This is a genomic window from Ochrovirga pacifica (assembly GCF_000220525.1).
In the GTDB taxonomy this organism is placed as follows: Bacteria; Bacteroidota; Bacteroidia; order Flavobacteriales; family Flavobacteriaceae; genus Ochrovirga; species Ochrovirga pacifica.
On record NZ_AFPK01000035.1, the window covers coordinates 1 to 115,343 of the forward strand.

At 33.5% G+C, this 115,343-nt stretch carries 110 protein-coding genes and 1 tRNA gene; 44 read left to right on the forward strand and 67 right to left on the reverse strand.

The genetic code is table 11. The features are described 5' to 3' along the window. Positions 1–17: 17 nt before the first annotated feature. From FS85_RS16090 to FS85_RS0106545, 10 genes are all read right to left on the reverse strand, one after another. The gene (locus tag FS85_RS16090; protein ID WP_010135309.1) at positions 18–596 is read right to left on the reverse strand and encodes a Crp/Fnr family transcriptional regulator; all 579 of its coding nucleotides are present in this window, start codon (positions 594–596) and stop codon (positions 18–20) included. Between the two features lie 67 nt (positions 597–663). Beyond that, complete coding sequence (locus tag FS85_RS16865) at positions 664–981, reverse strand: DUF6122 family protein (RefSeq protein ID WP_071585704.1); 318 nt, start codon at positions 979–981, stop codon at positions 664–666. After that, positions 968–1,603 (reverse strand): WbqC family protein, encoded by a 636-nt coding sequence (locus FS85_RS0106510; RefSeq protein ID WP_010135310.1) that lies wholly within the window; start codon positions 1,601–1,603, stop codon positions 968–970. Before FS85_RS0106510 ends, FS85_RS16865 begins: the two co-directional genes overlap by 14 nt. A gap of 1 nt (position 1,604) precedes the next feature. After that, positions 1,605–3,164, reverse strand: coding sequence for a signal peptidase I (lepB, locus tag FS85_RS0106515; RefSeq protein WP_010135311.1), 1,560 nt, complete (start codon positions 3,162–3,164; stop codon positions 1,605–1,607). A 15-nt stretch (positions 3,165–3,179) separates the two neighbouring features. After that, positions 3,180–3,881, reverse strand: a complete 702-nt coding sequence (dapB, locus tag FS85_RS0106520; RefSeq protein WP_010135312.1) for a 4-hydroxy-tetrahydrodipicolinate reductase — start codon at positions 3,879–3,881, stop codon at positions 3,180–3,182. Positions 3,882–3,883: 2 nt separating this feature from the next. Then, on the reverse strand, positions 3,884–4,507 hold the full coding sequence (locus tag FS85_RS0106525) for a DUF5683 domain-containing protein (RefSeq protein ID WP_160162391.1): 624 nt from the start codon (positions 4,505–4,507) through the stop codon (positions 3,884–3,886). After that, complete coding sequence (locus FS85_RS0106530) at positions 4,500–5,396, reverse strand: ParB/RepB/Spo0J family partition protein (protein WP_010135314.1); 897 nt, start codon at positions 5,394–5,396, stop codon at positions 4,500–4,502. Before FS85_RS0106530 ends, FS85_RS0106525 begins: the two co-directional genes overlap by 8 nt. Positions 5,397–5,407: 11 nt before the next feature. Next, positions 5,408–6,169, reverse strand: coding sequence for a ParA family protein (locus FS85_RS0106535; RefSeq protein ID WP_010135316.1), 762 nt, complete (start codon positions 6,167–6,169; stop codon positions 5,408–5,410). A gap of 139 nt (positions 6,170–6,308) precedes the next feature. Beyond that, complete coding sequence (locus FS85_RS0106540; RefSeq protein ID WP_010135318.1) at positions 6,309–7,763, reverse strand: aminoacyl-histidine dipeptidase; 1,455 nt, start codon at positions 7,761–7,763, stop codon at positions 6,309–6,311. Beyond that, positions 7,760–8,392, reverse strand: coding sequence for an NAD(P)H-dependent oxidoreductase (locus tag FS85_RS0106545; protein WP_010135320.1), 633 nt, complete (start codon positions 8,390–8,392; stop codon positions 7,760–7,762). The genes FS85_RS0106540 and FS85_RS0106545 overlap by 4 nt, the downstream gene beginning before the upstream one ends. An 84-nt stretch (positions 8,393–8,476) precedes the next feature. Between FS85_RS0106545 and FS85_RS0106550 the strand changes: the two genes are divergently transcribed. Beyond that, positions 8,477–9,751, forward strand: a complete 1,275-nt coding sequence (locus tag FS85_RS0106550) for a DUF2851 family protein (protein WP_010135322.1) — start codon at positions 8,477–8,479, stop codon at positions 9,749–9,751. A gap of 85 nt (positions 9,752–9,836) precedes the next feature. Here the strand turns inward: FS85_RS0106550 and FS85_RS0106555 are convergent, their stop codons facing one another. The 16 genes from FS85_RS0106555 to FS85_RS0106635 all read right to left on the reverse strand — a co-directional run bounded on the left by FS85_RS0106555 (position 9,837) and on the right by FS85_RS0106635 (position 36,691). Further along, entirely contained in the window at positions 9,837–12,293 is a 2,457-nt protein-coding gene (locus FS85_RS0106555) for an alpha-ketoacid dehydrogenase subunit alpha/beta (RefSeq protein WP_010135323.1), read from the reverse strand. A gap of 81 nt (positions 12,294–12,374) precedes the next feature. Next, positions 12,375–15,122 (reverse strand): gluzincin family metallopeptidase, encoded by a 2,748-nt coding sequence (locus FS85_RS0106560; protein WP_010135324.1) that lies wholly within the window; start codon positions 15,120–15,122, stop codon positions 12,375–12,377. Between the two features lie 68 nt (positions 15,123–15,190). After that, positions 15,191–15,919 carry an LOG family protein gene (locus tag FS85_RS0106565; protein WP_010135325.1) on the reverse strand — a complete coding sequence of 243 codons (729 nt, stop codon included), beginning with the start codon at positions 15,917–15,919 and terminating at the stop codon, positions 15,191–15,193. A gap of 34 nt (positions 15,920–15,953) precedes the next feature. Continuing rightward, positions 15,954–17,906, reverse strand: coding sequence for an amylo-alpha-1,6-glucosidase (locus FS85_RS0106570; protein WP_010135326.1), 1,953 nt, complete (start codon positions 17,904–17,906; stop codon positions 15,954–15,956). Positions 17,907–18,022: 116 nt separating this feature from the next. Next, a complete protein-coding gene (gene uvrA, locus FS85_RS0106575; protein ID WP_010135327.1) occupies positions 18,023–20,845 on the reverse strand; it encodes an excinuclease ABC subunit UvrA in 2,823 nt (940 codons plus the stop codon). A gap of 85 nt (positions 20,846–20,930) precedes the next feature. Then, positions 20,931–21,644: an N-formylglutamate amidohydrolase gene (locus FS85_RS0106580; RefSeq protein ID WP_010135328.1), complete on the reverse strand. Its 714-nt coding sequence runs from the start codon at positions 21,642–21,644 to the stop codon at positions 20,931–20,933. Then, complete coding sequence (locus FS85_RS0106585; RefSeq protein ID WP_010135329.1) at positions 21,641–22,873, reverse strand: carboxylate-amine ligase; 1,233 nt, start codon at positions 22,871–22,873, stop codon at positions 21,641–21,643. The genes FS85_RS0106580 and FS85_RS0106585 overlap by 4 nt, the downstream gene beginning before the upstream one ends. Before the next feature lies 1 nt (position 22,874). Then, entirely contained in the window at positions 22,875–24,320 is a 1,446-nt protein-coding gene (locus FS85_RS0106590; RefSeq protein WP_010135330.1) for a RimK family alpha-L-glutamate ligase, read from the reverse strand. Between the two features lie 129 nt (positions 24,321–24,449). Further along, positions 24,450–24,746 (reverse strand): hypothetical protein, encoded by a 297-nt coding sequence (locus FS85_RS0106595; RefSeq protein WP_010135332.1) that lies wholly within the window; start codon positions 24,744–24,746, stop codon positions 24,450–24,452. Between the two features lie 117 nt (positions 24,747–24,863). Continuing rightward, a complete protein-coding gene (locus FS85_RS0106600; RefSeq protein ID WP_033194620.1) occupies positions 24,864–26,222 on the reverse strand; it encodes an alpha-L-fucosidase in 1,359 nt (452 codons plus the stop codon). A gap of 13 nt (positions 26,223–26,235) precedes the next feature. Continuing rightward, positions 26,236–27,105 carry a LamG domain-containing protein gene (locus FS85_RS0106605; protein WP_202797927.1) on the reverse strand — a complete coding sequence of 290 codons (870 nt, stop codon included), beginning with the start codon at positions 27,103–27,105 and terminating at the stop codon, positions 26,236–26,238. A 383-nt stretch (positions 27,106–27,488) separates the two neighbouring features. Continuing rightward, entirely contained in the window at positions 27,489–28,601 is a 1,113-nt protein-coding gene (locus FS85_RS0106615) for an outer membrane beta-barrel protein (protein WP_010135337.1), read from the reverse strand. A gap of 387 nt (positions 28,602–28,988) precedes the next feature. Then, positions 28,989–30,506 carry a sulfatase-like hydrolase/transferase gene (locus FS85_RS0106620; protein ID WP_010135338.1) on the reverse strand — a complete coding sequence of 506 codons (1,518 nt, stop codon included), beginning with the start codon at positions 30,504–30,506 and terminating at the stop codon, positions 28,989–28,991. A gap of 140 nt (positions 30,507–30,646) precedes the next feature. After that, positions 30,647–32,302, reverse strand: a complete 1,656-nt coding sequence (locus FS85_RS0106625; protein WP_010135339.1) for a sulfatase family protein — start codon at positions 32,300–32,302, stop codon at positions 30,647–30,649. Between the two features lie 21 nt (positions 32,303–32,323). Continuing rightward, positions 32,324–34,816 (reverse strand): beta-galactosidase GalB, encoded by a 2,493-nt coding sequence (gene galB / locus FS85_RS0106630; protein ID WP_010135340.1) that lies wholly within the window; start codon positions 34,814–34,816, stop codon positions 32,324–32,326. 72 nt (positions 34,817–34,888) lie between these two features. Beyond that, complete coding sequence (locus tag FS85_RS0106635) at positions 34,889–36,691, reverse strand: arylsulfatase (protein WP_010135341.1); 1,803 nt, start codon at positions 36,689–36,691, stop codon at positions 34,889–34,891. A gap of 315 nt (positions 36,692–37,006) precedes the next feature. Between FS85_RS0106635 and ccoS the strand changes: the two genes are divergently transcribed. From ccoS to sucC, 8 genes are all read left to right on the forward strand, one after another. Continuing rightward, positions 37,007–37,198 (forward strand): cbb3-type cytochrome oxidase assembly protein CcoS, encoded by a 192-nt coding sequence (gene ccoS, locus FS85_RS0106640; protein WP_010135342.1) that lies wholly within the window; start codon positions 37,007–37,009, stop codon positions 37,196–37,198. 3 nt (positions 37,199–37,201) lie between these two features. Continuing rightward, a complete protein-coding gene (gene ccoN, locus FS85_RS0106645; protein WP_010135343.1) occupies positions 37,202–39,373 on the forward strand; it encodes a cytochrome-c oxidase, cbb3-type subunit I in 2,172 nt (723 codons plus the stop codon). 1 nt (position 39,374) lies between these two features. Beyond that, a complete protein-coding gene (locus FS85_RS0106650; RefSeq protein WP_010135345.1) occupies positions 39,375–39,539 on the forward strand; it encodes a hypothetical protein in 165 nt (54 codons plus the stop codon). Positions 39,540–39,550: 11 nt separating this feature from the next. After that, entirely contained in the window at positions 39,551–40,411 is an 861-nt protein-coding gene (locus tag FS85_RS0106655; protein ID WP_010135346.1) for a cbb3-type cytochrome c oxidase N-terminal domain-containing protein, read from the forward strand. A 24-nt stretch (positions 40,412–40,435) separates the two neighbouring features. Then, on the forward strand, positions 40,436–41,863 hold the full coding sequence (gene ccoG / locus FS85_RS0106660) for a cytochrome c oxidase accessory protein CcoG (RefSeq protein ID WP_010135347.1): 1,428 nt from the start codon (positions 40,436–40,438) through the stop codon (positions 41,861–41,863). Between the two features lie 45 nt (positions 41,864–41,908). Further along, complete coding sequence (locus tag FS85_RS0106665) at positions 41,909–42,355, forward strand: FixH family protein (RefSeq protein ID WP_010135348.1); 447 nt, start codon at positions 41,909–41,911, stop codon at positions 42,353–42,355. After that, on the forward strand, positions 42,277–43,056 hold the full coding sequence (locus tag FS85_RS0106670; protein ID WP_083823634.1) for a sulfite exporter TauE/SafE family protein: 780 nt from the start codon (positions 42,277–42,279) through the stop codon (positions 43,054–43,056). Before FS85_RS0106665 ends, FS85_RS0106670 begins: the two co-directional genes overlap by 79 nt. A gap of 165 nt (positions 43,057–43,221) precedes the next feature. After that, positions 43,222–44,418 (forward strand): ADP-forming succinate--CoA ligase subunit beta, encoded by a 1,197-nt coding sequence (sucC, locus tag FS85_RS0106675; protein WP_010135352.1) that lies wholly within the window; start codon positions 43,222–43,224, stop codon positions 44,416–44,418. A gap of 61 nt (positions 44,419–44,479) precedes the next feature. Here sucC and FS85_RS0106680 read toward each other — a convergent pair whose 3' ends face one another. From FS85_RS0106680 to pyrR, 4 genes are read right to left on the reverse strand one after another with little or no spacing between them, the layout of a single operon-like run. Continuing rightward, positions 44,480–45,394 (reverse strand): ribonuclease Z, encoded by a 915-nt coding sequence (locus FS85_RS0106680; protein ID WP_010135353.1) that lies wholly within the window; start codon positions 45,392–45,394, stop codon positions 44,480–44,482. Position 45,395: 1 nt separating this feature from the next. Continuing rightward, positions 45,396–45,722, reverse strand: coding sequence for a hypothetical protein (locus tag FS85_RS0106685; RefSeq protein WP_010135354.1), 327 nt, complete (start codon positions 45,720–45,722; stop codon positions 45,396–45,398). 1 nt (position 45,723) lies between these two features. Continuing rightward, the gene (locus FS85_RS0106690; RefSeq protein ID WP_010135355.1) at positions 45,724–46,653 is read right to left on the reverse strand and encodes an aspartate carbamoyltransferase catalytic subunit; all 930 of its coding nucleotides are present in this window, start codon (positions 46,651–46,653) and stop codon (positions 45,724–45,726) included. Continuing rightward, positions 46,654–47,205: a bifunctional pyr operon transcriptional regulator/uracil phosphoribosyltransferase PyrR gene (pyrR, locus tag FS85_RS0106695; protein ID WP_010135356.1), complete on the reverse strand. Its 552-nt coding sequence runs from the start codon at positions 47,203–47,205 to the stop codon at positions 46,654–46,656. It abuts the gene before it with no gap. A gap of 150 nt (positions 47,206–47,355) precedes the next feature. Here pyrR and FS85_RS0106700 point away from each other — a divergent pair, with 150 nt between their 5' ends. The 8 genes from FS85_RS0106700 (at position 47,356) to FS85_RS0106735 (ending at position 55,740) form a co-directional block, all read left to right on the forward strand. Next, on the forward strand, positions 47,356–48,729 hold the full coding sequence (locus FS85_RS0106700) for a tetratricopeptide repeat protein (RefSeq protein ID WP_010135357.1): 1,374 nt from the start codon (positions 47,356–47,358) through the stop codon (positions 48,727–48,729). Positions 48,730–48,757: 28 nt separating this feature from the next. Beyond that, on the forward strand, positions 48,758–49,681 hold the full coding sequence (locus FS85_RS0106705; RefSeq protein ID WP_010135358.1) for a DUF368 domain-containing protein: 924 nt from the start codon (positions 48,758–48,760) through the stop codon (positions 49,679–49,681). Between the two features lie 3 nt (positions 49,682–49,684). Continuing rightward, a complete protein-coding gene (locus FS85_RS0106710; RefSeq protein WP_010135360.1) occupies positions 49,685–50,680 on the forward strand; it encodes a DUF368 domain-containing protein in 996 nt (331 codons plus the stop codon). After that, a complete protein-coding gene (locus FS85_RS0106715; protein ID WP_010135362.1) occupies positions 50,677–51,417 on the forward strand; it encodes a shikimate dehydrogenase family protein in 741 nt (246 codons plus the stop codon). The genes FS85_RS0106710 and FS85_RS0106715 overlap by 4 nt, the downstream gene beginning before the upstream one ends. Before the next feature lie 63 nt (positions 51,418–51,480). After that, positions 51,481–51,894 carry a hypothetical protein gene (locus FS85_RS15245; protein WP_010135363.1) on the forward strand — a complete coding sequence of 138 codons (414 nt, stop codon included), beginning with the start codon at positions 51,481–51,483 and terminating at the stop codon, positions 51,892–51,894. A gap of 14 nt (positions 51,895–51,908) precedes the next feature. Beyond that, complete coding sequence (locus FS85_RS0106725; protein ID WP_010135364.1) at positions 51,909–52,496, forward strand: penicillin-binding protein activator LpoB; 588 nt, start codon at positions 51,909–51,911, stop codon at positions 52,494–52,496. A 63-nt stretch (positions 52,497–52,559) separates the two neighbouring features. Continuing rightward, complete coding sequence (locus FS85_RS0106730; RefSeq protein WP_237706948.1) at positions 52,560–53,972, forward strand: COG3014 family protein; 1,413 nt, start codon at positions 52,560–52,562, stop codon at positions 53,970–53,972. Positions 53,973–54,030: 58 nt separating this feature from the next. Continuing rightward, positions 54,031–55,740 carry a DUF349 domain-containing protein gene (locus FS85_RS0106735; protein WP_010135366.1) on the forward strand — a complete coding sequence of 570 codons (1,710 nt, stop codon included), beginning with the start codon at positions 54,031–54,033 and terminating at the stop codon, positions 55,738–55,740. Positions 55,741–55,779: 39 nt separating this feature from the next. On the opposite strand, the gene uvrA (FS85_RS0106740) is transcribed toward FS85_RS0106735, so the two are convergent. Beyond that, positions 55,780–58,566 carry an excinuclease ABC subunit UvrA gene (gene uvrA, locus FS85_RS0106740; protein ID WP_010135367.1) on the reverse strand — a complete coding sequence of 929 codons (2,787 nt, stop codon included), beginning with the start codon at positions 58,564–58,566 and terminating at the stop codon, positions 55,780–55,782. 164 nt (positions 58,567–58,730) lie between these two features. On the opposite strand from uvrA (FS85_RS0106740), the gene FS85_RS0106745 reads away from it, so the two are divergent. The 3 genes from FS85_RS0106745 to FS85_RS16725 all read left to right on the forward strand — a co-directional run bounded on the left by FS85_RS0106745 (position 58,731) and on the right by FS85_RS16725 (position 60,854). Beyond that, on the forward strand, positions 58,731–59,906 hold the full coding sequence (locus tag FS85_RS0106745; protein ID WP_010135368.1) for a LamG domain-containing protein: 1,176 nt from the start codon (positions 58,731–58,733) through the stop codon (positions 59,904–59,906). 147 nt (positions 59,907–60,053) lie between these two features. Further along, entirely contained in the window at positions 60,054–60,644 is a 591-nt protein-coding gene (locus tag FS85_RS0106750; RefSeq protein ID WP_010135369.1) for an RNA polymerase sigma factor, read from the forward strand. 54 nt (positions 60,645–60,698) lie between these two features. After that, entirely contained in the window at positions 60,699–60,854 is a 156-nt protein-coding gene (locus FS85_RS16725; RefSeq protein ID WP_160162392.1) for a hypothetical protein, read from the forward strand. A gap of 58 nt (positions 60,855–60,912) precedes the next feature. Here FS85_RS16725 and FS85_RS0106760 read toward each other — a convergent pair whose 3' ends face one another. Then, positions 60,913–61,572: an endonuclease III domain-containing protein gene (locus FS85_RS0106760; protein ID WP_029489313.1), complete on the reverse strand. Its 660-nt coding sequence runs from the start codon at positions 61,570–61,572 to the stop codon at positions 60,913–60,915. A gap of 2 nt (positions 61,573–61,574) precedes the next feature. Continuing rightward, positions 61,575–65,621 carry an FG-GAP-like repeat-containing protein gene (locus FS85_RS0106765; protein ID WP_010135371.1) on the reverse strand — a complete coding sequence of 1,349 codons (4,047 nt, stop codon included), beginning with the start codon at positions 65,619–65,621 and terminating at the stop codon, positions 61,575–61,577. A 130-nt stretch (positions 65,622–65,751) separates the two neighbouring features. Here FS85_RS0106765 and FS85_RS16095 point away from each other — a divergent pair, with 130 nt between their 5' ends. The 16 genes from FS85_RS16095 (at position 65,752) to FS85_RS0106850 (ending at position 79,927) form a co-directional block, all read left to right on the forward strand. After that, positions 65,752–66,987 (forward strand): MFS transporter, encoded by a 1,236-nt coding sequence (locus FS85_RS16095; protein ID WP_010135372.1) that lies wholly within the window; start codon positions 65,752–65,754, stop codon positions 66,985–66,987. Between the two features lie 88 nt (positions 66,988–67,075). Beyond that, complete coding sequence (gene bcp, locus FS85_RS0106780) at positions 67,076–67,528, forward strand: thioredoxin-dependent thiol peroxidase (RefSeq protein ID WP_010135373.1); 453 nt, start codon at positions 67,076–67,078, stop codon at positions 67,526–67,528. Positions 67,529–67,533: 5 nt separating this feature from the next. Further along, positions 67,534–68,070, forward strand: a complete 537-nt coding sequence (gene idi / locus FS85_RS0106785; RefSeq protein ID WP_010135374.1) for an isopentenyl-diphosphate Delta-isomerase — start codon at positions 67,534–67,536, stop codon at positions 68,068–68,070. Then, entirely contained in the window at positions 68,051–68,266 is a 216-nt protein-coding gene (locus tag FS85_RS0106790) for a hypothetical protein (RefSeq protein WP_010135375.1), read from the forward strand. The genes idi and FS85_RS0106790 overlap by 20 nt, the downstream gene beginning before the upstream one ends. Before the next feature lie 2 nt (positions 68,267–68,268). Further along, a complete protein-coding gene (locus tag FS85_RS0106795) occupies positions 68,269–68,679 on the forward strand; it encodes a 6-pyruvoyl trahydropterin synthase family protein (protein WP_010135376.1) in 411 nt (136 codons plus the stop codon). 12 nt (positions 68,680–68,691) lie between these two features. Next, positions 68,692–69,429: a 3-deoxy-manno-octulosonate cytidylyltransferase gene (gene kdsB, locus FS85_RS0106800; protein ID WP_010135378.1), complete on the forward strand. Its 738-nt coding sequence runs from the start codon at positions 68,692–68,694 to the stop codon at positions 69,427–69,429. After that, the gene (locus FS85_RS0106805) at positions 69,419–70,105 is read left to right on the forward strand and encodes an HAD family hydrolase (protein WP_010135380.1); all 687 of its coding nucleotides are present in this window, start codon (positions 69,419–69,421) and stop codon (positions 70,103–70,105) included. The genes kdsB and FS85_RS0106805 overlap by 11 nt, the downstream gene beginning before the upstream one ends. Before the next feature lie 75 nt (positions 70,106–70,180). Next, complete coding sequence (locus tag FS85_RS0106810; RefSeq protein WP_010135381.1) at positions 70,181–70,378, forward strand: hypothetical protein; 198 nt, start codon at positions 70,181–70,183, stop codon at positions 70,376–70,378. A gap of 57 nt (positions 70,379–70,435) precedes the next feature. Continuing rightward, positions 70,436–70,813 carry a hypothetical protein gene (locus tag FS85_RS16100; RefSeq protein WP_010135382.1) on the forward strand — a complete coding sequence of 126 codons (378 nt, stop codon included), beginning with the start codon at positions 70,436–70,438 and terminating at the stop codon, positions 70,811–70,813. Positions 70,814–70,876: 63 nt separating this feature from the next. Further along, complete coding sequence (locus FS85_RS0106820; protein WP_029489314.1) at positions 70,877–71,803, forward strand: MbnP family protein; 927 nt, start codon at positions 70,877–70,879, stop codon at positions 71,801–71,803. A 56-nt stretch (positions 71,804–71,859) separates the two neighbouring features. Further along, positions 71,860–72,966: a cytochrome-c peroxidase gene (locus FS85_RS0106825; RefSeq protein ID WP_029489315.1), complete on the forward strand. Its 1,107-nt coding sequence runs from the start codon at positions 71,860–71,862 to the stop codon at positions 72,964–72,966. Between the two features lie 7 nt (positions 72,967–72,973). Next, complete coding sequence (locus tag FS85_RS0106830) at positions 72,974–73,840, forward strand: transporter family protein (protein WP_010135385.1); 867 nt, start codon at positions 72,974–72,976, stop codon at positions 73,838–73,840. 172 nt (positions 73,841–74,012) lie between these two features. Next, positions 74,013–74,264: a hypothetical protein gene (locus FS85_RS0106835; RefSeq protein WP_139062168.1), complete on the forward strand. Its 252-nt coding sequence runs from the start codon at positions 74,013–74,015 to the stop codon at positions 74,262–74,264. 82 nt (positions 74,265–74,346) lie between these two features. Beyond that, entirely contained in the window at positions 74,347–76,806 is a 2,460-nt protein-coding gene (gene priA / locus FS85_RS0106840; RefSeq protein ID WP_010135387.1) for a replication restart helicase PriA, read from the forward strand. Positions 76,807–76,911: 105 nt separating this feature from the next. Then, a complete protein-coding gene (locus FS85_RS0106845; RefSeq protein WP_010135388.1) occupies positions 76,912–77,949 on the forward strand; it encodes an AI-2E family transporter in 1,038 nt (345 codons plus the stop codon). Between the two features lie 151 nt (positions 77,950–78,100). Beyond that, complete coding sequence (locus tag FS85_RS0106850; RefSeq protein ID WP_010135389.1) at positions 78,101–79,927, forward strand: sulfatase-like hydrolase/transferase; 1,827 nt, start codon at positions 78,101–78,103, stop codon at positions 79,925–79,927. 38 nt (positions 79,928–79,965) lie between these two features. Here the strand turns inward: FS85_RS0106850 and FS85_RS0106855 are convergent, their stop codons facing one another. The 3 genes from FS85_RS0106855 to FS85_RS0106865 form a co-directional block, all read right to left on the reverse strand. Beyond that, positions 79,966–80,454 (reverse strand): hypothetical protein, encoded by a 489-nt coding sequence (locus tag FS85_RS0106855; RefSeq protein WP_029489317.1) that lies wholly within the window; start codon positions 80,452–80,454, stop codon positions 79,966–79,968. 91 nt (positions 80,455–80,545) lie between these two features. Continuing rightward, positions 80,546–80,920: a hypothetical protein gene (locus tag FS85_RS0106860; protein WP_010135391.1), complete on the reverse strand. Its 375-nt coding sequence runs from the start codon at positions 80,918–80,920 to the stop codon at positions 80,546–80,548. Between the two features lie 63 nt (positions 80,921–80,983). Further along, positions 80,984–81,904 carry a LysR family transcriptional regulator gene (locus tag FS85_RS0106865; protein ID WP_010135392.1) on the reverse strand — a complete coding sequence of 307 codons (921 nt, stop codon included), beginning with the start codon at positions 81,902–81,904 and terminating at the stop codon, positions 80,984–80,986. Between the two features lie 94 nt (positions 81,905–81,998). Between FS85_RS0106865 and FS85_RS0106870 the strand changes: the two genes are divergently transcribed. Next, positions 81,999–82,598: an NAD(P)H-dependent oxidoreductase gene (locus tag FS85_RS0106870; protein WP_010135393.1), complete on the forward strand. Its 600-nt coding sequence runs from the start codon at positions 81,999–82,001 to the stop codon at positions 82,596–82,598. Between the two features lie 52 nt (positions 82,599–82,650). Here the strand turns inward: FS85_RS0106870 and FS85_RS0106875 are convergent, their stop codons facing one another. Both FS85_RS0106875 and FS85_RS0106880 read right to left on the reverse strand, forming a co-directional pair. Beyond that, entirely contained in the window at positions 82,651–83,178 is a 528-nt protein-coding gene (locus FS85_RS0106875) for a KdsC family phosphatase (RefSeq protein ID WP_010135394.1), read from the reverse strand. Beyond that, positions 83,171–83,914 (reverse strand): Rossmann-like and DUF2520 domain-containing protein, encoded by a 744-nt coding sequence (locus FS85_RS0106880; protein WP_010135395.1) that lies wholly within the window; start codon positions 83,912–83,914, stop codon positions 83,171–83,173. The genes FS85_RS0106875 and FS85_RS0106880 overlap by 8 nt, the downstream gene beginning before the upstream one ends. A gap of 94 nt (positions 83,915–84,008) precedes the next feature. Between FS85_RS0106880 and FS85_RS0106885 the strand changes: the two genes are divergently transcribed. The 3 genes from FS85_RS0106885 to FS85_RS0106895 all read left to right on the forward strand — a co-directional run bounded on the left by FS85_RS0106885 (position 84,009) and on the right by FS85_RS0106895 (position 85,451). Beyond that, positions 84,009–84,584 carry a glutathione peroxidase gene (locus FS85_RS0106885; RefSeq protein ID WP_010135396.1) on the forward strand — a complete coding sequence of 192 codons (576 nt, stop codon included), beginning with the start codon at positions 84,009–84,011 and terminating at the stop codon, positions 84,582–84,584. Between the two features lie 2 nt (positions 84,585–84,586). After that, on the forward strand, positions 84,587–85,309 hold the full coding sequence (gene bshB1, locus FS85_RS0106890) for a bacillithiol biosynthesis deacetylase BshB1 (protein WP_010135397.1): 723 nt from the start codon (positions 84,587–84,589) through the stop codon (positions 85,307–85,309). 66 nt (positions 85,310–85,375) lie between these two features. Then, positions 85,376–85,451 (forward strand) — tRNA-His (locus FS85_RS0106895). Between the two features lie 104 nt (positions 85,452–85,555). Here FS85_RS0106895 and ribB read toward each other — a convergent pair. The 7 genes from ribB to FS85_RS0106930 all read right to left on the reverse strand — a co-directional run bounded on the left by ribB (position 85,556) and on the right by FS85_RS0106930 (position 92,648). Continuing rightward, on the reverse strand, positions 85,556–86,701 hold the full coding sequence (ribB, locus tag FS85_RS0106900; protein ID WP_010135398.1) for a 3,4-dihydroxy-2-butanone-4-phosphate synthase: 1,146 nt from the start codon (positions 86,699–86,701) through the stop codon (positions 85,556–85,558). Further along, on the reverse strand, positions 86,694–88,133 hold the full coding sequence (locus tag FS85_RS0106905; RefSeq protein ID WP_010135399.1) for an LptF/LptG family permease: 1,440 nt from the start codon (positions 88,131–88,133) through the stop codon (positions 86,694–86,696). The genes ribB and FS85_RS0106905 overlap by 8 nt, the downstream gene beginning before the upstream one ends. Positions 88,134–88,147: 14 nt before the next feature. Then, positions 88,148–88,780: a LolA family protein gene (locus FS85_RS0106910; RefSeq protein WP_010135400.1), complete on the reverse strand. Its 633-nt coding sequence runs from the start codon at positions 88,778–88,780 to the stop codon at positions 88,148–88,150. Between the two features lie 4 nt (positions 88,781–88,784). Continuing rightward, positions 88,785–91,310 (reverse strand): FtsK/SpoIIIE family DNA translocase, encoded by a 2,526-nt coding sequence (locus FS85_RS0106915; RefSeq protein WP_010135401.1) that lies wholly within the window; start codon positions 91,308–91,310, stop codon positions 88,785–88,787. 36 nt (positions 91,311–91,346) lie between these two features. Beyond that, the gene (locus FS85_RS0106920; protein WP_010135402.1) at positions 91,347–91,733 is read right to left on the reverse strand and encodes a diacylglycerol kinase family protein; all 387 of its coding nucleotides are present in this window, start codon (positions 91,731–91,733) and stop codon (positions 91,347–91,349) included. A gap of 52 nt (positions 91,734–91,785) precedes the next feature. Then, positions 91,786–92,280: a thiol peroxidase gene (gene tpx, locus FS85_RS0106925; RefSeq protein ID WP_010135403.1), complete on the reverse strand. Its 495-nt coding sequence runs from the start codon at positions 92,278–92,280 to the stop codon at positions 91,786–91,788. A gap of 71 nt (positions 92,281–92,351) precedes the next feature. Continuing rightward, positions 92,352–92,648 (reverse strand): isoamylase early set domain-containing protein, encoded by a 297-nt coding sequence (locus FS85_RS0106930; RefSeq protein WP_010135404.1) that lies wholly within the window; start codon positions 92,646–92,648, stop codon positions 92,352–92,354. 242 nt (positions 92,649–92,890) lie between these two features. Between FS85_RS0106930 and FS85_RS0106935 the strand changes: the two genes are divergently transcribed. After that, on the forward strand, positions 92,891–93,373 hold the full coding sequence (locus FS85_RS0106935; RefSeq protein ID WP_010135405.1) for a DinB family protein: 483 nt from the start codon (positions 92,891–92,893) through the stop codon (positions 93,371–93,373). A 5-nt stretch (positions 93,374–93,378) separates the two neighbouring features. On the opposite strand, the gene FS85_RS16610 is transcribed toward FS85_RS0106935, so the two are convergent. Together FS85_RS16610 and FS85_RS0106945 are read right to left on the reverse strand one after the other, a co-directional pair. Beyond that, the gene (locus tag FS85_RS16610; protein ID WP_139062169.1) at positions 93,379–94,017 is read right to left on the reverse strand and encodes a hypothetical protein; all 639 of its coding nucleotides are present in this window, start codon (positions 94,015–94,017) and stop codon (positions 93,379–93,381) included. Position 94,018: 1 nt separating this feature from the next. Next, a complete protein-coding gene (locus tag FS85_RS0106945) occupies positions 94,019–94,717 on the reverse strand; it encodes a pseudouridine synthase (RefSeq protein ID WP_010135407.1) in 699 nt (232 codons plus the stop codon). 387 nt (positions 94,718–95,104) lie between these two features. Here FS85_RS0106945 and FS85_RS0106950 point away from each other — a divergent pair, with 387 nt between their 5' ends. Together FS85_RS0106950 and FS85_RS0106955 are read left to right on the forward strand one after the other, a co-directional pair. Continuing rightward, positions 95,105–98,239, forward strand: a complete 3,135-nt coding sequence (locus FS85_RS0106950; protein ID WP_237706949.1) for a TonB-dependent receptor — start codon at positions 95,105–95,107, stop codon at positions 98,237–98,239. Between the two features lie 165 nt (positions 98,240–98,404). After that, the gene (locus tag FS85_RS0106955) at positions 98,405–99,430 is read left to right on the forward strand and encodes an alkaline phosphatase D family protein (RefSeq protein ID WP_010135409.1); all 1,026 of its coding nucleotides are present in this window, start codon (positions 98,405–98,407) and stop codon (positions 99,428–99,430) included. Positions 99,431–99,519: 89 nt separating this feature from the next. Here the strand turns inward: FS85_RS0106955 and FS85_RS0106960 are convergent, their stop codons facing one another. The 3 genes from FS85_RS0106960 to FS85_RS16375 form a co-directional block, all read right to left on the reverse strand. Further along, entirely contained in the window at positions 99,520–100,134 is a 615-nt protein-coding gene (locus tag FS85_RS0106960) for a Crp/Fnr family transcriptional regulator (RefSeq protein WP_010135410.1), read from the reverse strand. 162 nt (positions 100,135–100,296) lie between these two features. Beyond that, positions 100,297–100,503 (reverse strand): hypothetical protein, encoded by a 207-nt coding sequence (locus FS85_RS0106965; protein ID WP_010135411.1) that lies wholly within the window; start codon positions 100,501–100,503, stop codon positions 100,297–100,299. 55 nt (positions 100,504–100,558) lie between these two features. After that, complete coding sequence (locus tag FS85_RS16375; protein ID WP_010135412.1) at positions 100,559–100,717, reverse strand: DUF1328 domain-containing protein; 159 nt, start codon at positions 100,715–100,717, stop codon at positions 100,559–100,561. Between the two features lie 232 nt (positions 100,718–100,949). Between FS85_RS16375 and FS85_RS0106970 the strand changes: the two genes are divergently transcribed. Next, on the forward strand, positions 100,950–101,990 hold the full coding sequence (locus FS85_RS0106970; RefSeq protein WP_010135413.1) for a helix-turn-helix transcriptional regulator: 1,041 nt from the start codon (positions 100,950–100,952) through the stop codon (positions 101,988–101,990). 11 nt (positions 101,991–102,001) lie between these two features. Here FS85_RS0106970 and FS85_RS0106975 read toward each other — a convergent pair whose 3' ends face one another. From FS85_RS0106975 to FS85_RS17020, 17 genes are all read right to left on the reverse strand, one after another. After that, the gene (locus FS85_RS0106975; protein WP_010135414.1) at positions 102,002–102,211 is read right to left on the reverse strand and encodes a hypothetical protein; all 210 of its coding nucleotides are present in this window, start codon (positions 102,209–102,211) and stop codon (positions 102,002–102,004) included. Between the two features lie 13 nt (positions 102,212–102,224). After that, a complete protein-coding gene (locus FS85_RS0106980) occupies positions 102,225–102,581 on the reverse strand; it encodes a hypothetical protein (protein ID WP_010135415.1) in 357 nt (118 codons plus the stop codon). Position 102,582: 1 nt separating this feature from the next. Next, on the reverse strand, positions 102,583–102,909 hold the full coding sequence (locus tag FS85_RS0106985; protein ID WP_010135416.1) for a YtxH domain-containing protein: 327 nt from the start codon (positions 102,907–102,909) through the stop codon (positions 102,583–102,585). A gap of 15 nt (positions 102,910–102,924) precedes the next feature. Further along, positions 102,925–103,602 (reverse strand): SOS response-associated peptidase family protein, encoded by a 678-nt coding sequence (locus tag FS85_RS15260; protein WP_010135417.1) that lies wholly within the window; start codon positions 103,600–103,602, stop codon positions 102,925–102,927. Positions 103,603–103,651: 49 nt separating this feature from the next. Next, entirely contained in the window at positions 103,652–104,146 is a 495-nt protein-coding gene (locus tag FS85_RS0106995) for a Dps family protein (protein ID WP_010135418.1), read from the reverse strand. Between the two features lie 135 nt (positions 104,147–104,281). Then, complete coding sequence (locus tag FS85_RS0107000; RefSeq protein ID WP_010135419.1) at positions 104,282–105,190, reverse strand: mechanosensitive ion channel family protein; 909 nt, start codon at positions 105,188–105,190, stop codon at positions 104,282–104,284. Between the two features lie 455 nt (positions 105,191–105,645). Continuing rightward, entirely contained in the window at positions 105,646–106,239 is a 594-nt protein-coding gene (locus tag FS85_RS0107005; RefSeq protein ID WP_010135420.1) for a hypothetical protein, read from the reverse strand. A 128-nt stretch (positions 106,240–106,367) separates the two neighbouring features. Then, positions 106,368–106,889 carry a hypothetical protein gene (locus FS85_RS0107010; protein ID WP_010135421.1) on the reverse strand — a complete coding sequence of 174 codons (522 nt, stop codon included), beginning with the start codon at positions 106,887–106,889 and terminating at the stop codon, positions 106,368–106,370. Between the two features lie 54 nt (positions 106,890–106,943). Beyond that, entirely contained in the window at positions 106,944–107,873 is a 930-nt protein-coding gene (locus FS85_RS0107015; RefSeq protein ID WP_139062170.1) for an IS3 family transposase, read from the reverse strand. Then, positions 107,807–108,199: a helix-turn-helix domain-containing protein gene (locus FS85_RS15935; RefSeq protein WP_010135424.1), complete on the reverse strand. Its 393-nt coding sequence runs from the start codon at positions 108,197–108,199 to the stop codon at positions 107,807–107,809. Before FS85_RS15935 ends, FS85_RS0107015 begins: the two co-directional genes overlap by 67 nt. A gap of 208 nt (positions 108,200–108,407) precedes the next feature. Continuing rightward, positions 108,408–109,001: a hypothetical protein gene (locus FS85_RS0107025; protein WP_010135425.1), complete on the reverse strand. Its 594-nt coding sequence runs from the start codon at positions 108,999–109,001 to the stop codon at positions 108,408–108,410. A 203-nt stretch (positions 109,002–109,204) separates the two neighbouring features. After that, complete coding sequence (locus tag FS85_RS0107030) at positions 109,205–110,158, reverse strand: hypothetical protein (RefSeq protein WP_029489324.1); 954 nt, start codon at positions 110,156–110,158, stop codon at positions 109,205–109,207. Between the two features lie 145 nt (positions 110,159–110,303). After that, a complete protein-coding gene (locus FS85_RS0107035; RefSeq protein ID WP_010135427.1) occupies positions 110,304–111,140 on the reverse strand; it encodes a sulfite exporter TauE/SafE family protein in 837 nt (278 codons plus the stop codon). A 97-nt stretch (positions 111,141–111,237) separates the two neighbouring features. Next, entirely contained in the window at positions 111,238–112,266 is a 1,029-nt protein-coding gene (locus tag FS85_RS0107040) for a methionine synthase (RefSeq protein WP_010135428.1), read from the reverse strand. Between the two features lie 2 nt (positions 112,267–112,268). Next, complete coding sequence (locus tag FS85_RS0107045; protein WP_139062171.1) at positions 112,269–113,330, reverse strand: DUF1852 domain-containing protein; 1,062 nt, start codon at positions 113,328–113,330, stop codon at positions 112,269–112,271. Positions 113,331–113,682: 352 nt separating this feature from the next. After that, the gene (locus FS85_RS0107050; RefSeq protein ID WP_010135430.1) at positions 113,683–114,717 is read right to left on the reverse strand and encodes a serine hydrolase domain-containing protein; all 1,035 of its coding nucleotides are present in this window, start codon (positions 114,715–114,717) and stop codon (positions 113,683–113,685) included. Between the two features lie 165 nt (positions 114,718–114,882). Then, positions 114,883–115,305, reverse strand: coding sequence for a cbb3-type cytochrome c oxidase subunit I (locus FS85_RS17020; RefSeq protein WP_083823635.1), 423 nt, complete (start codon positions 115,303–115,305; stop codon positions 114,883–114,885). Between the last annotated feature and the right edge of the window lie 38 nt (positions 115,306–115,343).

A 115,343-nucleotide genomic window follows, 5' to 3' on the forward strand; every position in this document is an offset into this window, starting at 1 on the left:
TGCTTTGTTGTTTTAAACTATTCTGTCAATAATTTTTTTCTAATTCTACTTAACTGAATAGGGGTAATTCCTAAATGCGATGCAATATGGTATTGTGGAATTAACTGATCAATGTTTTTAATTTTTTTTCTTAAATCCAAATATCTTTCTGTAGCATTTTTAGATAACAAATCAATCAGAGCTTCTTCTAGTTTAACGTATTCTACCTCTAAGGCTCTATACATAAATTCACTAAACTCTTTACTATCTTGTCTAAATTTCATTAAATCCTCATCTTTGGTTTCTACAATTAAAGCATCTGTTAAACATTGACAACCTATCAAAGCAGGTGTTTTGTCTAATGCAGACTTTAAAGATGTGGCTAACTGACCACTAGAGCAGATATTTTTATTGATTTCCTGAGAATCAGGAGTTTCTTTCATATACGTTCTTGTAACGCCATTTAGAATAAAAAAAACACGATCATTTACTGCTCCAAGTTCGCATAAATGATCTCCAGCTTTGTAAGATACTACTTGAGAGATACTAAGTAGTCTCTGAAAAGCTTCATTGGATAGGGGGTAGATATCCTTGATGAAATTAATTAGAATTTCCATGGTAAATAAATGTAATAATTGTTTTAGGTTCAGTTGATAAATGTAAACTAAAGAAACGAAATATTGCTTACAAAAACAAGCAATCTAGCAAGTCTGTTAACATATGGAATAGTAGTCCTATACCCAATAACCTCGTTTTCTTAAAAAATAAAAATATAAAGTAAACAAATACAGAGGGGTAGCTATGTAGAGGGTGAAAATTAATACTACATCGATTGGGGTCAAAAATGTTTGGATAGGCAAATAAATGGTCTAAATCTACCAGCATTGTGGCTATCAAAACAAAATAATTATACCTCCAATGGTCAGATTTGTAAAGATACGCAATTCCTAATGGAGCTATAAAATGAAGACCATAGTGAATTAAAAAGCTAAAAGAAGGCATTACTTAGTGTTAAATTTTCTAAATAAATACTTGCTGCTGGTCCTTCCATAAACAACAAATCTAAAATACTTAGGTTAGGAATAAAGCCATACTTTTCATCAAAAACTTGGGTATAGGCTGTAAATTCTTGGTGAATTTTTTGTTTGGCCAAACTAAGCTTTCTAAGGTCTAAAGCATGGGTATACGACTTAATATATTCTTTAGTGTTTTTAACAGGTCTTTCTTCTTGTAAAGCATCCATCACAAAGTCGTGACATCTTTTGTGCAATGCTCCCAGCGTTACAGGTTTTTCTTTATAAATGGAGATAATATCATCTTGATAAAATTCAAAAAAAGGAGAAGATCTATAAGCAGACTGTAGACTTTTTAAATGCAAGCTGGGCCAGTCTTCGGCATAATTAATTTCTGTATCTGTAGTTAGTGTTTTTACTCCTTTGTAATGCTTAACGGGAACATTTAACAACAGTTTTCCATTGGCTGCGTAAATATTACAGCGATTACGGTAGCTTTGTTTTTCAAAATTGTCATGAACTTCAAACAAAATCGAATCAGACTGCAAAATAGCTGCATACTGTACTACAGGAGCAAAGTATGCAGGTTGTACTACAATAGTTTGTTGCATGTTATTTTTTTCCTTCTTTTCTTTTGCTCAATACGGTCTTTACAAGGTAATACAATACAACAGCAACTATAAAATATAGAAAGTAAGATTTAGGTTTCCCATCTCCATGAACAGTTGTAAACATACGTTCCCATCTAATTTTTTTATTGATGGCTGTTTCATTCTGATCGATGCTTAACCATATAAATACAGGTTTTCCTACAACATGATCAAAAGGAGTGTATCCCCAATAGCGGGCATCTAACGAACGTTGACGGTTGTCTCCCATCATCCAAAAATAATCTTGCTTAAATTGATAGGTGTTTGTTTCCTTTCCGTTGATAAAATATTTTCCGTCTTTTATTTCTAGGTCATTGTTCTCATACTCAGAAATAATTCTTTTATAAAACGGCATAGATGCTTTGTTTAGCGTAACTATATCGCCTTTAGCAGGAATGTAAATAGGGCCATAGTTATCTTGACTCCAAGCGTATTGTGGATCGTGTGGAAAAACTCCGGGATCATAAACTCCTTTAGGGTCTATACTTCTTTTAATAGAAACAACTTTAGGATCTTTTTTCATCAACAAAGCATGTTCTTTGTCTAAGTTGATAAAATACTGTGTTTTTTCAGAATTAAGTATAGAAGCTTCGCTAGGATTTACTTTGTATCCGTGAATAATTTCATCCGCAGTAAAAGGTTGATTGGTAGTTACGTAATAATTAAATTGAGGTTTTGCTCTATCTGGTAAAACCGTTTTATTCCCATTTATGTAAATGTATCCATTTTTAATTTCTAAGCTATCTCCAGGAATACCTACTGCTCTTTTTACATAGTTGGTTCTTTTATCTATAGGTTTGTAAGTATATTTTCCTGAATTGTCATTCCACATGGTTGCTAAAGAATCCGATGGCCATGTAAAAACAACAATTTCATTTCTTTTTACTTTTTGCAATCCAGGCAATCTAAAATAAGGCAATTCAACTCCTTTAATATAAGACGGCAATGAAGTTCCAGGAATAGAATCATGCACCATAGGCAATGCTAGAGGAGTGATTGGAGTTTTTGCTCCGTAGTGAAATTTACTCACAAACAAAAAGTCACCAATCAATAAAGATTTTTCTAAAGATGATGTTGGAATGGTAAATGGTTGCATAACATAGGTATGAACCATGGTTGCAGCCACCACAGCAAAAGTGATAGAGCTTACCCATTCTCCAGTTTTACTTGGTGGTTTGGTACTTCGGTTTTCGTTGTACTTTAGTTGGTCAAAAATTACATAGTTTAAGTAAAAGTTGTAGAATCCTAAAGATAAAATGGCCAACCAGGTATCTTTGGTTTCAAATTTTCTAAAACTACGTGCTATTTCTACCCAAATTACAGGAAATAGAATAAGATTAATAACAGGTACAAATAAAAGCAACACCCACCATTTAGGTCTTTTAATAATTCCCATTAGTACTACTGCATTGTATATTGGTACCAATGCTTCCCACGATTTTCTACCTGCTTTTTGATACAGTTTCCAAGTTCCTGCAAAATGTAAAACTTGTATGGTTAAAAAAAATACAATCCAGCTCATGTTTTTTCTTTTATATTATAAACCTAAAACGTCTCTCATAGAAAAGACTCCTTTTTTTCCTACAATCCATTCCGAAGCAACTACCGCTCCTAAGGCAAAACCTTGTCTGTTATGTGCTGTGTGCTTAATTTCGATACTATCCACTTCCGAAGTATAATCTACCACGTGTGTACCAGGTACTTCTGGACTTCTGATTGCTTTAATAGGTATGTGTAAATCTTTGCTAGCTTTGTCTACTTCCCATCCTTTGTATTTGGTGTGTTCTATAACACCTTCAGCCAAAGTGATGGCAGTACCACTAGGTTCGTCTAATTTTTGTTTATGATGTACTTCTTCCATTGTAACCTCGTACTGACTTAAATTTTTCATCATCTTAGCCAAGTGTTGATTCAATTCAAAAAAGATGTTAACGCCCAAGCTAAAGTTAGAGGCATAAATAAATGCACCTTGTTGTTCGTTACATAAACTAACCATATCTTGATAGTTTTGCAACCATCCTGTGGTACCAGAAACTACAGGTACTTGGTGTTTTAAACAATTAGAAATATTGTTAACAGCGGCTGTTGGAATGCTAAAGTCAATAGCTACATCGGCTTGAGTAATATCGTATTCTTTTGTGTTTTCATCTACTTTTACTACAATTTCATGCCCTCTGCTTACAGCTATTTTTTCAATAGTCTGTCCCATTTTTCCGTATCCTAGTAATGCTATTTTCATATTTAAAAATTAAGGTTTATGGACAAACCAACATAGTTTTGGTCGCTCCATTGATTTCTCATTAATTTGGGGTCAAAAGAAATTTTATCAGACATGTTAAATTGCAACAAGTGCGCATCTATACTTGCTTCTAAAATTTGCAATGCATACAAACCAATAAAAGTAAGCAAAGAAGTGTCTCGGTTTCTTCGTAAGACCTGTTGTGCGTTTTCTAAACTTGCTAAAGAAAAAGTATTGTAAAACTCGTCAATTTCTCCGGCGGTTCTTTGTTTAAAAGCTTTTCTATATCTTTTGTAAGAGGTGTTATTTATACTGTAATAATACAAACTACTGGCCAATGCTCCGTATACAATGGGTATTTTCCAATATCTTTTGTTGTAGGCTTGTCCCAAACCAGGTAAAACGGCAGAGTAAAAAGCGGCTTTGGCAGGAGACAAAGGATTGAAGTAATCTTCATCTAACAAAAAACTATTGTCGGTTTTCTCTTCTTCAGCTTCAGCTACCAAGCGTTCTGCATTAGCTTTGTTTTCAGTTTCCTTTGTATTGTTATCTGTTGTATTTTGAGATATGGAATACTGAAAGCTTAGTAAAAGCAGTAAACAGGCTATTATATGTTTTTTACTCACCAAGATTTAAAATTGCTTTGATTTGATTAAATTCTTCTTCGGAACTAAAAGAAATAGAAATTTTTCCTTTTCCTTTATCGTTGGAAGTAATAGCAACTTTCTGGCCAAAAAATTGATTGAAAGCTCTTTGATTGTTGGTAACAAATTCAGGAAGTTTTGCGGTAGGCTTGGCAGTTGTATTTTTTCCAGTTTTTAATTGGGATACCAATGCTTCAGTTTGTCTAACAGAAAGTCCGTCTTTTAAAATTTTTTCGTAAACTTCTAGTTGTTTGCTTAAATTGTCTAAGTTGATTAATGCTCTACCATGCCCCATGGTTACAAAACCATCTCTCATTCCTGTTTGTATAATAGGGTCTAATTTTAACAAACGTAAATAATTGGTTACTGTAGAACGTTTTTTTCCTACACGGTCTCCTAGTTCTTCTTGTGTAAGATTGATCTCATCAATCAAACGTTGATAAGACAAAGCAACTTCAATAGGATCTAGATTTTTACGTTGAATGTTTTCTACCAAGGCCATTTCTAGCATTTCTTGGTCGTTTGCTATACGAATGTAAGCAGGAATGGTTTTATTTCCTACCAGTTTAGAGGCTCTGTAACGTCTTTCTCCCGAAACTAGTTGAAATTTATGATCAACTCTTCGAACAGTAATAGGCTGTATAACTCCTAATACTCTAATAGAATCTGCCAGTTCTTTTAAGGCTTCTTCATCAAAAAAAGTTCTAGGCTGAAAAGGGTTTACCTCTATTTGATCTAAAGAAAGTTCTATAATATTTCCTACTATTTCTGTTGCTTTTTCGTGATTGGCTGAGCTAACACTCATATCATTTTCTTTCAACAACGCCGAAAGACCTCTACCTAAAGCTTGTTTTTTTGTTGCTTTTGCCATATAAAATAAGTTTAGTTCTTAGAAATTACCTCATTTGCCAAGCTGATGTAATTTACAGCACCTCTACTTGTTGCATCATAAGCTATAATACTTTCACCATAACTTGGAGCTTCGCTTAAACGGGTGTTCCTTTGGATAATGGTTTCAAAAACCATATCGTTAAAATGGGTTCTTACTTCTTCTACCACCTGATTTGAAAGTCGCAAACGAGAATCGAACATAGTTAATAGCAATCCTTCAATATCTAAGGATGCATTGTGTATTTTCTGAACACTTTTAATGGTGTTTAAAAGTTTTCCAAGACCTTCTAAGGCAAAATATTCACATTGGATAGGAATAATCACAGAGTCGGCAGCGGTTAAAGCATTCAACGTAATCAAACCAAGAGAAGGAGCACAATCTATAATAATAAAGTCATATTGGTCTTTAACAGATTTTAGTGCATCTTTTAGCATATACTCCCTGCGTTCTTTGTCTACCAATTCAATTTCTATAGCAACCAAATCTATATGAGCTGGAATTAAAGAAACATTAGGAGAACTAGTTTCAACAATACTTTCTTCAGGAGTACACGTATGTTCTAAAATTTCATAAGTTCCTTTTTCTACATTTTCAATATCTATTCCTAAACCAGAAGTTGCATTTGCTTGAGGGTCTGCATCAATCAATAAGACTTTTTTTTCTAAAACTCCTAAAGATGCAGATAAATTTACAGATGTAGTTGTTTTTCCTACGCCTCCTTTTTGATTAGCAATCGCAATAATTTTTCCCATGAATAGAATGCTGTTAGTGATGTGTGTAAAAGTACAATTATTTGTGACTAAATTAAAGCTAAGATATTAACAATTATAGTACCATTACAGGCAGTAAGGTTGTAAAATTGTTAACAACTTTGGCTTTAATCAGTTAGTGTTATTTTACAGGAATGTTTTTTAGAATTTCTTGTAAAAAGCACCAAAATTTTTGAACAGAAGGGATGCTAACTTTTTCATCTGGAGAATGTGCACCTCTAATTGTTGGACCAAAAGATACCATTTCCATGGTAGGATAAGGTTCTCCTATAATTCCACATTCTAAACCAGCATGACAAGCATTTACTTCTGGAGCTTCGTTAAAAAGTGTTTGGTATATGTTAGACATTAGTTGTACAATTTCTGAATGGGGCTTGGGTTGCCAACCGGGATAAGATCCGCTGGTTTGTACCTCAAAACCTCCTAAATCAAATGTACTGCTCAATTTCTGAACCAAGTCTTTTTTTTCTGTCTCTATAGAAGAACGTGTTAAACAAGCAATTTCTATGGTTCCGTTTGCTGCCGTTACCGAAGCAAGATTGTTAGAGGTTGCTACCAAATTAGCAATTGCAGCATCCATAGTATACACACCATTATGGCAGCTGTAAACTGTTTGCAAAAAAGTATGTTGGTCTATAGGAGATAATCCTTGTTTTTGATACGTTTGGGGAGACAAACCAAAAGTAATGTTGGGTTCCTTAACACTCCACTCTTGTCTTATTTCTTCAGCAATAGCTTCACAAGCATCTGTAAACTCCATTTCGTTACTAGGTGAAATCAAAGCTTCAGCTTCTCTTGGAATAGCGTTACGTAAGTTACCTCCCGAGAAAGAGATTAATTGAAAATTGACTTTTTGTTGTAGTTGGTATAAGAAACGAACCAAAATTAAATTTGCGTTTCCAAGCCCTTTGTGTATATCCATTCCAGAATGGCCTCCTTGCAATCCGTTTAAGGTAATTTTAAATACAGGTTGATTTTCTGGAATTAAAAAAGGGGTGTATTCTTTTTTGGCTGTGATGTCAATTCCTCCTGCACAACCAATTGTAATTTCATGATCTTCTTCGGTGTCTAGGTTTAGTAAAATATCTCCAGAAATAAAATTAGGAGTAAGCTCAAAAGCTCCTGTCATTCCCGTTTCTTCATCTATGGTAAACAAGGCTTCTAATGCAGGATGCTGTATTTTTTTATCTTCTAAAATACTCATAATTGCAGCCACCCCCATACCGTTGTCTGCACCTAAGGTTGTTCCTTTGGCAGTAACCCAGTCGTTAGCTATATACATTTCTATTCCTTGGGTTGTAAAATCGAATTTGGTATCGTTGTTTTTTTGATGTACCATATCCAAATGCGATTGCAAAGTCACTTTTTTTCTGTTTTCAAAACCAGGACTTGCAGGTTTTTTAATCAAAACATTTAAGGCTTTGTCTCTAGATGTTTCTAAACCTAAATTTTGACCAAAAGCTACCATGAAATCAGAAACCTGTTGTTCTTTTTTAGAGGCTCTTGGAATGGCATTAATGGCACTAAAATTTTTCCAAACACTTTTGGGTTCTAATTGACTGATTTCTTTTTTCATTGAATCTCTATAATGGTTTGGTCTAATGGTTTTCTAACTTTTTTCTCTTTAGCCATAAAGTCATCTTCGGCTCTAAATCCAACGGGCAAGGCAAGTACTGAAGTAAGACCTTTTTCTGATAAACCTAAAATTTCATCATATTTTGCTGGAATAAACCCTTCCATAGGACACGCATCTATTTTTTCTAAGGCACAAACGGTTAGTAAGTTACCTAATGCGATGTATGCTTGTTTGCTAAACGAAAGATGTTTTTCTTCGTCACTTTTGGTATCAAATTCGTTGATTAAAAAATCTCTAAAAGGTTTTAAGACTTCTGTGGGAGTATTTCTTATTTCTTGAACCAAGTTAAAATAAGTTTGTACATCTTTTCCATCAAAATGAGTAGGATGACAAATAACCAATAAATGTGAAGCTTCTACAACTTGTTTTTGACGAAAACTGTAAGCAAGCAATTGTTCTCTAATTTCAGCATTGCTAACCACTACTAAATTTAGTGCTTGTAGCCCGTAAGAAGTTGCGGTTAGGTTAAAAGCTTCTTTTAATAATTGTAATTGGTTTTGAGTAAGTTTTTTGGAAGTATCAAATTTTTTAGTGGCATATCTCCACTTTAAACTGTCTAAAATATTCATGTTGTGTTAATTTCTCTGCAAAAATAAGTTATTTATTTTTTAACTTGTAACAGAACAAACAATTCTGTTTGATAAATATAGGCTATGAAAGAAACTTTTTTACATTGGGTTTGGCAACAGCAGTTGCTAAATTCAACGACTCTTTGTACCACGGAAAAAGAAAATATTAACATTTTTAGAGCAGGAAGATTAAATACATTACAAGGTCCTGATTTTTATGAGGCTTTGATAGAAATTAATGGTCAAAAATGGGCAGGTACAGTTGAGGTTCATGTAAAATCTTCGGATTGGTATGCTCACCAACATCAACAGGATGAAAATTATAACAACGTAATTTTGCATGTTGTATACGAACACGATGTTGATGTGTATGACAAGCATAATAATACCTTGGCTACACTAGAACTAAAAGGTTATATAGACCCTAAGGTTTTGTTAAACTACAACGAATTGATGCGTAATCAAAATCAATGGATTTTTTGCGAGAAAAAGATAAACGAAATAGATGCTTTTATTATTCAAAACTGGTTAGAAAGAGTTTATGTAGAAAGATTGGAAAGAAAAGTTGCTGAAATTGAAATACTGTATGAAAAATCGAACAAAGATTGGGAGGCTACTTTGTTTTTAATGATGTCAAAGTATTTTGGAGGCAATCTAAACGGTATCCTTTTTATAGAAGCTTTTTTACAGGTCGATTTTTCCATCATTAGAAAACAAATGGTCAATCAAAATTTAACAGCATTGTTGTTTGGTTTGGCAGGCTTGTTAGAGAAAAACGACTATGAAGATCCATATTATCTTCAGCTACAACAAGAGTTTTTGTATCTGAAACAAAAATATCAATTAGAAAGTTTAGTTGTGCCTATCGTACATTTTTATGGCTGTAGGCCTCCTAATTTTCCTACTATTCGTCTGGCTCAATTAATAGGCTTGTATCAAAAGGAACATACGCTGTTTGCAAAGCTTATAAGTTTAGGAACAAGTCTAAAAAAGGATCAGGATTTATTTTCTGTTTCTGTAGATTTATATTGGCAAGAACATTACAATTTTGGGAAAACGTCAAAAAAATCACCTAAAAAAATTAGTAAACGTTTTATGGATTTACTATTGATGAATGTTGTGGTTCCAGTATTGTTTTTTTATGCCAAAACAAAAGGTAAAGACACTGCTAATTTGCTAGACTTGATGTACGGATTAGCTCCTGAACACAACAAAGTGATTGAAAAGTTTAAAGCCGTTGGTTTTTCGATTTCATCTGCTTTGGAAACTCAAGCGTTACTTACACTAAAAAAAGAGTATTGTGAAAAAGAACGTTGTCCAGAGTGTGCTATAGGTGCTGCCTATTTTAAAAAAGGATAAAACAAAAAACTAGGTTTTAAGATAAATCTAAATGATTACGGAATCACAAACCTGGTTTTTTGTTTTATTAGAATTTTGAAGATTTTTAATAAAGTTTTGGGAATTTCTTGGGATTTACTTCGTGAAACACATTGTATACACCTTCAAACACATCTTCGTGAGAAGGTTTGGAGAAATAATCTCCATCACTTCCATAAGCTGGTCTGTGCTCTTGTGCAGAGATACAAATAGGTTTGCTATCTAAATAATGGTAAGCATTTTGTTTATCCACAACTTTTTGTAAAATGTATGCCGATGCACCTCCTGGTACATCTTCATCAATAACTACCAAACGGTTGGTTTTGGCAACACTTTTAACAATATGATGATCTAAGTCAAAAGGCATTAAACTTTGCACATCAATTACCTCTGCATTAATACCAGCTTGTGCAAGCTCTTTTTGTGCTACTTCCATTACTATTTTTAAAGTAGACCCGTATGAAACTAGTGTGATGTCTGTTCCTACTTTAATAGTTTCTGCATATCCAACAGGTGTATAAAACTCTCCTAAATTTGTTGGTTTTTCTTCTTTTAAACGATATCCGTTTAGGTTTTCAATCACTACAGCAGGTTCGTCTGTTTGTAACAAAGTATTGTAAAAACCGGCTGCTTTGGTCATGTTTCTAGGAACCAACAGATGCATTCCTCTTAAACAACTTAAAATTAAAGCCATTGGAGAACCTGAATGCCAAATTCCTTCCAAACGATGGCCTCGGGTTCTTACAATTAAAGGAGCTGTTTGTTTACCGTATGTTCTGTAACGTAAACAAGCCAAGTCGTCGCTTAAAGTTTGTACTGCATATAGTATGTAGTCTAGGTATTGAATTTCGGCAATAGGGCGTAGGCCACGCAGAGCCATTCCAATTCCTTGTCCCATAATTGTTGCCTCTCTAATTCCTGTGTCAGCAACTCTTAATTCGCCAAACTTGCTTTGCAAACCTTCTAGTCCTTGGTTTACATCTCCGATTTTACCTGCATCTTCTCCAAAAATAAATAGGTTAGGATGTTTTTTTAATAGTGCTTCAAAATTGTCTCTTATAATAATTCGCGCATCTACTATTTCTTTTTGCTTGTTGTAAGTAGGTAGCTTTTCGGCAATGCTAGAGGCTCCTGTTCCAAAGTCGTTTAGCAATTTAGAACTGTATTTTTCTTGAGCGATAGGTAGGTTGGTTTGCAACCATTTTTGCAATAGTACTTTGCTAGAAATTTCTTCATTTCTAATATAACTCAGAACTTTTCTTGCTGTACTGTAAATTTCTTTTCGGTGTACTTCTTTTAAATCTGCTAAATCGTTACGTAATTTTTGGATGAAATTTTTATTAACACTCTCTTTACAAATCTTGTCTAAAATAGCAAGTAAGCTGTTTTCTTCTTTTTTTAGAGGAGCTAAAAAAGCATCCCAAGCGGCTCTTTTGGCAGCCATTACTTCTTGCTTGGCTTTTTTTTCTATAGCAACAAGTTCGCTTTCATCGTTTACCAAACGTAAATCCATTTCATCACTTTCTAAGTCGAAGTCTAAAATCCATTCACGCATCTTTTTTATGCAATCAAAATCTTTTTCCCATTGTAAACGTTCTTTGCTTTTGTAACGTTCATGAGATCCAGAAGTTGAATGTCCTTGGGGTTGGGTTACTTCACTAACATGAATCATTACGGGTACATGTTCTTCTCTGGCAATAGAGGATGCTTTGCTGTAAACATCTACCAATCCTGAGTAGTCCCAACCGTTGACTTTAAAAATTTCAATTCCTTTGTTGTTTTCATCTCTTTGGAATCCCGTCAGTACATCAGAAATGTTTTCTTTGGTAGTATGGTGTTTTTGATGTACTGAAATTCCATATTCATCATCCCAAATACTAGTTACCATAGGAATTTGTAACACTCCAGCTGCATTAATGGCTTCAAAAAAATGACCTTCACTGGTACTGGCATTACCAATAGTTCCCCAAGCGACTTCGTTTCCTTTATTGCTAAATTTTTCGTAGCCTTTTTGTACTGTTTTTTCTTGACGATATAGTTTAGAAGCATAAGCCAAACCTACCAATCGAGGCATTTGTGCTGCCGTACAAGATACGTCTGAAGCCGTATTGTATTGTTTCTTTAAGTTTTTCCAGTTTCCATTTTCATCCAAACTATGTGATGCGAAATGTCCTCCCATTTGTCTACCAGCAGCAAAGGGCTCGTGATTGATATCTGTATGTGCGTATAAACCTGCAAAGAATTGTTGCGGAGTAAGTTCGCCTAAAGCAAACATAAAGGTTTGATCTCTGTAGTAACCAGATCTCCAGTCTCCTTTTTGAAAGGCTTTTGCCATGGCGATTTGTGGAAGTTCTTTCCCATCACCAAAAATTCCAAACTTTGCTTTTCCTGTTAAAACTTCTTTTCGTCCTAACATACTACATTCGCGACTAAGAACGGCAATGTAATAGTCGTTTAATACTTCTTTTTTAAATTGATGAAAAGTCAATTCATGCTCATCTTTAGAATCTAAAGTAATAGCCATAGATCATTTTATTAGGTGTTCCAAAGTTACGTATTTCTACTGGGATTGGAAAAAATATCAAAAATATGACAAATTAGAAGGTTAAAAGAGTTGTTGTTTTAAAAACTTTACAATTGGTTGTGCTTTTAAAGTAACGGTAAAACGTATGGTGTTCAGGTAGTTTGGGTTGTTGGTAACCCAACCTTCTTTATTATAAATAGGTAGGTAAAGTTCAAAAAGATCGGGAACAAAATTTAGACGAACCCCCCCTTCATAATCAAAAAATGGACGATGAAATTTACTTTTTTGCAAAGATACGTTTTGAAAAGTTTCTATCCATCTCCAAATTCCTACACTGGTGTTTACACTTGTTAACCATTGGTTGGCAAAACCTGGCTGATTTTGGGAAACAAATCCCCCTTGCGCTTTAAAATATTGTTGACTTAAGATTCCACTATTTTCAGATCTTCCCAAGTAGGGGAGTTCAAACAAATAATCGTTAGGAGTGTGTTGATTGTAGCTAAAATAATCACTTTGGGTGCGATTGCTAAAAAAAACTCCTCCAAAAAAACGAAACTCTATAGGTCGTTTGTTGTTGGTTAAGTGACGATATCTAAAATCTAAATTTAATTTTGAAAACTTAGAAGCAACTTCTACACTTGTATTTAATCGGTAATCGTGAATTAATTGATTTTTTCGATACTCGTAATCTACTTTAAATAATTGATATTGGTCTTCATCTGATTTTTCTAAACCAGCAAGTACTTCTTTATCAATAGCTAAATACATTGCTCTTATTTTGTTAATTCCGATAGCTCTTAAATTTTTTTGTTTAAAACTAAAAGAAATGTAAGGTGATAAGGTGTTGTAGTTTAAGTCGTTGTCGTAGTGGTAATTACTACCACTTATACCAAAGCTGTATTCGTAAATAGAAGTCTTTTCTGGAAAAACACGGTAGTTTAAATTAAAACCACCTGTAATACTTTTACTTAAAGTACTATAGGTTGGCTTTAGCATGTATTCAAAGTTTTTGTGCATGTAAGCCTTGTTTTGCAAACTAAGTCCTAAAATTATACCATCGTAATAGTTATAAGAGGCTTCAGGTTTCAAAAAAACTTGATGTTTTCTAGGGTTGTTATAGTCTTTTAAAAGTTTAATTTGTAACGGACGTTCAAACAATTTTGGATGTTTGTTTTTCCAGTTGTTTCGATGGTTGATTTCGGGATATATATTTTCATAGTTCAACACTACTTTGTCTAAGCTATCATTGGCAATAGTTATTGTTTTAGAGCCAGTAAACCCATTGACCCATGTTTTGCTTTTTATTTTTTTTCCTTTAAGTCCATAAACCGCAACAGGTGTTTTAATACTTCTTTTGTTTTTTAGAACCACCTGCACACTGTCTTTTTTAAATTTAGCGGTACTAATTTTATGATCGATTTTTTTCTTTGTTCCCAACCATTCTTTTTGAAACCAAGAAATATCCTGATCTGTATGCTGTTGCAACAACGCTAAAAAAGCATTGGCTGTGGTAGCTTTATTTTGTTGTGTGTATAGAAAATCGGCAATAGTTTTGTCTAATACCTTTTGTCCTACATAATTTTTTAGATACATAAACCCTAGTCCAGCTTTATAGGGAGAAATTACTTTTTTGTTAAAATTAGAGAGATCTTTTAGTGGGGTGTTTAGACTTTGATCTAGATTTTCTCTGGCTGTAATTTGGTGAACTATAGAAAATTTATCAGTAAAATTTTGCTTGGCAATGTTCATACTCCTTACTCCCCAAATTCTAGAAAGGCCTCCCATAATTTTTACATCAGGATAAAATTGCTTCATATATTTTTCAAACAAGTATACTTCTAGACCTTCTACAAACCAATAATCTTTTTTTTTGTCTACTGCTAGCGTTTGGGTAAGATACTCGGTGGTTAACGCTTTAAAAAACTCTGCTTCCCATTTAAACTGATTGGAGAAAGGATGTAGCCAATCAGGTAAAAATTTTAGTTCGTAAATTGGATTTTTATTATACTTATGCTCTTCTACAAGTAGTTGGTGGTTTGGAAAAACGTCTAGTTCTTGTAGTAAAAAGAAGAGCATTTTTTGCATGGTAACACGCTGGTCTGTTAACGGAATTTTATGGCTAATAAAATTGGTGTTAATTCCTACAGGATAAGTTGGTATGTTAAAATAAGGTTTTAAAAAAATAATGCTTAAATCCGCATGGGTATAGTTTTTTCCTTCCAAACTATAGGTAGTGTGAGTTTTGTTGGTTTCTTTGATTGTTTTAAAATCACTGTATAAATGATATCCTAGAGGAGTGGTAAACGTTATTTTATAGTCGGTAGGAGGGTTGTACTGGTAGTTTAAATTCTGATGACTTTCGTACAACCATTGATGTTTTTGAGAGTTGTAAACAGCGGGAGTTAAGTACCAGTCTCTTAAAAAATAATCTACACCTTCGTAACCGTGCCCCGTAAATTTAGCATCAGGAAGTTGTATCAATACATCCAACGTTACTACCAAACTATCTTTGGGTACTAAAAAATCATCCAAAGGAATTTCTACCAAATCTACCTGTTGTGCGGGTATTTTATAAGTTGCGTTTTGTTGGTTGATGGTCGTGTTGTAAAGTTCGCTAAACCCTTTTTCTTTGGTAGGTGCAAAATAAAATTCGGTCTTGTAATCTTCTAACAAACGTTTGGCTAGGGGAGTTGAGTTGTCTTTGTAGCTGTTAGCCCAATTTCGTAAAACTATTTTTTTTAAAGTGTCTGTGCTGTTGTTGTAATAAATAATTTGTTGTTTTAGCTTTAATTGTTGTTTATCAGGTAATAATTCAGCGTTTATAGTCAATTGATTATTTTGACTATATACGCTGAACGTGGTTAAAATTAAAAAGAGGTTAATGAATAACTTCAAGATTAAAAGTTAGGTTTTAATTTGTACTTGTTGTAAAAGTTGTTTAGATGTTCTACGGCTTCGTCGGCAGAGTCTACCAATCGGAAAAGGTTTAAATCTTCAGGGCTAATTGTTTTGTACTCATCTAACAATCGTTCTTTGATCCAGTCTAACAATCCAGACCAGTATCTTTTTCCAACTAAAACAATAGGGAAACGTCCAATTTTTTTAGTTTGTATTAGTGTAATTGCTTCAAACAATTCATCCAAAGTTCCAAATCCACCAGGCATAACTACAAAACCCTGAGAGTATTTTACAAACATGACTTTTCTAACAAAAAAATAATCAAAGTTGATGTTCTTGTCACGATCAATCCAAGGATTGTTGTTTTGTTCAAAAGGTAAATCTATATTTAGGCCTACTGAAGTTCCGTGTCCTTTGTTAGCTCCTTTGTTTCCTGCTTCCATAATCCCAGGACCACCCCCTGTAATAATACCAAAACCACTTTGGGTTAATTTGTAAGCAATCTCCTCTGCCAATAAATAGTTGGTGTCTTTAGGAGAGGTTCTAGCCGAACCAAAAATACTTACACAAGGGCCTATTTTAGACATGGTTTCAAAACCATTTACCATTTCGGACATAATTTTAAAAACGGCCCAAGAGTCATTAGTTTTAATTTGATTCCAATCTTTTTGGATAAACTTATTGTAAATTCTAGACTCTTCTTGTTCTTGTTGTTCCTTTTCTGTCATAATTTTCGATATAATTAGTCAATATAAATAAAAATTAAGAAATTTCATAGAGCTGGTGGTCGCTGTATAGTTTTACCAATGCTGCTACCGACCATGCCTGATGAATACAGCCTCTACCTGCTAAAGGATTGTTCCCGTCAAAAATTTCGGATATGCAATACAAACCGTCTTGTTGGTAAAAATGTTCTTTAAGCGGTTGAAGGGCTTTGACGACTTTTTTCTTTGCTGCGGTAGAGTATTTTTTGGTTTTTAAGTAAGCCTCAAAATAATCCATTAAGATAAATGTCCAAACCGTTCCTTGATGATAGGCTAAGTCTCTATGCCATTGATTGCCTCCGTAAATTCCTTTAAAATCAGGATCATCAGGTGCCAATGTTCTTAATCCGTAAGGAGTTAGTAGTTTTTCCTCCACTTTCTTTACAATTTCCTTCTCTTCTTTTTGCGTTAACAAAGAAAATGGCAAGCTAACTACATAAATTTGATTGGATCTAAAACAATCATCAATTCCATTTTCTCTATCATAAACATCATTTAAATAGCCTTTATTATTTAAAAAATAGGTTTTAAAATTGGTGGTAAATTTATTTGTAGTATGTACTATTTCTCTTTTTACCTTTACTTTACAAGCTTTGGCAAATTCTTGATAAATACACAAAGCATTGTACCATAAAGCGTTAATTTCTACAGGGCAACCCATTCTGGGCGTAACTACGTGGCCGTTTACCAAGGCATCCATCCAAGTAAGTTGCACACCGTCTTCGCCACCGTATAAAAATCCTTCGGGAGTAACATGTATGTTATAACGAGTTCCTTTTAAATGCTGTACCAGTATTTTTTCTAGTGTTTTTAGATTCTTTTTAACAAAGTCTAAATCATTAAATTTTTGATGGTATTCGTACAAACTTACAAACAACCAAAGTGTAGCATCTATCGTATTATATTCTACTTCTTGATTAGAAAAATCAGGAAAACGATTTGGTAACATTCCTTTGCTGGTGTACTTTAAAAATGTTGATAACAAAGATTTTGATGTTTTTTGATCTCCAATAGCAATTGTCAGTCCTCGCATGGCAATCATGGTGTCTCTTCCCCAATCGGTAAACCAATGGTATCCTGCAATAATAGTTTTAGATTGTGTTGTAGCTCTTTTTACAATAAACTGATTTCCTGACCATAGCAAATCATTATAAAAAGTATGTTTACTAAGCTTGCTCTTTTGTTTTTTAATGAAACGTTGGTGATTGATTTCTAAATTTTCAATGTTTTTTCCAACCATTTCGGCATCAGTACTAAAGCTGATTTTTATTTTTTCTCCAGGTGCTAAAATCAGTTTTACATAGCCCAATCTGTACAAATCTTCGGTGTCGGGTTCTCCTCTATAGGTTTCTTTTCTTAGTTTAAAGTCTTTGTACCAAGCATTGGCGGGTACAAACTCTCCTTCGGACCAGTCCCAATAAGCGTGGTTTTGGTTAGGCAGGTTAACTTTTATGTAACCGTCTAATTGTTCATAGCTTAGAGGAGGGTGGTGCTCTTTGTAATTGTTATGGTAATCTTTAAACTCCCATAAGGGATGCAATTCAAGCAAGTATGCTTTTTTTCCAGTATTTTGATAGCTAATTACTGTGGTGTTGCTACCCTGAGCCATAAATAGCTGTTTTCTTAACTTCCAGTCTTCCTGACCATAGGACCAGGTTAACATGGGTTTTCTAGAAAAATTTTGCAAATACAAATGTCCTTTTGGATGGATTGTTTTTGTGTATTGATTTACAGACAAATCACAATAAGTGTTATTAATAAAGACACGTTCTTCTATTTTTCCTACAATAACTTTTCTGTCTGTTGGCGGATTGTAAGAGGCCACTAACAATCCGTGATATTTTCTAGTATTAGCTCCTGTAATACTACTAGAAGCATAGCCACCTAGGCCATTGGTTTCTATCCATTCTAGAGTTAATAGTTCATCAATTTCTTTTTCTTTCAGTTTCATAAAATTTCACAACTTTTTTAGAATTTTTAACAAATTTTTACTTGTTAAATATATCAAATCCTATACAGAGTAGTGAATGTTTTACAGGCTTTATTCAGGTAAGGCCTAGGAAAAAATTAAATCAATTCTTTCTTTAAAAAACGAGCGGTATGACTTTTTTTGTTTTTACTAATTTCTTCTGGAGTTCCCTTACATACAATGGTTCCACCACCTTTTCCTCCTTCTGGGCCAATATCTATAATATGATCGGCTAATTTAATCACATCCATATTGTGTTCTATAATTAATACAGAATTTCCCTTATCTACCAATTTCTGTATAACTTGCATTAACACACGGATGTCTTCAAAATGCAAGCCAGTAGTAGGTTCATCCAAAATATAAAAGGTGTTTCCTGTATCTCTTTTAGACAATTCTGAGGCTAACTTAATGCGTTGTGCTTCTCCTCCTGACAAGGTGGTAGACTGTTGTCCTAAGGTAATGTATCCCAAACCAACTTCCTGTATGGTTTTTATTTTTCGATAGATTTTAGGAATGTGTTCAAAAAAATCTACGGCTTCGTTAATGGTCATTTCTAATACATCAGAAATGGATTTTCCTTTGTAACGAATTTCTAAGGTTTCTCTATTAAAACGTTTTCCTTGACACGTTTCACAAGCTACGTGTACATCGGGTAAAAAGTTCATCTCAATCACACGCATTCCACCTCCTTCACATGTTTCGCATCGACCTCCTTTTACATTAAAAGAAAAACGTCCTGATTTGTAACCGCGAATCATTGATTCTGGGGTTTGTGCAAATAGTTTTCTGATTTCATCAAACGTTTTGGTATAGGTAGCAGGGTTAGAACGTGGAGTTCTACCTATGGGCGATTGGTCTATGTCAATTACTTTGTCAATATGTTCTAATCCTTTTATACTTTTGTAAGCGTGTGGTTTTTGTACACCGTTGTAAATATGCGCATTTAAAATAGGGTACAAAGTTCCGTTGATTAAAGTCGATTTTCCGCTTCCTGAAACTCCGGTTACACAAATTAGTTTTCCTAATGGGAAATGTGCAGTTACGTTTTTTAAATTATTTCCATTGGCACCTGTTAACACAAGCTCTTTTCCGTTTCCTTTTCTTCGTTCTTTGGGTAAGCGAATGGCTTTTCTACCCGTTAAATAATCAGCTGTTAGAGTACTTACTTTAGAAAATAAATCATAAGAGCCTTGGCTTACAATTTGTCCTCCGTGCACACCTGCTCCAGGTCCTATATCAATCACGTGGTCGGCACGTTCCATAATGTCTTTATCGTGTTCTACTACTAATACAGAGTTTCCTACATCTCTTAGTTGCTCTAGAGAATGAATTAATTTTTCATTATCTCTTTGATGCAAGCCAATACTTGGTTCGTCTAAAATATATAGGACTCCAACCAATTGAGAACCAATTTGGGTAGCCAAACGAATTCTTTGTGCTTCTCCTCCTGATAAGGATTTAGAAGAACGATTTAGTGTTAGATAATCCAACCCTACATCTAATAAAAACTGAATTCGGGTGTTAATTTCTTTAACAATTTCGGATCCAATAATTTGCTGTTTGTTGCTTAGTTTGTCATTTAAAGAAGAAAACCAATCAGCAAGTTCGGTAATGTCCATCGATACCAAATCTCCTATGTTGTAGCCATCAATTTTAAAGTATAAAGATTCTTTACGTAAGCGACTTCCATTGCACTCAGTACAAAGTTCATCGTTCATAAAATCTTTGGCCCAACGCTGAATACTTTTAGACTCGTTATTTTGATGTTGGTGTTCTATAAAAGATACAATTCCTTCAAAATCTATTTGATAGGTTTTGGTAACTCCCGCTACTTTTGCATTTACTTTGATGTTCTCTTTACCACCATACAAGATAATATCCAATGCTTTTTGCGGTATTTTATGGATGGGATCTTCTACAGAAAAATCAAAAGCTTGTGCAATGCTCTGTATTTGTTTAAAAATCCATGTGTTTTTTTGAGTTCCTAAAGGAACAATTCCTCCGTTTTTAATAGACAAACAATCGTCTGGAATTACTTTTTTTAAAGAAACGGTAGCTACATGACCTATTCCGTTACAGGTAGGACAAGCTCCTTTGGGCGAGTTAAAAGAAAAAGAGTTGGGCTCGGGTAGTGGGTACGAAATTCCAGAAGTAGGACACATCAACGCACGACTAAAATAACGTGGTTTGTTTTCATCAAATTTTAGGACCATTAATACACCATCTCCTGCATACATGGCTGTTTTGATGGTTTCTTCCAAGCGCTTTTCTTGTTCTTGATGAATTACCAGTCGGTCAATTACAATTTCTATATCGTGGGTTTTGTAGCGGTCTACTTTCATTCCTTTGGTAATGTCTACAATTTGACCATCGACACGTACTTTTCCAAAACCTTGCTTTCCTATTTGCTCAAACAACTCTCTATAATGCCCTTTTCTAGATTTGATTACGGGAGCTAAAATCAACGTTTTTTCTCCATCAAAATCTTTCAAAATCAACTCTTTAATTTGCTCATCTGTGTAACTTACCATTTTTTCATTGGTTTCGTACGAATAAGCATCGGCAATACGAGCATACAGCAAGCGTAAAAAATCATATATTTCAGTTACTGTTCCTACCGTAGAGCGTGGACTTTTGTTGGTGGTTTTTTGTTCAATGGCTATTACTGGCGAGAGTCCATCAATTTTATCTACATCAGGACGTTCTAAACCACCTAAAAACTGACGAGCATAAGCCGAAAAAGTTTCAATATATCGTCGCTGACCTTCTGCATAAATAGTGTCAAAAGCTAAAGACGATTTTCCACTACCGCTTAAACCCGTTATTACAACCAATTGGTCTCGTGGAATATTAACATCAATATTTTTTAAATTATGTGCTCTTGCTCCTAAAACTTCAATGTATTCGTTTGCTGCCATGTGATTTTTTACAAAGTCACGAAGTTACTATTTTTAGCATAAAATTAAAGTTCGATTCTGAGCTTTGTTCCCTTATAGATGTATTCTAAAAAAGTGAAGAAGGTTCAAAAAATTTTTGCTGTAAACTTTCTTGAATTGCTTTGAATATTACTTTTTTTAATTTAGAATCTAGCTGATTGTTACTCACGTATTTTTGATTGATTTCTAATTCTATACCAATATAATTTTTTATAAAATCTTTGCGTAATGTTTTGGTAAAGCCATCACTAACACCACGGTAAGGATAATTGTAACGAACGTTTAAAGCGGGTTTTCGTTCTAAAAGAGCTTGCTTTAAGTTTTTTGCATACCATTTTTCAATACTCCTAGAAGGATCGTATAAAATTCCTATATCGCATTGCCTAACCGCACCATTTAAAATAGGGGTAAAGGTATGTACAGACAGGTGTAAGACTACGTTATTTTGATCTAAATTACTATGAATTTGTTCTTTAATTTTACCTCTATAAATATGATAATACTGTTCTAGGATTTGTTTTTTTTCAATGACTGGTAAGTGTTTGGCATAGTCCGAAAATAAATCAGGATGGTGCAATGATCGGTTTAACTCTACCAACAAACGACTTATTTGATTGCTTTTTTGAAAAGTAGCTAGTGAACTTAAATGCAAAAATAAATCCAACGAACCTAAGTCAAAACCTTTATGAGTTTGTAAAACTTGTGGATGGTTTTGAAATAGGTATTGGTATTCTGGTGGCAGTCTATTACCTCCGTGCTCACAGGTTAAAATCAATTTCATTGACAAGGATCAAATAGTTGATTGTTGTGCAAACAGCTACTTAGCTTTTGGTAAATCTGATGCAAATTTTTACTTGTCGGATTCTTTTCAAAAGCTTTGGTAATTCTGCTTGCTAAAGTTCCGTTTTCTAATAAATATACAAGTGTCTCTTGATGCTCTGTAGCAATGTGGTGTTTAACACATTTGTACAAGTGTTTCCAAATACCACTAACTGTTGTAGTTTTTTTTAAACCAAGTTCTTGTAAATATGTTGCATTGGTGATGTTGTGCTGTTCTGCATCTAAAATACTTTGATTTAATAATGTGGCTAGCACATCAATATCCATCTCTTTTTGACTTGCCAAGCTGGTAAAAGGTTGGGTTATCAACAATTTTAAACTTTCTACAATTAACATAGCAATAGCAACATCTGCTTTTGGACATTCTTGCAAATCTAAAACTCTAATTTCTATGGCATTTCTATCAAACCTAGCAATTGCTCCTCTAGAGTTTACAAAATGAAAATCTAAAATTCCTGTAGGATCATGCGGAGCTATGGCTTTTTGGATAGGATGATAAATAACATCGTAATACGCTTGTTTACTATATACGGCCTCTGGAATTACTTTTCCTGCAATGATAGGGATTTGTTTCTGGTTGTGTTTGTATTGCTCCAATCGGCTGTCTTTATAGCCTGTTAATTGTCCGTCTAAAATAGGAGAACTAGCAGATAAGCCTGGTAAAATAGGCAATAAAATACGAATGGCAGCATGCAGTTTAGCAAATTCATCATCGTTGTAAAAAGGGAGGTTAAGGTGCATACTTTGTAAGTTGCTCCATCCATGTCCTTTACAGCCAAAAATAGTATCGTACAATTGGTAAATATCTTTGGCTCCATAAGGCCAAAGAGCAGTTTCTGTCAACGGATTCATAAAAGGATGACAGGCAGTTCCTAACAATTTGGCTTGTTGATTTTTTAGCAGTAGGTTAATTTCTAAAATATTTTGATGAAAACTATGTGCAAGTAAAGACAAGTCCTTAGCTGGCCCATTGGTTTTTAGTTCTACAACATGGGCTACCAATTCATTACTCCACGCAATGGTTCCATTATCTATATCGTCGGTTATGGTTCCGTTTTTTGCCAAGAACAAATCGGCAACAACGGGTTGTATATGTAATGATTGTTGGTTTACAACCATATATTCTAGCTCTACACCAATAACATCAAAAAGGTGATAGTTGGTTTTCATGTTATGTGAGACGTTTTTTAAATGCGTTTAATAATTGGGTGTATATCAAATCTCCGTAATAAACATCTTCTACCCCAACATCTATGTTAGGGTTATCGTTAATTTCTATAACCATGGGTTGGTTGTTAATTACTTTAATGTCTATTCCATACAAGCCTTTTTCCATTAATTTAGCGGCTTTTATGGCTAGGTTAATGACTTTTTTAGGAACTTTTTCTATAGGCAAACAATCTGATAAACCTTCTTGTTCTTTTTTCTTTTTGGCCTTCCAGTTATAGATTTGCCAGTGATCTTTAGCCATGTAATATTTGCAAGCAAAAAAAGGAACATTGTCTAAAATTCCAATTCTCCAATCATAATCAGAGGGGCAAAATTCTTGTGCAATGATTAAATCCGACTCGGATAGCATTTCATGTACCATAATATCGTATTCTTCTTTAGAAGTTGCTTTTTTTACGCCAAAAGAAAAGGTAGAATCAGGGGCTTTTAGCACACATGGAAAACCGATAGTATCTACCAAAAGTTCTTTATTCTGATGATGAACAATCATCGTTTTAGGCGTATGAATATTGGCATTTTGCATGGCCTCTGCCATGTAAACTTTGTTACAACATTTTAAAATTGCATCAGGATAGTCTACAATAGCCATCATTTCTTGCTGTGCTTTTCTTGCAAAAGTATAAGCTTCGTTGTTTACTTCGGTACTTTGTCTAATAAACAAAGCATCAAAAGAAGATAAGCGAGACAAGTCTTTAGGGTAAACTAACTCGGTATAAATGTGCATTTTCTCAGCAACATCCATTAGCTTTTTTATTGCTTTAGAGTTGCTAGGAGGTGCAGGGTCGTTTGGATTTACCAAAATAGCCAAGTCAAATTCGTACTTAGTTTGTTTAGGTTTGTCATATCTTTTTTTAGAAAAGTAATGTTCGGCAAACAATAACACACTGTCCCAATGTTCTGAAGGAATTTCTGCTTCAGAAATAGGAGCTATTTGTTGTACTTGCCATTTGTGGTTGTAAACAAAATGAACTCTCATAAAAGGAACTTGAAAGTGTTTGTAAAACAGTCCGCTAAGTTCCTTGTATTTTTGAGCCACGTTTTGACCAAAGTAGATACTCAGTACAAATTCTCTGGATTTAATGTTTTTTAAACTTTGTTGGATGATTTTATCAAATTCATCCGATACTATTTTTACAATTTTTTGCGATTTAAAATCGACTAAATTTTTAACTGTTGGTGTAACTAAATGACCGCGAGCTTCTGCAAGCAAAGAAACATAGTATCCTTTAGATTGGTAGCTATAATCTTTACAAAGATTAAAAACACGTGTGTTTTTTTGTAATGAGTAGGCAGGGTTGGTAAGGTATTCTTGAGAAGAAATAACAGCAATTGTGTCAATCGAAAAATTCCATTTTTCTGGTTGATTTACAACAATATACTTGTTCATTTAAAAGTGTTCATTCGTATTAATTTTGGTTGTAAATGTATGAGAAAAAAGAATACAAAATCAAAAAAAATAAAGGGAACTAAAAAAATATTTTAGCTCCCTTTTGTAAAATAAAGAAAAAAATAAATACTATTTTTTCCAGTATTGGTTCATTGCTTTATTTTTTTCTTTTCCAATAACGTCCTTAAATTTTTTGGCATAAGCTTGTCTTACGTCCTTCATTTTTGCTTTTTTAGCTTCTTGATCCAAATCACTTTTTCTAATTTCTTTTAATTCTGCTTGTTTTTCTTTGTTAATAGCCAACACTTTTGTTTTTTCTTCTTGTGTTAAACCAGCGTGTTCAATGGCTCCTTTAAATGTTTTCTTTTCTTGTGCGTTTACTGTGATAGCCATGAAAAAGGCAATCACCATTACTAGTTTTTTCATCATTGATGTTTTTAAAATTGGTGTATCAAAGATGTTGTTATAGGGTTATTATTGGTTGTTGATTTGTTTTTTTATAGGCTATAAATGATTTTTTAAAACTAGATAAGTGTTTGAAAGTTAATGTTTCGCAAATGTAAGTTCTACAATTTCAGGAATTCCTTTTTTTTCTAACACACGCAAACGGTATTTTCTAGCAGAAACCTCTTTAAAGGCTCCTTTTTCGTGAAAAGTACCGATGCCTCCTTCGTACAAGGTAATCCATTTATTTTTAACCAAAGCTTCTATTACGTATTTTTGAATCGTTTTTTTGTAGCCTGCATGCATTGAAAAATAGTTGAAGCTTTCTTGTTTTCCAAAGTCTAACTCTATCCAAGGAGAAGCATCATCTTTGTGTGCTTGCCAAGCCGTAAATAGGTTTAAATCTAACAAGTTTCTATTTTTTATTTCTGAGGGTATTAAATTACTAGATGTTTTTACAGCTACATTTTTATGGGGATTTTCAACCTTAGGTAATCTTTTATAAGGTTTAGATAACATTACTTTTTTACCTACTTCTTGCAGTCGTTTAACAACATTATCATCCATCAACCCCTTGTTGTTAGGAGCAGCATTTAATAAATAGTTGCTGTAGTGTTGGTTGGTATACTGCAATTCGTCAATAATTTCATCCACAGGTTTTAAATCTAGTTTTTCGTAACCTTTTTCCCAAAACCAGGTAGGTTGTAATACAGGTCCTTGCTGAGAAGGGAAAGTATTGTCATACGGAATGTGTTGTCCATGAGTAGCTTCGTAATGCACCACTTGCGTATAGGCTAAATCGGCTCTACAACTATGATTAATTACTAAGCAGTTGGGTTGAATAGAGTGAATATGATCTGCTAAAACAGCATAAGGAAGTTCTTTAAAGTCTGGCCCTTTTCCCCAACGAGATCCCCAACCATCAATTACAATACAGTTAATTTTACCGTAGTTGGTTAAGAGTTCTGTTAACTGAGCTTTTGTGAATTCAATATTTTCTTTGTTGATGTTTCCATGTTCCACTCCGTGATGTCTATCCCAAACTGAAAAGTACAAGCCAACAGCTAAACCTTCTTTTCTAAAGGCATTTACATATTCCTTAACAATATCAATGTTTTTATATTCCTCTTTAGCTGATGCAATGTCATAGTTAGATACTTTGGTATCCCATAAGCTAAATCCGTCATGGTGTTTGGTTGTAAAAACACCATATTTCATACCAGCAGCCTTTGCTGTTTTTGCCCATTGACTACAATCTAACTCCGAGGGTTGAAAGTCTTTGGGATCATGAAAAGGGTAGGCCCATTGTTCTGCATGATATGTTCCCATATTGTAATGGATAAACATACCGAATTTTAGATTCAAAAAATTACGAACATTGTCTGTGTTTTCTTGTGCGTAAAATGAATGAATTGTAAGTATCAGAAAATTGAAAAGGATGGTATTTATTTTTTTCATATTGCTAATATAACTATTTCAATTTCCAAGTTCTAATCCAATCGTATTGAGTGGTTCTTTGTTCCCAAGTTCCACTTTCTACCAATCCTCCATCATCTGGTAACGGATTCCAGTCGTATGTTTCTATAGCCATTTGTAAAAAAGCAGGCATGTCCCATTCTACAGTTGGGTTTAGCGTGTATTTGTATTCACCATCTAAAAAACATAAAATTTCTGTAGGGCTTTTCCACCATGCTCCATATACATAAAAACGTTCGTGGTTTTTTGTTGGAGTATAGACCATTTTTTGATCTCTTTCACTTTCTGGATGACAGTTGGTTTTTCTATGTATGGCGTTAGAGTGAAAAATTTGATCCCATTTTTTGGCCCATGTATGTGTTTTTTCTGTCAATCTACCTACACACTCTTGTATGTCTAGTTCTTCTTTTTTTTCACAATCGTATTTGGTCATTAACCAAAAAGTAGAAGACATGACTGTTGCGTTTGCTTTCATTCTGGTTTCAAAATACCAACCTACTTTACCTGCGTGTAAAGAACGTACAATGGCTCCTTGATGGGTAAATGTTTTGCCTTTTTTTGTTATAGGTTTGTCTAATTTACTAACGGTTACATTCATTTTTCCGTCTTTAATAACAACATTTTCTGCTCTAAAAAGTCCTGGTGCACGTCCGTCCCACATCCATCCGTTTCCTATAGGATTGTCCTGCCATTTTTTTGAATCAAGTTTATTGCCTTTAAATTCATCAGACATATTTTTTACTTGTACCCATTTTTTTTCTAAAGGTTTAGGGTCTTGACCTTTTAAAAAATAGGGAGTGCTTTGTGCAGTACTTGTAGTAATGCACCCAAGACAAAGTGCCATAGCGGAGATTATTATTTTCATTTTAATTTTATAAAAGTTACCTAGCTAAATTAAAAATGAAGTAGGGTGTTTAGGAATAATAAGCAACTATACCCTAATACAAATGATGAATGTTGTGTTATTGTACCGTTTTTTAAGTTTTTTTAAAAACCAAAATGGAAGTGTGTTTTGTTCTTCTGTAAAGAATGTTAAGTTTACAAGCATAAATCCTAAATTTATTTTACTTGTATGTTACAGTATAAATTGTAATTGCCTTATCTTTTTCTAAAAAAACAGAGACTGCTTGTATATGTAGCTAATATCATTAAAAGACAAAATAGAACTCAATTTTGTGAAATAATGATAGTGCATATTGAAGTTGTAAGTCAGAGTTGTGGTTTTTTGTTTAAAAAATCAACTAAAGACTATAAAAAGATATAACCTAGGCCAAATAAAAACGGATGTAAGCCCGCTTCGTTTCTTTTTTCAATTTTAAGATAAATACCATTTTTTATATTTGATTCTATACCATAACCAAATAAAAAGTTAAAACCGTAACTTTTCTGAAAACCATTATGTATTTGACTAATCCCACTTTTGTCTTTTATACTAACCATACTAAAATTATATCCAACAAAAGCATAGGGCCTAATTAGTTTGGTATTAAAAAAGTTGTATTGAAATTGCATTGGAATTGAAAACATTTTGGTTATTAATTCGTCTTCTAAAGGTTTACCGTACCAGTTATAGCTTGTAGTTTTTTTATTTTGATGGTAATATGCAAGTCCTAAATTTAAAGAGATGTTTCTGTTAATATCAGGATAATAAATTCTTAGAAAAGCTTGTCCATATACTTCAGTTAAATCAGAAACAATTCCAAGTCCAGTTCCTGCATTTACAATCCATTGATAGATGTTTTTTTCTTTAGTTTCTACTGTTACTGTTTCAAAACCCAGTATGCTATTGTGTTTTTTAATAAGTCTTGCTATCGATTTTTCAGAAAAACTTAGGTTCTCTATTTCTTTTTTTAATTTTCCCTTAAAAGCTAAATGCAAAATACCTTTGAATTGATATCTTGTTACTTGAAGATCTCCATGCATTAGTCTATCTTTCTGCAATGCAAATGTTTCTTTTTGTGGGTTTTCAAGAATAAAGATGGCTCTTTTATTATAAAAACTTTTATACAAAGACATTCCGTCTTTACTTTTTATAAGTTGACTTGCAAAAAGAGAAGTAGTTTCAGAATTATTATTAATTTTTAAATCTTTAAACAAGCTAAAATATTTGCCTTTGTTAGTTGTAAAAGAATTGATTCCTGAGCTAGTATCGTAGGTAGTACATTTTGTGTCAAGAGTACTTTTTTTAAAACAAAATCCTTTTGTAAGGTTCGGTAATTCTTCGGACCTGATAAATCCTTTTACAATTGTACCGTCTTTTTTATAAAGAGTAGCTTTTTCGTAAGTTTCTTTTAATTGGGCGGTTCCATATTTTGTTGATAAACCTAAAAAAAGGAGTACAAGTATTTTTGTAATTTTCATAGTTCATAGAATTTTTAGAGCAAATTTTTTAATGAGTATTTTTTATTGATTGTCCAATAGTAAATTGCTATAATCATTCTCCTTATATTCAAAACAAAGAATTATGAAATTATAGAGTATCATACATAAATAAACTATTTATAGAATAAATATTGTTTATAATTTGTGAAAAATACAGAACAAAAGCATAAAAATCACCGAGGCCAAATATAATAGAATCTAAATGAAATATATAAGTTACGAATGTTAAAAAAGTTTTATAATCAATTAAACAAAACTTTTGTTCTATAAGTCTTACATGGCAAAGTATGCCTATAGTATTTTATACTAAAAAAGGCTACCAAAAGTATTAGGTAGCCTTTAAAAAATAGATTTGTTAAAATAAGATTACAATTGTGTGTAAAGTTTAGAAATATCCAACGGATCGTTCATGTCTTTTTGCAACTGTAATAAGTCTTGATATAGAGATTTTACTCGCTGTTTTTGTTCTTCTTGACCAGATAAATTATGCATTTCTTCGGGGTCATTTTTTAAATCGAATAACAAAACTTTGGGAACTTCAGGATACACGATTAATTTGTATCCGTTTTTTCTTATGGCTCGCTGTACATTTAAATAGGCTCCATATATTTCTGGATAAAAACTTTCCGTTTTAGTTCCCTTGGCAATGTCTAAAAAACTGTTAAAATCAACATAGTTTGGCTTAACAATTCCTCCAAGTTCTAGCGTAGTTGCCATAGCATCTTGTAAGTAGACATCGGTAGCTACTTGTTTGTTTTTAGGAATGTCTGGACCTACAATTACCATTGGGGGTCTTAAACTGTGGTCAAATAAGTTCTGTTTTCCTAACAAACCATGTCGTCCCATAGCCAAACCATGGTCGGCCGTAAAAATAATATAGGTATTGTCCATTTTTCCTGATTTTTCCAAGGCTTCTAATATCATTCCAATTTGAGCATCGGCATGAGTAATACTTGCATAATACTCTTTGATATGAGTTTTAACAGCAAATTCAGTCCTAGGAAAAGGTGCCAAAGCTTCGTCTCTTAAATTATTTCCATTTCCAATAGATTTTCGATATGGATATTCAGGTAAAAAACTTTCTGGAACTTGTATTTCATGTACATTATACAAGTCTTGGTATTCTTGTGGTGCTTGTCTTGGGTCGTGTGGAGCGTTGAAAGCCAGATACATAAAAAATGGTTTGTCAGAGGTTTTTGCATGATTGATAAATTGCAAAGCATCATCTTTAACCACTTCGCTCCAATGTTTTCCGCCTTCCCAAAATCCACCGAATTGTTTGTCTGCAGGATTCCAAGAATGGTCGTTTTCATCTTTAGGGCGGTTGTATCCAACAGGCATTAAATCATCTGGGTTGGCGTTTTTAATGTTTTTGATAGAGTCAAATTTGGCCACCATTTTAAAATGGTCCCATGCATCCTTAGGCATTCCACCTCTTACATGTGCAGTATGATTAAACACTTTTTCTGCTCCAATATGTACATGCCATTTTCCAGTCATATAGGTTTCGTATCCGCCAGATTGCATAAGTTTGGACCAAATCTTTTCATCATTTCCTTGTTTTTTGTAGGCAAAGTTTTTAGCATTCCAAACAAATCTACCTGTATTCATCATAGCTCTAGAAGCCAAACAAACAGCCCCAGACCAAGATCCCATGTTATAGGTGTGGGTAAGGGTAGTACCGTTGTTTACTAACTTGTCCATATTTGGGGTGATAATTTGTTGATTCCCCAAAGCATGTATAGAACTATAGGTTTGATCGTCTGTAAAAATAAAAACGATATTGGGTTTTGTTGTTTTGTTTACTTTTTGGCTTTTTTTAGCTCCACAGCTAGCCACAGTCAAAGAAAATCCTAATAGGAAGATCCAATTTAATGATTTCATAAATAATTTTTCTATGTTATTTCTTAAGCTCAAAAATAAAAACACTTTTAAGGATTGTCCAATACAAATGATTTAGAAACAAATACAAATGTTTTTTGAACAATCTTTAAAAATGTTTTGTAAAGAGCGGATGTGCTCAGTTAATGTCCTCCTTTAGGGTGACTGTCATTGGTATAGCGATATACTTGTGGTTTTCCAGTCCCTCTTGCATTTTTAATTTCTTTTTCCCAAACAGCTTTCAATTCGTTTAATACTGTTGTATGTTTTTTTGAGTTAATTAGATTGTGCAATTCATTCGGATCGTTTTTTAGATCGTACAATTCTTCGTACACGGGTTGTTCTCCTTCTAAAGAAGAATCAGAAAGATGTCGGTAATAAGCTATATCTGGATCGTGTACAGCATACAACATTTTGTTGATAAGCATGCCAATCAGTTTTGCTGATTTGATTTCTTGCGTAGCAGAACGAGTAGTGTTTTTGTAATAACGAATGTATTTCCACTCTTGATTTTGTACAGCTTCACATTTAGGATTTCCAAAATGCGTAGACCATAAGTTTTCCGTAAATACATGGGTTCTTACAGAGGCTTTAGGGTTGGTTAACAAAGGCAAAAGGTTTTTTCCTTGAAATTCTTTCGGCTTCACTACACCACCAATTGCCAACATAGTGGCAGCCACGTCTATAGACTGAACTAAGGCATCGTTTTTTTGTCCTCTATATTTTCTTTTCAGTTTAGGACTGTAAACAATCATAGGCACATGTGTGGTTTTTTCGTAGCACAAAGCTTTTCCTCCTAAACCTTGTTCTCCCATAAACAATCCGTGATCTGAGGTGAAAATGATATAGGTGTTTTTGTCCAATTTCAATTCTTTCAGTTTGGCTCTTAAATTTCCTACCATCCTATCAATCCCTGTCATGGCTTGGTATTGTCGTATAATTCGTTCTCTTACATCTTTTGGATTGTCTACATAATTGTATCCTGTTTGACGGTCTTTGGCTCTTAGCAAATCTGCAGGAAGTTTTGGGGCTTTAATATCTTTTTTTGCGATGTAATTGTTAGGCAGGGGAATATCCAAATCACGATACATGGTTCTGTAAATTTCGTCGTCCGTTTTTCTCAATTTCATCGAACTGGTTCCTGCTCCGTGTGGTAAATTAAAATTAATAGACAGTAAAAAAGGTCTGTCTTTAGGTCTAACTTCTAAAAATTTAACGGCTCCTTTTAACTTCCTAGCGTTCGGATCTAAAAAGTCATCGGCTGCTTCGTTAATTATTTCGGGTTGGGTATGAGCAATGGCATCGTTGAATATTTTGTGTACTTCTTTTGGATAAAAACGAATGTGTCCATGACCTGCATACCAATAGTCAAAACTTTTTTCCATGACTCCGCTAGTGTAACCCCCTTTTCCTACAGGGGCATGGTTTTTTCCAATCCACCCTGTATAGTAACCTGCATCTCTCATTACCATAGGATATGATTTGCTCCAAGCTTGGTCGCTTACAGAAGTCCCAGAATTAAAGTTAACTCCGTGTTTTCGTTCGTACTGGCTTAAAAGAATAGATATTCTGCTGGGTGTACAAATAGCGCTTGTTACATGTGCATTGGTAAACAATACACCATCTTTGGCCAATTGATCTAAGTTTGGGGTTTGTACAATTTCGTTTCCAGTACACCCCATCATTCCGTAAGATTGATCGTCTGTTAAGACAAAAATAATGTTGGGCTTTTCTTGTGCTTGCATTGTATTTAGAATAAAATAACACAACAAGGCAAGGCACTGAATGGCTTTTTTCATATGAATATTTCTTTTTATTGATTAATTAGTTTTGATAGCTAAGCTTTTACTTTCCAAACCATTGGATTTGGCTGTGATTTTTATTTCTCCTGCTTTTTCTGTTGATTTGATGACTAACAAACACTTACCGTTAAAAGCTTTTCGTTTCATTGCTTGAAAAGAAGCCAAAGAAGTTTGATCTCCATTTCCTACAGCAGCTAGAGTACCTACACCTTCAATTTCAAACTGAACCAAATTGTTGGCTAACGGACATTCGTTACCGTCTTTGTCTTGAATCTGTATAGTGATAAACGATAAATCTTTTCCATCGGCTTGAATTTGAGTACGGTCTGCAGTCAAACTAATTTTAGAAGGTGCAGAGGCCGTTTTAACAATTTTTTCGGCAACTTGTTTTCCTTTTTTATAAGCAATTACTTTTAGTTCTCCTGGTTGATAAGGTACATTCCACTGCAATCTGTATTGTGTTTTGTACATGCCTTTATCAAAACCATGGTATTCAGAAGGGATTTCCATCAAATCTTTTCCTTTTACTTTTTTTCCATAAGAAGTTCCGTTAACAAGTAATTCAACTTCATCAGCATTGGTATAGGCTACTACCGGAATTTTTTTTCCTTCCATTCCTTTCCAGTTCCAATGAGGTAGTACATGCACCATGGGTTTTGTGGTCCATTGACTTTGGTACAAATAATAACGATCTTTAGGAAAACCACACAAATCAACAGGGGCAAAATAGGAGGAACGAGAAGGCCAATCGTCATTCCAATATCCGTTGGTAGAATTGTCTCTACCCCCGTAAGGTGTAGGTTCACCTAAATAATCAAATCCAGTCCAAATAAACTCACCCAAAGCACGTGGTTCTTTCGCTAAAGCATCAAACTCTACATCTGGAGCATAAGCCCAAGGTGGTCCTACAATTACATCGTAGCTAGATACGTGATTGGTTTCGTGTTGTTGGTGGTAATCAATAGGTAAATGATAGACCCCACGACTGCTGGTCATCGATGAGGTTTCTGATCCGTATACAATCAATTCAGGATGATCTTTTAAGATGTTACCATATTCTTCTGGCCAGTAATTCATTCCAACAATATCAACATATTTGTATAAATTGTTTTTAAATGGAGCAGGAAAGTAGTTAAATCCAACTGTTGTAGGACGTGTAGGATCTTCATCGTGACAAATATCGTTTAACAATTTGGCAGTTTTCCAACCATCTTTTTTAGATTGCTCCAAAATCTCATTTCCAATACTCCACATAATTACCGACGGATGATTGCGGTCTCTTTTAATCATATCGCGTAAATCTTTTTCATGCCATTTGTCAAAATATTGATGGTATCCATTTTCAACTTTTCCAAGTCGCCATTCATCAAACGCTTCTACAATTACTACAATTCCCAATTCATCACAAATTTGTAAAATTTCTGGAGAAGGAGGGTTGTGACTAGTTCTTAAGGCATTTACTCCCATACTTTTCATAATTTCTAACTGACGTTGTTTGGCTCTAAAGTTAATGGCAGCACCTAAAGGACCTTGATCGTGATGCATACAAACTCCTTGAAATTTAACCTGATTTCCGTTCAAACGAAAGCCTTTGTCTTTATGGAACTCAATGTTTCTAACACCAAAAGTAGTATGATAGGTATCTTTAATTTTTTGATTGACAATAATACTGCTTTCTGCCTCATACAATGTTGGGTGCTCCAAATCCCACAAACTAGGATTGTTTAGGTTGACTTGGGTTGTAATTTTGGTCAAAGCCTTTGAATTTAATGTAATGTCTTTATTTTCTTGGTATACAGTTTCACCATTATGGTTTTTAATAACTGTTTTTAAGAGAGCGCTGGTGTTTTTGTCCAGCGTGTTCATCACCTTAGTCTCTATATTTACTGTAGCTTTTTGTTGACTTATTTCGGGGGTGGTAATATAAGTTCCGTATTGAGGAATGTGTATGTTTTCGTTAATTTTTAAACGTACATTTCTGTATATTCCTGCTCCTGGATACCATCTAGCAGCCAAATCTTTAGGGTGTAGTTGTACTGCAATTATATTTTCTTTATCAAAATGTACATAAGGGGTAATGTTAAACTCAAAACCGATATAACCATATGGTCGTTCACCTACATAATTTCCATTTACCCATACTTTAGCGTTGCTCATCGCTCCATCAAACTCTATAGAAATAATTTTATTTTGATACGCTTTATCGATGGTAAAATGTTTTCTGTACCAAGCTTCACCAGTAACTGGCAAACCTCCTGTTCTTGCGTTATGTTCATTGCTAAATGGGCCTTCAATAGCCCAGTCATGGGGCAAATTTAAACTACGCCAGTAACGATCGTCTAAGTCTGTTTTTTCACCCTGTAGAGTATCTCTTACAAACAACCATCCTTTGTTAAAGTCCATATCGGCTACCGATTGGTTTTCTAAAGAACTACTGCTACAAGCGTTAAGAAAAAGGTGCAGAAAGCACATCCAAGCAATGGCGAGGATTTTTTGTGGAGCTAAGTTCATCTCTTTGTTGAAGTTTTAAAAACTTTGCCATACAAAAGGGATGCATAGCAAAGTTAGGTTTTGGTTTATAGTTTATTTTTTGATGTAAACGTAGTAAGCTACATTGGTTTCCCCTTTGTCATCAATAAAATTAGCGTTGAATTGCGTTCTGCCTTTAGGAAGTTGTACTTTAAAAGTAGCGGCTTTAGCATTATCTTTAATAGGGATGGTAATAACTTTGTTGTCTCCCCATTGAATTTGTGCTTTTTGGTAGTGTAAGTTTTTCCCCATAGGAATTTCATTGTCTAAACCAGGTACTTCTGCTTTGGTAATTGCTGGTACTTCTTGGTTGATTAAATAGTTGGACTCTACAGGATATCTGTGTAAAGAAATGGTGTATTCTGCTGCTTCGGTTACATCAATACTCCAGTGACCAATACCTTTTACTCCGTTTCGGATATAGATTTGATTCCATGGATACTTACCAGATGTTGCATGGATGTCATGAGCGGTTAGTGTTACAGGATTTTCTTCTTTTAATCCTACTTTGATATACACTTCTTCATCAAATTTTACAGAAACACGCTTCCACCATTGGTTGTAAAAGTCTTTCATTTTTGCAACTTGCTCAGGGTGTTGCTCTGCTACATTGTTTTTTTGACCTTTGTCGTTTTCTATATTATACAATTCTTTTCCGTTTACCAGTCTCCATTTGTTTTGCATTACCGAAGATTTTCTCCACTTTTCAGGATGTTGTATTCTTTGTGAATCGGTTACCAACATACGATCCCAAGAAGTAGCTGGGTTTTTAAAAAGAGGTACCAAGCTTTTCCCTGCTAAAGGCAAGTGGTTTTTAGGAAGTGGAATGTTACACAATTCTGACAAAGTAGGTAAAATGTCTAAGTTTGCAGTCATTTCGTTGATATCTGCACCCCCAGTTAGTTTTCCGTTTTTCCAGTGAATAAAAAAAGGAACTCTATGTCCACCTTCGTATTCACTTCCTTTATGACCTCTCATTCCAGCATTGTAACCTAGCTCTTTTCCTTTTTTAAAAGCATGACCTGCCGAAGTTCCGTTGTCGGTCATAAAAATTAGAATGGTATTGTCTGTAATTTTTAACTCTTCTAAAACTTGTCTAAGTTTTCCAAAATTGTCATCAATATTGCTAATCATTCCAAAAAAACGTTTTTGATGTTCGGTTAACTCCTCATCCTTGTACTTATTGTAATACTCCAAAGGTACATTGTAGGGTCCGTGTGGTGCGTTAGGAGCTAAATAACAAAAAAAAGGTTGGTCTTTGTTTTCTTTGATGAATTGAATGGTCTCATCAAAAAAGACATCGGTACAATATCCTTGGTACTTAGTAGGTACTCCATTTTTAAAATAAGTATCGTTAAAATAAGTGTTTCCCCAGTAGTCTGGAGTTTGTCCTACACCACCACCACCATGCATTACGGTATGTTGAAAGCCTCTGTTTTCTGGTTTAAAATCATGATTGTCTCCCAAATGCCATTTACCAAAGCCACCAGTAACATATCCGTTTTCGCTAAACATATCGGCTAGGGTTTTTTCTTCTTCTCTAAGCAAGGACCATCCTCCTACAGTGTGCCAAACTCCCACTTCGTTTGCGTACCTTCCAGTCATTAATCCCGAACGGGTAGGAGCACAAGTAGGCCCAACATGAAAGTCTGTTAAACGGTAACTATCGTTATGAAATTGATCGATATTAGGAGTTTGAATGACTTTGTTACCCAAAGCTCCAACATCTCCATACCCTTGATCGTCGGTAATGACTAAAATGACATTGGGTTTTTTAGAGTTTTTGTTGTTGTCGTTGGCATTGCCACAAGCAACAGTCAACAGTACAAATGCTAGAAAGTATAATGACTTTTTCATGTATGTTATTACGTTATTAAATCTACGTAAAAGTCATAAAAATATATCAAGGAAAAAACTACATATGATTTTATGCTTGTAACATATGATTCAGTTTAAAGAACACATGTCTTTAAGCGTATGCAAGATGTCGCTCTAACACTTTGATAAAGAATGAACAATAAAAGGCTATAGAGATTTTAGATATCTATGATTACTAGACAAACCTACTTATTTTGTAGACAGCACAAATTATTAAAGGCAATTTTTAAACTATGATAATCGTCATTTTTTGACTTTGTACTTCCCTTTACTTTTGTCTCAAACAACAATAGTATGGGGGTTATTTATATTCTAATTTTTGTGAGTCTTTTTGTAGCTCTTATTTTTTTAGCGGTCTTTTTTTGGGCGGTAAAAAAAGGACAGTTTGAAGATGATGAAACTCCTGCCATGCGAATTTTATTCACTGAAAAAATGAATAAAACATCTATTGTAACAAAAACTAATACACAATTATTGAAACATTAATTTATGGAAAAACAACAATTTTATTACGACAATAAGATCGTAAAGAAATTTATGTACGCAACAATGTTCTGGGGGATTATAGGAATGACCGTAGGACTATTGTTAGCTTTTATGTTTATGTTTCCAGAACTCACTAAAGGAATTTCTTGGTTAAGTTTTGGACGTTTAAGACCCTTACATACCAATGCAGTAATTTTTGCTTTTGTTGGAAATGCCATTTATGCAGGAGTCTATTATTCTATGCAACGTTTGCTAAAGGCTAGAATGTTTAGTGATGTGTTGAGTAAAATAAATTTCTGGGGCTGGCAAGCCATTATTGTAGCTGCAGCTATTACATTGCCTTTGGGAATTACTACTAGCAAAGAGTATGCAGAGCTAGAATGGCCTATAGACATAGCTATTGCTTTGGTATGGGTAGTATTTGGTATAAACATGATTGGAACTATTTTAAAACGTAGAGAACGTCATTTGTATGTAGCTATTTGGTTTTATTTAGGAACTTTTGTAACCGTAGCAGTATTGCATATTTTTAATAGTTTAGAACTGCCTATATCTTTTACTAAAAGCTATTCGGTGTATGCAGGTGTACAAGATGCCTTGGTGCAATGGTGGTATGGACACAATGCAGTAGCTTTTTTCTTAACCACACCTTTTTTAGGATTAATGTACTATTTTGTGCCCAAGGCTGCTAACCGACCAGTGTATTCTTATCGTTTGTCTATTGTACACTTTTGGTCATTGATTTTTATTTATATCTGGGCAGGGCCTCATCACTTATTGTACACTGCATTACCAGATTGGGCTCAGAATTTAGGAGTTGCTTTTTCTGTTATGTTGATAGCACCATCATGGGGGGGGATGATTAATGGATTGTTAACACTTAGAGGAGCTTGGGACAAAGTAAGAACCGACCCCGTTTTAAAATTTATGGTAGTAGCCATTACAGGATATGGTATGGCAACGTTTGAAGGCCCTATGTTGTCGTTAAAAAGCATTAATGCTATTGCCCATTTTTCAGATTGGATTATAGCTCACGTCCACGTAGGTGCTTTGGCATGGAACGGATTCTTGACTTTTGGAATGATTTACTGGTTGGTTCCTGTCTTGTTCAAAACAAAATTACATTCTGTAAAACTAGCCAATACGCACTTTTGGTTAGGAACTCTAGGGATTTTATTGTACGCATTTCCAATGTATGTAGCAGGGTTTACTCAGGCTTCTATGTGGAAACAGTTTAATCCTGATGGAACATTGGTTTACGGAAACTTTTTAGAAACTGTAACACAAATCATTCCCATGTATTGGATGCGTGCTATAGGTGGTACATTGTACATTTCTGGAGCTATTGTGATGTTGTTTAACATTGGTGCAACAGTTAAAAAAGGAAGTGCTGTTGAAGATGATTTGGCCGAAGCAGCTCCTTTGCAACGTATCAAAAAAGGAAGAATGTTAGGAGAAACTTGGCATCAACATTTAGAACGCAAACCTGTACAATTAACCATTTTTGCAACCATTGCTATATTGATAGGGGGAGTTGTACAAATAGTTCCTACGTTAATGGTAGAGTCTAACATACCGACCATTAGTAGTGTAAAACCCTATACACCTTTAGAGTTAGAAGGACGTGATTTGTATATTAGAGAAGGATGTGTAAGTTGTCACTCACAAATGGTTCGTCCGTTTCGATCGGAAGTAGAGCGTTACGGAGAGTATTCTAAAGCAGGAGAATTTGTATACGATCATCCTTTTTTATGGGGGTCTAAAAGAACAGGTCCCGATTTGCATCGCGTAGGAATGAAATACAACGATAGTTGGCACTTTAACCACATGCTAGATCCACAAAGTACTTCTCCTGGTTCTATTATGCCCCCTTATCCTTGGTTGCTAAAAAATCAATTAGACAAGAGTCAGACTGAAGATAAAATGCATGGAATGATAGCTTTAGGAGTACCGTATACAGAATACGAAATAGATCGTGCACAAGAGAGTATGAAAGTACAAGCACTTCAGATAGCCGAAAATCTAAAACAAGATCCTTCGTTTGTAGATAGTTATTTAACAGCACAAGCTGCAGCCAAAGCAAAAGGAGAGTTGTTTGTACCTATAGAAGAAAGAGAAATTGTAGCGTTAATTGCCTACTTACAAAGATTAGGAACCGATATAAAAACTCACTAAGATGCTAAAATTTATCAAAAACCATATGGTAACCATTGATGGAATTTCTATTTATCCCATCGTATCACTGTCTATTTTCTTTGTGTTTTTTGCCTTGTTGTTTTTCTGGGTATACAAAGCCAAAAAGGATTATCTAAACAAAGTAAGCAACTTACCATTTGAATAAACTAAGAAATTATGAAACAAAATAATAAACAAATAGTGGCCTTTGTTGTACTAAGCATTCTTGTAGGAATCTTGCTAGAACTTGCCTTTCCATCAGGCAATGGATACAAAGCTTTGTTATCGTTAAAAATTACCTTGTATTTGCTGTTGATGGGAGTTTTTTTCAGCATTCGATTTGTAGTGGCAAAAATGAATAATTTGTATTTGTCTTTGTCCTCGGAAGAAGAAAAAAAAGCGTATCACCAAAAGAAAGAAGCTAGTAAAATTGATTGGTCAGACTGGAAGTCTATTTCTCGTGCTTTGACCAAAGCAAAACCCATAGAAGAGGAAGGAGACATTGCTATGGATCACGATTTTGACGGAATTAGAGAGTTGGACAACAATTTGCCACCATGGTGGTTGTATGGATTTTACTTTACCATTGCTTTTGCTGTTATTTACATGGTTAAATATCATGTCTTTGATGGTAAAAATCAACAAGAAGAATACTTAACAGAGGTTCGTATTGCGAAAGCAGAGATTGCAGCATATCAAGCCACTCAAAAAAAAGTTGATTTAACAGCTTTGGCTACAGGAGATAATGCTGAAGGGAAAAAGTTGTTTAAAAAGAATTGTGCCGTTTGTCATGCCGTTGATGGAGGAGGGAAAATAGGACCCAACTTAACAGATGCCTACTGGATTTTAGGAGGAGGAATTGAAAATGTTTACAAAACCATTGCCGAAGGAGGAAGACCAGGAAAGGGAATGGTAGCATGGAAAAACAGTTTCAACCCTCAAAAGCTACAACAATTGGCAGCGTATGTTATTAGTTTGCAAGGAACCAACCCCAAAGCTCCTAAAGAACCACAAGGGGAATTGCATAAAGAAAATTAAACGTATATAAGTAGTTGTTTTTGTATGGATGCAGATAACAAACAAGTTTTTAGAGATTCTATTGCTACAATAGATCAAGAAGGAAAACGCTCGTGGATTTATCCTAAAAAACCAAAGGGGAGGTTTTATAGGTATAGAACTTGGGTAAGTGTTGTGTTGTTGATTTTTTTGTTATCTGCTCCTTTTATTAAGGTAGATGGAAACCAACTCTTTTTAATCAACGTTATAGAACGTAAGTTTCATGTATTTGGTTTTCCTTTTTGGCCTCAAGACTTTTATCTTTTGGTAATTTCTATGCTTATAGGAGTTGTATTTATAACCTTATTTACGGTTATTTATGGGCGTGTATTTTGCGGATGGATTTGTCCACAAACTATTTTTTTAGAAATGGTTTTCCGAAAAATAGATTATTGGATTGAAGGTGATCGTGGGTCACAAAAAAGATTGGCTAAGCAAGACTGGAATGCAGAGAAAATAAGAAAAAGACTGGTAAAGCACATTTTGTATTTGTTGATTTCTTTTGTGATATCCAATGTGTTTTTGGCCTATGTTATTGGAAGTGATTCGCTACTTAGAATTGTACAAGAGCCTATTTCTAAAAACTTTGGAGGTTTTGTAAGTATCTGGATTTTTACTGGGGTGTTTTATTTTGTATTTTCTTGGTTTAGAGAACAAGTGTGTATTATTGCTTGTCCGTATGGACGTTTGCAGGGAGTTTTGTTAGATCAAAAGTCGATTGTTGTTGCTTACGATTATCTGCGAGGGGAAGGAGAGAAAGGAAGGGCTAAGTTTAGAAAAAACGAAGATAGAGCCGAAAAAGGCAAAGGAGCTTGTATTGATTGTGATCAGTGTGTTGAGGTATGCCCCACGGGAATTGATATTAGAAATGGTACACAGTTAGAGTGTGTAAATTGTACTGCCTGTATGGATGCTTGCGATTTTATGATGGAAAAAACTAAGCAACCAAAAGGGTTGATCCGTTATGCATCTGAAGAGAATATTGCACAAAACAAACCATCTAAGTTTACTTTAAGAATGAAAGCCTACACTGCAATTTTATCCGTTTTGGTAATTGTTCTTTTCGGTTTACTAACCGTAAGAAGTGCTGTACAGGCCAATTTTTTTAGAGTGCCAGGGGAGCTGTATCAAGTAAAAGAAAACCATAACATAAGCAATATATATACCTACAAGCTTGTAAATAAGACCAACAAAGAAGCCGATTCTCTTTATTTTAAATTGCTATCTCATCCTGGTGGAGTGATTCAATGGGTAGGCACATCGCATATTCATTTGGCTTCTCAAGCTATTTTTGAAGGAACTGTGTTTATAGAAATTCCAACAAAAGATTTAGAAGATAGTAAAGAAACTATAGAGATAGGTGTTTTTTCTAAGGAAGGAACCCAAATAACAAACACCAAAACCAACTTTTTAAGTCCCAACAACAATTGGTAATACTTTTACTTATGTTTAGGGAAAACATCAACATAAAAAAAACATATGAAATTAAACTGGGGAACATACATAGTTATTACATTTATTGTGTTTATTAGCTTTATCTTGTACTTTGTGGTAAAGACTTTTACACAAAAACAATACGATTACGATTTGGTTACAGAATCGTATTATGAAGAAGAACTCAACTTTCAGCAAACTATAGATTATGCAAAAAATACCAAAGAGTTGTTTGAAAAAGTACAACTGTTGCAAGAAGGAACTACTTGGGTTGCTAAATTTCCAAAACAATTAAAAGGACACGTGGTAGGAGAAATTCAGTTTTACAGACCTTCTAACGACCTTTTGGATTTTGTTACCAAAGCAAATAACTACCGTGTAGAAATTCCTTCGACATCTCTTGTGCCAGGTAGATGGAATGCAATTATTACTTGGTATTACAGCCAAGAACCCGAAATGAAATTTTATCAAAAAGAAGAATTTTATTACTAATGCTTGTCACTGCTTTTATTTTTGGATTGCTAAGTAGCTTACATTGTGTAGGAATGTGTGGCCCTATTGCTTTTGCATTGCCAGTGCATAAAGGTACTGCTTCACAAAAATGGTGTAAAATACTTTATTATCATTTGGGTAGGTTAACTATCTACGCTGTTATTGGACTAATTTTTGGAATGTTTGGAAGAGCTTTTGCTATGGCAGGTTTGCAACAAACATTATCTATAGCAGCTGGTGGTTTTTTGATTTTTGTGGCGTTATTTTATAAAAAGATTTGGAACCGATTGGAACGTAATAGGCCTAACGGATTGTTAAAGGTGTTTAGAAAAGTATACCAAAATTTGGCACAATCTACTGCAAGTATACATTTTTATAGTTTAGGTTTAATTAATGGTTTGTTGCCATGCGGAACACTGTACATGGCTTTAATAGGAGCTATTGCTTTGGGATCTTTAACAAAAGGAGCTTTGTATATGTTTGTTTTTGGTTTAGGAACCGTCCCTTTAATGGTGTTGTTAATGACAGTAAAATTGTTTAGTACTTTGGCTTATAAAAAATACTATGCTACGTTTGTTCCTGTAATGCTATTTACTTTAGGAGCTCTTTTTATTCTAAGAGGGATGGGCTTGGGAATAGCTTTTGTGTCTCCTGCACTAAATAGTTTACAAGTGCAGTTTGTTCCTGTGGGCTGTCATTAAAAACTAACGAACATTTGTTGTTTTATTGACAAGATTCATCAACCTAGATTTGATTGTTTTTTAGACTAAAAAAACGTTTAAAATTCTTGTGCTTTTTTGGTACTACTGTTTGTTAGAATTGTTATTATTGCTTTGTTATTCTCAATAAAACAAATCAACAACTATATGAACCTACATGAATATCAAGGAAAAGAAATTCTAAACAGTTTTGGTGTTAGAATTCAACGAGGAATTGTAGCAAGCACTCCCGAAGAGGCTGTAGCAGCTGCCAAGCAATTAACAGATGAAACCGGTACCAGTTGGTACGTTGTAAAAGCCCAAGTTCATGCAGGAGGACGTGGAAAAGGAGGTGGAGTTAAGTTGGCTAAAAACTTAGATGAGGTAAAAGCGATTTCTGATGAAATAATTGGAATGCGTTTGGTTACCCCGCAAACATCTGCAGAAGGAAAACTGGTAAATCAAGTATTGATTGCAGAAGACGTGTACTATCCAGGAGAAAGCAAGACTGAAGAGTTTTATGTTTCAGTATTGTTAAATAGAGCTACTGGAAAAAACATGGTCATGTATTCTCCTGAAGGAGGAATGGATATTGAAGAAGTAGCCGAAAAAACACCAGAATTAATCTTTACAGAAGAAATAGATCCTGCTACAGGAATTTTACCGTTCCAAGCACGAAAAATTGCTTTCAATTTAGGATTGTCTGGAGTTGCATTTAAAGAAATGAGTAAGTTTGTGATGGCTTTGGCTACTGCTTATGAAAAATCAGATGCGGCTATGTTTGAAATTAACCCTGTTTTAAAAACCTCAGATGATAAAATATTAGCTGTAGATGCTAAGGTGTCTTTAGATGAAAACGCTTTGTTCCGTCATAAAGATTTTGCAGAATTAAGAGACGTTCGTGAAGAACATCCAACAGAAGTTGAAGCAAAAGAAGCAGGATTGAACTATGTTGCTTTGGATGGAAACGTAGGATGTATGGTAAACGGAGCAGGATTGGCTATGGGAACTATGGATTTGATAAAACAAGCAGGAGGAGACCCAGCTAACTTTTTGGACGTAGGAGGTACTGCGGATGCAAAACGTGTAGAGACAGCGTTTAGAATTATCTTAAAAGACCCTAAAGTAAAAGCTATTTTAGTAAACATTTTTGGAGGTATTGTACGTTGCGACCGTGTAGCACAAGGAGTAGTTGATGCTTATAAAAACATGGGTGATAGCATAAACGTACCTATTATAGTTCGTTTGCAAGGAACCAATGCTGTAGAAGCAAAAGAATTGATTGATGCACAAGATGGCTTGGATGTAATTTCTGCAACCGAGTTCCAAGAAGCTGCTGAAAAAGTACAAGAAGTATTGGCATAATTATTTCTTATACATATTCATAAAAGAGTCCTCTTTATAGGGGACTTTTTTATGTTAAGAACTATGCTATAAACTCTTTTCCGCTTTCTGCGGTATCTACATTTTTAAAAATAGTTTCAGCTTCTTTTTTAAATAAATTTGAGTCTTTGTAACGACTAGAGTAATGCCCTAAAATTAGTTTTTTTACTTTGGCGGCATCTGCAATTAATGCAGCTTCTTTAGCAGTGCTGTGTTTGGTACGTTCGGTTAAGTGTTTGTTGTCTTCTAAAAAAGTAGATTCGTGATACAACAAATCTACATGTTTAATAATAGGAACAATATCAGGTTTGTAAGCCGTATCACTACAAAAGGCATAACTTTTAGGAATTCTAGGAGGTAAGGTTAATGTTTGATTGTGAACTATACTTCCATCTTTTTTAACAAAGTCTTTTCCGTTTTTTAGGTGATGGTAATCGCAAATTTCAATTTCAGGTTCTCTTTTTACAGCTTCTATATTTATTTTTCTCAAATCGGATTTTTCCGAGAACAAAAAACCATTGGTATACACCCTGTGGTCTAAAGGAATGGTATGAACAGTAATTTTTTTGTCTTCAAAAATAAGTTCAGATTTTTTGCTAGACAATTCATGAAATAAAAGAGGAAAAGCGGTCCAAGAATTAGAGAGTTTAAGCTGTAATGTAATAATTTCTTTAATTCCTTTGGGTCCATACACATGTAATTCTGTTCGTCTGTCCAACAAACCAAAGGTGGAAATCAACCCGACCAAACCAAAAAAATGATCTCCGTGTAAATGCGAAATAAAAATATGTTTGATTTTTGCAAAAGGAACTTTGTGTTGTCTAAGCAATACTTGTGTCCCTTCACCACAATCAATCAAAACATGTCTTTCGTTGATTTTTAGATATTGTGCTGTAGGGTATGCGTTGGTTCTGGGACTGGCTGAATGACAACCTAATATAGTTAGATGGATCCCCATATTAAAAACCTAGGTCGCGTGTCATTTCATCCATATCAATCATATCTTCAGCTTCAATTAAAGTCGGTACAACGTTTAGCTCCTCATCAAAAGCATCTGCATCAAAAGAAGGAATGATAATTACAAAAGAAGAATTGCTTTCTGTTTGGATTTCTGCAAAGTGAATTAAAGAGGCAACTTCTTGGTCTGTTGCATTGGTTTTGCTTAAGTCTATTACCAGATTTTGATTTTTAAATTCATCAAATTGGTTTTTTAATGCTGTACTAAAAGCTTTAAAATTATCTGCAGCAGTAATTAAGGTATATTTTTCTTTAGTGCTAATGTCCATTTTATTTCTTGATTTGTTGAGCTAATAAATAGATACAGGCCATACGTATGGCAACTCCATTTTCTACCTGATTTAAAATAATTGCTTGGTCAGAATCGGCAACGTCAGAAGTAATTTCTACTCCACGGTTGATAGGTCCTGGGTGCATAATGGTAATTTCAGAGTCTAGGGAGTTGAGTAGTTTTTTATCAACACCATATAGCTGTGTGTACTCTCTTGTAGAGGGAAAGTATTTTATGTCCATGCGTTCGTTTTGTACCCTTAGCATGTTCGCAACATCGGCCCATTCTAAGGCTTTTCTTAAGTTGGTTTCTACACCCACACCTAAACTTTCTATGTATTTAGGAATTAAGGTAACAGGACCGCAAACTTTTACTTGAGCTCCTAAGAGCTTTAATGCGTAGATATTAGAAAGTGCTACTCTAGAGTGTAAAATGTCTCCCACAATAACTACTTTTTTTCCAGCCACATCTCCTAAATGTTTTTTTATAGAAAAAGTATCTAACAATGCTTGTGTGGGATGTTCATGTGTACCATCACCTGCATTGATGATTTTAGTATCTACGTATTTAGATAAAAATTCATGGGCTCCAACATCGGGGTGTCTCATAACAATAATATCTACTTTCATAGATAAAATATTGTTCACGGTATCAATCAATGTTTCTCCTTTTTTTACCGAAGAACCTGAAGCAGAAAAGTTAATCACATCAGCAGATAGTCTTTTTTCTGCCAACTCAAAAGACAACTTGGTACGCGTGCTGTTTTCAAAAAACAAGTTGGCAATGGTTACATCTCTTAGCGAAGGTACTTTTTTTATAGGTCTGTTAATCACTTCTTTAAAATGATCAGCAGTGTTAAAAATTAAATCAATATCGTCTTTTATTAGGTGTTTAATTCCTAATAAATTTGAAACACTTAGGGTACTCATTTATTGTTTTTTTGATCTTTTTGTTATGTATACAGAATCAGACAGGGTGTTGTTACTCCAATTAACAATTACTTTTTCTTCGTTAATTACGTCTACGGTAGCTCCTTTGTAGTCTGGTTGTATAGGCAGGTGTCTGCTAAAACGCCTATCTACAAGTACCATCAGTTCTATTTCATTTGGTCTTCCGTAAGATTGAATGGCTGTTAAGGCTGCATTAATGCTACGCCCAGAATAGAGTACGTCGTCAATAAAAACTACATTTTTATCTTCTACCAAAAAGTTAATTTCTGTAGAGTTTGCGCTTAATGGCTCGGTTCGTCGTCTAAAATCGTCTCGGTAAAAAGTGATGTCTAATTTTCCTAACTTGATATTCTGTATTTGATAATCTTTGGTAAGAATTTCAGCAATACGTTCTGCAAAAAAAGTTCCTCTTGGTTGCAGGCCAATTAGGACAGTATTAGAAAAATCACCATGATTTTCAATTAGCTGACAGGCCAAGCGTTGTAGGATAATTTGAATTTTTTTGGAATTAAGAAGGATTTTATCACTCATTGAGACTTGCAAAATTTGTTCTACAAATATAGTTTTTTTGTTGATTAAATTGTTAAAAACATTTGTTAGTATCCTTAGTAATTATCAGCGTTTGTATTATCTTTATACCAATTTACTTGCAATTGCCCCATCTATTAAAAAGAGAGAATTATGATGTCATTAGCCAAATTTGAAGAAATGTTAAAAACCAATGATGTCTATTTTTTTGATACTACAGAGTTTGAGGAAATCATCCATCATTACCTAGACGAAGGAAATAGTTCTATGGCAAAAAAAGCAATTTATTTGGCATTAGAACAGCATCCAGATTCTGTTGATATAAAACTTATAGAAGCTGAAGTATATATTTTTGAAGACCAATACGACAAAGCACAATATTTGTTAGAAAACTTAAAGGCAATTTACCCATCTAATGAAGAAGTGTATGTGCAAATTGCCAATCTCTTATCAAAACAAGACAAACACGAACAAGCAATAGAAAGTTTAAAAATTGCTGAAAAATATACGGATGATTTAGCAGATATTTCTTTATTAATTGGAATGGAATATTTGTTTTTAGACAAGTTTCATCAGTCTAGAAAATACTTTTCTAGATGTTTAGAGCAAGATTTAGAAGACTATCATGCTTTGTACAATATTATTTATTGTTACGAAATGGAGTCTGAACACGAACATGCTATTGGTTTTTTAAATTCATATATTGACAAAAATCCTTATTGCGAAGTTGCGTGGCATCAATTAGGTAGACAGTATTATGTGTTAAAAAAGTACGAGGATGCACTTAAAGCTTTTGATTATGCGGTAGTTATAGAAGAAGAATTTTTAGGAGCGTATATAGAAAAAGCCAAAGCATTAGAAAAGTTAGAACGTTATGATGAGGCCATTGAAAACTATAAAATTACATTAACTCTAGAAGATCCTACCTCTTTTGCATACTTAAGAATAGGAGAGTGTTACAGTTATAAAAAACAGTTGGCTAAGGCAATTCATTACTACAAAAAAGCCGTTCACGAAGATCCATTATTAGACAAAGGCTGGATGGTTTTAGCTTTAGCACACATACAACAAAAAGAATACGACAAAGCTTTGCATTATGCAAATAAAGCTCTTGCCTTGGACGAAACAAATGCTGATTATTGGAAGTGCCATGCAGAGATTAATTTAAGTTTACAGTTTTATGAAGAGGCTGCAGCATCTTACGAGAAATGTATTCGTTTGGGGTTGTCTGGAGTTACTATTTGGATTCAATTGGCAGATGTTTGGACACATGCAAAAAAATATACCAATGCTTTAGAAATTTTAATCAGAGCAAAAAAACAGCATCAAAACTTTGCAGAAATAGAGTATAGATTAGGATGTTTGTTGTTTTTAAAAGATAAAAGGAAAGAGGCATATTTACATTTAAAAACAGCATTAAGTTTAGACCCTAACAGTTGTTTGGTTGTAGAAAACCTATTCCCTAAAGTTTTTGAAGATAAAGAAGTAAAAAGAATGATTTCAAACGCTTTGGATAACTCCCAATAAAAATTACTTTTGCTCAAAAAACTTTTTAATGAAAAGATCTATCAAAGATTATTTTGTGATTTCTTTAAAAGGAATGGCAATGGGGGCTGCTGATGTAGTTCCAGGAGTTTCTGGGGGAACAATTGCTTTTATTTCTGGAATATATGAAGAATTGTTAACCTCGATAAGCAATGTAAATGTTTCGGTTTTAAAAACGTTAAAAAACGACGGATTAAAAGCTGCTTGGAAACAGTTAAACGCTAGCTTTTTATTAGCTTTAATGCTTGGTATTGCTGTTAGTGTTATTTCTTTGGCTAAAGGGATTTCTTTTTTGTTAGTAAACCATCCAATAATGGTTTGGTCATTCTTTTTCGGGTTGGTTTTAGCAAGCATCATTTACGTAGGAAAACAAATTAATCAATGGAGAGTGCAAGAAATAGTTGCTTTGGTTTTGTCTGGACTGGTAGCTTATTATGTTACAATAGCAGAACCCATGGTAAGTGATGATGCTTCTTTATGGTTTTTATTTTTGGCAGGTGCCTTAGCAATTTGTGCTATGATTTTGCCTGGGATTTCAGGAGCTTTTATTTTGGTACTATTAGGAGCTTATCAAAGTATACTAGAGGCTGTTCATAGTAGAAATTTACAAGTAATAATGGTTGTAGGTGCAGGGGCAGTTGTAGGCTTGTTAAGCTTTTCTAAGGTTTTAAAATGGCTTTTTGTTAACTATAAAAACATTACTTTGGCAGGGCTTACGGGTTTTATTGTTGGATCTTTGAATAAAATCTGGCCATGGAAACTTACGTTAAGTACAAGAATTAATTCTAAAGGTGTAGAAGTTCCTGTTTTGCAAAAAAGCATTTTGCCACAAAATTTTGAAGGAGATGCCCACCTTTGGACAGCCATACTTTTAGCTATTTGTGGTTTTGCTATTATTCTTTTGATGGAAAAAATTGCCAGCAAAAAAGCTTAGTACATGAATCCTAAATACCTTGCACTTTTTTTAAAAGGAGTTCTGATGGGGGCAGCAAACAAAGTCCCAGGAGTTTCGGGTGGTGCGGTAGCTTATGTTTTGGGGTTTTATAATGAACTAATTTATTCCTTTCAAAAAGTAAATGGAAAAGCTTTTAGATTGTTTTTTAAAAGAGGTTTTAAAAGTTTTTACCAGTACATAAATGCTTCTTTCTTAATCTGTATACATGGAGGAATTGCATTTAGTTATTTTACCGTTTCTAGAGTTTTAGATTATTTTTTAAATGCCTACGAGCTTGCCGTATGGGCTTTGTTTTTTGGAATGATTATAGGCTCTGGGATATATCTAATTAAGAAATATCAAGGATGGAGTCTTAGAAGTTATCTTTCTTTAGCTGTAGGGATTTTTATTGGAGTAGCACTAAACTTTATTGAGCCTAGTACTGAAAATCACAATTTGTGGTTTGTTTTTTTATGTGGAATGATTGGGGTTTCAGGAATGACGATTCCAGGTCTTTCAGGTTCTTACTTATTGATATTAATGGGGAACTATGTTTTTCTATTGGTTGATACAGTAAACGTTATTGGAAAAATTGGTTTAGAGTTGTTTGGAGGGAATTTTACAACGTTTAGCAATGCCAATCATCAAGAATATTTACAAATATTTATAGTATTTACATTGGGTTCTATTAGTGGATTGATTTTTTTCTCTCAGATGTTGGCTTATGTTCTTAATAAGTGGGAAAAAACAGTAAATGCTGTTATTATAGGATTTATTATAGGTTCCTTAGGAACGGTTTGGCCATGGAAAAATAAAATTTTTATGACTGAAAATGGTCAGTGGGTTCACAATAAATTCAATCAAAAAATAGTGGTAGGTTTTGATAAGTATTGGCCTAATTTATCACAACAAGAAAATTACATAGCACTTTTGTTTGTGATTTTTGGAATAGCAATGGTATTGGCTTTAGAACATTATTCAAAAAATAAAAAAAGATGAGTTTAAAAACATTTGGATTGGTAGGAAAGGATATTTCATATTCTTTCTCTAGAGGATATTTTACGCAGAAATTTAAAGATTTGCAATTAGACAATCATCAATATGTAAATTTTGATTTGCCCGAAGTTTCTTTGTTAGAAAACATCATAGCAGAAAAGAAAGAGGGGTTAACAGGGATGAATGTTACAATACCCTACAAGCAAGAAGTAATGCAGTTTTTAACAGAAATAGATGAGGATGCCAAAGAAATAGGAGCAGTTAATGTTATCAAGTTAACCCAAGATAAAGTAATAGGTTACAATACAGATGTTTATGGTTTTCAAAAATCGATTGAACCTTTTTTAAAATCACATCATACTAAAGCATTGATTTTAGGAACAGGAGGAGCTTCTAAGGCCGTAAAACATGCGTTTAAAAAATTAGGAATTGCACATCAATACGTGTCAAGAACTGCTGCAGAAGGAGTGTTGACTTATAGCAGTTTAAACAAAGAGTTGATGGAGGAATATTCGGTAATTGTAAATACATCTCCTTTAGGAACATCACCTAAAGTAGAACTAAAACCAGACATTCCATATCAATACTTAACCGAAAAACATTTGTTGTTTGATTTGATTTACAATCCAGCAGAAACTACTTTTTTACGATTGGGAAAAGAGCAAGGAGCAACCATCAAAAATGGGTTACAGATGTTAGAATTACAAGCAGAAAAGTCTTGGGAAATTTGGAATAGTTAAATTGGTATAGTATTTGTTTTTAAAATTATATTAACTTTAGTATCAAGTAAAAAGTATTACATTATGAAAGCAATTTATATACTAACATTGTTGATGTGTACGCTAGGTGTAACGGCACAAGAAACAAGCGATCAAAATCCAAACTACCAACGTAGTTATGAAAAATATGCAAAACTAAGTCAAGATTACGTAAATAAACAAGGAACAACGGCACAACAAACATATGTAGCTATTGATCTTATGGAAGAAAAAAGAATTCGTAAAAAAATGGTGAAAGATCATCGTGCAATGAGAAGGCTTTGGAGGCACGAAGAACGTATGGAAGCTGCCAAAAACACCAAGTACAGAGTATATCATAACGGGTATTCTGGATGGAACACCAACATAGGTATTGGTATAGGAGCAAGAAGAGGTTTTTCTGTTTATAGTGGAATTTACAGTCCTTTTTGGGGATATTCACCACGTTTTTGTAGATAAATAAAAATAAAAAAATGAAGAAAATAATTATTGTATTAGCACTAGGATTTGTTGGAATCGTTAGCTTAGAATCTTGTTCAAGGAAAGTAACAAGAGTTGGAGTAGAAGAACAAATAGACATTAGCGGAAGATGGAACGATACCGATGCTAGAATGGCCGCTCAGGATTTGAGTACACAAGCAGTCTTGGGAGATTGGTTGAATACACACATGATAGAGAAAAAGAAAAAACCCGTAGTTATTGTTGGTTTGGTACGAAACAAATCTCATGAACATATAGATGGTGAATTGTTTACGGTAGAAATAGAAAAAGCTTTAGTAAAATCTCAGAGAGCAAGAGTTGTTCAAGGAGGAGAAATGAGAAACGAATTGAGAGCAGAAAGAGCAGATCAGCAAGAAAATGCATCTGTATCTACCATGAAAAAATTTGGTCTAGAAACTGGAGCAGATTATATGCTACAAGGAACTATTAATTCTGTGGTAGATGCACATAAAAGAGAAAAGGTGGTGTACTACCAAATAGATTTAACATTAACCAATATACAAACCAATGAAAAAGTTTGGTTTGGAGAAAAGAAAATAAAAAAGTTTGTTAAAAACTAAAACAAACCAAAAGAAAACAAAACTGTTTGGATAGCTATTCAAACAGTTTTTTAGTTTATGGGCATGAAAAAATCAATTAGTACCTATTTATTGGCCTTTGTTTCAGCGATATTTATAACAAGCTGTGCAACGTATCATGATTTGAGTAGTTCTTATCAACAAGAAATACAGCAAGAAAATTATACGAATGCTTTTCAAAAAATTGAAAAAAATAAATTTCTAAAAAAGAAAAGAAATCAGTTGTTGGCTTATTTAGAAAAAGGAAAATTAGCACATTTAAATAAAGATTATAAACTAAGCAACAACTATTTTAATCAAGCAGATTTGTTAATTGAAGATGCTAAAAAAAACATAGGCAATCAAGTAGTAGGTGTGCTAACCAATCCTGAAAAAGAAACTTATAGAGGGGAGGATTTTGAAAAAGTTGCCATTCACTATTACAAAGCATTGAACTATATTTTTTTGCAGCAACTAGACGATGCTTTGGTTGAGGCCAAAAGAATCAACTTACAGTTGCAAAAGATAAATGATAAGTATCCTGAGGACAAAAAAAACAGATATACAAGCGATGCGTTTGCACTTAATTTACAAGGTTTGTTGTACGAAGCAACAGGAAATTTAAATGATGCGTTTATTGCTTACAGAAATGCTGTTGATTTGTATTTACAAAATCAACAAGTTTATTTTGGAGTTCGTATTCCTAAACAACTGCAACAAGATTTAGTAAACACAGCTCATTTGTTAGGGTTTAGAAACGAGGAAGAACGATATGCAAAACAATTTGGTATTGCATATGATGAGCGTTATGCCCGTAATAAAAATGCCATCGTATTTTGGGAAAATGGTTTGGTGCCTTATAAGTCTCAAACTTACTTTACATTTACACAATTGCCAGGAAGTAGCAATGGTTTTGTTACTATTACCAATAAGGAACTAGGAGTAAATATTCCTGTTCCTACTCAAAATACATCTTCTAGTGCTTCAAAGTTTTCAGATCTATCTATAATAAACATAGCATTTCCTAAATACGAGGACAGGCCTGCTTACTTTACAAAGGCAAAATTATTGCATCAAGCAAAAGACACTACATCGATAGCTTTGGAGCTTGTGCAAGATTATGATGTTATTGCACATCAAACATTAAAAGATAGAACGGTTAGAGAAATAGGAAAAATGGCACTACGTGTTGCTACCAAAAAAATCACAGAAAAAATAGTATCAGACCAGAATGCAAATCTAGGAGCATTGGTAGGATTGTTTAATGCAATTACAGAAAAAACGGATACCAGAAATTGGCAAACTTTGCCCAGTAAAATTTATTATGCAAGAGTTCCACTGCATAAAGATACGCAACAACTTGTATTAAAAGCAAGTAATACAAAAGGTGCACAAATAGAGCATGTTTTTAAGCTAAAAAGTCATCAGAAACTCAGTTTTTTTAATTTTAGCACTCCACAGGTCATAAAGTACGATTAACTAATTGATTAGTTTGACAAAATCTATATATTTGGAAAAAAAGTAATCAAATACAATAATGGAACCTATCATGGAGAATGAGATTCAATCTAAAGATTATAAAACCTTGTCTTTGGATGATTTAGTAAATACACTGCGAACATTAATTGAGGAAAAGCAAATAACAGATATAAAAGAAGATGCTAACGCTATAAGAGCCGCATTTTATTTGCAATACAATGAAGAGGTAGCACAAGCTAAAGAAGATTTTATTGCAGCAGGAGGTAAGGAAGAAGAGTTTCAATATCCAAATCCTATACAAGTTACTTTTAAAGAGCTATGGAAAACTTTTCTGAATAAAAAGAAAGCACATCAGGCACAGTTAAATAAAGAGCTAGAAAATAATTTGTCTAAAAGATTACAGATTATTGCAGCAATTAAAGCTTTGGTAGAGCAAGGAGATGTTTCAAACTCATACAAAGACTTTCAACAATTAATGACAGACTGGAAAGAAATAGGAAACATTCCGTCTGATAAGTATCAAGAAACTTGGGGGAATTACCATTTGTATGTAGAGCAATTTTATGACTTACTACACCTAAACAAAGATTTAAGAGAAATTGACTTTAAACGCAATTTAGAAGCCAAACAACAAATTATAGAAAAAGCAAAAGAATTGGCAACTCATACAGATATTCAGTTTGCTTTTAACGAATTGCAGATTTTACACAGATTGTGGAAAGAAGAAACAGGACCTGTTTCTAAAGAGTTTAGAGAGCCTGTTTGGCAAGAGTTTTCAGAAATTACAAATCAAATTCATCAAAAAAGAGTAGCTTTTGTTAACGAGTTAAAAAAGGTTGAAGAAGAAAACCTACAAAGCAAGCTAGAAAAAATAGAAGAAATCAGAAATTTTGATTTTAGTAAAAATAGAAGTTTCAATGATTGGAGAAAAAGCATTGATGCATTTGAGGTTTTAAAAGAGCAGTTTTTGGCAATAGGAAACATTCCCAAAAATAAAACGGCAGAAGTTTGGAACAGTTTTAAAGAAGCAACTAAAGTATTTAACCATGCAAAAAATGACTTTTTTAGAGAGCAAAAAAAGGCACAAGCTGATGCGATCGCTAAAAGAAAAGAATTGATTGCTGAGGCAAAGAACTGGAAGGATTCAGAAGATTTTCAATCTGCAACAGAGACGTTTAAAAGAATACAAGCAGAGTGGAAAAAGTTAGGTTTTGTACCAAGAAAACAAGCCGATGCTTTATGGAATGAGTTTAAGAACAATTGTGATGCGTATTTTGATAGGCTAAACAATGTAAAAAAAGAAGGAACTCCAGAAGAACAAAAAAACTACGAATCTAAACTTGCTTTTTTTGAAACCTTGACCGAGAAAGAAATCAATATAGATACGTACAAAGATGTTGTAAAAGAGTGGTTGGAAATAGGTTTGGTACCTTCTCAGAAAAACAAGATTGATCAGGATATTTATCAAACAATAGAAAAATCCTTAGAGTTGCCTAAAGAAAAAGCTGACTTTGTAGTGTATCAATTAAAATTGGCATATTGGAAAGCAATTGATAGTAAAAAACTTTATGACGAGTACGATCTACTAAGAAAAGAAGTAGATGCTGTTACTAAAGATTTGAAACAGTTAGAGAATAATTTAGGATTTTTTGCCAATAGTAAAAAAGCAAATCCTTTGTTAGATACCGTAAAACAATCCATAGAGAATGAAAAAAATAAGCTAAAACTAGCCAAGCAAAAGGTTAAGTATTTTAGATCTATTCAGTAAAAAAAACAAAGGCTATCATTTTTTTGATAGCCTTTGTTTTTAAATTTTATCTCTTAAAAAAGAAGCAGTGTAAGAGTCTTTGTGGTTTACAAGATCCTCGGGGGTTCCTGAAAATAAAAGATTTCCTCCTTTTTTACCTCCGTCTTTTCCTATATCAACAATGTAGTCGGCACATTTTATAAAGTCGATGTTGTGTTCTATCACAATTAAAGAATGTCCGTTGTCTATTAAAGCATTCATAGAGGATAGTAATTTTTTTATATCATGAAAATGAAGCCCTGTGGTAGGTTCATCAAAAATAAATAAGGTAGGTTCTTGCCTACTTCCTTTAACTAAGTACGAAGCTAGCTTTATACGTTGTGCCTCTCCGCCAGATAAGGTTGATGAAGATTGTCCTAAAGCAACGTATCCTAAGCCTACATCTTGCAAAGGTTGAAGTTTATTGCTAATTTTAGTTTGCTTGTGTTGCTTAAAAAAGGAAATTGCCTGATCTATAGATAAGCTAAGTATGTCATCTATGTTTTTATCGTGGAATTTAACTTCTAGTACTTCTTTCTGAAAACGTTTTCCTTCACAAACTTCACAAGGCAAGTGTACATCTGCCATAAACTGCATTTCTATAGTAACTTCACCTTCTCCTTTACAGGTATCACATCGACCACCATCTACATTAAAAGAAAAATGCTTGGGTTGGTAATTTCTTATTTTTGAGAGCTTTTCGTTGGCAAAAAGTGCACGAATATCATCGTAAGCTTTGATGTAGGTTACAGGGTTGGATCGAGAAGATTTACCGATAGGGTTTTGATCGATAAATTGAATATTTTTTAGACTGTCTAAATCCCCATTGACTTCGGTTACTTGTCCAATTTTATCTCCCATTCCAAACAAGTGTTTTTGTATGGATGGGTATATAATGTCTCTTACCAAAGTACTTTTACCACTACCAGAAACTCCTGTAATTACAGTTAAACAACGTAAGGGAATGGTTACATCTATATTTTTTAGGTTGTTTTCTCTGGCTCCATGTACTTGTATGTTGTGCTTAGAAGTTCTTCTTTTTTTAGGAATAGAAATTTCTTCTTTACCACTTAAATAATTGGCTGTATGGGTATGGGTTTTTAAAATTTCATCATAAGTACCTTGTGCAACCAATTCACCTCCAAATACTCCTGCGTTGGGACCTATATCAATAATGTAGTCTGCCTGTTTCATAATATCTTCGTCATGTTCAACTACAATCACCGTATTTCCTAAATCTCGTAATTGTTTTAATACTTCAATTAATTTTAAGCTGTCTTTTGGATGCAAGCCAATACTGGGTTCATCTAAAATATACATAGACCCTACCAAACTACTTCCCAAAGATGTGGCTAGGTTGATTCGCTGACTTTCTCCTCCTGATAGTGTGTTAGAAGCTCTGTTTAAGGTTAAGTAGCCCAAACCTACTTTGTCTAAAAATCCCAATCGGTTGTGAATCTCTACCAGCAATCTTTTAGCAATTGCAGCATCGTATTCGTTTAGCGATAATTCTTTCATAAATACAGAAAGTTCATCAATAGGTAGGTTGATAAGCTGATTTAATGTTTTATTACCAACAAATACATTGTTGGTCTCTGGACGTAAACGGGTTCCTTTACATGTAGTACATTTGGTTTTTCCGCGATAGCGAGAAAGCATTACACGGAACTGTATTTTGTAGCTTTTTTCTTCCAAATAGTTAAAAAAATCTTGAATTCCTTCAAAATGTTTGGTTCCGTTCCATACCAGTTCTTTTTGAGCTTCTGTTAGTTGAAACCAGGGCTTGTGAATGGGAATATCGTATTCAAAAGCATGTTTAACCAATTGTTTTTTGTATTCCGAGCTGCTTCCGCTTTTCCATGGAGCAATACAATCTTCGTAAATAGACAAAGAGGTATTGGGAATAACTAAGTCTTCATCAATTCCTATAACATTTCCATAACCCTCGCAAGTAGGACAAGCTCCGTAAGGGTTGTTAAAACTAAAAAAATGTGTATTGGGTTCTAGAAAAGTCATTCCATCCAGTTCAAATTTGTTACTAAACTCGCGACGGTTATGATCGGATAGGTGTTCTATAATACACATCCCTTTTCCTTCGTAGAATGCTGTTTGAATAGAATCTGCTAGGCGGTTGTAGTAATCATCATCATTTTTAATAACGATTCTATCAACAACTAAAAAAAGCTTTGTTTTACTACTTATTTTAGAATGATCTACTTCTTCAATTCGGTAAGTTTCATTATCAACTTTAATTCTGGCATATCCTTGTTGTACCAAAATTTGCATAGCTTTTTCTGAATCTCTATCTCCTAAATCGTAGGGGGCAAGTAGTAAAAGTTTGCTACGCTCTTCTAAAGATTTTAAGTATTGAATAACATCAGAAACAGTTTCTTTTTTTACTTCATTTCCTGAAATAGGAGAAATAGTTTTACCTATACGAGCATATAGCAGTTTTAAATAGTCGTAAATTTCGGTAGTAGTTCCTACAGTAGAACGTGGATTAGAAGAGTTTACTTTTTGTTCTATGGCTATGGCAGGAGCAATTCCCTTGATATAATCTACCTTAGGTTTGTTTAATTTTCCTAAAAACTGACGAGCATAAGATGATAAACTTTCTACATACCTACGTTGTCCTTCAGCGTATAAGGTATCAAAAGCTAAACTTGATTTTCCAGAACCCGAAAGACCTGTAATAACAACAAGTTTGTTTCTAGGAATGGCTACATCAATATTTTTTAGGTTGTGCAAACCTGCACCTTTAATAAGAATATACTCTTTACTTGATAATTGCTCTAATGTCTGAATCATGTCTAGTTTTCTTGACTTGTAAAATTATAATATTTGATTTTAGGAATGACTAGACTCATTGATAAAAAATCTATCAATTGATTTGTTCTAGCATTATGCGAATCTGTAACTGTTGTTTTTATGCATGGCATCTAATTTTGGAAACAGCTAAAAAAATCAAAAAAATGAAATTACAAAAAATAACAGTATTCGTTTTGGTACTGATGTTAGGTGCTTGCGGAAGTAATAAAAAAAGTACAGTTGCTACTAAAGAAAAAAACAACACAAAAGAAAGCGAATTACAGCAGACTCCAATACCAAATTATTTAGCCAATGAAAAATGGGAATTGCAATCGAACCTTTCTGATGATTTTAATTATGAGTTTAAACCCGTAAATGCTTTGGTGAATTTTGGAGGAAACAAATGGAAAAACTTTTACCATGCTGCTTGGGATGGACCAGGAGTTACTTATTGGAAATATGATAAAATTTCTGTAGATGGAAGTGACTTGATTATTAAATCAGACCGATGGAATCAAGCGAAAGAATCGAATCCTATTGCGAAATCTGTAAAAATGAATATGCCAAACAGTGGAATTAGTACAGGGTGTATAACCTCTACCAACAAAGTAAAATATCCTGTGTTTATAGAAGCAAAAGTTAGTGTAACCAATTTAGCATTGGCCTCAGATGTTTGGTTGCTAAGCCCTGATGCCACACAAGAAATAGATATTATAGAATGTTACGGAGGTAAGGAGCCTGGAAATGCTTATTTTGCTAAATCCATTCACGTAAGCAACCACTCGTTTATTAGAAAACCTTTTACGGATTATCAACCTAGAGATAAGGGAGCTTGGATTCAAAGAAAAGGTGTCGATAGCTGGGGGGAATATTGCAATGAGGTAAATGGAAAAAGAAGGTATGTAAGAGCAGGTGTGTACTGGAAAACTCCTTTTCATTTTGAACATTATATTGATGGAGAATTGATGCGAGTATTGCATCACAATGCAGTAGCAACCAAAGTTAATGGAGTGTGGGAATATGGCTACCCTACAATGACCAATGGTAAATTAGATGTAAAACAAGGAAAACAAAAAATCACTCAAACTGCTACATCGCAAGAGTTTGATATGAATTTGCTTCAAAAAGCTAGTGATATTTCTACTGTAAGTATTATTGATCCTTATGCATATCAAGGAGGAAAAGGTTATACTAAGGAATTGGATATTATTATTAATGTAGAGGCTCAGGACTGGCACGCAAAAGCAGGACGTATGCCAAGAGATATAGACTTAAAAGATCCTACCAAAAACAACGATATGAAGGTAGATTGGATTCGTGTTTTTAAACCAGTTCAATAACAGACAAAAAAACTTATAAAAGAAAGCGATTCGTTCATAGCGAATCGCTTTTTTTATGTTGTTGTGGTATATTTTTTGTAACCACTTAAAAAGAACATTTAATCCATAGCTATAGAAACAAAATTACTTAACTCAAAAAAAAAGATTATGAATTATTCATTAGCGGATTTAAGAGATGGACAGCTGGTATCGGAATACTGTAAAGGGAACGAAGCTTGTTTGGCTGTATTGATAGAGAGACATCAACAAAAAATATTTGGATTTATTTTGTCTAAAACGGCAGATAAAGAGTTGGCAAATGACCTTTTTCAAGATACGTTTGTAAAAATTATAAACACTTTAAAAAGAGGTAAATACAACGAAGAAGGAAAGTTTTTACCATGGGCTTTAAGAATTGCACACAACCTAACGATGGATTACTACCGTAGTAAGCAAAGGAAAAAAACACAATATGCTTCTGAAACATATGATGTGCTAGACTTTTTAGGAATTGAAGATGATGCAGGAGCTAGTAAAGTAGAGGAAGAAGAAACACTACAACAAATACTAGAAATGGTAGAAAACTTACCTAAAGACCAACAAAATGTGTTGAAAATGAGGATATTTATGGGGTTAAGTTTTAAAGAAATTGCAGAACAAACCAACGTTAGTATCAATACATCACTAGGTAGAATGCGATATGCATTGCTTAATTTAAGAAAGATTATTCAGGATAAAGAAATTGTTCTGTCCAATTAGTGCAATAATACATCTCTAATTCCGTTGATATAAGGAATGTTACGAACTATAGAGATGATTAAAAACTACTTAGATTATTTATTAAAAAGAAAAAAACTAACTCAGGAAAAGCCATCACCAGAGGTAGTTTCTTATTTGTTAAAGTATTCTCAATCTTTTGAAATAGCCAAGAGTACTTATTTAAAAAATGTCCGTTTGGACAAGAATTGATAAAATGTTTTACCTTTTTGATGTGTAAAAATTACCCAACAGGTGTAAATTTTACACATCATTTTTTTTGCTTCTTATCATATTCTTTCAAAACAGTTTTCCTTCCAATAGTTTTGGTGATGATATCATTTTCTAAATTCCAACCACGAGCAGGAGAGTATTCACGTCCGTAATAAATAATTTGTAAATGCAACTTGTTCCAAGTATGTTCAGGGAACAAACGTTTTGCATCTTTTTCAGTCTGCTCTACACTTTTTCCATTACTTAACCCCCAACGAAACATCAAACGGTGTATGTGGGTGTCTACAGCAAAAGCGGGAATGTTAAAGGCTTGACTCATAACAACACTTGCCGTTTTATGTCCTACAGCAGGCAAGGCTTCTAAATCTTTAAAATTAGCGGGTACTTGTCCATCGTGTTTGTCTATCAAAATTTGAGATAGGCCGTGAATTCCTTTTGATTTCATTGGAGACAATCCTACAGGCTTAATGATTTCACGGATTTCATCTACTGTTAGCTTTACCATATCGTAGGGATTGTCTGCTTTTTCAAACAATAAAGGTGTAATGGTGTTTACGCGAGCATCGGTACTTTGTGCAGACATCAATACGGCTATTAGTAGTGTGTAAGGGTCTTTATGATCTAACGGAATAGGAGTTTCTGGATAAAGATTTTCTAAAGTGTTGATTACAAAATTTACTTTTTCTTGTTTGGTCATCATTACTTAATTACAATTAGGGGTTTGCTACGGCCATTTATTTTTAAATAATAAATACCAGAGCTCATATTTTCGGGTAAAGATAGCACAGTGCTTTTGTTTGTAGAGTTGTATTCTATTTTTTTTGTAGGATGTGCTTGTCCTTGTATAGAAAATAAGGTAAATGTATCTGTTTGTTCAGAATTCAATATCTGTATTTGGTTGGTGTTTACTGGATTGGGACTAATTATAAAGTCGTTGGTGTTTTTGGTTTCCTGATGGCTACCATCAAAATAAGGCAAAGCATACTGATAACCAGCTTTTCCTACTTTTTCTCCAATCAATCGACCAGGTATGTCATCAGCAGGAGGGTGAATTCCTCCCCAAATTCTAGACAAACTAGTTTGATCTGATGCATCTCTGTAGGTTGCCCATTGTAAGGTGACATCTACCGATGGTCCTTTTTCAAAAACTAAAAACTCATCTTTTTTAGCAACAAACTCTCCGATACCTCCTGGAAAAAATGGATCTCCTGTAATCAAAGTCAACACTTCGGCAGCAGCTCTAGAAAAGGTAGAATGTCCTGAAACAAAACCAGCAAAAGGAGGAGTTACAAAAGAGGGTCTTTGATAAGGCCACCAATTTTTAGCTAAAATCCAACCTACACCAGCTATATCTTCTTTAGGATTCTGAATGTAGTCGTGCCCTCTCCAAGCTTTTACTTTTATTTTTCCCACATTTCTATTGTCAAATCCACTTAAAGGATCCCCTTCTTTAACCAATTCAATAAAACCTTCTTTTAAAGGAATTCCACCAGGATGATAGCGATCTAATTCAGGGTTACTACTTTGTCCTAATTTAGCCATGTATCTAATTGCTGAAATAGGTCTTACATAGTCCATCCAACCTTTAATACTCCATGCAGATATAGCAGCATCGTGCATAGCACCTGCTAGAACAAAATAAGATTTTATATCCCATTCTAAGTCAGAGAGGACGTTGCCTGTGCCATTCCATTTTTTTTCTAACAAAGCATGGTCGCTTACGTGGTTTAAGATTGTAAACCAATGTCCAGGTGGAGTTTCAGAATCGGGGCCATCTGCCCAAAACTCAGCTAAAACTCTGGCGTAATCTGCTTTGGGAACTATTTGTTGTTGATAAGGTTGTTGAGTGTAGGGGTTAATGGAATGTCCTTTACTGATATCTCCTCCCTTTTCGTCTTTATAAAATAAAGGGTAGTCTTGGTATGAAAGGGGCATTTCATCTATAGAAATATTACCAATAGAAGCGGGTGAAATATCAATCAATACTCCATCATCAGGGTCTAAATGAGAACTCCATAAAGAGACCAAAGAAAAGTTCCACTTGTACATGCGACTGTTTGTGGTATTTTGTAAAGTATCTAGTTGTGGCGGAGTATCGGGCAAGTGATACGCATAATAAGTAGTTCCATTACGCACTAAAGTACTTTTATCTGCTTCGGTCAATGAAAAAGGAATTACATTCCCCCATTCTGGACTTAAAAAGTCAGGGGTACTTTTAGATACATTTCCACTTTGGTCTATAAACTTAGTAAAAGCTAAGGGTTGCCATCTATTGGGATCGTTAATTTTTAGGTTGTCTGCTCGGTCACTCAGCACTAGCTCTTTATTTGTAGGGAAATACTTTTTATTACGATAATCGTTCTCTTCGTTAGAACCGTCAGTAAATCCAAATTGAATGATTTGTTGTGCAATATAATTTCCCAAACAAGCTGCATCACCATTTTGGTAATCTACACAAGTATTTTCGGTGTTATAATTGAATTCTTGCATCAAAAGGTCAAATTTTTCTAAACTAACAGCTGCTCCAGGAGAATTTTTAAACCGATGAGTTAACAAACGGTAGAGGGCAAAAGAAATAGCTTTTTTTCTGTTTTCATCATTTTGAGTAGAAATGTCAAAGCCATCAAAATTACTTGAAAAATGATGAACGGTGTTTCCTATTAAATAGGGGGTAGCTGTAGGTGAAAAAATAGCCCAAGCATCGTACATAGCAATGGATGAATGAAATAAATTTCTTGCGTGTACTGTAGGTCTAGCATAATCGTTTCGTATGGCTGTAAGTAGAGCTTCGTTCCACAAACGAGCAATACTGCTGTTCTTTTCTTGGGTATTGGCAGATAAACTTACGTCTAATATAGTTTCTTTAGAAGTACAATTGTTATTGGTAGTAACAACAGCTACTTTTCCTGTTTTTTCTAATTCCCACTTTACTGTAATTTGATGGGTTCCATGCCCTTTAATTATGGTTCCTCCTTGAACATTCCAGTTAAATTTAACGTTTTCTAAAGCAGGATACGTATAGGTTTCTTCTTTTAAGAATGTGGAGTTTGTAGCTCCTTGTATGGTAGAATTAGATAGGTACGTACAAGAACCATCATCATCTGTAGCTAGCGGATTGTAGGTACAAGAGTTAGGGTCTGTACACCCTTTTATTTTTTTTGATGAATTAATAGCCAATGATTGATAACCTTGTGCTTCGATAAATTTATATTCTTGATTGCTATCTAAATCTTGATAAGTTTCTATAATGCCAGATGGCCATTTGATTTGTATTTCCAATATTTTTTTATCGCCTCCTAGACCAAAATGGACAGGTTTTATACTTTGTGAAATAAAACTTACTCCGTTATAATATCGTTTGTATAGGTTGTCTTTTGTTTTTAGAGTAATTTCTGTGCCATAAGCATTTTTATTAGATGTAGTACCTTGTAGATGAATTTTAACCCAAGTATAGGAAGTGTCTTCGCTATTAATAGTTTGATTTTGGAAAAAATAAGGTTTAGAAAATGAGTTGGTAATAAGCAAGTCTAGATCCCCATCATTATCGTAATCAAAACTTAAGACTTCGGAGCTAATGGAAGTTTCTTCAAAACCTATTGTTTGGCTAAGTTCTGTAAAAAAGGAAAAACCTTGTTGATGTTGATTTTGGAAATACATGTTTTTTAACGGTTTTCCAAAAGAAGAACCATTTGCAATAACAATATCCTCATCACCATCCAAATCAAAATCATCAAAGGTGCAACCCCAGGACCAATAGCCAGGCCATTCAACTTCTTCGGGAATGGTAATTCTATTGTTATTTGTAACATCAGAAAACTGTTGGAAACCGTTGTTTTTTAAAAGAATATTTTCATTAATTCCTGTAATAAAAAAATCAAAATGACCATCTAGATTAAAGTCATTCATAACAATTGCCATATCATCCATTGTATTGTTTAATCCATAGTTGCTAGCCTCCTCGGTAAACTTCGTTTTTTTGTTTATATATAGACCATTCTCTTTTTTTAAGTCATTAGAAATGTATAAATCTAGCAGGTTATCTTTGTTAAAATCAAAAGGAAACATTGTGTAGCTAGGGTGTTGATCTGTAGGTAAGCTGTTTGTTTTTTGAGTAATGTTTTTAAAAGTACCATCTCCATTATTTTCGTAAAAGGTATTTTGATTGCAACCTTTCCAGTCGTTTATAAATAGGTCTAAAAAACCATCATTATTATAATCAAACCAAGTAGCTCCTGTGTTGTTACAACCATTGTTTTTTGTAATTCCAGCAGCATTGGTTACTTCTGTAAAAGTTCCATCTTTTTGATTTTTAAATAGTTGTACTTTTTTGTTATGAGTAAGTAGCAAATCAGGAAAACCATCGTTATTGTAGTCTCCCCAAAAAGAACCAAATTTGTAACCTTCCAAACCTACTTTGCTCAATTCAGAATCGTCTATACCATCGTAAGGATACAATTCTGTAAGCCCCGAAGATGCAGTAATATCAACAAACTTACCATTGTTTTCATTTCTAAATAATCGACTATTAGTTTTGTTTATTCCATTTTTGTCTTTGTGTTTAGAAACCACAAATAAATCTAAATCATTGTCCAAATCTATATCAGCAGTAGAAACACTATTATTATCTTGTAAAATACCAAGTCCTGAAGAAAATTCAATCCTTTTAAATTGTTGTGCATGGCTTTTAGTAGCAACAATAAATAATAAAAAGGTGTTGAAAATTAGTTTTATTTGAGTTGTTGTCATCTATATGGGTGATTTGATGCATGTTGATAAAAATAAACAAATCAAACATAGTATAAAAATGAAAAAACAAACAACAGATATGGCCTGTAAAAACAGACTTTTTGCTAGGTAATTCTCTATATTTACCCACATGATAAAAAAGTTTATTCCAGCGTATTTGTTAACCTTTGTAAACGTTTTAGGTTTTAGCTTATTAATGCCTATTTTACCTTTTATTGTGCAAAGTTACCAAGCTCCAAAATGGGTGTTTGGATTGTTAATTACTTTGTATAGTGCATTTCAATTTATTGGTGCTCCGTGGCTAGGTTCCATGTCTGATGTATATGGAAGAAAACCCATATTGTTGCTAAGTCAGGCAGGAACTTTACTTAGCTGGATTGTTTTTATCATTGCTTTATTGCTTCCTGATTTTTCTATTTGGGGATTTGCTTTTCCTTTGTGGATTGTGGCTCTGTCTAGAATATTGGATGGAATTACAGGAGGAAATTCTTCTGTAGCCAATGCTTATGTGAGCGACTTGACTACCAAACAAGAAAAATCGTATATTTTTGGCTATTTGGGGGGGATTGCAGGAATAGGAATGATTGTAGGGCCTGGATTAGGAGGAATAACTGCAGCAACCTCTCTTGGGTACAAAGGCACTTTAATTACTTCTGTGCTTATATCAAGTGTTACCTTATTTACGATTTTTAAATGGTTAGAAGAAACACACCCTAAAGAGAAAAGAAACAAAACTTACACGCTCGATTTCTGGGAGATGATTTACATTCCTAAAAGAATAAAAAAAGTACAACCGTCCCCTTTAATTAAGGTACTTTTTTCTATGAAATTTTTCTTTTCTGCCATGATGGGATTTTATATAGGAACCATGGCTTTGTACTTGGTAGACTTGTTTGCTTTTGATGTAAAAGAACTTGGATATTTTATGTTGTTTATAGGTTTGTTCTTGTCTTTTAATCAGGCTTTTATGTCTAAGTTTTTTATTCAGAAACTGGGAGCATTTAAAACCTTAGTGTTAGGCCTTATATTTTGTGTTTTAGGGCTAATAGCCATTACTTTAACCAACTCAATACTCCTATTTATACCCTATTATTACGTATTAAATTTAGGCTTATCTTTGTGCTTTCCTGTATTCAATTCGCTCATATCTGTTAATGCCAATCCGTTAAAACAAGGAGAAATTATGGGAATAAGCGAAGGAATCAATTCTTTATGCATGGCTTGTTTTCCTGTAATATCTGCTTTAATTTATTCTTATATAGGCGGACAATTGTACAGATGGTTAACCATTATGCCTTTATTGGCATTGCTGTTTGCAGTTGTAGGAGTAAAAAAATATGGCAAACAAACTTTTCAAGCTTCTTAAGAATCATTATCAAATAGAAGAATACTATCAATAAATTTAGCAAGCTACACAGTTTGTCTATATTTGTATTAACTAAAAATATTTAAAGATGAACATGTTAAAAGTAGGAGACAAAGCCCCTAATTTTACCTCAACAAACCAAAACGGAGACGAAGTAAAATTAAGTGATTTTGCAGGGAAAAAGTTAGTTGTTTTCTTTTATCCAAAAGCAAGTACTCCAGGTTGTACAACAGAAGCTTGTAACCTTAGAGATCATTACCAAACATTTTTAGCACAAGGTTATGAAGTTGTTGGAGTAAGTGCAGATTCTGTAAAAAGACAATTTAACTTTGCCAACAAAAACGAACTTCCATTTTCTCTTTTGGCTGATGAGGATAAAGAAATTATCAATGCTTTTGGCGTTTGGGGACCTAAAAAGTTTATGGGAAAAGAATATGATGGAATTCATAGAACTACTTTTGTTATAGACGAAAATGGTGTAATTATTGAAGTAATAGCCAAAGTAAAAACCAAAGAGCATACTGCTCAAATTCTAAAATAAAAAGAATGGAACAAGTTATACTTGTAAATGAAAAGGATGAACAAATAGGAGTGATGGAAAAAATAGAAGCACACGAAAAAGCTTTATTACACAGAGCTTTTTCGGTTTTTATTTTTAATAATCAAGGCGAGTTAATGCTACAGCAAAGAGCAGCACACAAATATCATTCTCCTTTATTGTGGACTAATACATGCTGCAGTCATCAAAAAGTAGGAGAAACGAACGTACAAGCTGGAAAAAGAAGATTGCAAGAAGAGATGGGTTTTTCTACAAACTTAAAAGAAGTATGTTCTTTTATTTACAAAGCTCCTTTTGATAATGGATTAACAGAACACGAATTTGATTATGTGTTGCTAGGAACCTACAATAAAAAACCAGCTTTAAATCCTGAGGAAGCCGCAGCGTACAAATGGATGAAATTAGAGGATGTAAAAAAAGACATGCAAAAAAATCCGCAAATTTATACAGCCTGGTTTTTGATCATATTTGAAAAATTTTACGAATATATCAGCCAAAATCAAAATGAGTTGGAAAAGAATTAGAGTTAAATTTTTGGTAGGAATTTTATTCTCAGCTATTGCCATAGCTGTGTATTCTTATGTAACATATGGTAGTGGTTTTGTAGATTATGTAATTTTAGCACCCAAAGAAATCCTTTCCGAGTTTGTGTTGTTTTTTTTGTTGGGATACATAGTTATCGGAAATTCATTTGCACCACCAGACGATAGAAGAAATTAAACATGGAAATAACAGTACATAGAGTTGCTTATTTTAATGCTGCACATAGATTGTTTCGAAAAGATTGGAACGATGAAAAAAATTTTCAAGTTTTTGGAAAATGTAGCAATCCCAATTACCACGGTCATAATTATGAGTTAGTCGTATCTGTAACAGGTCCTGTAGATCCAGAAACTGGCTTTGTGATGGATTTAAAAGTTTTAAAACGATTGATTAAAACAGAGGTTGAAGATGCTTTAGATCATAAAAATTTAAACTTAGAAATTCCTGAGTTTCAAGAAACCAATCCCACCGCAGAAAACATATCTATCTATATATGGAACAAACTGCGTAAGCACATTGCCAAACATCTAAAATTAGCAATAACTTTATACGAGACTCCTAGAAATTACGTAACTTATTCGGGAGAATAATACTCTTTATTTATGAAAGTAATAGCAATGATTCCTGCACGTTTGCAGGCATCAAGATTTCCAAAAAAGTTACTAAGAGATCTTTGTGGAAAAACTGTAATCACACGTACTTATCAAGCTACTGTAAATACAGGTTTGTTTGATGAGGTTTACGTGGTAACTGATAGTATTAAAATAAGGCAAGAAATTGAAGCTCATGGCGGAAATGTAATCATGAGTGTAAAGGAACATGAATGTGGTTCCGATAGAATTGCAGAAGCAGCAGATTTTGTTTCAGGAGATATTATTATCAATGTACAAGGAGATGAACCTTTTACTAGAAAAGAACCTTTGCAAGATTTAATCAATGTCTTTAAAAACGATATTCATGGAGAAATAGCAGTAGCTTCTTTGGTGCATACAATGGAAGATTGGGAGGAAATTGTAAACCCCAATAATGTAAAAGTTGTATTAGATGCCAACCAGTGTGCAATGTATTTTTCTAGAGCCCCTATACCACATCCTAGAGACAAGGAAGTAGAGGTAACGTACTACAAACACATAGGTATTTATGCTTTTAGACGTTTTGCTTTGCTCAATTTTCCAAACATGAAAATGCATCAAAACGAAGCAACTGAAAAGTTAGAGGGAATCCGATTTTTAGAACACGGAATGAAAATGAAAATGGTAGAAACTCCGTATAAAGTTGTAGGAATAGATACCCCAGAGGATTTAGAGAAAGCCAAAAAAATGGTAAAAAATGGCTTATAAAATCATTGCATTTGATGCAGACGATACTTTATGGGTAAATGAACCGTATTTTAGAGAGGCTGAAAATAAGTTTGCTAAGCTATTGCGTTATTACGAAACCGAAAATAAAATTCATCAAGAATTGTATAAGGTAATAACAGGAAACATCCCTTTGTATGGTTACGGTATCAAGAGCTGTATACTGTCTATGATACAATGTGCCACAGAATTGTCAAATAATCAATTGCCTTCTGAAATTGTACAGCAAATTTTAGACATCGGTAAGGAGATGCTAACCAAGCCTATAGAATTGTTACCAGATATAGAAAATGTACTAAAAACCTTATCCCAAAAGTATCAATTGATTGTGTTAACCAAAGGTGATTTGTTAGATCAAGAAAAAAAATTAGATAACTCAGGGCTGTTAAAGTACTTTCATCATGTAGAGGTAATGAGTGAAAAAAATGAAGCGGGATATCTTAGAATATTAAAACATTTAAATATAGAACCCAAAGAATTTTTAATGATAGGAAACTCCTTAAAGTCGGATGTTTTACCCGTTTTACAAATTGGTGCCAATGCTATTCACGTTCCGTTTGATAGTGAATGGAAGTTTGAAAAAGTTTCAAAAAAAGCAATGGATAATCACGATTATAAAACCTTAACATCAATCCGTAAAATTGTTGATTTTTTATAAATAGATAAAAAAATAAGCATCACAATACAATATTTTTGATTTTTTGAGGTTATATTTATGATAAAATTATAAAAAATGGCAAGAGAAATGTATAAGTACACGCTCACAGTATTAGAAAAGGTAAGTTTTGATACTACGTTGTTTGTCAATGAATTGAAGAAGGCAACAGAGCGTTTATTACCGCATGAGTTACAAGAGTTAAGGCTATGGTTAAATGGATATGTTTACAAACATCCGCATTTAAGTCCAGCCAGGCTCGTTCTTACAAACTAATTTATTTTTTCTAAAAATATATTATAGCATCAAAATCCTTTTTATATTTGCGTCGCAATGTTAAAAAGGATTTTTGTTTACATATTATTCATCGCTTTGGCTGCAAGACCTGCATATTTTGTAGGAACAGTAGCCTATTATGAAACACATGTAAAAGAAATCATTGAAAAATATTGTGTCAATACAGACAAACCACAATTGCAATGTAATGGACAATGTCATTTAGCCAAGCAATTAAATCCGGTTAATGAAAAAGCAGATACTTCCAAAGCGATTGTTGAACTTGCTACTGCTTTTTTTCCTGTATATTTTCAAACTATTACACCTACTGAAATTCCAGTGGCTCAAGATGTATTTGCTACATTTAATTACAGCTATCAATTTACATATCAATTTTTATTGTGTTCCAAAGTGCTTAAACCACCTATGGTCTAATTTTTAAATCTCAACAGACACCACTGTGTCTTTTTTTTACGATTCTCTCCATTAAGGAGAGGTATGAATTACTTATTTGATTTAAAAATTAATATAAAAATGTACAACTTAAAAAAAACGGCTTTACTAGCCTTTACCGCTATTACTTTATTTTCTTGTAACAACGATGACGATAACATCGATGATAAAAAATCAGAAGGAACTCATGTTTCTGCAGTTGTAAAATTTGATCACTCGTTAAGGTTAGGAGAATTATTAACCTTAAAAGACAAAGAAAATCAAGACCAAAGTATTAAGCTAACCAAGTTAAAATACATTATTTCTGATGTAAAAGTAACTGCAACTGACGGTAGTGAGTATGAAATTCCTAACAATGTAGGAGCTCAATTGGTAGATTTAGATCATTCAGATGACAATGGAATTGTAAAAACGTATTTTACTGGAATTCCTAACGGAAGCTACAAAAAAATAACTTTTACTGTAGGAGTAAGCAAAGAGGTCGCAGAAGGAGCTGCAGAAGCACAAGAAAGATTAATGGAATTGGCCGAAGCAGACATGCATTGGGATTGGAACCCAAACTCGTATATTTTTTCTAAAATAGAAGGTTCTAATACAAATACTGCTAGTACTACACCAACCAATTTACAAATTCACATTGGGGACAAAGGTGAAAACTTTGTAGGTTCTAGAGTGGTAAATTTAGAGTTTCCAGAAAATTTAACAGTGGCTACAAAAATTTCACCAAGTGTGCATTTAAAAGTATTTATCGAAAAAATATTTAATCCTAACGAGCCTGGACAATTTGTACCTTTTGATGGGGTTGCAGCTCATGGAGGTTCTGATGAAAATGCTATAAATTATGCAGATAATTTTGCCAATAGCATTGTGATAGATCACTTGCACGCAAATGAAGAAGCCATCAACTTAGAAGATGTAGAAGAACACGATCATTCTGAAGGAGACGGACACAGCCACAATCACACACATTAATCAACACCTAACAATCACAGCTGTACAGCCAGCTGTGATTGTTTTATTTTCTATGTATGAAATACACATTAGTTATTGTAACAGTGTGGTTAATGGTGTCTGGTTGTAGTGAGCATGAAATTGATATTGAACCTTTTGAAATTGCTTTTAAACAACCCGAAAATTTTCCAGAACCTACTTACAATTTTAAAAATAACAACATCACTACAGAGGGGTTTGTGTTAGGACGGAAGTTGTTTTATGATAACAAATTATCTTTAAACAATAGCATTAGCTGTGCAGAATGCCACAATCAATCTCATGCATTTACACATCATGGACATAATTTAAGTGAAGGAGTCCATGCAGGGGTTACAGGAACAAGAAATTCTCAGCCTACACAAAATCTAGCTTTTATGAAAGATTTTACTTGGGATGGATCTAAAAATCAATTGTTCGATCAACCGTTGATTCCTATTACAGAAAAAGTAGAAATGGATGAAACCATGAAGAATGTAGTGGCAAAGTTAAAAGCTGATGCTGTCTATCCAGAATTGTTTCAGAAGGTTTTTCAAAAAGAAGATGCCATTAGTAGTGTAAATATATTAAGTGCTTTAGAACAGTTTATGGGAGCTATGGTATCATCCAACTCAAAATACGATAAGTACGTACGAGGAGAAGCAGGAGGAACGTTTACCGAGTTAGAAAAAAAAGGTTTGGTTTTGTTTCAGCAAAAGTGTGCTACCTGCCATAGTGGTGAATTGTTTACCAATCAGGAGTATATTAATAATGGTATTGGAGAAAATCCTGCTTTGCCTACAGAAACAGGAAGAGCTAGAATTACATCACCCAACCCTTTTGCTACGGTAGAGGAGTTAAAACAGCGAGACGATTATTACCAATTTAAAGTGCCGAGTTTGCGTAATGTAAAAGTTACGTTTCCTTATATGCACGATGGTAGAATAGTGAGCTTAAAAATGGTATTGAACTTTTATGACGATGATACATTCCCTAAAATAACCAAGATGAAAAACTTGGATGACCGACTGATTCAGACCGTAAACGGAAAAGAAATTTTGGGAATTCCAATGACAGAAGAAGAAAAAACAGCCGTATTAGCTTTTTTGGAAACTTTAACAGATTACGAATTTATAAATGATAAGCGTTTTGCAAAACCTGAATAAAATAATTATGGGCTTAATAGCCCTTACAACAATCCAATTGCATGCCTGCGATGTCTGCGGATGTGGCTCTGGAAACAGCAGTAGTTTTGCCAATGTTTTAGGCGGAAATTACATAGGTTTTACCTACAATTATATGCATTTTCAATACATCCAAAGCAATGCCAATCCTAATATTCCCTTAGCAGATGATCATGTAAATACATTGAGTTTAACAGGACAATATCAAATAACAGATGCGTTCCAAGTAAGTGCTACTTTACCATACCGATTTAACAATCGTTATAAGAGTTCTGGTAAATTTAGCAATAATGGTATAGGAGATGTTAGTTTGGTAGGGTTATACAATGTATTGTCTGCAAAGAGCAATCATAGTTTAAGGATTGGAGCTGGGGTTAAAATGCCCACAGGGGAGTTTGATCTAAAAAACTCTAGCCTTAACCAAACTTCTGCAGCACAGTTGGGAACAGGAAGTTGGGATTTGTTATTGCCTTTACAATACAATTACAATGTAAACCAATGGTCTGTTAGTTTAAGTGCTATGTACTTTTTAAAAGGTAAAAATAAGGACGAGTTTAAGTTTGGTAACCAAACACAAATCAATATAAATACATCCTATGTATTTTCCGTTGCAACGGGTATGAGCGTAGCACCAATTGTGGGATTTAGTTACGATCACTTTTTGGCCTCGGAAAGATTTGATATTGTTGATGAACGAACCAAAGGTTATATGACCAATGCAAATATGGGAGTTCAGCTAGAAACCGAAAAGCTAGTTGTTGGAGTCAATGCACAACTGCCTCTGGATCAAAATTTAATAGACAACGAAGTGACCTTGAACTACGGACTGGGTTTATACACTTACTGGAAGTTTTAACAAAGGATCATAATCTAAGATAGATAAATATTTATCAGAATAATTCCTAAATTCAACGAGTTGATATTGATGCTAAACTCTGTTGATTTTGGTTGAATTTTTTTTGATTGAAATATGTGATTTTTGCTAAAAAAACCTTTAGTTTTAAGGGTACTTACAATGTATGCAAGCTATGAGAATACCTACTGTTTTACTGCTAAGTTTTTTAGACCGATGGAAGGAATTAAAAGAGTCTTCCGAAGGATTTGCTTGGTTTGTAAATGTGTTAAAAATTCCAATTATAATATTAATTACCGTTCAGTTGATAGTGATGGGAATTTTGTATTATATGAAAAGGAAAGACCTGCTGTATACCGCTATAGCAACCAATTTAATACTATTTTCAGTCATTTTTTTAACAATAATTTATATGATGTATTTCTAGTCTTGGATAGTTGTTATTTAAACATTAGAGGTTTTTAGGACGTGACGAAAACACTATCTTTGCTTTTGCAAAAAAAGAATCTGTGTTATTTCAAACGTATTTTGTTGATATCATTCTGCCCATTCCACTAGAAAAACAGTTTACTTACAGAATTACTGAATATGAAGCTGATTTTTTAAAAGTAGGAATGCGAGTGGCTGTTCCTTTTGGAAAAAATAAGATTCAGACAGGAATTGTATATAAAATTCACGAGCAAGAACCCAAAGCTTACGATGCCAAAGATATTTATCAAATATTAGATGACAGTCCTTTGATAAGCAATACACAACTAGCTTTGTGGGAATGGATAGCCAGTTATTATATGTGTTCTTTAGGAGAGGTTTTAAGAGCTGCCTTCCCTTCTGTTTTTTTGTTAGAAAGTGAAACGCTGGTTTTACCGAATACCAAGTTTCAAGAAGTCGATGAATTATCAGCAGATGAATATCTAATTTATGAAACTTTGCAAAAGCAATCTCAAGTTACCGTATCTCAAGTAATGAAGATGCTTTCTAAAAAAAGTGTGTTTCCTATTTTAAAAAACATGATTGCTAAAGAAGCAATCCAACTAAAAGAAGAAATTTACGAACAATACCAACCTAAAATGGTGGCTTATATTCGGTTGGCATCGCAATGGGAATCTGCAGACAAACTACAAGAATTGTTGTCTTTTTTATCTAGGTCAGAAAAACAACGAGCTTTGGTTTTGCACTACTTTACACTAAAAGCTAAAAAACAAGCAGTACCCATTACCAAAAAAGAACTGTTAGAAAGTTCAGAAATAAGTGCAGCGGTTTGTAAAGGTTTAGAAAATAAAGAGGTTTTAGAAGTTTACCATTTACAAACAGATCGAGTTTCTTTTGGAGAGGCTAGTGCTAAAATACCTGTTTTAAGTGAAGAGCAGGTAGAGGCTTTGTCAAAAATAAAAGCTCAGTTTTTAGAAAAAGAAGTTTGTTTGTTTCACGGTGTAACAGGTAGTGGAAAAACCGAGATTTATGTTCATTTAATACAACAAGCAATTGATAGAGGAGAACAAGTACTGTTTTTGGTTCCAGAAATTGCATTAACCACGCAGTTAATTTTTAGATTACAAAAATTTTTTGGTGATGAATTAGCGGTTTACCATTCCAAGTATTCGCTGAATGAGAGAGCTGAAGTTTGGTATCAAATATTAGAGCAATCTCCTAAAGCAAAAATTGTATTAGGTACTCGATCTGCAACCCTGCTTCCTTTTACTAATTTAGGACTAATTATTGCCGATGAAGAACACGAAACTTCTTACAAACAATTTGATCTAGCACCAAGATATCATGCAAGAGACACCGCAATTGTTTTAGCTAAAAAACAAAAAGCTAAAATTTTACTTGGATCTGCAACTCCAAGTTTAGAGTCTTATTACAATGCTAAAATAGACAAGTATGGTTTGGTGGTTCTAAAACGAAGATATGGTGCAATTCAACTACCTAAAATAGCGTTAATAGATATCAAAGAAAAACACAGAAAAAAACGTATGACAGGACATTTTTCTGATGTTTTGTTGCAAGAAATGGAAGCTGCATTGGAGTTAAAAGAACAAATTATCTTGTTTCAGAACCGAAGAGGTTATGCTCCTATGCTAGAGTGTAATACTTGTGGAGTAGCTCCTCAATGTCCTAATTGCGATGTTAGTTTAACAGAACATAAATTTAAAAAAGAACTCTGCTGTCATTATTGTGGTTACCACAGAGCTATTCCAAGACAATGCGATGCTTGCGGAAGTACTGATTTGTCTAGCAAAGGTTTTGGTACCGAACAAATAGAACAAGAGTTGTTAGGGTTGTTTCCAAATCACAAAATAGGAAGGTTAGACTTAGATACCACACGAGGAAAATATGGTTATCAAAAAATAATTGAAGCATTTCAATCTGCAGAAATAGATATTTTGGTGGGTACGCAAATGCTGTCTAAAGGTTTAGATTTTAGCAATGTTAGCTTGGTAGGAGTTTTGAACGCAGATAACATGCTTAATTTCCCCGATTTTAGAGCTCACGAACGTAGTTTTCAAATGCTAACACAGGTGGCAGGAAGAGCTGGTAGGGGAACCAAACAAGGAAAGGTTTTTATACAATCTTTTAATCCTTATCACCAAATACTACAACAAGTTACCACCAATGGCTACGAAGAAATGTTTAAAGAACAATATCACGAAAGAAGAAATTTTCATTATCCACCACATTATCGATTAATTCAAATTACGCTAAAACACAAAGATTACAATTTACTAGATCAAGGATCAGATTGGTTGTCTAAGTCTTTGGGCAATAGTTTTGGAAAAAATTTATTAGGACCAACAGTACCTTCTGTAGGTAGGGTAAGAAATATGTATATAAAACAATTAATAATTAAAATTCCTCCGCAACAATCTTTACAAGCTACCAAAGAGTACATAAAAAAAGTGCGTGTAATGTTTGAATCTATTGGTCGATTTAGAAGTATTAGAATCAACATAGATGTCGATGCATATTGATTTGTTTTTGTGAATTAATTTCTATCAAAAATCAAAAAAGAACATTCTTATTACGTATTTTTGTAGGGCTAAAAAAAAATAGCAATACGCAACTAATACTATTCTATGAAAGACTTAAAAACCACCAACTTATTACTGTTTATCATTGTGATTACGTTGATACTTTTTTTAATGAAAACCTTGTCTTTTATCTTTATACCCTTGGTTTTGGCTATGTTTATAGCCTTGTTATTTTTGCCTTTGATGAGATGGTTTGCCAAACGAAAATTACCCAAAACATTGGCTATTATTAGTGTGCTTTTAATTATTGCAGGAGTATTTAAGGTAGGTTCGGAATTGATACAATTGTCTAGCAATGAAATTTTAGGAAGTCAAAGTAGTTTTTTTGAAAAGGCTGAAACCAAAATTGTAGACTTGGTAGTAATGATGGAAAATGCTTTGGGTATTGAACGTCATGAAAACACTTCGGTGTTAAAGCATTATTTTAAAGGAAGTAGTGTTACAGGAAAAATAGTTCCATCTTTAGATTTTTTAGGAAATTTGGTTTCTAGAACTTTAATGACCTTATTTTTTGCCATCTTACTTTTGGCAGGGTCCATCAATGTAGAAAAACTACTAAACAGTGCTGTTTTTAAACTAAAACATGCTTCTGTAAAAACATTTAGAAAAATAGAAAAAGACATCATTACCTTTGTTAAAGTAAAGTTTGTAATCAGTTTTTTTACAGGAGTAGGATTTAGTTTAGCTTGCGTGTTTTTTGATGTAAGTTTTCCTATTTTTTGGGGCTTGTTGGCTTTTCTACTTAATTTTATTCAGATGATTGGTTCTATTGTTTCCATCATTTTACTATCTGTATTTGCTTTGGTAGAAATTGATGCTATGAGCACATTGTTGTTTTTTGTAATAACTATTTCTGGAGTTCAAGTAGTTTTTGGAAGTGTTTTAGAGCCTATTTTTATGGGAAAAACGTTTTCTATAAACGTAATCACCATTTTAGTAATGCTTATGTTTTGGGGGTACATTTGGGGAATTCCAGGCTTGATTTTATCTATTCCTATTACCGTTATTATCAAAATTATTTTAGATCAATTTCCTAAATATCACGTAATATCTAGTTTGATGTCGGGAGATTCGGATGCTTAAAAAAAAAGTTTTTATAATAGTTTGATAAAAATCTATCACAGGTCTAGTGGTATTGCTACTTTATTTAAACTCAACTTGTTCATTCGTTACATAGTTTGTTTATCAATTCTTATATATTTGATTTTGATAAATAAAACTAAAGTATATTAAAATGAATAAATTATTACTTGCCATGTTGTGTTGTGCATCATGGGTTTCGGCACAACAGAAACCAAATATTTTATGGATCATTACAGACGATCATAGAGTAGATGCTTTACAATGCTATAACAAAGCAACAACAGGAGAAAAATATAGCAAACTAGGCTACGTTTCATCACCCAATATAGATAAGTTGGCACAAGAGGGGGTGTTGTTTGTAAACGCATATACCAACTCTCCTGTATGTGGGCCATCTAGAGGTTCTATGATTAGCGGACGTTACCCTTTTAGAAATGGACACTATCAATTTGAGCAAACACATCAACAGCCAGATTTTGTAAAGCCGGCCGTACCACAAACTTTACAAAAACAAGGATATACCACAGCTTCTTTTGGTAAAGACGGGGCTTATATTTTTGACTGGGGACCAGGACAAACTTTTAAAGATCCAGGTTTGTATAACTATAAAGTAAGTTTTAAACACGATTTACAAAAAAATGATATCGGAGATTATTGGGCTCAACCAGCTTACATTCCAGGTACATGGAAAATGATAGGTACAGAAGAAAGAGTAAAAACTCCAGATGGAAAGGTAGTTCAATACTTGTTAAACAAAAGAAAGGGACAAGGTAGTGTAAGTGAACAAGATCTTGCTATTAGAAAAAAAATGGAACAGAAGTACGAAATTTTACGTTCGTATACCCGCAGTGGAAACAAAGATTTAATTATTGGAGGTGAAAATCCTATGCCAGCAGGACAAACCATTGATGGAAAAATTGTAGAAGAGTTTAAATTGTACTTACAAAATCAAAATAAAACGTTTACCAACACGTATGGAAAAAACAAAAAAGGAGTAGATAGCAACAAGCCAGTAATGGTTAACCTAGGGTTTCATTTGCCACACACACCCGTATTGCCCCCAAAGTTATTTAGAGATAAATTCAAAAAGAAAAAATACAAAGTACCTGCATTTAGCGAAAAAGAAAAAGCAACCTTTACGCCACAGTTACATAAGTTGTATAAGGTGCTAAACATGACGGATATGACCGATAAAGAAAAGCAACAAGCAATACAAGATTATTATGCGTATTGTGCTTATGGTGATGCGTTGATTGGTGATGCTGTGGAGGCGTTTAAAAACTATAGCAAAAAGAACCATCAAGAATACTTAATTGTTTTTGTTGTAGGAGATCATGGATGGCATTTGGGAGAGCAAGGAATTGAAGCTAAATTTGGCCCTTGGAGCAAATCTACTCAGGGAGCAGTAATTATGGTTTCATCAGACAAAACTAAGGTTCCTGAAAATATAGTAAATACAGATTTGGTAGAGTATGTAGATGCTGCTCCTACCATTTTAAAAACAGCAGGTGTGCCTATAGAAAACTCTGAATATGATTATCTGGACGGAATTAATTTATTCAACCTTATTAACAAAACAGAAAATCGTGATTATATTGTAGGAGAGACAAACGTGATTGTTGGACATAGAGCCTATTTAAGAACCAAAGATTTTGCTTTTTCCATGAAAACTAGACCTGATAATTGGAAAAAATTAGTGCCAAACAAAAATGTAAAATGGGCTTTAAATTGCCCTTTAGAACAAGCAGAATTGGTATTGTACAATCTTAATAAAGATCCTTTAGAGCAAAACAACGTAGCTGCAGATAAAAAGTACAGAAAACTGGCTGCTTGGTTTAGAACTAAGTTAGGGAACATAGTTTTAGGCGATGGAAGAGTAGAGTGTGATTGGTCTCAAGCCAATAGTTATCATATTAGTAATTTTGCCAAAGGATCTCACGATAGGAAATTAAAAATTCCTGAAAATTTAATACCATAAAAGCAAAAGGTCGTCTTAGTTATAGACGACCTTTTTAGTTAAGCTGCTGGTTTAAGTAACAAAATCAATTGATTTATTTTTTGATTCCAATGTTGTATAGATTGAAGCTCTCCATTAAACTGATAGTTTAAATCATGATTGTAAAACTCCATGCAAACAAGATTGCCTGTAGACTTTGGTGTAAATTGCAGCTCTAAAGTGTTTACCATTCTTTTATCTGCCACACCAGAAACATAAGTGGTAACCAAAGAACAACTTTTAACGGCTTTTAAATCTACCCATTGTGCATGTTTTTGCTCTTTGATTCTTTGCAGAAAAAATACGTGTTTTTTAGTTTCATCCAATCCTATTGCGTAATTTCCGCAATGTTCGTACTGACTAATATGACAATTGTGCTTACTAGCCAATCTTTCTAACTGTTGAAATATTTCTTTTTCTTTTCTTTTTTTTGATGAAGATGTAAGTACAAATGGCAAAGCACAAATAGCCACGCAAAACATCCCTATAACTAAGGTTCCTAAATCCATAATAGTGTAATAATTAATGTAAATAATTGTACAGATGTTTACTGTAAAAGTGAACATCTATATACTAAAGACGACGAATGTTAGGAAGGATTTACCAAAAATTATGAAAAGGAAAAAATAGGTTGTTTTTTCTAGATTTTATCAGTCTGTTTTGTAACCTATGTATGTATTGTTTGTAACCAACATGAAAAAAAGTAATTGGCTGTGTGGTAGTTGTAACAGTAGTTTTTTCAGAAAAAAAGTTAGGGTAACTTTCGTTGTATTCAGAGACTTCTGTAAGATTGTTAGTGCTTTGTAAGTGATGAATATCTGCAGATTTGTTTGCTGCATTTTTTACACTTACTTTTGTGTGCTCTGAAGAATTTATTATAAAAATTGAGGCATCATCATAATTTTTTAGACCAATCCCCATACTGTAAATGGCAATTAGTAAAAAGATGTATGTAAATTGTAGGTTCGCTCTCACTTACAACAATAATGATTTTTGCGAATGTACTTGTTTCTAAACAATCAAAAACTAAATATATGTTTAATTCGTTTTTAAAGAACTTCCCATTTTACGTCTAAAAATTTCTTTAATAAAATCTATTTCTTTTTGATGTTGAACGTTTTTTCGAGTAGCAAAATACAAAATGTTAGACACTTCTTTGTTCCCTTTCCAAACCTGTTGAATGCTACCGTTTTTAAGGGAGTTTTGAATTAAAAAATCGGGAACAATAGCAAATCCATGATTGTTTTCCAAACATCGAATAATAGAAGAAATATTTGGTAAAATATAATTGGGTTTAAAATCAGGACGTTTGTGAAAATTTTCGTGCCAGAACCGATTAAAATGTGCCATTTCATTAGAGGCAGAATACCATGTTTCTCGTTTTAAATAGTTTTCTAATTCGGATATTTCTCTATTCTCAATCAGTTTATAAATAGTAGTAAGTGGAGTTTTGTTTCCTGCAATTAATACAATCGTTTCTTTGGCAAAAGCCTGATAGCTGGAAGTTTTATGTTGATTTTTATGTTGTTTAGGAGTAATGACCAAATCCAAAATACCGTTTTCTAAATCTTTTAATAAAAAAGGATGTTCTCCAAATTTAGCAACCAAATCAAAATCTAATTGCGAAATTTCTGTTTCTAGTATGGTCTGAAAAGTTTCTGTACACATACCTATATTTAAAGACGGTACTGCATCTTTAGAGGTTTTTTTAAAATGATGCTCTGCTTTTTCTAGTTTTTTTAAAGCATCAGAAATATAATTGTATAATTGTTTTCCATCTTCTGTAGGCAGCATCCCTCTAGAACTTCTTTCAAATAATTTTTTTCCTACATAACTTTCCAAAGCATTTAAATGCACACTTACACCAGGCTGAGAGGCATAAAGATAAGCAGCTGCTTTGGTTAAAGTTTTATGGTCGTAGACTGCTACAAAAGTACGATACCATTCTAGGTTGATCATATTATTATTTTAATACAAATCTATAAAAAGTATTATGATTGTAATAGTTTGGGAATCTGTAATTTTGAAGTGTCATAAAAAACGAACATAATTAATGAAACAGATACTTATTATCAATGGAGGTCATCCTTTTGCACATTCACCAGGAAGATTTAATCAAACATTATTAACCACAACAAAAGAAATTTTAGAAAATGCTGTTCATCCATTCTCTGTAAAAACAACCGAGGTAGGAGAGGACTATGACTTAGAGGAAGAAGTTGAAAAATGGAAATGGGCAGATGTAATTATCTATCATACTCCTATTTGGTGGTTTCAGTTGCCATTTGGGTTTAAACAGTATTTAGATCAGGTATTAACAGCAGGGCATCAAAAAGGATTGTATCATAGTGATGGAAGAACCAGAACTAATCCTGCAATTAACTACGGAACAGGTGGAAATCTACACGGAAAAAAATACATAGTTACTACTAGCTGGAATGCACCCAAGGAAGCATTTGAATGGGAAGGAGAGTTTTTTAATCAAACTACAGTAGATGATGGAATCTTGTTTGGGTTTCATAAAATGAATCAATTTTTAGGCATGAAACATTTGTCTTCTTTGCATTTTCATGATATGGAAAAAAATGCAAATGTACCTCACGAACTTAGTCGCTATGCAAGTTACCTAAAAGAACAGATGGCTAAGATTTAACACATTTCAAAAATAACACAGCCCTAATTATTTAGTATTAGGGCTATGCTGTTTAATCAAATTTTGCATAAAACTTACCTTTCCATTTATTCTGAACTTTCATTACTTGTTCTATAATGTCTCGAGCACAACCTTCTCCCCCTTTTTTATGAGAAATGTATTTGGCAATTCCTTTAATTTCTGCAGCAGCATCTTGCGGAGCACAGGGCAAACCTACTTTTTCCATTACAGGATAATCAGGAATATCATCACCCATATAAACCACATCTTCGGGTTTTAGTTGGTACATGTCTAGAATTTGATAGTAGGTTTCTATTTTATCATGTACCCCTAAATATACATCAGTTAGTCCTAAGTTTTTTAAACGAGTTTTAACGGCCTCGTTGCTTCCTCCTGAAATAATACAGACAGGATATCCAGCATCAATTGCAGATTTTAAAGCATATCCATCTTTAATATTCATTTTTCTTACCAATTCTCCATCAGGAAAAACAGTAACGGTTCCGTCTGTCAACACACCGTCTACATCAAAAATAAATGCTTTTATGTTGTTTAGTAATTCTTTATAACTCTTATCCATTTTTTTCTTGTATTGATTGTGTTATTAGTTTGTAAATATCTTGGTTAATACCATCAAGCTGAGAAAGGTGATGTGCAATTGTTTTTTTATCGTTTCTTACCGCTGGTCCTGTTTGTGCCAGATGCGGTGGCATTACAAAAGCTTTATCTAAAGTTTCGTTCAGTAAGGGTTGTAAAATTTTAAAGTCAATGTTATTGGTTTTGCACAAATCATAAGCAATAGCAAACATACGATTGCTAAAGTTGTTGGCAAATACAGCAGCAAGATGTAGTTTTGCTCTTTGTTTACCATTAATAACTTGGACTGTGTTAGAGAATAATTTTGCAAAATTCAATAAAAAAAATTCATCTTCTTTGTGTTCTGTCTCTATACATAAAGGAAGTGTTGAGAACTGTACTTTTTTAGATTTACTAAAACTTTGCAAAGGATAAAAAACACCTCTTTTTTTTGCATTAATTGCTTGATAACTTTTAGTTCCGGATGTATGTACCACCAGCCCGTTTAATGCAGGTAAATAAAGATTTTCAATAACATCATCAGGCAATGCAATTAGGTATATATCAGCTTTTTTTAAATGCTTTGTTTGTTGGATTATTTCTATGCTAGGAAATTGCTTTTGTAACACCTCTGTAGTTCTAGAGTAAATCTGAACCAAATCAACAGAAGGTTGTCGCATACATTCTAGTATCAAGTGCCATCCTACATTGCCTGCACCTAAAATTACTACTTTTACCATGCTTCAAAAATAAGAACATTTCTATAGAATTATATGAAATTTACTAGTTTTGATAACGACTAATATACCAGACTCATTTTTTAAAACTTAGATGATGATTTATGCAATTCTAATAGTTATATTTTTGCTTTTTGTGTCTTTATGGATTTACAAAAAGAACAAAACCTATCCGTTATCCAATACCAAAACCTCTTTGTATGATTTTGTGGTAAAAGATTTAAAGGGAACACCTTTTAAATTTGCAGATTTAAAAGGAAAAAAAGTGATGATTGTAAACACAGCATCCAAATGTGGTTTGACACCTCAGTACCAACAATTACAAGAAATTTATGAGAATTATAAAGATACCAAGAACTTTATAATCATTGGTTTTCCATCAAATAATTTTTTATATCAAGAACCAGGAGATTCAGAGCAAATTCAAGAATTTTGCCAATTGAATTATGGAGTTACATTTCCTATGATGGAGAAAGTTGAGGTGAGAGGAAAGGAACAAGCCGAAATTTATCAGTTTTTAACACACAAACAATTTAACGGAGTTAAGAGTTCTAAAGTGCAATGGAATTTTCAAAAGTATTTATTTGGAAGAAACGGACAATTACAAAAAGTAATACAACCAAAAATAAAACCCAATGATCCAGCCATTATAAGTTGGATTGAAAATGATTAATTATGAATATAAAGTTAGATATTTTAGCCATAGGAGCACATCCAGATGATGTTGAGTTAGGTTGCGGAGGAACTTTGGCCAAAGAAATTGCTGAAGGAAAAATGGTAGGAATTTTGGATTTAACGCAAGGAGAATTAGGTACCAGAGGAACCCCAAAAATTCGTGCTATGGAAGCAGAGGCAGCTGCAGGTATTTTAGGAGTAATGCTAAGAGAAAACTTAGGTTTACCCGATGGTTTTTTAGAAAATAGCAAAGAGTATCAGTTAAAAATTGTAGAAGTAATTAGAAAGTATCAGCCTGATATTGTACTATGCAACGCAATAGACGATAGACACCCCGATCATGCCAAGGCAAGTAAATTAGCTTCGGATGCTTGTTTCTTAGCAGGGTTAAGAGCTATTAAAACAGATGTCGGTTATGGGGATCAAGAAGCATGGAGACCTAAGAACGTATATCATTACATTCAGTGGAAAGATATAAAACCAGATTTTGTAGTAGACATTTCTGATTATATGGATGTAAAAGAAAATGCTATTAAAGCTTTTAAGTCTCAGTTTTATGATCCGAATAGCCAAGAGCCAGAATCGCCAATAACAAGTAAGAATTTTTTTGAAAGTGTTAGTTATAGAGCCAAAGATTTAGGAAGGTTGGTTGGTGTGTCTTACGCAGAAGGTTTTAACACAGAACGTTACGTAGCTGTTAAAAAAATATCAGATATTTTTTAATTTTTTTCTTTGTCAAAACAAACAAAGCTCTTATATTTGCAACCGCTAACGCAAACGCGCGCTAATGGTGATTGTAGCTCAGTTGGTTAGAGCACCGGATTGTGGTTCCGGGGGTCGTGGGTTCGAATCCCATCATTCACCCGTTGCAAGACCTCTCTTTTATAGAGAGGTTTTTTTTATGTCTAAAACTTAAAAAAGCTTGAAATTTATAATTTCAAGCTTTTTTAAACTAAAGAATATGTGTTATTAATAGTTAATTCTATCCACAACTTTAAGTCCATAACCAGTAATACCCACACGTTTTTTTTGAGCCGGAGAGTTGGTCATCAACTTTACATTTCTAATATCTATATTGTGTAAAATTTGAGCTCCTATTCCAAAATCTTTTTCGTCCATAGGAGTAGTAGATGGTTCTGAAGTGCTTTCACCTTTTTGTAGTGATTTAAGCTCTTTTAATCGTTGGGCTAAGTTAAAGGTAAGTTGTTCTTGATTGATAAAAACAACTGCTCCTTTTCCTTCTTCTTCTATTTTATTAAATACTCTGGCAAGTTTGTCTCCTGGTTCGTTAACTAAAGTATTCAAGATATCGTTGCCAAAAGAGTTGGACGTTACTTTGCAAAGTACGTTTTCATTACTATTCCAGGTTCCTTTGGTTAGTGCAATGTGTATTTGGTTGTTGGTTGTTTGGGTATATGCTCTTAATCGATACGTACCAAAACGAGTTTTTACATCAAAATCTTCAATTTTTTCAATCAAAGAGTCATGTTGCATTCTGTAAGAGACTAAGTCTTCTATAGAAATTAATTTTAAATCGAATTTTTCGGCAACCTCTTTTAGTTGTGGCAAACGAGCCATACTTCCGTCTTCGTTTAAAATTTCGACCAAAATAGCAGCTGGTTTCAATCCAGCTAGTCTGGCCAAATCGACACCAGCTTCTGTATGTCCTGTTCTACGCAATACTCCTCCTTCTTTTGCTTTTAAAGGAAAAATATGTCCTGGTCTTCCTAAATCTGTAGGTTTGGTTTCTTTTTGTGTCAAAGCATAGATGGTCTTTGCTCTATCATGTGCAGAGATTCCTGTGGTGCAACCATGCCCAATTAAATCTACAGATACGGTAAATTGGGTGTTGTGAAGTACGGTATTGTCATTTACCATCATGTTTAGGCCTAGTTCCTGACAACGTTCTTCAATTAGAGGTGCACAAATTAACCCACGACCGTATTGGGCCATAAAGTTGATCATTTCTGGAGTAACTTTTTCTGCGGCAGCAATAAAATCTCCTTCATTTTCTCTGTCTTCATCATCTACCACAATAACCATTTTTCCGTTTCGGATGTCTTCTATGGCTTCTTGTATGCTATTTAGTTTTATTTTGTGATCTGTATTACTCATTGGATTTTTTGAGTTTGCTGAATAACTTTTTAAATGGGGTCAAAATTACATCAAAATTAATAAACCCTCTGTCTTTAGAGGCTCTAATCGTAAAAGTAACTGCCAAAGGGGTCATGACAAGTGTTCCTAGCCAACCTCCTAAAATAGCGGTAATACTACTTTCTTCGGCCATGTTTTTACCAAAGGTGTTGGTAAAATGATAGGCAACATAAACAATAATGGCTACAATCATAGGCATTCCAAACCCTCCTTTTCTAATCAACGATCCTAAGGATGCTCCTACAAAAAAGAGTAGCAAGCATGAAAGGGCACTGGTTAGAATAAAATGGTATTGATAGTCGTGGTTGTTTAGGTCTTTACGTCTTCTTTTAAAATAGTCTTTATAACTCTGTATATTTCTAATTTTGCTTTCTACAGTGCTTTTCGCTTGTTGCAAAATGGTTCTTTGGGTGATTATATCAAAATTATTTAAGGTTTTTGGGACTATTTTTTTTGTTTTTACTTTGGTAGTGTCTATGGCTTCGGACATTTTTTTGGTTTGTATGTGTGCTTGCATAGACTGATATTTTGATTTTAAATACAAGTCGTACGTTGCTTTTAGGCTATCAGAACTAGCACTTAATTGCGACATATTTTTCATGGTGTAATGATACTTGTATTTTTCTTCTTCCAAATCTGCACTTGTCAGGTCTGAAATATCTATGTTTACAGTATACCTATCAAACTTAGCCATTGAAGCAGGCATCATTTCTTTGTCTTTGTTTTTGGCACTAGTATGGTCTTCAAAATAATAGCCGTCTTCCAATACCAAGGTCATGTATTTACTACCTTCTTCAGTAGTTATTTTACCTTTTTTGGCTGTAATTGTAATATGATCTTCTTTGTTTCCTTTGGTGTCAATAATTAAAACGTCTTTTAATAGATTGTTTTCTTCTCCATATTTTTTTTCAAACTTAATGCTGTATCCAGGAATTTCATCATTAAAACTACCTTCGACCAAGGCGAGTGTGGGTTGTGTTTTTTTGATGTTCAGAATTAGGTTTTTTTGTTTTAAACTGGCATAAGGATAGGTATAGTTGATTAAAAAATAATTGGCCACAGAGATAATTCCTACCGTAAGAATTAAAGGTCTTAAAAATCGATAAAAAGAAATTCCAGCAGACTTAATGGCGGCTAATTCGTATTGTTCTCCTAAGTTCCCCATAGTCATGATGGAAGATAACAACACCGAAATTGGCAGTGCTTGTGGTGTTACAAACAAGCACATGTACCATAAAAATTTAAAAATTATAACAATTTCAATTCCTTTTCCAGCAATGTCATCAAAAACCAACCATAGTGCTTGCATAACCAACACAAACACCACAATAAGAAAAGAGGTTGTAAAAGGAATTAAAAAACTTTTAATAAGGTATTTATCAAGTGTTTTCAAAAGGAAACTGTAGCTTATTCATTAATATAGTAGTCCAAATCTATATACTTTTGTCTGTTAAATACAAAAGTGTTGTCAGCTAAATTTTGATTGGTTTTGTAGCTGGTAATAGTAAAACTAGTATTGGTTCCGTTTTTACCTACTTCTAATAAAGAGGTGATTTGGTTTTTTACTGTATCAACTCCAAGAATAATATGAGATACTTCTTCAGACTTTTCTGTAGGAATTAATTTGATGTTTTGAATATTTCCATTTTTGTTTAACAATTGGTAAGTGTATCCTTTTTTGTAAAAAGACAACATTTTTGATGGTGTTAAGCTTTGGTCTTCGTTTTCGGTAACAGAAGTAATATTTACTTCTTCGTTTTCTGGAGAGATAATGTATGTATTTTTGTTATCAAACAGAATTACATTATTTAAGTAATGCACTACGTATTTATCTCCTTGTATAGTAGCAGAACCTTTACTTGTTTGCTTAATGTCTACCATTTTGTTTTCTAGAGTATGAGAAAACTCTAAGCTAATATTTTGTTGTTTTTCTAAGGTGCTACTTACTTTGTTTAAAATGGCTTCTGCTTTAGGATTGTTTTGTCCAAAAGTTAAGGCTTGCATTCCTAAGCATACCACAGTAATAATTATTTTTTTCATGAGTTTAATTGTTTTGTTCGTTGGCTAATAACTGTTCTAAAGCAACCAAATCGCTTACTAAAACTTGCCTAGCTTTGCTTCCTTCAAAAGGACCTACAATGCCAGCTGCTTCTAATTGATCAATCAATCTACCTGCTCTGTTATAGCCTAATTTTAATTTTCTTTGCAATAAAGAAGCTGATCCTTGCTGGGCTGTTACAATTACTTCGGCAGCTTCTTTAAATAATTTATCTCTGTCTTTTATGTCGATATCAAGTTCTGTACCATTTCCATCTTCGTCTACATATTCAGGAAGTTGATAAGCTTCTGGGTAAGCTCTTTGCGATCCGATAAAGTCTGTGATTTTCTCAACTTCGGGCGTGTCTACAAAAGCACATTGTACACGTTTAAGATCATTACCACTAGAAATTAATAAGTCTCCACGACCAATAAGCTGATCTGCACCTGGAGCGTCTAAAATTGTTCTAGAATCAATCTTAGAAGTTACTCTAAATGCAATTCGTAATGGAAAATTGGCCTTAATAATTCCTGTAATAACATTTACAGAAGGTCTTTGCGTTGCTACAATTAAATGTATTCCAATAGCTCTGGCAAGTTGAGCCAAACGAGCAATAGGAGTTTCTACTTCTTTACCAGCCGTCATAATCAAATCGGCAAATTCATCAATTACCAAAACTATATAGGGCAAAAAGTGGTGCCCATCATTTGGATTCAATTTTCGTTGTTTAAACTTTTCGTTGTATTCTTTGATGTTACGAACCATGGCGTTTTTTAGCAAATCGTAACGATTGTCCATTTCTATACACAAAGAATTAAGAGTATGTACCACTTTGGTTGTATCTGTAATAATGGCTTCTTCGGTATCGGGCAATTTGGCTAGGTAATGACGTTCAATTTTATTAAACAAAGTCAATTCTACCTTTTTAGGATCTACCAAGACCAGTTTGATTTCGGCTGGATGTTTTTTGTAAAGGAGTGATGTTAAAATTGCATTCAAACCTACTGATTTTCCTTGTCCTGTAGCACCAGCCATTAATAGGTGTGGGGCTTTTGCCAAATCGAACGTAAAAGTTTCGTTAGAAATGGTTTTTCCCAAGGCCACGGGCAGTTGCATTTTAGATTGTTGGAATTTGTTAGAAGCAATCACCGAATTCATAGAAACGATATTGGCTTTTTTATTAGGAACCTCTATACCAATAGTACCTTTACCAGGAATGGGAGCAATAATACGAATCCCCAAAGCAGACAAAGACAAAGCAATATCATCTTCTAGGTTCTTAATTTTTGAAATTCTAATTCCAGCCTCTGGTACAATTTCGTATAAAGTAATGGTAGGACCAACAGTAGCTTTGATTTGTGCAATTCCAATTTTGTAATTGTTTAGCGTTTCTACAATTCTATCTTTATTGGCTTCTAATTCTTCACCGTCTACAGATATACTTTCGTCATACTCTTTTAATAAATTTAGGGTTGGGAATTTAAAATTGCCCAAATCTAAGGTAGGGTCAAATTCTCCAAAGTCTTTTACCAGTTTATCCGAAAGATTTTGTTCTGTTGTTTCTTCTTTTTTGGTTTGTTCTACCGTAAAATCACTTGATTTTTCATCTTTTGATGTTTCTTTAGTGGCTTCCTTTTTTTGAATGCTAGAGTGATTGGCAATGGTAGGAGAAACATTTTTCACAGCCATTTCAAAGCTAGACAACGGTTTATCAGTTTCTTTAAACTCATCCAAAGAAATGATGTTCTCTTTTACTATAGGGTCAGATTCTTTATTGGTAACCTCTAAGTCTTTAGGGTTCAGTTCTACAGCTGTTTCTTTGGGTTTTGATTTTTTTAGAGCAGGATTTTCTGTTTCTTCGGGTTGATGTGTTGTATGCTCTTTTGTTGTAGGTTTCTTTGATTTCATTTCAGCCTTTAAAGCATCAATAGCCTCTTTTTTAGGAAACCAACTCTGAATACGTTCAGGGGTAATTTTAAAACGTAAAACGGCATAGGAAATGTATCCAAAAAGAAGTACAATTAACAAACCGAAAGAGGCTAAATACGGACGTAAATAGCTATTAAGTTCTACACCCACTGTACCTGCAATTAATGCGTTTTTATGTGCAAGAAATCCTAATAAGGTTGCGTTAAATAACAAGCCTAACAACCCCCAGTTCCAAGCTTTAAATACTTTTTTGATGGATTTTTTTAATAGAATATAAAATCCTGTAAAAAACAAAAGTAGAGGAATAGCCAATGCTGCAATTCCAAAACCTTTATAAATAAAAAAGTGGCTAAAGTAGGCACCCAATTTACCTAAAATATTTTTGGCAGCTACGGTTTTATCACCAAACTGAGACAAGCTACTCTGGTCTGCTTTCCATGTAAAAAAGAAAGAAATAAAAGAAGTAAACAGATAAATAGCCAACAAACACACAAATACTCCAAAAATAGTCTGGGTTTGTCTGTTGCTAAAAAACTCTTGTAATTTTTCTTTTTTAGAAGAGGTATTTATTTTTTTGGTATTCGCGTTACTTTTTCTAGGCATGTAAACGTATCAATTGTAGGTGCCAAAGATAAAGAATTACAGATGGATGTACTGCAAAATTTTTGGGATATAAATGATTCCCACCACCACAGCTCCGTATACAGCAGAAAACAAAACAGCTCCAGCACTTACATCCTTTATTGTACCTATTTTGGGATCAAAATTAGGCTGAATGTAGTCGGCTATTTTTTCTATAGATGTGTTCAGTGCTTCGACCCCTATAACCAACCCTAATGTTAAAAACTGAAACATCCATTCGGTAGCAGATAGTTGAAAAATAAAACCAACAATAGTCAAAAGCAACGTACTAATAACATGTACTTTTATGGCATTCTCGGTTTGTAATAAAAGCCACAAGCCTTTAATTGCATACCCTAGACTTAAAATTCTATCTACAACAATGTTTTTGTTTTTGGATTTCATAAGACAAAAAATAAGGCTTGTTAGTACTAACAAGCCTTGATGATTATGTTTTTTATAAAGCACTTAGTGCAGCATCGTAGTTGGGTTCGTCAGCTGTTTCTGCAACTTGTTCGTTGTAGATAACTTTTCCTTCGGTATCTAAAATTACAATAGCTCTAGAATGCAATCCTTTTAGTGGACCATCGGCAAAAGCCAATTGATAATCTTTTCCAAAATCTCCAGAAATATCGGATAAGCTTAAGACGTTATCAATTCCTTCGGCTCCACAAAAACGAGCATGTGCAAAAGGCAAATCTTTAGAAATACACAAAACTTTGGTATTGTCTAATTCCGATGCTTTTTGATTAAAAGTTCTTACAGACATAGCACAAGTACTGGTGTCTACACTTGGAAATATGTTTAAAATAACATTGCTTCCTTTTAAGTCAGACAAACTAACTTCTGATAAATCTGTATTGGTTAGGGTAAAATCGGGAGCTTTGCTACCTATTTTTGGTAAAGATCCCAAAGTGTTGATAGCATTTCCTTTTAATGTAATAGTTGCCATTTTAATTGATTTTTTTGAAATCTAAATATATAAAAAAGCCTTTAAACAAAGTTTAAAGGCTCTATAAAGATTTACAATTCAATCAAAGAATTTTCTGCGTTGGCAAACTCGTTAAAAACCAAAGATTCTGGCTCGTCATCGTTTACATATTCACCATCCAGAATGTATTTATATTCGTACTTGTTTCCTACTTCTAGGTCTACAACTACTTTAAATAATCCACTTTTTAATTTTTTTAAAGGTGTAGCGGTAGCATTCCACTCGTTAAAATCACCTACTAAAAACATTTCCTTTGCATCGGGTGCTTGGTATGCAAAAGTTACTTTACAAACAGGTTTGCTTTTCAAGAATTTTTTCGAAATCGCCATAATTTATTTTTTACAATCAAATGTAACAATTATTAGGATATAAAAGTGTTTTTTTCTTGAATAGAGTTGATTTTTAAGGATTTGATAATACTAGATTGTTATAGATAACTAGTGTTAAAAACAATCAAAATATTATTGTTTAATTTTTAGGATATACAAATGTAAATATGAAATATGCAATTGTATTGTTGTTTTTTTAATTTTATTACGACTATCTTAGGAACTAAAAAATAAAAAAAGGTATGATTGATGCAATTGTTCAGAACTTAGAAAAAGGAAAATACTTATTAAAAAACTTGTGTAATGATCAGTACAGCTATAACCAAATACCTCCTTATCACTCTAGTATAGGTGCACATATGCGACATGTTTTGGATGTTTTTCAGTGTGTTTTTAAAGGGTTGGATAACAGTCAAGTAGATTTTACTTACAGAGAACGCAACGTTACTAGAGAAAAATGTACAATACAAGGAACTGCGTATTTTGATGATATTATCCATCAACTAAAAAGTTTAAAAAAGGAAGATTATTCTAGAAACCTTATTGTAATAGACAATTTAGGATCAGGAAAAATAAGCTATTCTACTACATTGGCAGCTTTGCTTGCCCAAGCTCAAAGTCACGCAATTCATCATTATGCAACCGTAGGTTTTTTGATGAATCAACAAAATATTCAACTACCCAACAATTGTTTTGGCGTAAATCCCACTACACCTCAAAAATAAGCCAGTTAAGACATCCAGTTTAGCTTTTGTTGTTGGTGTTGTTTTTCTTTTTTATTGATGTGTGCTTCTAGTGATTTGGGCAGCTCTATATAATTTGATATCTCTATGTTATTTTCATGTTGTTCTAATTTTATTTTTCTGTTACAGTTAGTAAAACGAAAATTGTAGGTAATGTTATAACATCCCCAAAACAACCATTTGCTAGGTGTATAGCTTGTTACGCTAAACTCTTGGGTTAAATCAATAATACCGTCTTTTGTTTCTAGTTTTTGTTCTTTTTGATGGTAAATTAATTTTCTTTTCCATTCAAATATAGTATGCTGTATTTGTAAACATAGTGGTGTAAGCCAACTGAAAGTCATCATAAAAAAAACAAGAGCAAATAAGAGGCCTATAAGTGTTGCCTTTTCATAAGGACTGATGCAGATTTTGTAAAAAATAAATAAAGAAGTTCCTGCTAGAGTACATCCTAGTACAAATAGCAATAGGTGAGTCATGAAGTCAATAATGAATTCTGTTTTAGAAATAGTTAGCTTGATACAATTTTTATGTTCAAAACTTTGTTGTTTAAAAAATGATTGAATTCCGAAATAACAGGGCAATATAAGAATTGCACAAAGAATAATTTTTTGATAGAGTTCCATATTATATTTTTAGGCTTTCAAGTGCTGTTAGTACTAGATTCCAATGGGGTGGGCAAGGGGCAATGATTTGTATTTCTTTGGCTAAAAAAGGATGAGGAAAAATTAGTGATGCTGCATGTAAAAAAAGTTTGTTACAATTCCATCTTTCTGCAAACATTCTGTTGTGAAATCGATCTCCGTACTTGGGGTCTCCAATCAGCGGGTGGCTTAATTTGTTCATGTGAATGCGCAACTGATGCAGTCTTCCTGTTTGGGGTTGTAAGTCAATCAAGCTGTATCTAGAAGTAGGATAAGGTCCTACAGCTATTGGAATTTGATATTGTTTAAGGGTACTAAAGTGTGTAATAGCAGGCTTGTGAACATTTGCATCTCTACCTTTTACAGGGCTGTCAATACTTCCTCTTTCTAAGGTAAAACCACGTACCAAGCCTTTATACGTTTTTTGTATCTGATGTGATAAAAACAATTCTTGAAATACGTGAACTTGTTCTTTTTGTTTGGCAAACACCAACACTCCCGAAGTTTTCCTGTCCAAACGATGAATAGGATATAAAGGATGTCCCAGTTGCTCTTTTAAATATTGAATCAACGAACGTTCGTTTTGTTGATTGTTAGCCATGGCAGAATGATGTACCAATACATTGTTGGGTTTGCAAACAGCAACAAGTTCATTGTCTTGATAGAGTATGGGGATGTACATGTATTAAAAATAAAATCAAAAATAAGTTATTTACTAAGTTACTTTATGGATTTCATCAAAAAAGAAGTCCTATAAAAAGCGTGGGCAGTTTGTGTTAATGTTAAGGCGAGTACTTTTTTATGTTTTTAAACAGAAGTATTGTAGGGAGGTAAGTATATTTTTCTATCCATTTAAAAAAAATCTTGTAAAGTTCTAGTTGCTTTATATACTGTGTGTTGGAATTTTGAAGTTGAGTTTTTTGGGGTGTAAAAGGATTGTTTTTTCAGATTATCAAAAAGTAAACTATGTGTTAAGTGCTTGTAGGTGTTAAAAATTAACATTCGCTCGCTTAGGTGGTTGAATAGTTTTGTCAGCACAAAAAACAAATAAACAATACAAATGAAAACAATGAACAAAATTTTAGTCTTACTAGCACTATTCTTAGGGTCTGTAACGACTTTTTCACAATCGACAAATGCATCGATTAAAGGAAAGTTTACAGACGTACAAGGAGAACCTTTGTTAGGAGTCACTGTAATGATTCAGAACACCGCAACAGGGTTTAAAACCGGAACCAACTCGAACATGGAGGGGGAGTTTATTTTACAGCAATTGCCTTTAGGATCTTATACATTTAGGGCTACTTATTTAGGATATGCTACTGTAACCCAAAACGATTTGGAATTAGATTTGAATGACGAAATTGTATTGAACATCACTTTAGAAGAAAGTGTAAACGATTTAGAAGCAGTGGTGTTAAAAAGTGACGGAATTACCAAGCGTATCAAACAATTAGGGGCTTCTACCAAAATTAGTAGTGAACAAATAAAAAGCTTGCCCGCAGAAGGAAGAAACTTTACACGTTTAACTAGTTTGTCTCCACTTCAAGGAGGGGGATCGTTAAACTTAGGGGGACAAAGAAGAACTTCTACCAATATTACCATAGATGGTGCCAATGCCAGAAATACCTTAACTGCAGGTGAAGTAGGTCGTGGTCCTTTTACCATTTCACAAGAAGCAATTCGTGAATTTGAAGTTTCTACCAACGATTATACTGTAACACAAGGTCGTCAAAGTGGAGGATCTTTAAATGCAGTAACCAAATCGGGAACTAATGAGTTTCACGGAAGTGCTTTTTCTTTTTACAGAGCTGATGCTTTGCAAAGCAAATACGATATTAGAGGAGAAGAAAGAGATGCTGATTTTTATACTTTGCAAACAGGAATTAGTTTAGGAGGTCCGATTATTAAAGATAAATTGCACTTTTTTACTACCTACGAAAGACAAGATGCTGGGAGTCCTGTAACCATTGCAGATATTCGATCAGAAGCTGATGAAAATCGTTACGGAGTTACTCAAGAAAATTTAGACCGATTTTTAGATATTGCCAGAAATCAATATGGAGTTAGCAATGCAAAACAGGTTGGGCAGTTTGATAGAGAAACACAAGCACACAACTTATTTGTTCGTTTGGATTGGCAAATTAACGACAAACATACGTTAACTTTAAGAAACTTGTACAATCAATACGAAAGTCCGATGAGTACAAGTGACAATTCAAACTTTGAAATTGCTGAAACATGGTCAGATTTTGAATCGCATGAAAACAGTACTTTGTTGTCTTTACGTTCTGTATTTTCAGACAAAGTAACCAATGAGTTTAAGTTGCAATACCAGCATGCAGAGCGTGCATATTTGCCAAGTTCACAGTTGCCAAGCTCTAACATACCACGTGCTATTGTAGATGTTACATCGGATTTGCCAAATGGAAATACAAGATCAAGAACTTTTCAGTTAGGAGGACAACGTTATTCTCCAGAAACCAATTTAGAACAACAAGTTCATATTGCCAATACAACATATTTAAACACAGACAACGTTAATTATACGTTTGGTACAGACAATACTATTACTTATTTAGAAACGTTGTTGTCTAACGAGCAAAACGGACGTTTCTTTTTTGACTCTTTGGATGATTTTGAAAACGGTGTTGCAAGTAGATATGCAAGAGAAGTACCTTTAACCGGTGTAGCCCCTGTAGTAGAACAAACAGTGTATGATTTGTCTTTGTTTGCAGAGGCTGATTTTAACATTCACAAAGACATCAATGTGATTGCAGGATTGCGTTGGGATGCTACAGTTTTCTCTAAAGCAGGAGCGTTTAACCCAGTAGTTTATCAAGAATTAGGACTTCGCACCGACAATCAACCTACAGACTTTAACAACATTCAGCCAAGATTACAATTTACGTGGAATATCAATGGAACAGACAAAGATATTTTAAAGTTAGGAGGAGGAGTATTTTCTTCACAACCGCACTATTACGCACAAGTAAACAACATTCAGAACAGTGGTGTGCTGTTAGGAGCTATTGATGTAACGGGGGATAATGTACCTACTCCAGATTTTGAAGGATATAGACAAAATCCATCAACTGTACCAGGAGTACCAGAAGGTGAAACACCTTTCTCTACCATCAATGCAGTAAGTGATGATTTTGAAGTGCCTACAACATACAAAGCAAATTTAAACTATACGCACTTTTTTAACAACGGAATGTATGTTGGGATCAATGCTTTGTTAAGTCATACAAAGAACAATTACACCTACCAAGAGGCAAACTTAGTAGATGAACCTTTCTTTACCACTCCAAACGGAAGAAAAGTATTTGTACCAGCAAACACTATTGCAGAAAACGGAAGGGTAGACTGGAAAGCATCAAGAAAGTCTGATAAAGTAGGTAGAGCTTTGTTGTTAACCTCTGATGGAATTTTAGATCAAGCAGCATTAGTACTTAATGCAGGAGCCAAAGTAGGAAAAGATGGTTATGTAAATGCCAGCGTAACGTTTAACAGAACCAAAGACAATTCTTCTTACAACTGTTGTGTAGCAAACACCTCTACATTTTTACCTGTAGAAGGAGATCCTAGAGATTTAAATTACGGATATTCTGACAATCATTTTGATACCAAAGTAATTGTAAACGGTGCCACTCCAACTTGGGAAGGGTTTAAGTTAGGAGTTACAGCTATAGGAACAGGAGGTTCAAGATATTCTTTTAAGGTTGATAATACAACCAGTGCTAACGGAGACTTTAACTTAAGTAATGATATGGCTTATATTTACGGTCCTAATGATCCAAATACTCCGGCTGAAATTGCTGAAGCTTACAACAAAATTTTAAACGATCCAGAAACTACAGAAGGATACAAAGAGTACTTAAGAGAAAGCTTTGGAAAGTTTGCAGAGCGTAACGCAGGTGTCAATCCATTTTACTTTACGGTAGATGTACGTTTAACTAAAGACATTAAATTGTACAGAAAACACAACCTACAATTGTCTGCAGATGTATTTAACTTTGCCAACCTATTAAACAAAGATTGGGGAGTAAGTCACAACTACGGAAACAGAGAGTTGATGAAAATAAACGGATTCGATCAAGCTACACAATCTTACTCTTATAATGTACAAACAGGATCTGGAACAGAGCCTATTGGAGGAACCCCATGGAGGTTGCAAATAGGGGCTAAGTACACTTTTTAAACGCATATGTTTGTTAATTGCTTTTGTAATGCTGATATTAAAAAGTTAATGCATCGTTAACTTTAAAGCAAAGCAAAAGTGTTAGGTTACAGAGGTGAATTTAGCTTCTGTAACCTATTTTAATCAATAAAAAATATACAATACAAATTATAAAAAACAATACAAATGAAACATTTGGGCCTATTACTTTGTGCTATTTCTTTAGCCGCTTGTAAAAGTAACAATCAAGCAGCACCAGAACAGGTTGCTACAACTACAGAAGAAAACAAGTCTGATTTTATTTTAACCTTTGGTTCTTGTAACAAACCAAGTAAAACCAATGTATTATGGGATGATGTATTGGATCTTAATCCCGACATTTGGATTTGGGCAGGAGACAATATTTATGGAGATTCTCAGGACATGAGTAAAATAAAAGCAGATTACGAACTACAACACCAACAAAACGGATACGAAGCTGTAGTAAAAAATACCAAGGTTATTGGTACTTGGGATGATCATGATTTTGGTAAAAACGATGCGGGAGTTGAATACCCAAAAAAGAAAGAAAGTCAGCAATTAATGTTAGATTTTTTTGATGTACCACAGGATTCTCCTAGAAGAACACGAGAAGGTGTGTATTCATCAGAATTGTTTAGTACAGACAAAGGAAGTATCAAAGTTATTTTGCTAGACACTCGCTATTTCAGAACAGGAATTACCAAAGCAGATATTAATGGACCACAAGAAGGGAGAACTATTTTAGGAGCAGCACAATGGCAATGGTTAACGGATGAATTACACAATTCTACAGCAGACTTTAATGTTATTGTAAGTAGTATACAGACGTTACCTAAAGAGCATCCTTATGAAAAATGGGCAAACTTTCCGAACGAAAGAAAAAAGTTATTCAACCTTATAGCAGCTTCTAAAGCTAACAATGTAATTCTTTTGTCTGGAGATCGTCATATTTCTGAGTTTTCTAAGTTAGAGCAAGAGGGAATTGACTATCCTTTAATTGACTTTACGTCAAGTGGATTGACCCATGCAAGTTTTAACTTTAAAGGAGAGCAAAATTCTTTAAGACAAGGAGAGGTAGTACATACATTAAGCTTTGGGATATTGGCTTTTGATTTTGATGCCCAAAAAGTAACCATGCAAATGCGTGGAGACAACGATACAGTGCAACAAGAGTTGGTACAAGTTTACTAGTTACAGAATTGCTATAAACAGAAAGAACGTAAGTTTTAAGTTTTGTAATATTGGGAATCTATACAATTGTATAGATTCCCTTTTTTGTTTTATAATTTTTCTAATGCAGCAGCAATAGATTGTCTGGTAGTACCAATTAAATCCCCCAAATCTTTTTGCGTTAGCAAATCGAATAGAATGTATTCGTCTCCCAAATAATCGTGTACTTTGTCATCAAAGTAAGTGCGTAGGTATTTCACTTTTTCTAAAGTACCTTTTTCGTTAGACATTTTTACTTTTTTTTCTGCATTGCACCAACGCTTTACCAAATAACGGATAAACCAATCGTTTAATACAGGGTCTTCTACCACTGCTCTTTTAATAAACTCTAAATCGTAAACACGTATTTTACAGTCTATCATGGTTTTAGAGTATTCGTAAAATTGTTTGTTCTCTAAGTATTCAAAATTTCCAAAGAATTCACCATCTCCCAAAACCTCATAAATAAAAGGTTTGCCTTCTTGGCTATAGGTTCCTAATTTTACAGCACCTCTAACAACTTGATATATTTTTTTAGATCTAAAAATGGCTTTGTAAACGTTGTTTCCTTTTAACTTAATCGTTTCGGTTACATAGTTGTCTAAGTCTGGATAGTGTTCTTTTAAATGTTGGTACACATCAAAATTTTGGAATTTTTTGATAGTGGCAGAATGTAAATTAATCATGTTACTTAGGGAGTTTTAAAACATCCTAAAGTAAAAAACTATAAAAAAAAGAAGGTTAAAGAAGCGTTAATAGTGTGGTACTAAAGTGTTATATACAACAAAAAATCCATCTACGGAGCGATGGATTTTTTGGGTGGTAAAACGTTACAGTAAAAACTGTGATTAATGCGTGGCATCTTCAACTTCGTCTTCAACTTCTTCGGCTGCATCGTCTACAGCATCAGCAGCATCATGTGCAGCATCGTCTATGTCGTCTCCCATTTCTTCTACTTTGTCTTCAAATTTTTCTGATTTTGATTGTTCTTTACAAGAAACTGCAAATAATGAGATAAATAAGGCAAATACGATTGGTAAAATTGATTTTTTCATAATGATTGTGGTTTTAATGGTTAATGATAAATAGTTTTGTTAATGATTGCTGTTTTTAGACCCTTCTTCCAAATAAAAGTGATAGTACAAATAGTACTAAAAAAACAACAAATAAAATTTTAGCGATACCTACGGCACTAGCAGCAATTCCTGAAAATCCAAAGATTGCGGCAATAAATGCCAATACGATAAAAGAAATACTCCATCTTAACATAATTATAATTTTTTTGGGTTTATACTTGATTTAAGTTGTTCTTAAATCCCTACACTGTAAAGGTACAGCGAGCTTACAATGTTTTTGAACGTTATCCGTTTAGATATGAACGCTAAACATAAAAAGTGTAAAAAGATGACATCAGGTGCAATTAAATGGTGTTTTATAACCTTGTTCCGCTTATCTTTGTGTAATCATAAAGCAAGTACTAAGCTTTTTTAAAAAAACGACTATGATAAAAATTGAAATTTCTGCAACAAGTATCAATCAAACCGTAGAGCAGATCCAAAAAGTGATTGGAGGAAGGATTGAGGAAAATTGGGGAGAATTTACATTGATTGTAAATAATCAAAAAGCTTTTGGGAAAATTCGATTTATCAACTTTGAAAGAGGTGTGCATTTGATGGATTTTGACATTCAGTTTTTTGAAGAAACATTGATTGTTAATGACACTTCGTTGTACAACCCCATTCGATTTTCGTATTGTTTAGAGGGGTATTACGAACATCGATTTTTAAATACTGAAAAAAAACAAATTGACCAGTTTCAATCTGTTATCCTATCGGGAAGAGACGGAGGGTATACCTACACATATTTTCCTGAAAAAGTAACTATCAAAACCAACGAAATTCACGTGCTTAGGAATAAGTTTCTTAAAAGGAGTTTGAATCCTATTGATACGTTAAACGAAAAACTGCACGAGGTTTTTCTAGATACAGATCATGAAAATAAGTTTTCGCACTACGGAGCTTACAACCTAAAATTGGCCGATCAAATTAATTTTTTATCGAACATAAAAAAGAAAGGGATGATACGCATGTTGTTGATAGAGAGTAAGGTGTATGAAATATTGTCACAGCACATGTTGCAGCACAATTTAGAAGTAAGTGGTAAAAAAGTGGAAACATCTTTGTTAAAAAGTGAGTTGAAAATAGTAAGAAAATACGCTAAAAAAATTATCAAAACTCCATCAGTTAATTACTCTTTAGAATCTATTGCTAATGATACAGGTTTAACACAAGCAAAGTTGCAAGAAGGTTTTAAGCTATTGTACAATAGAACTGTAACAGAATATATTAGGCACGTTCGATTAAGAAAAGCAAGAGATTTAATGAATACTACAGATATGAATGTATCTGAAATTGTATACACTGTTGGTTTTAGTAGTAGAAGTTATTTTTCTAAAATATTTAAATCTAAGTTTGACATTAGTCCAAGTGAATATCTAAAACTTAGAAACGAAAAAACGCTTCTTCAAAGTGAAGAAGCGTAGGAAATATATATTTAGGAGGCTTTGTTTTTTTTGCTAAATAACAATTGCCAACCGTAGTGAATTAACTTTTTGTAAAGATAGGTTTGAATCCAATCTACGGGTTGTATTGCTGATAGTGTCTGACCTTTTACTTTTTTAATTTCTTCCACAGCAATTTGTCTTTTCAGTTGCAAAATATTAAGGTCTCGATTGATTTCTTCTAGGCTGTTGTATTGTTTCATTTTTTTAACGATTTTATTGGTTGGTAAAAAATGTTTTGCGCACCATTCTAATCATCGGACTTTCTATCAATGTTTTTCTAAAAGTATAAATAACGGCTGTTAGTAAAAACAATATTCCGGCAGTGGTTAACAAAGCCAAATGTTGATTTCCGAGTAGTTCAATCAATAGCACAACCCCTTCTATAACCAAGATTACAAAACCTATAAATAACAAGCCTCCTAATAGGAAACTTTTAAATAGTAATGTAAAGGCAAGGCTTAATTGTTTAAAAGCTTTTAGTTCTACATATTTTTCTGTAGCTTCAAGGTAGTCTTTGCTACTTTGAACCACTTTTTTGGAGTTGCTGCTTATTTCTTGAAATGTACTCATCTTATTTCTGTAATTTTTTGTTTTGCTTTTTTAAAGCTTCTAGTTGACTTTCTAAAGTGTTGATGATATCATCTGCTTTGTGACTAGATTTGGTTACAATTCTGTCAATCTCTTCTTCTAAAGTTTCTTTTTTAGTGCTAATAGTATCTGCAACATTGTCTCTTAGGTTAACTGCTTCATCAGCAATTAAATCTCCTGTTTCACTAATTTTTTCTTTAATCATTTTGCGTGTTTTGCTTCCTTTATTGGGTGCAAATAATACGCCTACTAATGCTCCTGTTGCCATTCCGGCTAATACTCCTAATGCGGTGTTTTGTTGGTTACTCATAATTTTTAAATGGTTTTAATGGTTAATATATTTACGGATTGACGGTATCGATCGTAAAGAAACCGACTTGTCAATTTGGGTAATTTTAAATTCTGTTGTACTGGCTTTATTGGTTTTTTGTATGATAGATTTTAAATCTTCATCTTCAGAAAGCCAGAGGTCTTTTAGTTTGTTATCTATTACAAAAGGCATATAATCACTAAGATTTTGCACTTTCTGAAAAACTTTATCTTGATCTTTTAATAATAAAGCAAAAGTTAAAAAACCATCATTTAGCTGGTTGTAGCATCCTGCTACATAAAAAGGCTGATTGTCTTTTTGGCTAATAAAAAAGGTTTGTGTTTTTCCTTGATCTAAATACGTGGTAAAAAAACCCGTAATTAAAATCAAGCACCTTTTTAGGTTGGCATCATTTTTTACAAAATAATTGGCATCCAACTCGTTGTGTTTTATGGTTAATGTATCAATTACATTTTGAAAATCTTGCCAATCTTCGTCGTAATTGTTGGGTAACAATCCCCAAATACCAAAAGAGATTTGGTTAGTATCTTCTTGGGTTATAATGGGAATGATGGTTTCTTCCTTTCCAGAAATAACAAACTGTTTTTGATACAACCTAGGGTACTTTAGCGGAATTTGTGCAAATTCTGCTAGTTCTTGTACGGTGGCTGTATTTGATAGTTTGTATTTCATAAATAATAGATAATTTTTTGGGTTGTAGATTTTGTTTTGTGACTACAAATTATGCAGGCACAGTTTCAGTTTTTTTAGCTTCTTTGCTCCAAGCATTTAACATCCAGCTAGATTTTTCTAACTCTCTAATGTAGGCTCCAATCATGTCAATTGTTCCTTCGTCTTCGGCTTCTTCACAAGCTTTTAACACAGAAGTCATTTTTTCAATTAAAGATTTGTGATCTTCCAATAAAAAATGTACCATGTCTTTATCACTAATCAATGAGTCTGATTCTTGTAAGCTTGAAATCTCTAAATAATCACTGTATTTACTTACCGGGTGATATCTTAAGGTTAGGATACGTTCAGCAATCTCGTCGATTTTGGTTCTGGCATCGTTGTACATTTGCTCAAACTTTTCGTGTAAATCAAAAAAGTTTCTACCCTCTACATTCCAGTGAAAATTTCTTAGTTTTTGGTAGTAAATATGATAATCTGCTAATAACTCGTTTAGCTCACTTACTACAGAAATTAATTTTTCGTTGTCTTGCGTTAAATAATTCATTTAGATTCTATTTTTTTAAGTTAAACATTCTGGTATTGTTTTGACTACCAGCTTCGTTTACAAAGTTAAGGCACATCTACGTTGTGTTTTGGCTCATACAATGTACATATGAACTCATTTGATAAAACACATGAACTAGGATGCTTCAGAATTGTTTTTTTGATGTTCTATAGTAACACTTTCAGGAAAATCTAACGTTCGTATTGGGAACGGTATGTTTATATTGTGTTCTCTATACACTTCTCTAATTACCATGATGGCTTCACTTTTGGCTTTGGCAACCTCTAGGGCAGAGGTAGAGTTGATCCAGAAACGCAATTCGTAATCAATAGAGCTATCACCGTAACCACGCCATAAGAATAAAATATCGTCTTTGTGGTCTACCACTTCAAAATTATCTACAATAGCTTGCATGGTAATGTCTTTTACTTTTCTTAAATCAGATTCATAACCTACCCCACATTCTAAAATTACTCTAGATTGAGAGGTAGAAGAGTAGTTTTTAATAGGATTTTCTACCACCAATTTATTGGGGATGTACACCAAATTGTTATCTATCTGTTTTAAAGTAATTGCTCTAAGATCTATGTCTACAATTTCTCCTTCGTAATCGTTGGTTTTAATCCAGTCTCCATATTTTACTTGTGTAATATAAGAAAGGATAATTCCAGAGTACGTGTTGGCCAAAGCTCCTTGCAAAGCCAAACTAACTGCCAAACCAGCAACCCCAACCCCAGCTAAAATGGTGTTTAGTACTTTACTAAGATTTAAAATACTTAAAATTAAAAACAGTCCTAATAGCACTACTACAATGGCTACTATTTTTGAAATAAGAGCTTTCATAGAACGTTGTAGTTTGGTTCTATTTAGTAGTTTTAGGCTAATTTTACTAATTTGTTTTGAAGCAATAATTGCTAAAAAAAAGACCAAAATAGCCAAAGCTATGTTGGGTAAGTTAATGATAAAGGCATCTAGCCAAGACATCATTTTTTCGGTAATAAGTCCCCAGGCTTCACTAAATCTTGTGGCAATGGTTTTTGTCATGGTTTTCTAAATTTGATGAATACCACAAAATTAAAAGGATACAAGCCTTATTTTTTGCTCATATGATTAGGAAGTGAACGATAAAGCCAAAAAGGCTTAAATAGCTTTTAAAATGGCTGTACCCTTACAAAAGATAGTTAGTTAGTTAGTTAGTTTTTGGAAGAAAATCTAGCTTAATAGTAAACAGAGTAACGTTGCTTTGTAAGAAAAACACTTGTGAAATTTTAAAAAACACTTGTGTTGTCTAATAAAAATATAGTAGTTTTTATTTAAATACTCTAGTGTTTTTTTTTCTTTACACTAGTGTCTTTTATAAAAACTGAGGTGTTTTACTGTTAAAGGTTTTTAACTCTTCCGATAAACAAACAAAGGTTTTGAGTGTTTTTTGATGAGTTTATCGGGTGTTGTAACCAACGTTTTGAACGTTCTTTAATTTTAGCAGTTGCTGACTATGGTTATTTAATTGAGTTCTTTTGTAGTTTTTTAAAAATTCTATTAAAACTAGTGTTGATAATGTTCTCCGTATTTTTTACAAAAGAAATATCATTTTCTCCCTCATCAATTGTTACAGATCCGTGAACGGTGTGGCTGTAAATAATTTTTAGTGAATTAATGTCATAAATTTCAAGTGTTATTTCTGCAGAATTCTTTTTTTCTTCGTAAATATCTTTGATTAAAATATTTCCAGATTCACTAGACAGTATGTTGGTTCTTACATTTATAAAATAATCGAATTGAGTTCCGTTTTTTAAATTTTTAAGGTATGATTTATCGATAGATTTTGGGGTTTCACTAGGAAATAATAATCCAGGAATTTTATTTATTCTTGATATTCTGTTGCCTAAGAGATTGTGAAATTTTTGAAACACATTTGTATCTAATGAAATCAGGTTGTTGTTGTCTGGTTGAATATTGTTTAACAACCATTTTCCTTGAGTAAAATTTACGCCAATATTCACATCACCAAAATGATTGTATTTAGCTATGTAACAAGAGGAAAGATTGAAAAATCCAAGTAAAAGAATAATCAGAAAAATTTTATTTTTCATAATTGAAGCCGAAGCTTGGTTGTTTTAGTTAAATGAAGCTAAATTAGTAAGATTTGGCAGACTTAGTAGATATACTTTAAAGTTAGCACAAAACCAGCATGAAGTTTAGCCGGTGTTGTAGCTAGGTTTTATCCGTTTTGACCATACACATTTCTAATTCGTATTTGGTTATATTTCGTATTTAAAATGCTTTCTAGTTTAAAAATATTTTTAGCAGAAATATTATTCTCTATAAGAAATGAATATATGTTTTCATTGTTCTGATGATCTTTCAAAGTTATAGAGTTTCTGTTATACTGAGTAATAATTGGCCTTTTCTCTCCTTTTTTACCAGTTAAATATTCAACATCCATTTTTTCTATTTCAGAAAGTTTAAATTCCATAATTTTCTCGTTTTCTTCAATTTTCAAATACTCCTCATTCAAAGTTATTTTTCCTCTTTTTTCATATGGTTTCACGAAAATGAAAGATACAATGGTTAAAATTAAAATTAATAAAGTAATAATAAGTCCAATGATTAGGATTGTTACATTTTCTGTCCTCTTAAGAATTAATGTAAGGGCAAAAGCAGGAATTAAAGAACTCAAAAGATATTTTATATATTTCGTTTTTTTCTCGTCAAAGGTTACTAATTCAAATACTGTATTCATTATTTATTATTTTTTTTGTATCGTCCTGAAATAGGTTGACCTTTTTTTAGTTATTTAAAAGGTTAATAATTCCAGTTTATTTTTATTTCTTCGGTAGGATTTGTAGTTTATATTTTGATTTATGTGCACGTGTTTGGGAGTGCATAAATCAAGACTATCATGTGGACGAAGATTGTTATAAATATCGACCGCCTTTTTAGTAATCGCTTTTGCTAATTTAAGATTTTTTATGACATTTTTTAGTCCATATTCATATTTTAAAGTTCTGTTCATTCTTTCTGCAATTGCATTTTCGTAAGGATCATATTGTTCAGTCATACTCATGTTGATTCCATTATCTTCGGCAAACTTAGTATAGGTTGGATTACAATATTGGAAACCTCTATCAGAGTGATGAATCAATTTTTGATTAGGATATTTTCTATTCTTGATAGCCATTTTAAGTGCATCTAAGCAGAGTTCAGTCTTCATGTTATTATCTATCTTATATCCCATAATTTTCTTAGAATACGCATCTGTTACCAGTGCCAGGTATGCATGTCCTTTATCTGTTTTAATGTATGTGATGTCCGTTACCCAAACTTGTTCGGCTCTGGTAGGTACTTTGTCTTTAATTAAGTTCTTGTATTTGTAAAAGATGTGTTTAGAATTGGTGGTTACATGATAGTTTTTGTTTCTCTTAATCAGCAGTTTATGGTTTTTAAGAAATGTAAAAAACTTATCTCTTCCCATTTTAATTCCAAGTTTTTTAAACTCATATTTCAGTTCATGATACAGTTTTTTAGCACCTAAAAACTGTCTAATTTTATTACGACACTCCTTTACAAGTTTGATGATAATTTGTTCGTTATTTAGTTGTTTTTGATGATTTTTCAAGCGTTTATAGAAAGCTTGTTTACTAATCCCAAAACATTGAGTTAACCATTTTCTTTTAAACGGTTTTGTTTCTTTTTCTGAATCTCGTCTGCTAATGTTTTGGGCAATGACTTTTTTGACAACTCGGCTCCAGTGATGAGTTCCATATCAGCGATGATGTCTTGTTGAAAATCTTTTACGAATTCAAGCTCTTCAATTTTCTCTTTCAATTTTTTTATTTCGTCCTGTTTGTTCATTGCTTTTTTCTTTTGGTCTAAAGTACTATATTTTTTAATCCAATAATCGATAGAAGATCTAGGAACGTTATATTTTTTAGCAGCAAAATTGGTAGAAATTTGACCGTTTTGAATTTGGTCAATGATGAATAATTTGAGTTCAAAACCTACTTTGGTGTACGTTTTTTTTCGGCAGTGTTGTTTTTGATTACTTTTCATAAGTGACTAATTATTGATGGATTTTTAGTCAACCTATTTCAGGATTTTACATGATCAAATGTAGGCTAACGGTCTTGTATAACAATCCGTTACGGGTTTTAAGTTACTATTTTTCAATTAAGCACTGACGCTCGCAATTCCGAGTGGATTCGGACGTAGTCGAATCCGCCGTAATTGCGGTTATACATTGTTGTAAGCTGGCTTTTTTTTATTCATAATATTTTTCCAATGCTCGGTCAAAATCAGTCATATCAAACCACTTTAATTCTGTCAAGTCAATAATTTCATTTGTCCGCTTTTCTCGATTTAACAATTCCAATTCCTTTGGATGAATCTCAAATAATTGGGCTATATCTTTTTCTAACTCTTTAACTCCGTAATAAATTGAGGTATTGTCAAAATCATAGAAAGCAAACCTTCTCTTTTTTAGATTTAAAAAAACAAATGGAAAACCACCTTTTGAACCGTTAGGTTTATACGCAGGTTTTTTAAAGACAATACATTCCGATTCATTAAGAAAGTCAAACGTTTTTCCGTAAGCAAACCAAATCCAAGTACGGCTTGAATTCAGAACAAGTTTCGGATTTTTAGAATTTGAGTAAATTCCAATTAGTCCAGATTCTGCACCCATTCGCCATTCCTCAATGTTGTAGACTACAATACCATATTCGTTGTTCGGTGAAGTAATGAAATAGTCTTCAATCCAACCATCGATTTTGTAGTCAGTCAACTGTCCTTTATCAATATTCCAATCAAGAATTTCGTTCATTTCCGTTTTGTTCAGCTTGCTTACAACGTCCAATAACAACGTTTTTTTTCTCATCAAATATAATAGAACTCTATCAAAAATTAAGAAAACAAATGATGAATGTTAGAAGATTGTTTGTAACAGTTTGTATTCTATTTGGTTTGTAAAAAAGGGTAAATGTTCTAAAAAAATCAGTCAACCATCCTTTTAACGCGAAAAGAACCATTGACTGAATTGTATTTGAACAGAGGGGCTTTTTAAAAAGGAGCAAATCCATCTTTTGGAGCATCGGGAATACTCCAACGTTCACGAGCGGTTATACTTTTTGGCACATCAACCAAAGCCGTAGTTGCATTTGTGTTTCCATAACTGTTTGCTCCGCCTCTTGGCACCTGCATTTGGTCTCCGTACAACCAAACCACTAAATTACTTCGTTGTCCACTTGTAATTGGATGTGTTGCATGAGGAACACTACCACGGTGTATAATGGCTTTTCCGGGTTCAAAAATTGTTTGTACGGGTTTTTTAGCTTTCTGATCGTAAAAATCTACCTGTGAACCTGTAAATGTTTCATCGGGTAAATTGATGTTGATATTCATCGTTGCTGCAGAAGCATCGGTATGTGCTCTTAAGTCTTTGTCTTTATCAGGATTGTACTGAATAGAAAATCCAAAGGTTTGATTGTCGTAACCATAAGTTCCTAATAGCAATCGTGCTACGGGTCTCATATAACGATCCATTATATTGTTGTAAAATGCCTGAAAGTTGGGTGTAGCCAAATGTCCTTCAGAACGTTTGTCTAACATAAATCCATAACGATTTAGTTGAATTCCATAAGGGGCACGTGTAGGAATTTTAGAATTTGCAGCAGCTTTTAAATAATTGCGGAATTCTGCCAAGCGTTCCAAATCAAAAAACTGTGCTGAATACACCCCTGGAATTACTTCTTCCCATAGGTCAGCTACTGCATTTTCTTTTTCGGGATTTTCCCAAGCTTCGTTAATGGCCTTTCTTAAACTAGGGGCTAGTAGGGTTTCGTCAGGAACCAACAAGGTATCTTTGTTTTCTAGTTCCCATTCTGCCCAAGCTAGCTCTAAAAGCTTTCGATTTTGATTCCAAAATTGTGTAACTGAAGGATGACGTTGCAACACCTCTTGACGAGAGGGTAAAATTAGTGCACGGGCTTGTTGTAGTGAATTATTAGTTGCCATATTTTTTTTGTTTAGGTTATACAACAAAGTTACTTCCATAAGTCTCAAAAAAATTAGTATAAAAAAAGTGAGTTTTGGTACAAATCAAGGATTTAATTACTGTTGGTGATGGATTGTTACAAACTGTCAACTACTTGAATTTTTATTAAAATGTAAAAATGTTAGCACTTAAGACAAGTTTAATTCCCACGATAAGCATCAATACAGCAAAACCTTTTTTTAGTGTTGTGGCAGGCAAAGCATGTGCGATTTTGGCTCCACCCTTTGCGGTAAAAAAGCTAACCAGACTTAAACAAACAAATGCATAAAGGTTTACAAATCCCAGTACTCCATCTGGCAATGCTTCTTTTACACTAGGATGAATAAATTGTCCAAATATCATAAATCCAATAGCACCTGATACTGCAATGGGTAATCCGCAAGCAGCTGAGGTGCCCACTGCATGCTGAATTTTAAAACCATAATTGCTTAATAAAGGAACCGTTAATGTCCCTCCACCAATGCCAAAAATAGCAGAAACAGTTCCAATTAGTGCTCCTAAAAATGTTTGTTTTACAGGAGAGGGAAGTTTACTAAAGTCGTTTTTTTCTAAAGTTTTATTTTTTAAAAACAACATTTTTAACCCTACTAAAAACACACCTGTACCAATAACAGTTTGTAGTGATTTGCCATGAATTACAGAAGCTACTGCAGCACCTATTAAGGAACCTAAGATCAATCCTGGTGCCATGTGTTTCCATACACTCCAATTTACTCCGCCTTTTTTGTGGTGTGCACGGAGTGAACTACTAGAAGTAACAATAATAGTTGCTAAAGAAGTACCGATGCTAATATGTGTAAGGGCAGCTTGGGGAACATCTTGTGCTGTAAAAATGTAAATTAATACGGGAACAATAATCAAACCGCCACCAATGCCAAACAAGCCTGCCAGTAAACCAGCAAAAGCACCCGCTACTAGGTAGTGAAGAATAAATACATCCATATTGAATTGTTTTTAAAATTATTTTAATAAGAAAGGGGAAGAGGGGTAAGTATACAAGTGCTTTACTGTGTTCTTTTTTTATTAACTATTGTTTTGATTAGAGTCCTAATTCTTTACGGATAATTTCAGTCCCTGCACTCAAAGCACTTAATTTACCCTTGGCCACATTTCTAGATAAAGGAGCCATACCACAGTTGGTACTAGGGTACAAATTTTCTACAGCTACAAAATCAAGAGCTTTGCGTAGTGTGGTTGCTACTTCTTCTGCGGTTTCAATGGTATTTGTGGCAACATCTATGGCACCTACCATTACTTTTTTACCACGAATAAGCTCAATTAAATGAAAAGGTACATGAGAGTTATGACATTCTAATGAAACAATATCTAGGTTAGATTTCTGAATTTTTGGAAAAATTTCTTCGTATTGTCTCCATTCAGAACCTAACGTTTTTTTCCAATCGTTGTTTGCTTTTATTCCATAACCGTAACAAATATGTACAGCTGTCTCACAATGTAAGCCTTCAATTGCTCTTTCTAATGCAGCCATTCCCCAATCGTTTACTTCTTCAAAAAAAACATTAAAAGCAGGCTCGTCAAATTGGATGATATCCACTCCAGCATCTTGTAGTTCTTTTGCTTCTTGGTTCAGGATTTTTGCAAATTCCCAAGCCAATTTTTCTTTGCTCTTGTAATGGTTGTCAAACAAAGTATCTACCATGGTCATGGGGCCAGGCAATGCCCATTTTATAGGTTTTTCTGTTTGTTTACGTAAGAATTTTGCATCGTTTACAAAAACTGCTTTTTTACGTGAAACCTGATCTACCACAACAGGAACACTTGCCTCATAACGGTTGCGGATTTTTACTGTTTTACGATGTTTAAAATCAACACCGCTTAAATGTTCTATAAACGTTGTTACAAAGTGTTGACGTGTTTGTTCACCATCACTAATAATATCAATTCCAGACGCTTGTTGTTCTTGTAAAGAAATGCGTAAGGCATCTTGTTTCCCTTCGGTTAAAGAGTCTCCTTCTAGTTTCCACGGAGACCAAAGTTTTTCTGGGGGTGCAAGCCAAGAAGGTTTGGGCAAACTTCCTACAGTTGAGGTAGGTAATAATTTTTTCATGGTTAAATTGTTTTTGATGTAAGATTAAAATTACAAGACCATTGCTCTAGCAGTTTTTTATGGGGTTTGATAAAATGTTTTTCGGCATAAAGTCCTTGTTCAATGGCCAACTGTGATCGTTCTTCGCGATCGTACACAATTTTTGTATACGAATGGTCTTTATTTTTTAAACTAGGCTTGTAGCATTGTCCTGCAACCGAATTGGCATTGTAAATTTCGGGTCTGTAAATTTTTTGAAATGTTTCCATAGTGCTAATGGTACCAATCAATTCAAGATTTGTATAATCTGCTAACAAATCACCAAAAAAATAAAAGGCTAGGGGTGCAGCACTGTTTGTTGGCATAAAATAACGAACCTGCAACCCCATTTTTTTAAAATATTGCTCTGTTAAAGATGAAATATTGGGGAGGTATTCAAAGCCTAATATGGGGTGCTGGTTTTCTGTGCGATGATAAGTTTTGTGATCTGATACACTTAAGCAGATTACAGGTAGTTTGCTAAAGTAATTTTTGTATGTCGTAGAGTTTACAAAAGCTTTAAAAAGATTACCATGCAGTTCGCCAAAATTGTTTGGAATACTAAACTGATCTTTGTTTTTGTTGTGTTCTAATAACAAAACGCTAAAATCATAATCACGGACGTAGCTAGAAAAGTTATTACCAACAATACCCTCAATTCTTTTGTTGGTTTTATGATCGATGATATGTGTTTTTAATACTTCTATGGACGGGAATTGGGTTTTACAATCATCAATTTCTATAGCTACAGAAACAATTTCTAACTCAACCGTATAACGATCTTGATTTGGATTGTCCCAATTTGCTAAGGAATTAAAACGATTGTGAATCATCTGAATCGTATTGCGAAGATTTTCTCTACGATGTTCCCCTCTAGCCAAATTAGCAAAGTTAGTTGTGGTGCGTGTGTTGTGGGAAGGAATGTAGTTTTCGTTAAAAAAAATACTTTTTAAACAGAATCTAAAATCATTATTAGGGATAGTATTTTTATGCTCTATACTTTTCTTTTTTTCTAACGTTGAGTTTTCTAATTTAATCTCTTTCATTTGGTGATTTTCTAGTGATTTTGCCTCACAAAGCTCTAAATAAAAGATGTAAAAATTAAAATATGATTTAATTTTAGTTGATTTTTCTTTTACAGAAGGCAATGGTAGATGTTTTATCTTTTTTAGATGATAAAACCGAGAGAAATAGAAAAATTTTCTTCAAAAAAAGAAGATGAAATTCACGTGAAGTTGCTGGTATATGAATAAAAAGAACGTACAAAAACAGTTTATGGAAAGAAGAATACTTTATTAAATCTCACGATAAGTCTTAATAGTAATTATAAGAACATATAAGTAGATAAAGGTTTATAGATGGTTCTACATACTGTTTTCTTTTCAGATTTTTTAAAAACTATAGCTCATTCTTGTTTTTAATTATTTTTACAATTCGGTTGATAATAATTTCTGATAAATTCCATTCATATCCTTCAAAATCAGTAGTGTTTATAAATTGTACAACGACTGCATCCATGTCTTTATGATATTCTGCCAAACTTTGATAACCAATCACCAAACCTCCATGGTTGTATTCGTAAGGATAAAGCTCTTGCTCGCCTTGTTGAAACACCGATCCATCATTTAAAGCACGTAAGAAAATTCCTACATCTTCAGCTGTGGCCAACATTCCAAAATCACGAGCTTTAAAATCATTTTCGTAACCAACATAGTAGCCGCTCATCACATCGTTTAAGTTGACCTCTGTAATAGAAAAAAAAGTATTTTTTAGTTTTAAAGGTATCAAAATTTTTTCTTTAATATATTGGTGATGGTTATAACCTAAGACATTATCTAGTATTCTTCGGAGCAGTAAATAGTTAGTGTTAGAGTATTCGTAACCTTTATTTGGTTTGAAACTGGCAGGTAAATCTAGAGCAAAGTCTAAAGCATGCTTTCCGTTTTCTTCTTCGTCTATCCAAAACGCAGGATTGTCTGTATAATTAGGAATTCCAGAACGGTGTTGGATCATCATCTTTATGGTAATTTCATTCGCGTTTTCAATTCTACCAGTAAGTTCTGGAAGGTAATAAGTAAGTGATTTATCAAAAGATAAGCATTCTTCTTTTGCCAATTTAGTAGCTGCTACAGCGGTGTACAACTTGCTAATACTAGCAATTTTAAATAATGATTTCGGGTCTGCAGGTGTTTTGTTTTCCCTGTTTTTCCAACCACCAGTATAGTGTTTTGGAGGTGTTCCTGCTTGATCTACATAAACAATCATACCATCAAATCCGTATTCAATAGCTTCATCTACTTGCTCTTGAATAGTGTTCGGCAATGGTACAAGCCAAGCATAAACTAAAATCCATGGGACAAAAAACAAAGATATTGTTGTACCAATAAGTAACAAAAATCTTACTGTCCATTTGGCTTTTTTGTTTTTTATCATTTTCTACTGATGCTTTCTTAAGTTGGGACGAAATAACGATGTTAACTAACATAGGTGTTTCGGCTTGGTAGGGTAGTGTAACAAGTTGACAACAACTTAGTTTAAAAGTAATAAACTTAGTGCTAGAAACAAAACTATAAATTTAGCTTAATTGGTTATCGTTTGTTATTTTCTTAATATACCTATCATTATATTGATTAAGAACACTAATTGACTAAAAAGAATAACCACAAAACCAAAAGACATCACTTCATTTATATCAGAATGCAAGATTCCTTCACTATTTGAGATAAATAATTTTGGATAAATTAGGATAACACATCCTAGAGTTGTTAGTACAAAGTGAATTAGGGTAAGTGAGTTTGAAATTTTTCGGTTATATTTTATCAAGAGCCAATATATTATTCCAATTATGGCAAAAACAAGAGGAATAAGCTTAAGAATATTTATATGCGTTACCACATAATAAGTATCATGTATGTTGATGTCTACAGCGTTCTTTTTGATTACTATTCCATAAAAAAATATGTTATAATTGCGATAGGAATAAGCAAACCAAAGAATATGTATGTTTTTTTGCTTAGATATTTCATTTAATAGTAAAGTGTTAGTCTAGTTTTAATTTT

What these genes read in the sequence shown, in the direction of transcription:
- FS85_RS16090 (WP_010135309.1), bottom strand. Translation starts at nt 596, where the DNA reads ATGGAAATTCTAATTAATTTCATCAAGGATATCTACCCCCTATCCAAT.
- FS85_RS16865 (WP_071585704.1), bottom strand. Translation starts at nt 981, where the DNA reads ATGCCTTCTTTTAGCTTTTTAATTCACTATGGTCTTCATTTTATAGCT.
- FS85_RS0106510 (WP_010135310.1), bottom strand. Translation starts at nt 1,603, where the DNA reads ATGCAACAAACTATTGTAGTACAACCTGCATACTTTGCTCCTGTAGTA.
- lepB (WP_010135311.1), bottom strand. Translation starts at nt 3,164, where the DNA reads ATGAGCTGGATTGTATTTTTTTTAACCATACAAGTTTTACATTTTGCA.
- dapB (WP_010135312.1), bottom strand. Translation starts at nt 3,881, where the DNA reads ATGAAAATAGCATTACTAGGATACGGAAAAATGGGACAGACTATTGAA.
- FS85_RS0106530 (WP_010135314.1), bottom strand. Translation starts at nt 5,396, where the DNA reads ATGGCAAAAGCAACAAAAAAACAAGCTTTAGGTAGAGGTCTTTCGGCG.
- FS85_RS0106535 (WP_010135316.1), bottom strand. Translation starts at nt 6,169, where the DNA reads ATGGGAAAAATTATTGCGATTGCTAATCAAAAAGGAGGCGTAGGAAAA.
- FS85_RS0106540 (WP_010135318.1), bottom strand. Translation starts at nt 7,763, where the DNA reads ATGAAAAAAGAAATCAGTCAATTAGAACCCAAAAGTGTTTGGAAAAAT.
- FS85_RS0106545 (WP_010135320.1), bottom strand. Translation starts at nt 8,392, where the DNA reads ATGAATATTTTAGACAGTTTAAAGTGGAGATATGCCACTAAAAAATTT.
- FS85_RS0106550 (WP_010135322.1), top strand. Translation starts at nt 8,477, where the DNA reads ATGAAAGAAACTTTTTTACATTGGGTTTGGCAACAGCAGTTGCTAAAT.
- FS85_RS0106555 (WP_010135323.1), bottom strand. Translation starts at nt 12,293, where the DNA reads ATGGCTATTACTTTAGATTCTAAAGATGAGCATGAATTGACTTTTCAT.
- FS85_RS0106565 (WP_010135325.1), bottom strand. Translation starts at nt 15,919, where the DNA reads ATGACAGAAAAGGAACAACAAGAACAAGAAGAGTCTAGAATTTACAAT.
- FS85_RS0106570 (WP_010135326.1), bottom strand. Translation starts at nt 17,906, where the DNA reads ATGAAACTGAAAGAAAAAGAAATTGATGAACTATTAACTCTAGAATGG.
- uvrA (WP_010135327.1), bottom strand. Translation starts at nt 20,845, where the DNA reads ATGGCAGCAAACGAATACATTGAAGTTTTAGGAGCAAGAGCACATAAT.
- FS85_RS0106580 (WP_010135328.1), bottom strand. Translation starts at nt 21,644, where the DNA reads ATGAAATTGATTTTAACCTGTGAGCACGGAGGTAATAGACTGCCACCA.
- FS85_RS0106585 (WP_010135329.1), bottom strand. Translation starts at nt 22,873, where the DNA reads ATGAAAACCAACTATCACCTTTTTGATGTTATTGGTGTAGAGCTAGAA.
- FS85_RS0106590 (WP_010135330.1), bottom strand. Translation starts at nt 24,320, where the DNA reads ATGAACAAGTATATTGTTGTAAATCAACCAGAAAAATGGAATTTTTCG.
- FS85_RS0106595 (WP_010135332.1), bottom strand. Translation starts at nt 24,746, where the DNA reads ATGAAAAAACTAGTAATGGTGATTGCCTTTTTCATGGCTATCACAGTA.
- FS85_RS0106600 (WP_033194620.1), bottom strand. Translation starts at nt 26,222, where the DNA reads ATGAAAAAAATAAATACCATCCTTTTCAATTTTCTGATACTTACAATT.
- FS85_RS0106605 (WP_202797927.1), bottom strand. Translation starts at nt 27,105, where the DNA reads ATGAAAATAATAATCTCCGCTATGGCACTTTGTCTTGGGTGCATTACT.
- FS85_RS0106615 (WP_010135337.1), bottom strand. Translation starts at nt 28,601, where the DNA reads ATGAAAATTACAAAAATACTTGTACTCCTTTTTTTAGGTTTATCAACA.
- FS85_RS0106620 (WP_010135338.1), bottom strand. Translation starts at nt 30,506, where the DNA reads ATGAAATCATTAAATTGGATCTTCCTATTAGGATTTTCTTTGACTGTG.
- FS85_RS0106625 (WP_010135339.1), bottom strand. Translation starts at nt 32,302, where the DNA reads ATGAAAAAAGCCATTCAGTGCCTTGCCTTGTTGTGTTATTTTATTCTA.
- galB (WP_010135340.1), bottom strand. Translation starts at nt 34,816, where the DNA reads ATGAACTTAGCTCCACAAAAAATCCTCGCCATTGCTTGGATGTGCTTT.
- FS85_RS0106635 (WP_010135341.1), bottom strand. Translation starts at nt 36,691, where the DNA reads ATGAAAAAGTCATTATACTTTCTAGCATTTGTACTGTTGACTGTTGCT.
- ccoS (WP_010135342.1), top strand. Translation starts at nt 37,007, where the DNA reads ATGGGGGTTATTTATATTCTAATTTTTGTGAGTCTTTTTGTAGCTCTT.
- ccoN (WP_010135343.1), top strand. Translation starts at nt 37,202, where the DNA reads ATGGAAAAACAACAATTTTATTACGACAATAAGATCGTAAAGAAATTT.
- FS85_RS0106650 (WP_010135345.1), top strand. Translation starts at nt 39,375, where the DNA reads ATGCTAAAATTTATCAAAAACCATATGGTAACCATTGATGGAATTTCT.
- FS85_RS0106655 (WP_010135346.1), top strand. Translation starts at nt 39,551, where the DNA reads ATGAAACAAAATAATAAACAAATAGTGGCCTTTGTTGTACTAAGCATT.
- ccoG (WP_010135347.1), top strand. Translation starts at nt 40,436, where the DNA reads ATGGATGCAGATAACAAACAAGTTTTTAGAGATTCTATTGCTACAATA.
- FS85_RS0106665 (WP_010135348.1), top strand. Translation starts at nt 41,909, where the DNA reads ATGAAATTAAACTGGGGAACATACATAGTTATTACATTTATTGTGTTT.
- FS85_RS0106670 (WP_083823634.1), top strand. Translation starts at nt 42,277, where the DNA reads ATGGAATGCAATTATTACTTGGTATTACAGCCAAGAACCCGAAATGAA.
- sucC (WP_010135352.1), top strand. Translation starts at nt 43,222, where the DNA reads ATGAACCTACATGAATATCAAGGAAAAGAAATTCTAAACAGTTTTGGT.
- FS85_RS0106680 (WP_010135353.1), bottom strand. Translation starts at nt 45,394, where the DNA reads ATGGGGATCCATCTAACTATATTAGGTTGTCATTCAGCCAGTCCCAGA.
- FS85_RS0106685 (WP_010135354.1), bottom strand. Translation starts at nt 45,722, where the DNA reads ATGGACATTAGCACTAAAGAAAAATATACCTTAATTACTGCTGCAGAT.
- FS85_RS0106690 (WP_010135355.1), bottom strand. Translation starts at nt 46,653, where the DNA reads ATGAGTACCCTAAGTGTTTCAAATTTATTAGGAATTAAACACCTAATA.
- pyrR (WP_010135356.1), bottom strand. Translation starts at nt 47,205, where the DNA reads ATGAGTGATAAAATCCTTCTTAATTCCAAAAAAATTCAAATTATCCTA.
- FS85_RS0106700 (WP_010135357.1), top strand. Translation starts at nt 47,356, where the DNA reads ATGATGTCATTAGCCAAATTTGAAGAAATGTTAAAAACCAATGATGTC.
- FS85_RS0106705 (WP_010135358.1), top strand. Translation starts at nt 48,758, where the DNA reads ATGAAAAGATCTATCAAAGATTATTTTGTGATTTCTTTAAAAGGAATG.
- FS85_RS0106710 (WP_010135360.1), top strand. Translation starts at nt 49,685, where the DNA reads ATGAATCCTAAATACCTTGCACTTTTTTTAAAAGGAGTTCTGATGGGG.
- FS85_RS0106715 (WP_010135362.1), top strand. Translation starts at nt 50,677, where the DNA reads ATGAGTTTAAAAACATTTGGATTGGTAGGAAAGGATATTTCATATTCT.
- FS85_RS15245 (WP_010135363.1), top strand. Translation starts at nt 51,481, where the DNA reads ATGAAAGCAATTTATATACTAACATTGTTGATGTGTACGCTAGGTGTA.
- FS85_RS0106725 (WP_010135364.1), top strand. Translation starts at nt 51,909, where the DNA reads ATGAAGAAAATAATTATTGTATTAGCACTAGGATTTGTTGGAATCGTT.
- FS85_RS0106730 (WP_237706948.1), top strand. Translation starts at nt 52,560, where the DNA reads ATGAAAAAATCAATTAGTACCTATTTATTGGCCTTTGTTTCAGCGATA.
- FS85_RS0106735 (WP_010135366.1), top strand. Translation starts at nt 54,031, where the DNA reads ATGGAACCTATCATGGAGAATGAGATTCAATCTAAAGATTATAAAACC.
- uvrA (WP_010135367.1), bottom strand. Translation starts at nt 58,566, where the DNA reads ATGATTCAGACATTAGAGCAATTATCAAGTAAAGAGTATATTCTTATT.
- FS85_RS0106745 (WP_010135368.1), top strand. Translation starts at nt 58,731, where the DNA reads ATGAAATTACAAAAAATAACAGTATTCGTTTTGGTACTGATGTTAGGT.
- FS85_RS0106750 (WP_010135369.1), top strand. Translation starts at nt 60,054, where the DNA reads ATGAATTATTCATTAGCGGATTTAAGAGATGGACAGCTGGTATCGGAA.
- FS85_RS16725 (WP_160162392.1), top strand. Translation starts at nt 60,699, where the DNA reads ATGATTAAAAACTACTTAGATTATTTATTAAAAAGAAAAAAACTAACT.
- FS85_RS0106760 (WP_029489313.1), bottom strand. Translation starts at nt 61,572, where the DNA reads ATGACCAAACAAGAAAAAGTAAATTTTGTAATCAACACTTTAGAAAAT.
- FS85_RS0106765 (WP_010135371.1), bottom strand. Translation starts at nt 65,621, where the DNA reads ATGACAACAACTCAAATAAAACTAATTTTCAACACCTTTTTATTATTT.
- FS85_RS16095 (WP_010135372.1), top strand. Translation starts at nt 65,752, where the DNA reads ATGATAAAAAAGTTTATTCCAGCGTATTTGTTAACCTTTGTAAACGTT.
- bcp (WP_010135373.1), top strand. Translation starts at nt 67,076, where the DNA reads ATGAACATGTTAAAAGTAGGAGACAAAGCCCCTAATTTTACCTCAACA.
- idi (WP_010135374.1), top strand. Translation starts at nt 67,534, where the DNA reads ATGGAACAAGTTATACTTGTAAATGAAAAGGATGAACAAATAGGAGTG.
- FS85_RS0106790 (WP_010135375.1), top strand. Translation starts at nt 68,051, where the DNA reads ATGAGTTGGAAAAGAATTAGAGTTAAATTTTTGGTAGGAATTTTATTC.
- FS85_RS0106795 (WP_010135376.1), top strand. Translation starts at nt 68,269, where the DNA reads ATGGAAATAACAGTACATAGAGTTGCTTATTTTAATGCTGCACATAGA.
- kdsB (WP_010135378.1), top strand. Translation starts at nt 68,692, where the DNA reads ATGAAAGTAATAGCAATGATTCCTGCACGTTTGCAGGCATCAAGATTT.
- FS85_RS0106805 (WP_010135380.1), top strand. Translation starts at nt 69,419, where the DNA reads ATGGCTTATAAAATCATTGCATTTGATGCAGACGATACTTTATGGGTA.
- FS85_RS0106810 (WP_010135381.1), top strand. Translation starts at nt 70,181, where the DNA reads ATGGCAAGAGAAATGTATAAGTACACGCTCACAGTATTAGAAAAGGTA.
- FS85_RS16100 (WP_010135382.1), top strand. Translation starts at nt 70,436, where the DNA reads ATGTTAAAAAGGATTTTTGTTTACATATTATTCATCGCTTTGGCTGCA.
- FS85_RS0106820 (WP_029489314.1), top strand. Translation starts at nt 70,877, where the DNA reads ATGAATTACTTATTTGATTTAAAAATTAATATAAAAATGTACAACTTA.
- FS85_RS0106825 (WP_029489315.1), top strand. Translation starts at nt 71,860, where the DNA reads ATGAAATACACATTAGTTATTGTAACAGTGTGGTTAATGGTGTCTGGT.
- FS85_RS0106830 (WP_010135385.1), top strand. Translation starts at nt 72,974, where the DNA reads ATGGGCTTAATAGCCCTTACAACAATCCAATTGCATGCCTGCGATGTC.
- FS85_RS0106835 (WP_139062168.1), top strand. Translation starts at nt 74,013, where the DNA reads ATGAGAATACCTACTGTTTTACTGCTAAGTTTTTTAGACCGATGGAAG.
- FS85_RS0106845 (WP_010135388.1), top strand. Translation starts at nt 76,912, where the DNA reads ATGAAAGACTTAAAAACCACCAACTTATTACTGTTTATCATTGTGATT.
- FS85_RS0106850 (WP_010135389.1), top strand. Translation starts at nt 78,101, where the DNA reads ATGAATAAATTATTACTTGCCATGTTGTGTTGTGCATCATGGGTTTCG.
- FS85_RS0106855 (WP_029489317.1), bottom strand. Translation starts at nt 80,454, where the DNA reads ATGGATTTAGGAACCTTAGTTATAGGGATGTTTTGCGTGGCTATTTGT.
- FS85_RS0106865 (WP_010135392.1), bottom strand. Translation starts at nt 81,904, where the DNA reads ATGATCAACCTAGAATGGTATCGTACTTTTGTAGCAGTCTACGACCAT.
- FS85_RS0106870 (WP_010135393.1), top strand. Translation starts at nt 81,999, where the DNA reads ATGAAACAGATACTTATTATCAATGGAGGTCATCCTTTTGCACATTCA.
- FS85_RS0106875 (WP_010135394.1), bottom strand. Translation starts at nt 83,178, where the DNA reads ATGGATAAGAGTTATAAAGAATTACTAAACAACATAAAAGCATTTATT.
- FS85_RS0106880 (WP_010135395.1), bottom strand. Translation starts at nt 83,914, where the DNA reads ATGGTAAAAGTAGTAATTTTAGGTGCAGGCAATGTAGGATGGCACTTG.
- FS85_RS0106885 (WP_010135396.1), top strand. Translation starts at nt 84,009, where the DNA reads ATGATTTATGCAATTCTAATAGTTATATTTTTGCTTTTTGTGTCTTTA.
- bshB1 (WP_010135397.1), top strand. Translation starts at nt 84,587, where the DNA reads ATGAATATAAAGTTAGATATTTTAGCCATAGGAGCACATCCAGATGAT.
- ribB (WP_010135398.1), bottom strand. Translation starts at nt 86,701, where the DNA reads ATGAGTAATACAGATCACAAAATAAAACTAAATAGCATACAAGAAGCC.
- FS85_RS0106910 (WP_010135400.1), bottom strand. Translation starts at nt 88,780, where the DNA reads ATGAAAAAAATAATTATTACTGTGGTATGCTTAGGAATGCAAGCCTTA.
- FS85_RS0106915 (WP_010135401.1), bottom strand. Translation starts at nt 91,310, where the DNA reads ATGCCTAGAAAAAGTAACGCGAATACCAAAAAAATAAATACCTCTTCT.
- FS85_RS0106920 (WP_010135402.1), bottom strand. Translation starts at nt 91,733, where the DNA reads ATGAAATCCAAAAACAAAAACATTGTTGTAGATAGAATTTTAAGTCTA.
- tpx (WP_010135403.1), bottom strand. Translation starts at nt 92,280, where the DNA reads ATGGCAACTATTACATTAAAAGGAAATGCTATCAACACTTTGGGATCT.
- FS85_RS0106930 (WP_010135404.1), bottom strand. Translation starts at nt 92,648, where the DNA reads ATGGCGATTTCGAAAAAATTCTTGAAAAGCAAACCTGTTTGTAAAGTA.
- FS85_RS0106935 (WP_010135405.1), top strand. Translation starts at nt 92,891, where the DNA reads ATGATTGATGCAATTGTTCAGAACTTAGAAAAAGGAAAATACTTATTA.
- FS85_RS16610 (WP_139062169.1), bottom strand. Translation starts at nt 94,017, where the DNA reads ATGGAACTCTATCAAAAAATTATTCTTTGTGCAATTCTTATATTGCCC.
- FS85_RS0106945 (WP_010135407.1), bottom strand. Translation starts at nt 94,717, where the DNA reads ATGTACATCCCCATACTCTATCAAGACAATGAACTTGTTGCTGTTTGC.
- FS85_RS0106950 (WP_237706949.1), top strand. Translation starts at nt 95,105, where the DNA reads ATGAACAAAATTTTAGTCTTACTAGCACTATTCTTAGGGTCTGTAACG.
- FS85_RS0106955 (WP_010135409.1), top strand. Translation starts at nt 98,405, where the DNA reads ATGAAACATTTGGGCCTATTACTTTGTGCTATTTCTTTAGCCGCTTGT.
- FS85_RS0106960 (WP_010135410.1), bottom strand. Translation starts at nt 100,134, where the DNA reads ATGATTAATTTACATTCTGCCACTATCAAAAAATTCCAAAATTTTGAT.
- FS85_RS0106965 (WP_010135411.1), bottom strand. Translation starts at nt 100,503, where the DNA reads ATGAAAAAATCAATTTTACCAATCGTATTTGCCTTATTTATCTCATTA.
- FS85_RS16375 (WP_010135412.1), bottom strand. Translation starts at nt 100,717, where the DNA reads ATGTTAAGATGGAGTATTTCTTTTATCGTATTGGCATTTATTGCCGCA.
- FS85_RS0106970 (WP_010135413.1), top strand. Translation starts at nt 100,950, where the DNA reads ATGATAAAAATTGAAATTTCTGCAACAAGTATCAATCAAACCGTAGAG.
- FS85_RS0106975 (WP_010135414.1), bottom strand. Translation starts at nt 102,211, where the DNA reads ATGAAACAATACAACAGCCTAGAAGAAATCAATCGAGACCTTAATATT.
- FS85_RS0106980 (WP_010135415.1), bottom strand. Translation starts at nt 102,581, where the DNA reads ATGAGTACATTTCAAGAAATAAGCAGCAACTCCAAAAAAGTGGTTCAA.
- FS85_RS0106985 (WP_010135416.1), bottom strand. Translation starts at nt 102,909, where the DNA reads ATGAGTAACCAACAAAACACCGCATTAGGAGTATTAGCCGGAATGGCA.
- FS85_RS15260 (WP_010135417.1), bottom strand. Translation starts at nt 103,602, where the DNA reads ATGAAATACAAACTATCAAATACAGCCACCGTACAAGAACTAGCAGAA.
- FS85_RS0106995 (WP_010135418.1), bottom strand. Translation starts at nt 104,146, where the DNA reads ATGAATTATTTAACGCAAGACAACGAAAAATTAATTTCTGTAGTAAGT.
- FS85_RS0107000 (WP_010135419.1), bottom strand. Translation starts at nt 105,190, where the DNA reads ATGACAAAAACCATTGCCACAAGATTTAGTGAAGCCTGGGGACTTATT.
- FS85_RS0107005 (WP_010135420.1), bottom strand. Translation starts at nt 106,239, where the DNA reads ATGAAAAATAAAATTTTTCTGATTATTCTTTTACTTGGATTTTTCAAT.
- FS85_RS0107010 (WP_010135421.1), bottom strand. Translation starts at nt 106,889, where the DNA reads ATGAATACAGTATTTGAATTAGTAACCTTTGACGAGAAAAAAACGAAA.
- FS85_RS15935 (WP_010135424.1), bottom strand. Translation starts at nt 108,199, where the DNA reads ATGAAAAGTAATCAAAAACAACACTGCCGAAAAAAAACGTACACCAAA.
- FS85_RS0107030 (WP_029489324.1), bottom strand. Translation starts at nt 110,158, where the DNA reads ATGGCAACTAATAATTCACTACAACAAGCCCGTGCACTAATTTTACCC.
- FS85_RS0107035 (WP_010135427.1), bottom strand. Translation starts at nt 111,140, where the DNA reads ATGGATGTATTTATTCTTCACTACCTAGTAGCGGGTGCTTTTGCTGGT.
- FS85_RS0107040 (WP_010135428.1), bottom strand. Translation starts at nt 112,266, where the DNA reads ATGAAAAAATTATTACCTACCTCAACTGTAGGAAGTTTGCCCAAACCT.
- FS85_RS0107045 (WP_139062171.1), bottom strand. Translation starts at nt 113,330, where the DNA reads ATGAAAGAGATTAAATTAGAAAACTCAACGTTAGAAAAAAAGAAAAGT.
- FS85_RS0107050 (WP_010135430.1), bottom strand. Translation starts at nt 114,717, where the DNA reads ATGATAAAAAACAAAAAAGCCAAATGGACAGTAAGATTTTTGTTACTT.